At 34.3% G+C, this 115,028-nt stretch carries 128 protein-coding genes (1 of these 128 cut by a window edge); 94 read left to right on the top strand and 34 right to left on the bottom strand.

All coding sequences use genetic code 11. The features are described 5' to 3' along the window. Positions 1–16 precede the first annotated feature (16 nt). Entirely contained in the window at positions 17–136 is a 120-nt protein-coding gene (locus ACX9TM_RS08835; RefSeq protein WP_000120179.1) for a YjcZ family sporulation protein, read from the bottom strand. A gap of 232 nt (positions 137–368) precedes the next feature. On the opposite strand from ACX9TM_RS08835, the gene ACX9TM_RS08840 reads away from it, so the two are divergent. Further along, the gene (locus tag ACX9TM_RS08840; protein ID WP_000291688.1) at positions 369–587 is read left to right on the top strand and encodes an aspartyl-phosphate phosphatase Spo0E family protein; all 219 of its coding nucleotides are present in this window, start codon (positions 369–371) and stop codon (positions 585–587) included. 53 nt (positions 588–640) lie between these two features. Beyond that, entirely contained in the window at positions 641–829 is a 189-nt protein-coding gene (hfq, locus tag ACX9TM_RS08845; protein ID WP_000400663.1) for an RNA chaperone Hfq, read from the top strand. 27 nt (positions 830–856) lie between these two features. Here hfq and ACX9TM_RS08850 read toward each other — a convergent pair whose 3' ends face one another. Beyond that, complete coding sequence (locus ACX9TM_RS08850; RefSeq protein WP_000400752.1) at positions 857–1,459, bottom strand: HD domain-containing protein; 603 nt, start codon at positions 1,457–1,459, stop codon at positions 857–859. 172 nt (positions 1,460–1,631) lie between these two features. On the opposite strand from ACX9TM_RS08850, the gene ACX9TM_RS08855 reads away from it, so the two are divergent. The 7 genes from ACX9TM_RS08855 (at position 1,632) to ACX9TM_RS08885 (ending at position 9,813) form a co-directional block, all read left to right on the top strand. Then, positions 1,632–2,465, top strand: coding sequence for a flagellar motor protein MotP (locus ACX9TM_RS08855; protein WP_000504191.1), 834 nt, complete (start codon positions 1,632–1,634; stop codon positions 2,463–2,465). Between the two features lie 19 nt (positions 2,466–2,484). Further along, positions 2,485–3,162: an OmpA family protein gene (locus ACX9TM_RS08860; protein WP_000033627.1), complete on the top strand. Its 678-nt coding sequence runs from the start codon at positions 2,485–2,487 to the stop codon at positions 3,160–3,162. Between the two features lie 150 nt (positions 3,163–3,312). Continuing rightward, on the top strand, positions 3,313–3,681 hold the full coding sequence (locus ACX9TM_RS08865) for a response regulator (RefSeq protein ID WP_000940565.1): 369 nt from the start codon (positions 3,313–3,315) through the stop codon (positions 3,679–3,681). 129 nt (positions 3,682–3,810) lie between these two features. Further along, positions 3,811–5,829 (top strand): chemotaxis protein CheA, encoded by a 2,019-nt coding sequence (locus tag ACX9TM_RS08870; RefSeq protein ID WP_001192608.1) that lies wholly within the window; start codon positions 3,811–3,813, stop codon positions 5,827–5,829. Between the two features lie 169 nt (positions 5,830–5,998). Beyond that, the gene (locus ACX9TM_RS08875) at positions 5,999–7,639 is read left to right on the top strand and encodes a flagellar motor switch protein (RefSeq protein ID WP_001115002.1); all 1,641 of its coding nucleotides are present in this window, start codon (positions 5,999–6,001) and stop codon (positions 7,637–7,639) included. Between the two features lie 29 nt (positions 7,640–7,668). Beyond that, positions 7,669–9,069: a transglycosylase gene (locus ACX9TM_RS08880; protein WP_072770143.1), complete on the top strand. Its 1,401-nt coding sequence runs from the start codon at positions 7,669–7,671 to the stop codon at positions 9,067–9,069. A gap of 27 nt (positions 9,070–9,096) precedes the next feature. Then, positions 9,097–9,813: a hypothetical protein gene (locus ACX9TM_RS08885; RefSeq protein ID WP_065382164.1), complete on the top strand. Its 717-nt coding sequence runs from the start codon at positions 9,097–9,099 to the stop codon at positions 9,811–9,813. A gap of 31 nt (positions 9,814–9,844) precedes the next feature. On the opposite strand, the gene cheR is transcribed toward ACX9TM_RS08885, so the two are convergent. Continuing rightward, positions 9,845–10,627 (bottom strand): protein-glutamate O-methyltransferase CheR, encoded by a 783-nt coding sequence (gene cheR, locus ACX9TM_RS08890; protein WP_000582879.1) that lies wholly within the window; start codon positions 10,625–10,627, stop codon positions 9,845–9,847. 39 nt (positions 10,628–10,666) lie between these two features. After that, on the bottom strand, positions 10,667–11,164 hold the full coding sequence (locus ACX9TM_RS08895) for a flagellar motor switch protein FliG (RefSeq protein WP_001020110.1): 498 nt from the start codon (positions 11,162–11,164) through the stop codon (positions 10,667–10,669). Positions 11,165–11,307: 143 nt separating this feature from the next. Between ACX9TM_RS08895 and ACX9TM_RS08900 the strand changes: the two genes are divergently transcribed. From ACX9TM_RS08900 to ACX9TM_RS09005, 22 genes are all read left to right on the top strand, one after another. After that, positions 11,308–11,772 (top strand): YaaR family protein, encoded by a 465-nt coding sequence (locus ACX9TM_RS08900; RefSeq protein ID WP_000946323.1) that lies wholly within the window; start codon positions 11,308–11,310, stop codon positions 11,770–11,772. Between the two features lie 15 nt (positions 11,773–11,787). Continuing rightward, positions 11,788–12,240: a hypothetical protein gene (locus ACX9TM_RS08905; RefSeq protein WP_000275879.1), complete on the top strand. Its 453-nt coding sequence runs from the start codon at positions 11,788–11,790 to the stop codon at positions 12,238–12,240. Positions 12,241–12,257: 17 nt separating this feature from the next. Beyond that, a complete protein-coding gene (gene flgK, locus ACX9TM_RS08910; RefSeq protein WP_001239715.1) occupies positions 12,258–13,556 on the top strand; it encodes a flagellar hook-associated protein FlgK in 1,299 nt (432 codons plus the stop codon). A 41-nt stretch (positions 13,557–13,597) separates the two neighbouring features. Beyond that, entirely contained in the window at positions 13,598–14,461 is an 864-nt protein-coding gene (locus ACX9TM_RS08915) for a flagellar hook-associated protein 3 (protein ID WP_001266403.1), read from the top strand. 19 nt (positions 14,462–14,480) lie between these two features. Continuing rightward, a complete protein-coding gene (locus ACX9TM_RS08920; protein WP_063219999.1) occupies positions 14,481–15,863 on the top strand; it encodes a flagellar hook-associated protein 2 in 1,383 nt (460 codons plus the stop codon). Positions 15,864–15,885: 22 nt separating this feature from the next. Beyond that, positions 15,886–16,254 carry a flagellar export chaperone FliS gene (locus ACX9TM_RS08925; protein ID WP_001149516.1) on the top strand — a complete coding sequence of 123 codons (369 nt, stop codon included), beginning with the start codon at positions 15,886–15,888 and terminating at the stop codon, positions 16,252–16,254. Beyond that, positions 16,244–16,516, top strand: coding sequence for a hypothetical protein (locus ACX9TM_RS08930; RefSeq protein WP_016124342.1), 273 nt, complete (start codon positions 16,244–16,246; stop codon positions 16,514–16,516). The genes ACX9TM_RS08925 and ACX9TM_RS08930 overlap by 11 nt, the downstream gene beginning before the upstream one ends. Positions 16,517–16,833: 317 nt before the next feature. Further along, on the top strand, positions 16,834–17,292 hold the full coding sequence (gene flgB, locus ACX9TM_RS08935; protein ID WP_370445031.1) for a flagellar basal body rod protein FlgB: 459 nt from the start codon (positions 16,834–16,836) through the stop codon (positions 17,290–17,292). Positions 17,293–17,313: 21 nt separating this feature from the next. Beyond that, positions 17,314–17,727: a flagellar basal body rod protein FlgC gene (gene flgC, locus ACX9TM_RS08940; RefSeq protein WP_000484680.1), complete on the top strand. Its 414-nt coding sequence runs from the start codon at positions 17,314–17,316 to the stop codon at positions 17,725–17,727. Between the two features lie 16 nt (positions 17,728–17,743). Continuing rightward, positions 17,744–18,043, top strand: a complete 300-nt coding sequence (gene fliE / locus ACX9TM_RS08945) for a flagellar hook-basal body complex protein FliE (RefSeq protein WP_000701670.1) — start codon at positions 17,744–17,746, stop codon at positions 18,041–18,043. 22 nt (positions 18,044–18,065) lie between these two features. Next, on the top strand, positions 18,066–19,640 hold the full coding sequence (locus ACX9TM_RS08950) for a flagellar M-ring protein FliF C-terminal domain-containing protein (RefSeq protein ID WP_059303960.1): 1,575 nt from the start codon (positions 18,066–18,068) through the stop codon (positions 19,638–19,640). 13 nt (positions 19,641–19,653) lie between these two features. Beyond that, positions 19,654–20,658, top strand: coding sequence for a flagellar motor switch protein FliG (gene fliG, locus ACX9TM_RS08955; RefSeq protein WP_000883356.1), 1,005 nt, complete (start codon positions 19,654–19,656; stop codon positions 20,656–20,658). Further along, on the top strand, positions 20,645–21,334 hold the full coding sequence (locus tag ACX9TM_RS08960) for a FliH/SctL family protein (protein WP_000051695.1): 690 nt from the start codon (positions 20,645–20,647) through the stop codon (positions 21,332–21,334). The genes fliG and ACX9TM_RS08960 overlap by 14 nt, the downstream gene beginning before the upstream one ends. Beyond that, positions 21,331–22,635 (top strand): flagellar protein export ATPase FliI, encoded by a 1,305-nt coding sequence (gene fliI, locus ACX9TM_RS08965; RefSeq protein ID WP_017672970.1) that lies wholly within the window; start codon positions 21,331–21,333, stop codon positions 22,633–22,635. Before ACX9TM_RS08960 ends, fliI begins: the two co-directional genes overlap by 4 nt. 116 nt (positions 22,636–22,751) lie before the next feature. Continuing rightward, the gene (locus tag ACX9TM_RS08970; protein ID WP_000360859.1) at positions 22,752–23,162 is read left to right on the top strand and encodes a hypothetical protein; all 411 of its coding nucleotides are present in this window, start codon (positions 22,752–22,754) and stop codon (positions 23,160–23,162) included. Positions 23,163–23,172: 10 nt separating this feature from the next. Continuing rightward, positions 23,173–24,282, top strand: a complete 1,110-nt coding sequence (locus ACX9TM_RS08975; protein WP_000616450.1) for a flagellar hook-length control protein FliK — start codon at positions 23,173–23,175, stop codon at positions 24,280–24,282. A gap of 3 nt (positions 24,283–24,285) precedes the next feature. Beyond that, entirely contained in the window at positions 24,286–24,864 is a 579-nt protein-coding gene (locus ACX9TM_RS08980; RefSeq protein WP_001143462.1) for a flagellar hook assembly protein FlgD, read from the top strand. Between the two features lie 16 nt (positions 24,865–24,880). Further along, positions 24,881–26,104 carry a flagellar hook protein FlgE gene (locus ACX9TM_RS08985; protein WP_000588320.1) on the top strand — a complete coding sequence of 408 codons (1,224 nt, stop codon included), beginning with the start codon at positions 24,881–24,883 and terminating at the stop codon, positions 26,102–26,104. 49 nt (positions 26,105–26,153) lie between these two features. After that, positions 26,154–26,489, top strand: coding sequence for a DUF3964 family protein (locus ACX9TM_RS08990; protein WP_000198166.1), 336 nt, complete (start codon positions 26,154–26,156; stop codon positions 26,487–26,489). 214 nt (positions 26,490–26,703) lie between these two features. Continuing rightward, positions 26,704–27,189 (top strand): hypothetical protein, encoded by a 486-nt coding sequence (locus tag ACX9TM_RS08995; RefSeq protein WP_000068302.1) that lies wholly within the window; start codon positions 26,704–26,706, stop codon positions 27,187–27,189. 123 nt (positions 27,190–27,312) lie between these two features. Then, positions 27,313–28,221 carry a chemotaxis protein gene (locus tag ACX9TM_RS09000; protein ID WP_000075943.1) on the top strand — a complete coding sequence of 303 codons (909 nt, stop codon included), beginning with the start codon at positions 27,313–27,315 and terminating at the stop codon, positions 28,219–28,221. 722 nt (positions 28,222–28,943) lie between these two features. Next, positions 28,944–29,891, top strand: a complete 948-nt coding sequence (locus ACX9TM_RS09005; RefSeq protein ID WP_049108342.1) for a DNA-binding domain-containing protein — start codon at positions 28,944–28,946, stop codon at positions 29,889–29,891. 95 nt (positions 29,892–29,986) lie between these two features. Here ACX9TM_RS09005 and ACX9TM_RS09010 read toward each other — a convergent pair whose 3' ends face one another. Together ACX9TM_RS09010 and ACX9TM_RS09015 are read right to left on the bottom strand one after the other, a co-directional pair. Next, positions 29,987–30,787: a flagellin N-terminal helical domain-containing protein gene (locus tag ACX9TM_RS09010; protein WP_065382381.1), complete on the bottom strand. Its 801-nt coding sequence runs from the start codon at positions 30,785–30,787 to the stop codon at positions 29,987–29,989. Positions 30,788–31,026: 239 nt separating this feature from the next. Beyond that, positions 31,027–32,220, bottom strand: coding sequence for a flagellin N-terminal helical domain-containing protein (locus ACX9TM_RS09015; protein WP_059303958.1), 1,194 nt, complete (start codon positions 32,218–32,220; stop codon positions 31,027–31,029). 257 nt (positions 32,221–32,477) lie between these two features. Here ACX9TM_RS09015 and ACX9TM_RS09020 point away from each other — a divergent pair, with 257 nt between their 5' ends. The 17 genes from ACX9TM_RS09020 to ACX9TM_RS09100 all read left to right on the top strand — a co-directional run bounded on the left by ACX9TM_RS09020 (position 32,478) and on the right by ACX9TM_RS09100 (position 45,318). After that, positions 32,478–33,263, top strand: coding sequence for a lytic transglycosylase domain-containing protein (locus ACX9TM_RS09020; RefSeq protein ID WP_063220003.1), 786 nt, complete (start codon positions 32,478–32,480; stop codon positions 33,261–33,263). A 62-nt stretch (positions 33,264–33,325) separates the two neighbouring features. Beyond that, positions 33,326–33,550 (top strand): flagellar motor switch protein FliN, encoded by a 225-nt coding sequence (locus tag ACX9TM_RS09025; RefSeq protein WP_000775712.1) that lies wholly within the window; start codon positions 33,326–33,328, stop codon positions 33,548–33,550. Between the two features lie 14 nt (positions 33,551–33,564). Next, positions 33,565–34,551: a flagellar motor switch protein FliM gene (fliM, locus tag ACX9TM_RS09030; protein ID WP_016117526.1), complete on the top strand. Its 987-nt coding sequence runs from the start codon at positions 33,565–33,567 to the stop codon at positions 34,549–34,551. A 10-nt stretch (positions 34,552–34,561) separates the two neighbouring features. Continuing rightward, a complete protein-coding gene (gene fliN / locus ACX9TM_RS09035; protein ID WP_000680010.1) occupies positions 34,562–34,921 on the top strand; it encodes a flagellar motor switch protein FliN in 360 nt (119 codons plus the stop codon). Between the two features lie 12 nt (positions 34,922–34,933). Continuing rightward, entirely contained in the window at positions 34,934–35,254 is a 321-nt protein-coding gene (locus tag ACX9TM_RS09040) for a hypothetical protein (protein WP_000121178.1), read from the top strand. Next, positions 35,251–36,009, top strand: coding sequence for a flagellar type III secretion system pore protein FliP (locus ACX9TM_RS09045; RefSeq protein WP_001220582.1), 759 nt, complete (start codon positions 35,251–35,253; stop codon positions 36,007–36,009). The genes ACX9TM_RS09040 and ACX9TM_RS09045 overlap by 4 nt, the downstream gene beginning before the upstream one ends. 33 nt (positions 36,010–36,042) lie before the next feature. Beyond that, positions 36,043–36,318: a flagellar biosynthetic protein FliQ gene (locus ACX9TM_RS09050; protein ID WP_001098080.1), complete on the top strand. Its 276-nt coding sequence runs from the start codon at positions 36,043–36,045 to the stop codon at positions 36,316–36,318. Positions 36,319–36,333: 15 nt separating this feature from the next. Beyond that, positions 36,334–37,095 (top strand): flagellar biosynthetic protein FliR, encoded by a 762-nt coding sequence (locus ACX9TM_RS09055; protein ID WP_001055718.1) that lies wholly within the window; start codon positions 36,334–36,336, stop codon positions 37,093–37,095. 10 nt (positions 37,096–37,105) lie between these two features. After that, positions 37,106–38,152, top strand: coding sequence for a flagellar type III secretion system protein FlhB (gene flhB / locus ACX9TM_RS09060; protein WP_001030111.1), 1,047 nt, complete (start codon positions 37,106–37,108; stop codon positions 38,150–38,152). A 23-nt stretch (positions 38,153–38,175) separates the two neighbouring features. Further along, positions 38,176–40,242: a flagellar biosynthesis protein FlhA gene (flhA, locus tag ACX9TM_RS09065; protein ID WP_000472534.1), complete on the top strand. Its 2,067-nt coding sequence runs from the start codon at positions 38,176–38,178 to the stop codon at positions 40,240–40,242. Between the two features lie 14 nt (positions 40,243–40,256). Further along, a complete protein-coding gene (gene flhF, locus ACX9TM_RS09070; protein WP_000446167.1) occupies positions 40,257–41,567 on the top strand; it encodes a flagellar biosynthesis GTPase FlhF in 1,311 nt (436 codons plus the stop codon). 42 nt (positions 41,568–41,609) lie between these two features. Then, positions 41,610–42,383 carry a flagellar basal-body rod protein FlgG gene (locus ACX9TM_RS09075; RefSeq protein ID WP_001013935.1) on the top strand — a complete coding sequence of 258 codons (774 nt, stop codon included), beginning with the start codon at positions 41,610–41,612 and terminating at the stop codon, positions 42,381–42,383. Between the two features lie 117 nt (positions 42,384–42,500). Then, on the top strand, positions 42,501–43,211 hold the full coding sequence (locus ACX9TM_RS09080) for an alanyl-tRNA editing protein (RefSeq protein ID WP_000205398.1): 711 nt from the start codon (positions 42,501–42,503) through the stop codon (positions 43,209–43,211). A gap of 17 nt (positions 43,212–43,228) precedes the next feature. Further along, a complete protein-coding gene (locus tag ACX9TM_RS09085) occupies positions 43,229–44,065 on the top strand; it encodes a TrmB family transcriptional regulator (RefSeq protein ID WP_059303953.1) in 837 nt (278 codons plus the stop codon). Further along, positions 44,058–44,783: an AzlC family ABC transporter permease gene (locus ACX9TM_RS09090; protein ID WP_061457005.1), complete on the top strand. Its 726-nt coding sequence runs from the start codon at positions 44,058–44,060 to the stop codon at positions 44,781–44,783. The genes ACX9TM_RS09085 and ACX9TM_RS09090 overlap by 8 nt, the downstream gene beginning before the upstream one ends. Then, positions 44,774–45,085, top strand: a complete 312-nt coding sequence (locus tag ACX9TM_RS09095; RefSeq protein ID WP_065381963.1) for an AzlD domain-containing protein — start codon at positions 44,774–44,776, stop codon at positions 45,083–45,085. The genes ACX9TM_RS09090 and ACX9TM_RS09095 overlap by 10 nt, the downstream gene beginning before the upstream one ends. A gap of 62 nt (positions 45,086–45,147) precedes the next feature. Next, on the top strand, positions 45,148–45,318 hold the full coding sequence (locus tag ACX9TM_RS09100) for a DUF3951 domain-containing protein (protein WP_000602244.1): 171 nt from the start codon (positions 45,148–45,150) through the stop codon (positions 45,316–45,318). Between the two features lie 25 nt (positions 45,319–45,343). On the opposite strand, the gene ACX9TM_RS09105 is transcribed toward ACX9TM_RS09100, so the two are convergent. The 5 genes from ACX9TM_RS09105 to ACX9TM_RS09125 form a co-directional block, all read right to left on the bottom strand. Then, on the bottom strand, positions 45,344–45,703 hold the full coding sequence (locus tag ACX9TM_RS09105) for a hypothetical protein (RefSeq protein ID WP_072770227.1): 360 nt from the start codon (positions 45,701–45,703) through the stop codon (positions 45,344–45,346). Positions 45,704–45,818: 115 nt separating this feature from the next. Continuing rightward, a complete protein-coding gene (locus tag ACX9TM_RS09110; protein ID WP_063220004.1) occupies positions 45,819–46,403 on the bottom strand; it encodes a dienelactone hydrolase family protein in 585 nt (194 codons plus the stop codon). Positions 46,404–46,405: 2 nt separating this feature from the next. Then, entirely contained in the window at positions 46,406–46,741 is a 336-nt protein-coding gene (locus tag ACX9TM_RS09115; RefSeq protein WP_000168851.1) for an antibiotic biosynthesis monooxygenase family protein, read from the bottom strand. A 184-nt stretch (positions 46,742–46,925) separates the two neighbouring features. Continuing rightward, a complete protein-coding gene (locus ACX9TM_RS09120; protein ID WP_001025733.1) occupies positions 46,926–47,105 on the bottom strand; it encodes an H-type small acid-soluble spore protein in 180 nt (59 codons plus the stop codon). Between the two features lie 66 nt (positions 47,106–47,171). Continuing rightward, positions 47,172–48,386, bottom strand: a complete 1,215-nt coding sequence (locus ACX9TM_RS09125) for a transcriptional regulator (RefSeq protein WP_000212380.1) — start codon at positions 48,384–48,386, stop codon at positions 47,172–47,174. 119 nt (positions 48,387–48,505) lie between these two features. Here ACX9TM_RS09125 and ACX9TM_RS09130 point away from each other — a divergent pair, with 119 nt between their 5' ends. After that, on the top strand, positions 48,506–49,774 hold the full coding sequence (locus tag ACX9TM_RS09130; protein ID WP_063220006.1) for an MFS transporter: 1,269 nt from the start codon (positions 48,506–48,508) through the stop codon (positions 49,772–49,774). Positions 49,775–49,887: 113 nt separating this feature from the next. Further along, entirely contained in the window at positions 49,888–50,412 is a 525-nt protein-coding gene (locus tag ACX9TM_RS09135) for a COG3014 family protein (RefSeq protein ID WP_000736443.1), read from the top strand. Between the two features lie 40 nt (positions 50,413–50,452). Here ACX9TM_RS09135 and ACX9TM_RS09140 read toward each other — a convergent pair whose 3' ends face one another. Then, positions 50,453–51,346, bottom strand: coding sequence for a LysR family transcriptional regulator (locus ACX9TM_RS09140; RefSeq protein WP_063220007.1), 894 nt, complete (start codon positions 51,344–51,346; stop codon positions 50,453–50,455). A 162-nt stretch (positions 51,347–51,508) separates the two neighbouring features. Between ACX9TM_RS09140 and ACX9TM_RS09145 the strand changes: the two genes are divergently transcribed. From ACX9TM_RS09145 to ACX9TM_RS09165, 5 genes are read left to right on the top strand one after another with little or no spacing between them, the layout of a single operon-like run. After that, positions 51,509–52,501, top strand: a complete 993-nt coding sequence (locus ACX9TM_RS09145) for an ABC transporter ATP-binding protein (RefSeq protein WP_000355540.1) — start codon at positions 51,509–51,511, stop codon at positions 52,499–52,501. After that, positions 52,479–53,504 carry an ABC transporter substrate-binding protein gene (locus ACX9TM_RS09150; protein ID WP_063220008.1) on the top strand — a complete coding sequence of 342 codons (1,026 nt, stop codon included), beginning with the start codon at positions 52,479–52,481 and terminating at the stop codon, positions 53,502–53,504. The genes ACX9TM_RS09145 and ACX9TM_RS09150 overlap by 23 nt, the downstream gene beginning before the upstream one ends. A gap of 12 nt (positions 53,505–53,516) precedes the next feature. Then, complete coding sequence (locus ACX9TM_RS09155; protein WP_063220009.1) at positions 53,517–55,187, top strand: ABC transporter permease; 1,671 nt, start codon at positions 53,517–53,519, stop codon at positions 55,185–55,187. Then, the gene (locus tag ACX9TM_RS09160; protein ID WP_065381964.1) at positions 55,184–56,446 is read left to right on the top strand and encodes an MBL fold metallo-hydrolase; all 1,263 of its coding nucleotides are present in this window, start codon (positions 55,184–55,186) and stop codon (positions 56,444–56,446) included. Before ACX9TM_RS09155 ends, ACX9TM_RS09160 begins: the two co-directional genes overlap by 4 nt. 20 nt (positions 56,447–56,466) lie before the next feature. Beyond that, positions 56,467–57,300 (top strand): hypothetical protein, encoded by an 834-nt coding sequence (locus ACX9TM_RS09165; protein WP_000755313.1) that lies wholly within the window; start codon positions 56,467–56,469, stop codon positions 57,298–57,300. A 53-nt stretch (positions 57,301–57,353) separates the two neighbouring features. Here ACX9TM_RS09165 and ACX9TM_RS09170 read toward each other — a convergent pair whose 3' ends face one another. Continuing rightward, a complete protein-coding gene (locus tag ACX9TM_RS09170) occupies positions 57,354–57,776 on the bottom strand; it encodes a YfmQ family protein (RefSeq protein ID WP_065381965.1) in 423 nt (140 codons plus the stop codon). 41 nt (positions 57,777–57,817) lie between these two features. Here ACX9TM_RS09170 and ACX9TM_RS09175 point away from each other — a divergent pair, with 41 nt between their 5' ends. From ACX9TM_RS09175 to ACX9TM_RS09195, 5 genes are all read left to right on the top strand, one after another. Next, a complete protein-coding gene (locus ACX9TM_RS09175; protein WP_001987133.1) occupies positions 57,818–57,934 on the top strand; it encodes a hypothetical protein in 117 nt (38 codons plus the stop codon). A 65-nt stretch (positions 57,935–57,999) separates the two neighbouring features. Further along, positions 58,000–58,161, top strand: a complete 162-nt coding sequence (locus ACX9TM_RS09180) for a hypothetical protein (protein ID WP_000108701.1) — start codon at positions 58,000–58,002, stop codon at positions 58,159–58,161. A gap of 178 nt (positions 58,162–58,339) precedes the next feature. After that, positions 58,340–59,431 (top strand): serine hydrolase, encoded by a 1,092-nt coding sequence (locus ACX9TM_RS09185; RefSeq protein ID WP_065381966.1) that lies wholly within the window; start codon positions 58,340–58,342, stop codon positions 59,429–59,431. A gap of 116 nt (positions 59,432–59,547) precedes the next feature. Next, entirely contained in the window at positions 59,548–60,123 is a 576-nt protein-coding gene (locus ACX9TM_RS09190; protein ID WP_065381967.1) for a histidine phosphatase family protein, read from the top strand. Positions 60,124–60,212: 89 nt separating this feature from the next. Continuing rightward, positions 60,213–60,584 (top strand): hypothetical protein, encoded by a 372-nt coding sequence (locus ACX9TM_RS09195; protein WP_000461779.1) that lies wholly within the window; start codon positions 60,213–60,215, stop codon positions 60,582–60,584. 18 nt (positions 60,585–60,602) lie between these two features. Here the strand turns inward: ACX9TM_RS09195 and ACX9TM_RS09200 are convergent, their stop codons facing one another. Genes ACX9TM_RS09200 through ACX9TM_RS09210 form a run of 3 tightly spaced genes read right to left on the bottom strand, consistent with a single transcriptional unit; the run spans position 60,603 to position 62,219 of the window. Next, the gene (locus tag ACX9TM_RS09200) at positions 60,603–61,535 is read right to left on the bottom strand and encodes an alpha/beta fold hydrolase (protein WP_060852253.1); all 933 of its coding nucleotides are present in this window, start codon (positions 61,533–61,535) and stop codon (positions 60,603–60,605) included. Continuing rightward, complete coding sequence (locus tag ACX9TM_RS09205) at positions 61,496–61,825, bottom strand: DUF3147 family protein (protein ID WP_000545608.1); 330 nt, start codon at positions 61,823–61,825, stop codon at positions 61,496–61,498. Before ACX9TM_RS09205 ends, ACX9TM_RS09200 begins: the two co-directional genes overlap by 40 nt. After that, positions 61,809–62,219 carry a MarR family winged helix-turn-helix transcriptional regulator gene (locus ACX9TM_RS09210; RefSeq protein ID WP_000282375.1) on the bottom strand — a complete coding sequence of 137 codons (411 nt, stop codon included), beginning with the start codon at positions 62,217–62,219 and terminating at the stop codon, positions 61,809–61,811. Before ACX9TM_RS09210 ends, ACX9TM_RS09205 begins: the two co-directional genes overlap by 17 nt. A gap of 121 nt (positions 62,220–62,340) precedes the next feature. Between ACX9TM_RS09210 and ACX9TM_RS09215 the strand changes: the two genes are divergently transcribed. Continuing rightward, on the top strand, positions 62,341–63,168 hold the full coding sequence (locus ACX9TM_RS09215; protein WP_002040904.1) for a PP2C family serine/threonine-protein phosphatase: 828 nt from the start codon (positions 62,341–62,343) through the stop codon (positions 63,166–63,168). 42 nt (positions 63,169–63,210) lie between these two features. On the opposite strand, the gene asnB is transcribed toward ACX9TM_RS09215, so the two are convergent. Then, positions 63,211–65,034 carry an asparagine synthase (glutamine-hydrolyzing) gene (gene asnB / locus ACX9TM_RS09220; RefSeq protein WP_065381968.1) on the bottom strand — a complete coding sequence of 608 codons (1,824 nt, stop codon included), beginning with the start codon at positions 65,032–65,034 and terminating at the stop codon, positions 63,211–63,213. 261 nt (positions 65,035–65,295) lie between these two features. On the opposite strand from asnB, the gene ACX9TM_RS09225 reads away from it, so the two are divergent. Both ACX9TM_RS09225 and ACX9TM_RS09230 read left to right on the top strand, forming a co-directional pair. Continuing rightward, positions 65,296–65,862 (top strand): sigma-70 family RNA polymerase sigma factor, encoded by a 567-nt coding sequence (locus ACX9TM_RS09225; RefSeq protein ID WP_053564809.1) that lies wholly within the window; start codon positions 65,296–65,298, stop codon positions 65,860–65,862. Next, on the top strand, positions 65,859–66,965 hold the full coding sequence (locus ACX9TM_RS09230) for a DUF4179 domain-containing protein (RefSeq protein ID WP_000653138.1): 1,107 nt from the start codon (positions 65,859–65,861) through the stop codon (positions 66,963–66,965). The genes ACX9TM_RS09225 and ACX9TM_RS09230 overlap by 4 nt, the downstream gene beginning before the upstream one ends. 41 nt (positions 66,966–67,006) lie before the next feature. On the opposite strand, the gene ACX9TM_RS09235 is transcribed toward ACX9TM_RS09230, so the two are convergent. Continuing rightward, the gene (locus ACX9TM_RS09235; protein WP_000825322.1) at positions 67,007–68,080 is read right to left on the bottom strand and encodes a WD40/YVTN/BNR-like repeat-containing protein; all 1,074 of its coding nucleotides are present in this window, start codon (positions 68,078–68,080) and stop codon (positions 67,007–67,009) included. Between the two features lie 211 nt (positions 68,081–68,291). On the opposite strand from ACX9TM_RS09235, the gene ACX9TM_RS09240 reads away from it, so the two are divergent. Together ACX9TM_RS09240 and fbpA are read left to right on the top strand one after the other, a co-directional pair. Next, positions 68,292–69,191 (top strand): cation diffusion facilitator family transporter, encoded by a 900-nt coding sequence (locus tag ACX9TM_RS09240; RefSeq protein WP_000510034.1) that lies wholly within the window; start codon positions 68,292–68,294, stop codon positions 69,189–69,191. Between the two features lie 193 nt (positions 69,192–69,384). After that, complete coding sequence (gene fbpA, locus ACX9TM_RS09245; protein WP_000098303.1) at positions 69,385–69,555, top strand: Fur-regulated basic protein FbpA; 171 nt, start codon at positions 69,385–69,387, stop codon at positions 69,553–69,555. Between the two features lie 56 nt (positions 69,556–69,611). Here the strand turns inward: fbpA and ACX9TM_RS09250 are convergent, their stop codons facing one another. Continuing rightward, complete coding sequence (locus ACX9TM_RS09250; RefSeq protein WP_002040907.1) at positions 69,612–70,283, bottom strand: GntR family transcriptional regulator; 672 nt, start codon at positions 70,281–70,283, stop codon at positions 69,612–69,614. 16 nt (positions 70,284–70,299) lie between these two features. After that, positions 70,300–71,265 carry a DMT family transporter gene (locus ACX9TM_RS09255; protein WP_033696015.1) on the bottom strand — a complete coding sequence of 322 codons (966 nt, stop codon included), beginning with the start codon at positions 71,263–71,265 and terminating at the stop codon, positions 70,300–70,302. A gap of 136 nt (positions 71,266–71,401) precedes the next feature. Between ACX9TM_RS09255 and ACX9TM_RS09260 the strand changes: the two genes are divergently transcribed. Further along, positions 71,402–71,713 carry a DUF3784 domain-containing protein gene (locus ACX9TM_RS09260; RefSeq protein WP_065381969.1) on the top strand — a complete coding sequence of 104 codons (312 nt, stop codon included), beginning with the start codon at positions 71,402–71,404 and terminating at the stop codon, positions 71,711–71,713. Between the two features lie 35 nt (positions 71,714–71,748). Here ACX9TM_RS09260 and ACX9TM_RS09265 read toward each other — a convergent pair whose 3' ends face one another. After that, positions 71,749–72,936, bottom strand: a complete 1,188-nt coding sequence (locus ACX9TM_RS09265; RefSeq protein WP_065381970.1) for a GTP-binding protein — start codon at positions 72,934–72,936, stop codon at positions 71,749–71,751. Between the two features lie 168 nt (positions 72,937–73,104). On the opposite strand from ACX9TM_RS09265, the gene ACX9TM_RS09270 reads away from it, so the two are divergent. The 4 genes from ACX9TM_RS09270 (at position 73,105) to nhaC (ending at position 77,634) form a co-directional block, all read left to right on the top strand. Next, a complete protein-coding gene (locus ACX9TM_RS09270) occupies positions 73,105–74,097 on the top strand; it encodes a permease (protein WP_171287437.1) in 993 nt (330 codons plus the stop codon). A 13-nt stretch (positions 74,098–74,110) separates the two neighbouring features. Further along, complete coding sequence (locus ACX9TM_RS09275) at positions 74,111–74,995, top strand: TIGR03943 family putative permease subunit (RefSeq protein ID WP_000513979.1); 885 nt, start codon at positions 74,111–74,113, stop codon at positions 74,993–74,995. Positions 74,996–75,107: 112 nt separating this feature from the next. Next, positions 75,108–75,767, top strand: a complete 660-nt coding sequence (locus ACX9TM_RS09280) for a class I SAM-dependent methyltransferase (protein ID WP_001104669.1) — start codon at positions 75,108–75,110, stop codon at positions 75,765–75,767. Positions 75,768–76,230: 463 nt separating this feature from the next. Continuing rightward, on the top strand, positions 76,231–77,634 hold the full coding sequence (nhaC, locus tag ACX9TM_RS09285) for a Na+/H+ antiporter NhaC (protein WP_000843992.1): 1,404 nt from the start codon (positions 76,231–76,233) through the stop codon (positions 77,632–77,634). Between the two features lie 40 nt (positions 77,635–77,674). Here nhaC and ACX9TM_RS09290 read toward each other — a convergent pair whose 3' ends face one another. Both ACX9TM_RS09290 and ACX9TM_RS09295 read right to left on the bottom strand, forming a co-directional pair. Next, a complete protein-coding gene (locus ACX9TM_RS09290; RefSeq protein ID WP_000291863.1) occupies positions 77,675–78,055 on the bottom strand; it encodes a MerR family transcriptional regulator in 381 nt (126 codons plus the stop codon). 16 nt (positions 78,056–78,071) lie between these two features. Beyond that, a complete protein-coding gene (locus ACX9TM_RS09295) occupies positions 78,072–78,782 on the bottom strand; it encodes an SDR family NAD(P)-dependent oxidoreductase (protein WP_000759544.1) in 711 nt (236 codons plus the stop codon). 191 nt (positions 78,783–78,973) lie between these two features. Between ACX9TM_RS09295 and fumC the strand changes: the two genes are divergently transcribed. Next, positions 78,974–80,362, top strand: coding sequence for a class II fumarate hydratase (gene fumC, locus ACX9TM_RS09300; RefSeq protein ID WP_000456608.1), 1,389 nt, complete (start codon positions 78,974–78,976; stop codon positions 80,360–80,362). A 95-nt stretch (positions 80,363–80,457) separates the two neighbouring features. Here fumC and ACX9TM_RS09305 read toward each other — a convergent pair whose 3' ends face one another. Then, positions 80,458–80,880, bottom strand: a complete 423-nt coding sequence (locus ACX9TM_RS09305) for a PH domain-containing protein (RefSeq protein WP_000669069.1) — start codon at positions 80,878–80,880, stop codon at positions 80,458–80,460. Positions 80,881–81,570: 690 nt separating this feature from the next. On the opposite strand from ACX9TM_RS09305, the gene ACX9TM_RS09310 reads away from it, so the two are divergent. Beyond that, the gene (locus ACX9TM_RS09310; protein WP_001280271.1) at positions 81,571–82,335 is read left to right on the top strand and encodes a DUF2087 domain-containing protein; all 765 of its coding nucleotides are present in this window, start codon (positions 81,571–81,573) and stop codon (positions 82,333–82,335) included. 97 nt (positions 82,336–82,432) lie between these two features. Continuing rightward, positions 82,433–83,842: an MATE family efflux transporter gene (locus ACX9TM_RS09315; RefSeq protein WP_000804124.1), complete on the top strand. Its 1,410-nt coding sequence runs from the start codon at positions 82,433–82,435 to the stop codon at positions 83,840–83,842. A gap of 56 nt (positions 83,843–83,898) precedes the next feature. Here ACX9TM_RS09315 and ACX9TM_RS09320 read toward each other — a convergent pair whose 3' ends face one another. Beyond that, complete coding sequence (locus ACX9TM_RS09320; protein ID WP_000762116.1) at positions 83,899–84,597, bottom strand: peptidase E; 699 nt, start codon at positions 84,595–84,597, stop codon at positions 83,899–83,901. A gap of 392 nt (positions 84,598–84,989) precedes the next feature. Between ACX9TM_RS09320 and ACX9TM_RS09325 the strand changes: the two genes are divergently transcribed. The 6 genes from ACX9TM_RS09325 (at position 84,990) to ACX9TM_RS09350 (ending at position 88,764) form a co-directional block, all read left to right on the top strand. Further along, positions 84,990–85,388, top strand: coding sequence for a DUF3942 family protein (locus tag ACX9TM_RS09325; RefSeq protein WP_000347525.1), 399 nt, complete (start codon positions 84,990–84,992; stop codon positions 85,386–85,388). 107 nt (positions 85,389–85,495) lie between these two features. After that, positions 85,496–85,909 carry a BlaI/MecI/CopY family transcriptional regulator gene (locus ACX9TM_RS09330; protein WP_000495053.1) on the top strand — a complete coding sequence of 138 codons (414 nt, stop codon included), beginning with the start codon at positions 85,496–85,498 and terminating at the stop codon, positions 85,907–85,909. A gap of 4 nt (positions 85,910–85,913) precedes the next feature. Further along, entirely contained in the window at positions 85,914–86,726 is an 813-nt protein-coding gene (locus ACX9TM_RS09335; RefSeq protein ID WP_000871937.1) for a M56 family metallopeptidase, read from the top strand. A 53-nt stretch (positions 86,727–86,779) separates the two neighbouring features. Beyond that, positions 86,780–87,493, top strand: a complete 714-nt coding sequence (ccdA, locus tag ACX9TM_RS09340; RefSeq protein WP_000990443.1) for a cytochrome c-type biogenesis protein CcdA — start codon at positions 86,780–86,782, stop codon at positions 87,491–87,493. Positions 87,494–87,511: 18 nt separating this feature from the next. Then, on the top strand, positions 87,512–88,066 hold the full coding sequence (locus tag ACX9TM_RS09345; protein WP_065382064.1) for a TlpA family protein disulfide reductase: 555 nt from the start codon (positions 87,512–87,514) through the stop codon (positions 88,064–88,066). Positions 88,067–88,083: 17 nt separating this feature from the next. Beyond that, the gene (locus ACX9TM_RS09350; RefSeq protein ID WP_000454847.1) at positions 88,084–88,764 is read left to right on the top strand and encodes a prolipoprotein diacylglyceryl transferase family protein; all 681 of its coding nucleotides are present in this window, start codon (positions 88,084–88,086) and stop codon (positions 88,762–88,764) included. Positions 88,765–88,885: 121 nt separating this feature from the next. Here ACX9TM_RS09350 and ACX9TM_RS09355 read toward each other — a convergent pair whose 3' ends face one another. Both ACX9TM_RS09355 and ACX9TM_RS09360 read right to left on the bottom strand, forming a co-directional pair. Further along, positions 88,886–89,023, bottom strand: a complete 138-nt coding sequence (locus tag ACX9TM_RS09355) for a hypothetical protein (protein ID WP_000724012.1) — start codon at positions 89,021–89,023, stop codon at positions 88,886–88,888. Next, the gene (locus tag ACX9TM_RS09360; protein ID WP_000114849.1) at positions 89,023–90,117 is read right to left on the bottom strand and encodes a response regulator aspartate phosphatase; all 1,095 of its coding nucleotides are present in this window, start codon (positions 90,115–90,117) and stop codon (positions 89,023–89,025) included. Before ACX9TM_RS09360 ends, ACX9TM_RS09355 begins: the two co-directional genes overlap by 1 nt. A gap of 143 nt (positions 90,118–90,260) precedes the next feature. On the opposite strand from ACX9TM_RS09360, the gene ACX9TM_RS09365 reads away from it, so the two are divergent. After that, positions 90,261–90,437: a hypothetical protein gene (locus ACX9TM_RS09365; RefSeq protein ID WP_002025592.1), complete on the top strand. Its 177-nt coding sequence runs from the start codon at positions 90,261–90,263 to the stop codon at positions 90,435–90,437. 39 nt (positions 90,438–90,476) lie between these two features. On the opposite strand, the gene ACX9TM_RS09370 is transcribed toward ACX9TM_RS09365, so the two are convergent. Then, a complete protein-coding gene (locus tag ACX9TM_RS09370) occupies positions 90,477–91,022 on the bottom strand; it encodes a helix-turn-helix domain-containing protein (protein ID WP_000427637.1) in 546 nt (181 codons plus the stop codon). 150 nt (positions 91,023–91,172) lie between these two features. Between ACX9TM_RS09370 and dsdA the strand changes: the two genes are divergently transcribed. Next, a complete protein-coding gene (gene dsdA, locus ACX9TM_RS09375) occupies positions 91,173–92,504 on the top strand; it encodes a D-serine ammonia-lyase (RefSeq protein WP_000658539.1) in 1,332 nt (443 codons plus the stop codon). A gap of 153 nt (positions 92,505–92,657) precedes the next feature. Beyond that, entirely contained in the window at positions 92,658–93,905 is a 1,248-nt protein-coding gene (locus ACX9TM_RS09380) for a DUF445 domain-containing protein (protein ID WP_000058301.1), read from the top strand. A gap of 30 nt (positions 93,906–93,935) precedes the next feature. Here ACX9TM_RS09380 and exsE read toward each other — a convergent pair whose 3' ends face one another. Genes exsE through ACX9TM_RS09400 form a run of 4 tightly spaced genes read right to left on the bottom strand, consistent with a single transcriptional unit; the run spans position 93,936 to position 96,937 of the window. Further along, a complete protein-coding gene (gene exsE / locus ACX9TM_RS09385; protein ID WP_001261422.1) occupies positions 93,936–94,892 on the bottom strand; it encodes an exosporium protein ExsE in 957 nt (318 codons plus the stop codon). Continuing rightward, complete coding sequence (locus tag ACX9TM_RS09390) at positions 94,889–95,959, bottom strand: hypothetical protein (protein WP_001039115.1); 1,071 nt, start codon at positions 95,957–95,959, stop codon at positions 94,889–94,891. The genes exsE and ACX9TM_RS09390 overlap by 4 nt, the downstream gene beginning before the upstream one ends. After that, positions 95,952–96,395 (bottom strand): hypothetical protein, encoded by a 444-nt coding sequence (locus tag ACX9TM_RS09395; RefSeq protein WP_065212090.1) that lies wholly within the window; start codon positions 96,393–96,395, stop codon positions 95,952–95,954. The genes ACX9TM_RS09390 and ACX9TM_RS09395 overlap by 8 nt, the downstream gene beginning before the upstream one ends. Then, on the bottom strand, positions 96,392–96,937 hold the full coding sequence (locus ACX9TM_RS09400; RefSeq protein WP_256737415.1) for an RNA polymerase sigma factor: 546 nt from the start codon (positions 96,935–96,937) through the stop codon (positions 96,392–96,394). The genes ACX9TM_RS09395 and ACX9TM_RS09400 overlap by 4 nt, the downstream gene beginning before the upstream one ends. 220 nt (positions 96,938–97,157) lie before the next feature. Here ACX9TM_RS09400 and ACX9TM_RS09405 point away from each other — a divergent pair, with 220 nt between their 5' ends. The 6 genes from ACX9TM_RS09405 to ACX9TM_RS09430 all read left to right on the top strand — a co-directional run bounded on the left by ACX9TM_RS09405 (position 97,158) and on the right by ACX9TM_RS09430 (position 103,594). After that, positions 97,158–97,796, top strand: coding sequence for a response regulator transcription factor (locus ACX9TM_RS09405; RefSeq protein WP_000694093.1), 639 nt, complete (start codon positions 97,158–97,160; stop codon positions 97,794–97,796). 4 nt (positions 97,797–97,800) lie between these two features. Next, the gene (locus ACX9TM_RS09410) at positions 97,801–98,901 is read left to right on the top strand and encodes a sensor histidine kinase (RefSeq protein WP_000397690.1); all 1,101 of its coding nucleotides are present in this window, start codon (positions 97,801–97,803) and stop codon (positions 98,899–98,901) included. Positions 98,902–99,039: 138 nt separating this feature from the next. Beyond that, positions 99,040–99,978 carry an ABC transporter ATP-binding protein gene (locus ACX9TM_RS09415; RefSeq protein ID WP_001093804.1) on the top strand — a complete coding sequence of 313 codons (939 nt, stop codon included), beginning with the start codon at positions 99,040–99,042 and terminating at the stop codon, positions 99,976–99,978. 37 nt (positions 99,979–100,015) lie between these two features. Then, positions 100,016–101,125, top strand: coding sequence for an ABC transporter permease (locus tag ACX9TM_RS09420; protein ID WP_001020162.1), 1,110 nt, complete (start codon positions 100,016–100,018; stop codon positions 101,123–101,125). A gap of 1 nt (position 101,126) precedes the next feature. After that, positions 101,127–102,272, top strand: coding sequence for an ABC transporter permease (locus tag ACX9TM_RS09425; RefSeq protein ID WP_065212089.1), 1,146 nt, complete (start codon positions 101,127–101,129; stop codon positions 102,270–102,272). A 110-nt stretch (positions 102,273–102,382) separates the two neighbouring features. Then, positions 102,383–103,594 (top strand): phospholipase D-like domain-containing protein, encoded by a 1,212-nt coding sequence (locus ACX9TM_RS09430; RefSeq protein ID WP_000591900.1) that lies wholly within the window; start codon positions 102,383–102,385, stop codon positions 103,592–103,594. A 54-nt stretch (positions 103,595–103,648) separates the two neighbouring features. Here ACX9TM_RS09430 and pyrH read toward each other — a convergent pair whose 3' ends face one another. Together pyrH and ACX9TM_RS09440 are read right to left on the bottom strand one after the other, a co-directional pair. Further along, positions 103,649–104,392 (bottom strand): UMP kinase, encoded by a 744-nt coding sequence (gene pyrH, locus ACX9TM_RS09435; protein ID WP_001248059.1) that lies wholly within the window; start codon positions 104,390–104,392, stop codon positions 103,649–103,651. 314 nt (positions 104,393–104,706) lie between these two features. Further along, positions 104,707–106,062, bottom strand: a complete 1,356-nt coding sequence (locus tag ACX9TM_RS09440) for an RNA-guided endonuclease TnpB family protein (protein ID WP_065382063.1) — start codon at positions 106,060–106,062, stop codon at positions 104,707–104,709. 695 nt (positions 106,063–106,757) lie between these two features. Between ACX9TM_RS09440 and ACX9TM_RS09445 the strand changes: the two genes are divergently transcribed. From ACX9TM_RS09445 to ACX9TM_RS09470, 6 genes are all read left to right on the top strand, one after another. Beyond that, positions 106,758–108,029, top strand: coding sequence for a cation:dicarboxylate symporter family transporter (locus tag ACX9TM_RS09445; protein WP_000713293.1), 1,272 nt, complete (start codon positions 106,758–106,760; stop codon positions 108,027–108,029). 24 nt (positions 108,030–108,053) lie between these two features. Next, a complete protein-coding gene (aspA, locus tag ACX9TM_RS09450; protein WP_048538206.1) occupies positions 108,054–109,493 on the top strand; it encodes an aspartate ammonia-lyase in 1,440 nt (479 codons plus the stop codon). Positions 109,494–109,568: 75 nt separating this feature from the next. After that, the gene (gene malS / locus ACX9TM_RS09455; RefSeq protein ID WP_002195357.1) at positions 109,569–111,281 is read left to right on the top strand and encodes an oxaloacetate-decarboxylating malate dehydrogenase; all 1,713 of its coding nucleotides are present in this window, start codon (positions 109,569–109,571) and stop codon (positions 111,279–111,281) included. A 63-nt stretch (positions 111,282–111,344) separates the two neighbouring features. After that, positions 111,345–112,643 (top strand): sensor histidine kinase, encoded by a 1,299-nt coding sequence (locus ACX9TM_RS09460; RefSeq protein WP_002023846.1) that lies wholly within the window; start codon positions 111,345–111,347, stop codon positions 112,641–112,643. A 2-nt stretch (positions 112,644–112,645) separates the two neighbouring features. Further along, the gene (locus ACX9TM_RS09465; protein ID WP_000500302.1) at positions 112,646–113,578 is read left to right on the top strand and encodes a response regulator; all 933 of its coding nucleotides are present in this window, start codon (positions 112,646–112,648) and stop codon (positions 113,576–113,578) included. 118 nt (positions 113,579–113,696) lie between these two features. Beyond that, positions 113,697–115,028, top strand: the 5' end (the start) of a protein-coding gene (locus tag ACX9TM_RS09470; protein WP_065382356.1) for a DEAD/DEAH box helicase. Its footprint extends 1,863 nt past the window's final position; only the first 1,332 of its 3,195 coding nucleotides appear in the window; its start codon is at positions 113,697–113,699; its stop codon lies beyond the right edge, outside the window.

Below are 115,028 nucleotides of genomic sequence, written 5' to 3' on the forward strand. Positions count from 1 at the left end.
TCAAGGATAGGATATATTAATATCCGTATCCGCCGCCACCCCAACAGCTACATCCGATGATGATTAGAAGGATGAATAGTACGATAAGCAAAGCAAATCCACCGCCGAAACCAGCGCAACTTCCACCATAACTCATATGTTTTCCTCCTTTTTAATAAGTTAATCTATATGGTTCATGGACTACTATATACAGTATGTTTTTTGTATAGAAAACGAGCCAGTCTCATTTATAATTAGACAAATGCCTGTAGATTCATTAGGATTGCATGTTAGTGATTTGTAAATAAACCTTTACGTAATTCATAATTTAGGCATAAAAAATAAAAAATTGTAAAAAAAACCATTTTCTTATTTTTTTATGAGAGAATATGTACTATAATTTTACAAGTAATATTATGGGAAAAGGGAGTTTTAGTATAGAGATGGAGATGGGACAATTAAAAAATAAAATAGAAAACAAAAAGAAAGAGTTAATTCAACTTGTTGCGAGACACGGATTGGATCATGATAAAGTTTTGTTATTTAGTCGTGATTTAGATATACTTATTAATAAGTTTATGAACATAAAAGACAAAGTGCATAAATAAAAAATTTATAGTTTTTTATATTAAGATGTTTCACAGAAAGGAGAGGACAGTAATTGGAACATTTACAGGAAGAATTGTATAAACAAATAAAAGAAGAAAAAGGTACAGTTACAATTTTCTTAAAGAGTGGCGTTAGAATAATAGGAGAAGTTGTTGGAGTGGATAAATTTACACTTTTAATCTTAGTGGATGGAAAACAACAGCTTATTTATAAGCAGGCTATATCAACAATAATGAAATAAGACACTCTTGTTGAGTGTCTTATTTCATTATTGCTTGCATGCCTCAACATCAATGCCGGCAGCAATTAACTTCTTTTCTCCATCTTGTTCAATGATTTTTTGTAATTTAGATAGGAAAGAATCAAAGTTTGTATGCTTTGCTACTTGGAATGTCATTTTATGTTCAATTGGTAGCCACGTATCAATATCAGCTTCGTTATGCTGGATTTTCACCTCAAGTTTATCGAGTGCATTAGCAACTTTTGCTTCGTACGTTTCTTTCGCTTCAAACTCCATCCATAAGTCATATAATTCCTCACCGAGAGAACCTGTTAATGTTTGTTTAATATTTAAAATAGCTTCTAGTTCATTTTTTTGTTTTTGTAGCTGTAAGTCATGACTATTCATTGTATCAAATGCAGGGATATCACCAGCTTCGGCTTCGACTAGATCGTGAATAATAACCATTTTAAGTAATTTCTCAATATTTACTTTTTGATCCAAATAAGGTTCAACTAAAATGGCCATTAGAGACATGCGCCATGTATGTTCGGCAACACTTTCTTGACGTCCGTTGGAAAGCCAGCTATGTCGCATTTCATATTTTAGTTTTTCTGCTAATGCAATGACTTGTAAAATGTTGTGTTCCATCGTGATCCTCCTCACTTATTCATACCATAATTCTAATATAGAAATGAAATGTGTCAATTTCATGAGTATATTGCGATAAACAGATGATAAGCGTATAATACATGTTATATGTGAAAACGTATTATTAAAATAAAAAAATGTTATATAAAAATGGAAAGGAAAGGGCAGAAATATGGGAGAGAAAAATCAAGTATTAGCTAGACCACAAAGAAGAAAAAGGAAGTTTGATATTTCTAGCCCAGTGGGCATTATAGTAGGTTTCATTATAGTGATAGCGGCAATTATGCTTGGCGGCGGTGGAATAAAAGCTTTCAAAAACTTTTTAGATGTTTCATCTATTTTAATTGTCATAGGGGGAACAACAGCGACAATTGTTGTGGCATATCGATTTGGAGAAATAAAAAAATATACGAAAAGCATTTTTACTGTTTTACATAGAAGAGAAGAAGATTTAGAACAGTTAACGGATTTGTTTGTCGATTTTTCGAAAAAGTCTAAAAAGCACGGCTTGCTTTCTTTAGAGGTAGATGGAGAGCAAGTGGATAATCCTTTTATTCAAAAAGGAATTCGATTAATGTTAAGCGGTTACGATGAAGATGAATTAAAAGAAGTGTTATTGAAAGATATTGAAACGGAAGTGTATGAGTTAAGAAAAGGAGCAGCATTATTAGATAAAATTGGTGATTTTGCTCCAGCTTGGGGCATGATAGGGACTTTAATTGGTCTTATCATTATGCTCCAAAACTTACAAGATACATCGCAAATTGGTACAGGGATGGCAGTTGCGATGTTAACGACATTATATGGGTCTGTACTTGCGAATATGATTGCAATCCCTCTTGCGGAAAAAGTATATCGTGGTATTGAAGATTTATATACAGAGAAGAAGTTTGTAATAGAAGCAATTTCAGAATTGTATCGTGGACAAATCCCTTCTAAATTAAAGTTGAAACTGGATACATACGTATACGAAACAAAGGTAAAAAAGGTAAAAGGAGCAGCCTAATATTTCAAGGAGTGGTATGATGAGTAAAGGACCGCAAAAGGGATCGCCTCGTTGGATGACGACTTTTACAGATTTAACGATGTTATTATTAACTTTCTTTGTATTACTAGTTGCTACATCAAAGCAAGATGCAGTAAAATTGTCAAAGATGCTTGAAAAGTTTAGTGATACGGGGCAAGTAGATGCAAAAGTAATGGAAAATACAATACCAGATATTTCACATGAAAAAAATGATGAAAAAATGATCTCAAAAAAGAGAATGGATGAATTATATAAGAAGTTAAAAGCGTATGTAGATAATAACGGTATTAGTCAAGTGAATGTATATCGGGAGGATACAGGGGTAAGCGTCGTTATAGTAGATAATTTAATATTTGATACAGGCGATGCAAACGTTAAGCCCGAAGCGAAAGGGATAATAAGTCAATTAGTTGGATTTTTTCAATCCGTACCTAACCCAATTGTTGTAGAGGGACATACAGATAGTAGACCTATTCATAACGAGAAATTCCCTTCTAATTGGGAGTTATCTTCAGCACGAGCGGCAAATATGATTCACCATTTAATTGAAGTGTATAATGTGGATGATAAAAGGCTAGCTGCGGTAGGATATGCAGACACAAAGCCAATTGTACCAAATGATTCACCGCAAAACTGGGAAAAAAACCGTCGCGTTGTTATTTATATAAAAGAGTAGTATATTATTATTTTAATAATAAAATAATAAAAATACGAAAATTCTTTTAAAAAAATATTAAATTTTATCATTTTATTTTGTATAATGAGTGAGAATGATAAGGTGAAATATTAAGATATATTTATACATAGAAGGAGAGAATTAAAAAGAATGGCACATAAAATTTTAGTAGTAGACGATGCGATGTTTATGCGAACGATGATTAAAAACTTATTAAAAAGTAATGCTGACTTTGAAGTTATCGGCGAAGCAGAGAATGGGGTAGAAGCGATTCAAAAGTATAAAGAACTTCAACCTGATATTGTAACATTAGATATTACTATGCCAGAAATGGATGGGCTTGAAGCATTAAAAGAAATTATTAAAATTGATTCAAGTGCAAAGGTTGTTATTTGTTCTGCAATGGGACAACAAGGTATGGTATTAGATGCAATTAAGGGCGGGGCAAAAGACTTTATTGTAAAGCCATTCCAAGCCGATCGTGTAATTGAAGCTTTAACAAAAGTAGCAAATAGTTAATATAGAAGGGGTGCCACAAGGAATCAAAACAGTGATAGCAGATCGACGTGTGGCCCCCTTTTTTCTCATTATAAAACACTAAATTGTTATACATAAATGAAATGTTTGTTAGACAGGTAGGGGATAAAAATGCAAACAGATCTATTAAATATATTTTTCGAAGAGTCAGAAGAACATTTACAGTCGCTAAATGAAAATGTGCTAGTGTTAGAGCAAAATCCTGCTGATATGGATGTTGTGGGAGAAATATTCCGCTCCGCTCATACATTCAAAGGTATGTCTGCGAGTATGGAATTTACGGAGATGGCTGATTTAACGCATAAGATGGAAAATGTGTTAGATGAAATTCGTCATGGAAATATAGTTGTAAATGCGGATATTATTGATGTGATTTTTGAGTGCATTGATAATTTGGAGAAGATGGTTGCAGATGTGCAACAAGGTGGAATGGGCAATATTGATGTAGCCTCAACTAAACAGAAATTAGAAGCGTTATTGAACGGCAATGTAGAAACTCCTACGGAACATATAGAGCAAAATCATATAGACAACGATGATGCAGTTTCGCATGAAGTGCATATAACAGTTGAACAGCAAGCGATTTTAAAAGCAGTACGTGCCATTATGTGTATTGAAGCATTGCAAAATGTAGGGAATATACAAAAAACAGCTCCGAGTATTGAAGAAATTGAAGCAGATGCTTTCGGATTTGAATTTACAGTATTTATGGATACGGATTGTAGTATAGAAGAATTGAAACAAGTAGTACTTCATGTTTCTGAAATTGAGAAAGTGGAAGTAAAGCAAGGAGAACCTATATCGAAGGAAGTAGCTTCTAAAAAAGTCGTTACACAAGAAGTTGTGCAAGTAGAAGAAAAGCTACAACCAGCTGTGGCTACGCAGGTAGAATCACCAATAGAGGCAACGAATCAACCTTCAAGTGCTATGCCAGCTAAAAGTACTACAAAAACGAAAAATGCTAAAGTGGAGAATCGTTCAATTCGTGTTCAATTAGAGAAAATCGAAAGATTAATGAATATGTTTGAAGAAAGTGTAATTGAACGTGGGCGCATTGATGAATTAGCTCAAACGATTCAAAACAAGGAGCTAATTGAACATTTAAATCGATTAGGCGATATTTCAAAAGATATTCAAAATGTACTATTAAATATGCGTATGGTGCCGATTGAAACTGTGTTCAATCGTTTCCCGCGTATGGTACGTATGTTAGCGAAAGATTTAGGGAAAAAAATCGATTTACAAATTACAGGTGAAGATACTGAAGTAGATAAAATTGTTATTGATGAAATCGGTGATCCGCTCGTTCATTTAATTCGAAATGCAATCGATCACGGTGTTGAAACTGTTGAAAAACGACGTGATGCAGGTAAAAATGAGACAGGTACGATTAAATTAGAAGCCTTTCATAGTGGAAATCATGTCGTTATTCAAATTACGGATGATGGAAACGGTATTAATAAAGGGAAAGTATTAGAAAAAGCGATTAAAAATGGCGTTGTAACTGAAGCAGATGCGAATAGATTAACAGATCGTGAAGTGTTTGATCTTATTTTCCAACCAGGATTTAGTACAGCTGAAGTTGTATCAGATCTTTCTGGACGCGGTGTCGGATTAGATGTTGTAAAACATACGATTCATAGTTTAGGTGGACATTTAATTATTGATTCTGAGGAAGGAAAGGGAAGTACATTTAGAATTGAACTTCCATTAACGTTGTCTATTATTCAATCTATGCTTGTTCAAACGAATGATAAGCGTTATGCTTTACCTCTTGGAAATATCGTTGAAGCAATTCGAATTAAGAGAGAAGACATCCAATCCTTACAAGGGAAAGATGTGTTAAATTATCGTAATCAAATTATTGAAGTGAAACATTTAAGTACTGTATTTGGTGAAAAAACAGTAGATGAGGCGTTTGCGTCATATGATGGTCAAATGGTTCCTGTGTTAATTGTTCGTAATACACATCGCAGCTATGGACTTATTGTAAACACAATTATCGGTCAAAGAGAAATAGTCTTAAAGTCATTAGGTGACTTCTTTGCAGAGAGTTCTAACTATTTCTCTGGTGCGACGATTCTCGGTGATGGACGAGTGGTCCTCATTTTAAACCCAGAAGGTTTATAATAGGAATGAAGGAAAGCTCCCCACTTGTATACAATTGGGGAGCTTTTTGGCTAATTGCTACGAATCTAATAATGGGATACATAGTAACGTTTTATACTAATGAGTTTGCTAAAATAAAATAAGAGTTTATATTATTTGATAGAAAAACAGAAATGAGGAGGCAGGGAAAATGCCTGAGCAACACACAAAAGGGGATACGAGCACGATTGTGCTAGAAAAAGAAAATGAGCATTTAACGCCTCAAGAATGCGATATTCTTGGCGAAATTGCAAATATATCATTTGGTTCAGCTTCGACTGTATTATCAACAATTTTAAATAGGCAAGTAAGCATTACTGCTCCTCGCATAGAGTTGGTAGATTTATATGATTCAAGAGATGTCGAAGTTCCACATGTTGTATTAAACATTCATTTTACAAAAGGATTGGATATGGAAAACCTTCTTGTCCTTAAGCAAGATGTTGCATTATCCATTGCTGATTTAATGATGATGGGAACAGGTGAAGTGGAGGACGGAAAAGAACTTGGCGAATTAGAGCTAAGTGCTGTACAAGAAGCGATGAATCAAATGATGGGATTCGCAGCTACATCTATGTCGGAATTCTTCCAAGATACAGTAGATATGTCTCCGCCGACGATTAAAGTTGTAAAGTTATCAGAAGAAATGGAGAAAATTTCTGAAATCGATGGGAATCATACGATTGTTAAAGTGTCGTTTGATTTAAAGATAGATAATCTTGTAAACTCTAAACTTGTACAAATTGTTTCAGTTGATCATGCGAAACAAATGGTAAATAAATTAATGCAATTATCTGGTGAAGTAGAAGAAACAGTCGAACCAGCAGAAGTAGTGGAAACTGAGATTGTAGAAGAACAAGTTGAAAAAGAGCATTTAACACAAGAAGAGAAAGATGTACTTGGTGAAATTGCAAATATTTCAATTGGTTCCGCTTCAACAGTATTGTCAACGCTTTTAAATCAGCCAGTTACAATTAGTACACCAAATGTGGAAGCAATCAATGTTCGTCATTATGATGGAGTACCAGTGCCATTTGTTATTTTAAATGTCGACTTTGTTGAAGGGCTAAAGAATGAGAATGTATTCGTATTTACGAAAGATGTCGCCTTAACAATGGTAGATTTAATGATGATGGGAACAGGGGAAGTTGATCCGGAAAAAGAGCTTACTGAATTAGAACTGAGCGGTATTAAAGAAATTATGAACCAAATGATGGGTCATGCTGCTACGGCGATGTCAGAAATGTTCCAAGAAAAAATGGACATGACGCCGCCAAATGTTAAATTTGTAACGTTAAAAGAAGAAATGGAGTATTTGGGAGAGTCAATGGAAGTGGACGAACTCGTTCAAATTACGTTCAATCTTGAAATTGGTGATCTGCTTCAATCGAAAATGTATCAAATTTTGCCAATTTCTGAAGCGAAAGAAATGGTAAGGCGACTTCTGTATCCAATGGTGGAAGAAGAAGAGATTGCCACAGAAGAAATTGAAGAAGAAAAAATTGTAGAACCAGTTGTGCAACCTATTGAATTTAAAGAAGTAAAACAAATGGAACCAGTATATATGGACACGTCCATTCTACAAAATGTAGAAATGAATGTGAAATTTGTATTTGGAAGTACAGTGAAAACGATTCAAGATATATTAAGTTTACAAGAAAATGAAGCAGTTGTGCTAGATGAGGATATTGATGAACCAATTCGTATTTATGTAAATGATGTATTAGTGGCGTATGGTGAACTTGTAAATGTAGATGGATTTTTCGGAGTAAAAGTGACGAAATCACTATAAGGCATTGAAATAGGAGTTTGAACTAGTAGATGAAAAACGTAAAGTTTTTTCTAATGAGTTGGCTAAGCATACATGTATGCTTGTTCTTCCCCTTGCAAAGTCAGGCTGAGGAACAAATTGAGTCAGATCAAAAAATAAATGAAGTGAATGTACAAGAAGAAAATAAGGAATCTCAAGAATCGTCAGAACAAGTGGAAACGAAACAAGATGAAGAGAAACAAAAAGAGGAGAAACAAAAAGAGGAGAAACAAAAAGAAGCAGAACAACAAGAAGTAGTAAATAAACAATTGAGTGAAAGAAAGATAGAAACAGAACAGGGAATTATTACAGTAAATAAGCCGGAGCTTAAAGTTGGCGAAGAGGTGCGAATTGCTGTAGAACCAAATGGGAAAAACATTCAAAGTATGAAAGGGATATTGCAGTTACAAAAAAATGGGGAGCAATATGCGCAAGAAAGAATGTTATCTTTTGAGTATGATGAAGAAACGAAGAGCTGGGTTGCTAACTATAAAGCAGGGGATTTTGATTTGCAAGGTGATTGGAATCTTCAGCTCGTTCAAAGTTACAAAGAGAATGAGAAAGAAGAGCTCATAAAAAATGAAGTGAAAGTCCCGCTCATTCGTATTAAAAATGAAACGCCAACTATAGATAAAGAATTGCCAAAGTTACAGAAAGTTACTATTGATGAAGTAAAAGAGAACTTAGTTGAACGAAAACAGGGAGATTCTATACATATACGAGTAAAAGCATCAGATATAGAATCGGTTGTAAAAGAAGTGCGCGTTACATTAAAAGGGAAAGAAAATAAAGAGCTTTCGTTTTTATTAGACTACAACAAGCATGATATGGATTGGCAAAAAGTATTTGAAATAACAGAAGCATTGCCGGCTGGGCCATACGAATTACTTGTAGAGATAATAGATGCAGCAGGTAATAAACTTGTTGAGGAAAGTGAATATACCATTTCTGTTTTGGCGCCAAAAAATGAAGATGATAAAAAGATAGAAGAGAAAGAAGATAAATTAGATAATAAACTAGAAAATGAATTAGAAGATAAGAAAGAAAATGAGAAGCAAGAAGATTCCAAAGTCAAAAACCCGGTTCCAGAAGAAAATTTGCCAGTTGTTCAAATTCCGAAGCGAGATGAGAAAGTAAATAAGTTTATAAAAGAACCGTTGAAAGAGAAAGAGGAATTTACTTACGTTATAAAAGAGCCGTTCGAAGACAACAAGGAAGTACATAAGGCGAAGGACCAAAAAGAGAAAAATAACAAACAAGTTGCCTCTAAAAAGAAAGAACAAAAAGAAGAACCGAAAGACAAGAAAGAAGAAAAAGGTGAACAGGGAGTGCAAGCTTCTGATGTGTTTACTATCATGTCAGGTTTATTCGTACTGTTTTTAGTTTTAAAGAGTAATAAAGAATGGGGCTAATTATTTCATAGTAGTGGAGGCGCTTAAATGGAGATTAAACGTACGACAATTGAAGATAAGGCGTTACAACCATTAAAACAGCCTGCAGCTATTTCGGAGCATGGAATCCAGAAAGAACGAAAGCGTAGCAATTTAGTGTTTACTGGACAGTCTAAAATTATTTCGAAAAATAATGAAATAGGCATTTTACTTGCAAGTTTAAGTGATGGAAAGATTATGAAGGAAATGCTTTCTAAAGAGATGGATACAGTGTTACAACTTTTTAAAAAGTTACATACGTTATCTGGAGAAGGTAAGCAAACAGAAAAAATATTTGAACAAGTAATTAGAAGCCTACAAGGGCTTGTTAAGCAGGCGCATATAAAAGAACTTCCTTTGTTAGATGGAACATATGATTTCGCTGAAGTACAACTATCATTTGGTAGAAAAGTACATATTCCGTTACTAGATGTGAGTGCACTTATCTCTAGAGTGGAAAGTGATTCTTCAGAAGGAAATATAAATTTGATGGTAACGGTTATTACTGCTTATATAACGAAATTGTCTAACGAAACAATTTTAATTAGTGTTACAGACCGCATTGCTAAAGATCGGGATGTAAGTGTATGGAGAGCGCTTGCGGAAATGAACATGACACAATTATCACAGGCATTGAAACAAACGATGCAAGAACATAAATGGTCTATGACGCTTCTTTTTCTCTTTATATGGATTGTCGGTATTATTTTAATTCGAGTTATGTAAAAAGGTCGTCACTCCATTGTGACGACCTCTTTTATATTTTTTCGTAGAAGAATGTATCAAATCGCTGAAGATTGTAACGCTCGGGTGTTAAAATTTGTTCCGTACTACCAACAAATAGTACACCGCCTTTTCGTAAAGAACGACTAAATTTTTCGTAAAGTTTTACTCTTGCTTCTTCTGTGAAATATATCATTACATTGCGACAAATAATCAAATCATAATTTGTATCGAATGACTGCATTAAAAGGTCATGTTGTTTAAACGAGACGTTTTGTTTAATGTTTTGATGCAATGAATATAGATCATTTTCTTTTGTGAAATGACGTTCTTTCAAATCAGTAGGTAATTCCTTTAAAGAACGTTCTGTATATTGACCGCGTTTTGCGGTTTCTAAAATATGAAAATCAAGATCTGTTGCTTGAATTTCAAAACGAAATGGAGCAAGATGCTTCGATAAAATTAAAGAGAGTGTATACGGTTCTTCACCAGCAGCGCAAGCGGCACTCCATACCTTTAATTTTCCGCTATTTTGTTCGAGTAATTTTGGTAGTGCTTTCGACTCTAAAGTTTGCCATCGTTCTTTATTTCTAAAAAACTCTGAAACGTTAATTGTAATATAGTCAATAAAATTTAAAAATAAATTTTGATCAGCGCGTAATTTGTTTAAAAAATTAGTGTAGTTTTCGAAGCCTTTTCTCGAAATGAAAGCATCGATTCTACGGCGCATTCTATCTTGTTTATATGAAGCGATGTCCATATTGAATTGTTGTTTAAAACTCGCGATAAAATGATCATAATCTTGTTCAATTATCATATTTACAATGGGCACAATAATGATATTGTGCCTCCCCCTTTACATCATACGAATTTTTTGTTCAAAGCTTTTTTTCATTTGCTTTTCATGTAATCCTGGTAAATCATAAATGACAGCATCAATACCTGCTTCTTTTGCAACATCGACAGGGATGACAGATGTATGTTTGTCCCCATTATAAAAACAGAGAACTAAATCAGTGTCTTCAATAATTTGTTTAACAAAAAACATATAATCTGATCGGTAAATGGAGTCAGAAGGATGATCAAAAGCAACATATTCGGCTCCGTGTTTTTTTAAGTAATCAACGACTTCTTGGAATTCATCTGTAATTGCTTGCAATGGTTGCAGCGTGTAAAGGCATAAATTTTGAGCGAGTCTTTCATTCTCAACGAAAAAACGAAGAACCTCATTTTCAATAGATTTATAACATAATATGTAAATTTTATGTTTGTGAGCATAGTCAGTTAAAAATTTTTTAATTTCTTCTTGATCTAATGCTGTTAATTGATTTGAACCACAAAGGAAAATATTCATAGAATTGTGCCACCTCATGCTAAATTGTAACATATCTTTTATAAAAAATAACTGCAAAATATTACTGTTCAGAGTATAATTATAAATAACTGGATTTTACGATTAAGTTTAGGAAGAAATAAAAAAATAAATAGGTGATATATATGCTACGTTCTATCTCGCATAATCCAATTTTATCGCATATACCGCCTGCTACTCAAATGCCGAAAGAAGCAAATGTCAGAACAGGACTTGCATTTTCGGATAATTTGCATGCAGATCCGAAAAAAGATAAATTACTAGAACAAATGGAAGCGTTTGTCGATAATATTGGAGAAATTAAAGAGAAAATTGAAATGGAATTAACGCTTGATAATGTAATGGAATACAAAAATACAGTAAAATCATTTTTGAATTTCTACGTTGATAATGTATTGCAGTATAAAGATGTCATGTCTCGTCACCCACGTTACGGATATTCACAGAAAATGACGATTGTGAAACAGGCAGAAATGGGATTGAATGAATTAGAAGATGTTATGAATTTAATTAACACGAAAACAGGACATTTAGAAATGTTAAATCAAATTGGAGAAATCCATGGCTTAATTGTAAATTTAGTCTTGTAAAAGGAAGGAAGCTATATGTACATACAATTATATGAAAAGCTTGTTATTATACAAAAAGCGTATGAAAATATTCAAGCGCTTGGAGAGCAAATATATGAGAATTTAAAAAATAAAAATGTAAATGCAGTTCAAAAGTTACAAGTAGAGCAATTGCAGTACATTGATGGTTTAAAAGGGTTATCAAGCTCATTTGAAGAAATGGTTGTTCAGTTCTGTAAAGAACAAGGAGTTGAATCGTTTCGTGTAAGTGCGTTATTTTCGTATTTTTCTCAAGAAGAAATTGAAAAAATGAAAGAATTACAAAAAAACGTAACTGAATTAGAAGAGAATGTAAAAATGATTCTTTTGAAAAATCAATATTACTTAAACGTACTATTAAAAACTACAGAAAGTATTGTGGATTCTGTTTCTGAATATAATTTAGAGCGAAACAATAATTCGCAAATCTTTATGAACGAACTATTGTAAAGGAGAAGTGAAGCTTTATGAGATTATCTGATTATAATACACCGCTATCGGGCATGTTAGCGGCTCAAATGGGGTTACAAACAACGAAACAAAACTTGTCTAATATTCATACACCGGGTTATGTGCGTCAAATGGTGAATTACGGATCTGTTGGAGCAAGCAATGGTCATACGCCAGAACAGAGAATTGGTTACGGTGTACAAACGCTAGGTGTTGACCGTATTACTGATGAGGTAAAGACGAAGCAGTTTAATGATCAATTATCTCAACTCTCTTACTATAACTACATGAATTCGACTTTATCACGTGTAGAGTCTATGGTTGGAACGACAGGAAAGAATTCATTATCTAGTTTAATGGACGGTTTCTTTAATGCCTTTCGTGAAGTAGCAAAAAATCCAGAGCAACCAAACTACTACGATACATTAATTTCTGAAACTGGGAAGTTCACAAGTCAAGTGAATCGTCTTGCGAAAAACTTAGATACAGTGGAAGCACAGACAGCAGAAGATATTGAGGCGCATGTTAATGAATTTAATCGTCTTGCTGCTAGTTTAGCAGAAGCGAATCATAAAATTGGACAAGCAGGTACACAAGTGCCGAATCAACTTTTAGACGAAAGAGATCGCATCGTTACAGAGATGTCTAAGTATGCAAACATCGAAGTATCTTATGAATCTATGAATCCTAATATCGCGAGTGTTAGAATGAATGGTATTTTAACAGTAAATGGACAAGATACATATCCACTTCAATTAAATAAAGAAAAAGACCCAATGTCAGTTGAGATTTACGGTTCAGAGATCTCTGTAACTAGCGGGGCGATAAAATCAGCGATTGATACGAAAGCGAAGATTGTTGAATATAAAAAAAATCTCGAAGACTTAATGAGTTCGATGAAAAATCAAGTGAATACAGTGATGGGAAAAGATTTCTTCGTTGGAGATTATGCGAAGGATATGAAGTTAAATCCAGAATTCCAAAAAGATGTTTCGAAAATGAAAATGTCTGCTGAAACAGCAAATAAACTAGCAGCAGTTACAGATGACGATTATAAAGAAGGGCTTTCTTATAAACAAGCATTAGACCAATTTATAGTTCGTGTTGCATCTGATAAAAGTGCAGTAAATGGTTATCAAAAAATTCATGGCGACTTACTAGAAGGTATTCAACAAGAAAAAATGAGCGTTGAAGGTGTAAATATGGAAGAGGAAATGGTAAATTTAATGGCCTTCCAAAAATATTTCGTCGCAAACTCTAAAGCTATTACTACGATGAATGAAGTGTTTGATAGTCTATTTTCGATTATTCGATAAGTGATAATAATTGATTGGAAATATATAAGGAGGAGATAGAAATGAGAGTATCTACATTTCAAAATGCAAACTGGGCAAAGAATCAGTTAATGGATTTGAATGTGCAACAACAATACCATAGAAACCAAGTAACTTCAGGGAAGAAAAATCTTCTTATGAGTGAAGATCCACTTGCAGCGAGTAAATCATTTGCGATTCAACATTCATTGGCGAATATTGAACAAATGCAAAAAGATTTAGCTGACTCAAAAAATGTATTAACACAAACTGAGAATACTTTACAAGGTATTTTTAAATCTTTAACGAGAGCAGATCAATTAACGGTACAGGCATTAAATGAGCCAAATGGTGAAAAAGAATTGAAAGCCATCGGTGCAGAGATTGATCAAATTTTAAAACAAGTTGTATATTTAGCGAATACGAAAGAGCAAGGTCGTTATATTTTCGGTGGTGATAGTGCAGAAAAGTCACCATTTACAGAAGATGGTACGTACCAGGGCGGAAAAAATGATGTGAACTGGCAACTAAATGATGGTTATGAATTAAAAGCATTCCGTAATGGAGAAGCATTATTATCACCGGTTATAAAAACGTTAAAACAGATGAGCGAAGCGATGCAAAAAGGTGACCAAAAAGCGTTACAACCGTTATTAGGAGAAAACAAGAAAAATTTAGATGGCATCATTAACCGTACGACTGAAGTTGGTTCAACAATGAACACAATGGAGACGTTTAAAACAATTTTAAGTGAGCAAAACTTAGCGCTTCAAGAAAACCGTAAAGAAATTGAGGATGTTGATTTAGCGGTCGCAATTTCTGACTTGGCATATATAAATGCAACATATGAAGCGACGCTTAAAGCGGTTAGTACGATGAGTAAAACGAGTATTTTAGACTACATGTAATCTATAGGGAGTGAGAAAAATGGCAGGAACAACGATGACAGGTATTGGTGGTAGACAACAAATTTGGAACCTCGGAAATAATATGATCGATACTTCTAACTTCGTCGAATTAGAAATGAATGCTTTAGATATGAGGAAAACACCATATACGAAAGAAAAGAATGACCTTACAAATGATAAACTACTATATACAAGTTTAAAATCAGAATTTAGTTCTTTTACACAAACTTTTAAAAACTTAGCGGCTTTTAAAGGGAATGAGAAAAAGGTAACAACATCACAAGACGGTTATATTAATGTAAAAGCAGATGGTGGTGCGATTGCTGGTACTTTTAATATGACAATTACACAGCTTGCACAGCGTCATCAAATAGCTTCAAATGAAATTAAAGATATAAATGCAAAGCTTCCTAAAGATGAAACATTAAAACTAGGTGGTAAAGAACTAAAAGTAACAACTGATATGACATATAAAGATTTAATTAATAAGATTAATGATGGAGATTATGGCGTATCAGCTTATACACTTGGAAATAAAATTTTCATGACCTCGAAAAAAGAGGGAACAGATGGACAGATTAAGTTTGAGGCGAGCACATCTACACTATTTCAAGATATGGGTTTAGCTAAGGCGGATGGCACAGCGCTCAATACAATCAATGAAGCACAAAATGCTATGTATACTATTAATGGTATCAAAGGGGAAGGTTCTACTAATACAATTGAAGCTCTTCCTGGTGTGAAAATTGAGTTGTTAAAGGTAACTGAGCCGAAAGTAGAAGGAGCGCCAGATGCTGGTGCAACAACAGATCCAAAAGCAAAAGGTATAGATCTAAAGTTTACAGTAAATGACTCAAACGTAACAGACGCATCGAATGTTATTAAAAAAATGGTAGCTGATTATAATAAAGCTGTTTCTACAGTAGATATCTTTGCTGGAAAAGGTGGAGCTTTTCAAGGTCAAGCTATTATGCAAAGTGTACGTCAGGCAATGAACAATGTCGTAACATTTTCTCAAGATGGCAATTATTTATTCACATTTGGTATTCAATTAAAGCAAGATGGAACGATGGAAGTTAATGATGAAAAATTAACACAAGCATTAAAAGAAAAACCAGATGCAGCGAAGCAATTTTTCTTTAGTTCTAACGGTTTAGGAAAAATGATGGAAGAACCGCTTGATAAACTATTTGGTGATAAAGGTGTAGTCGGCGAGAGAGTTAAAAACATTGACTCACGTGTAAGTGATTTAGATAAAAAGATTAAAGATATTGAGACGCAAAACTTGCAAAAACAAGATGAAATTGTGAAGAAGTATCAAAAGCTAGAGAGTACATTAGCAGCGCTTGATAGCCAACTAAAAACAATTAAAGCAATGACAAAACAAAAAAGTGATGATTAATGAAAGTTGAGGAAGTGATCGTATGCAAGCATGGCAACGTTATATGCAAAATGATATTATGACGAGTAATCCGATTAAAAATACAATTTTTATTTATGAAAGATGTATTGTAGAGTTTCGTAATTTAGAAGAACTTTTACATACTTTTAAACTACAAGAAGGGGACGCACTTCTTGAAAAATTAGAACGTATTTTTGAAGAACTAAAACTTCAATTAAATCCTGAAATTACGAAAGATTTATATGATAGTCTCTATGGTTTATATGATTGGATTAGCATTCAAATTCAAACGATGAAAGTAACGCGTGAAGCGAAAGATATTGATGCAATTGTGAAAGTGTTACAAGATTTAATAGACGGTTACCGCGGAGCACTTGAAAATGAACAATGATATTTATCGGACGTTTGTCAGCTGTTTTAATGAAATCGGTGAATTGCAAGTGTCAGACAGAGAGTTTGCTGAGAAGAGTGAGATGTTAAATCGCTGGATGATGACATTGGATGAAGAAACGCGTGCGCAAGTTGCAGCAGAAGTAAGCCCGTTCATTATTAAGGCAGCTCAGCATATTCGGGATAGGCAAAAGATTTTGGAAGAAATGATTATGACAAATGATGGGCGAATGAAGGCTAATTCATTTTACGGTAAATATTAATAATAACGTTTGGAAACAGATTCCCCTTTTAAAAGGGGGTCTATTCCTTCGTTTACATAAAGAACGCCGCTGATTGAGGTTTCATTTTATGACTGTGATGAAAAAATAATAGTAATCTAAATAATAGAAAAATGGACTTTAGTTTGTAGTTTATCTATTGAAATGTTCTATAGATTACTATGTGTATACAGTTTTTTGCATTCTTTTTTATATTTTTGTATTTTTCTAAAGACAACAATGAAAAAATGGAATAAAATATGTAAGGGTACATAATAGTAAATATTTTAATAAACGCATATAAGAAAATAAATAATGAAGTGAAACTTCTATCAGTGGATCATTACGTTAGAAAAGGAAGGGTGTGGAATATGCCAGATTTAGTGAGTGATGTAAGCCATTATATGAATTATTTAGTGACGAAACGAAATACTGTTTCTAGTAATATTGCAAATGCGAATACACCTGGCTATAAAGCACAAGATGTAACATTTGCTGAGCAGATGAATAAAAGTAGTGCCTTATATAAAAATAATGCGGCTGATTTAAAGAGCAATCCAGATTTATATCAAACGAATGAAATGCACTTACCGACAGTAAATACGAAAAATACATATGCAAAGATTCAAACAAAATCAATGCAAACGAATAAAGACGGAAATAGTGTGGATGTAACGACAGAAATGCTAGATTTAATGAAAGCAAATCAGTTATACGGTATTTCAATTAACGCAATTAATACACAATATGCAATTAACCAAGCGGCACGCGGACGTTAAAAGTAGAAGGAGAGACAACGGATGTTTCAGGCAATTAATGCAAGTGGCTCAGGGCTAACGACAGCGAGAAAGTGGATGGAAGTTACTTCTAACAATATTGTAAATGCAAATACGACGGCGGCTCCGGGGGCAGATTTATATGAGCGTCGTAGTGTGGTGTTAGAATCAAACAATAGTTTTGCAAGTATGTTAGATGGGGCTCCTACTAATGGAGTAAAAATAAAAAGTATTGAAGCAGACAAAACGGAAAATTTAGTGTATGATCCGACGCATCCGCACGCAAATGAAGAAGGATATGTACGTTATCCAAATATTGATGTAACTGCTGAAATGACGAATGTAATGGTTGCTCAAAAAATGTATGAAGCGAATACGAGTGTATTAAATGCGAATAAAAAAATGCTTGATAAAGATTTAGAAATCGGCCGAGGATAAGGGGGAAAATCGTAATATGAAAATTCAACCAATGTTACATACACAACCATTTGGAGCAATTCAGTCAATTGGTGCACCGAAAACTTCTCAAACATCTGTAGCTCCGGAGAAAAAGTTTATTGATTTATTGGAAGATATGAATCAAACGCAAAACAATGCACAAACAGCAGTATATGATTTACTAACTAAAGGGGTAGGAGAAACACATGACGTTTTAATTCAGCAAAAGAAAGCTGAGTCTCAAATGAAAACGGCTGCTCTCGTACGTGATAATCTTATTGAAAATTATAAGTCACTAATTAATATGCAAATTTAGGAAAGTGGACGGGTGTGTTTAAATGGAAAAGATGAAAAATGTTATCCAATCGTTAAAAACGTGGCATAAGTTAGTAATCGGTGCTGCGCTTTTAGCGATTGTAACAGGAGCACTTTTATACTTCACCTTGCCAGATAAATATGTTGTTGTATATCAAAATTTAAATGATGCAGATAAACAAGAGATTACAGCAGAATTATCGAAGTTAGGTGTCGATTACCAATTAGCGGCCGATGGTTCAATTCGTGTGCAAAAGAATGATGCTCCATGGGTTCGAAAAGAAATGAATGGGATGGGCTTACCGTTTAATTCGAAAAGCGGTGAAGAAATTTTATTAGAAAGCTCTCTCGGTTCAAGTGAACAAGATAAAAAAATGAAGCAAATTGTCGGTACGAAGAAGCAATTGGAACAAGATATTGTAAGAAACTTTGCGACAGTTGAAACGGCAAATGTTCAAATTACATTGCCTGAAAAAGAGACGATTTTTGATGAAGAAAAAGCGAAAGGAACAGCGGCGATTACGGTTGGAGTGAAACGTGGACAATTGTTAACGGCTGATCAAGTTGCAGGTATACAGCAAATGATTAGTGCAGCGGTTCCTGGTGTGAAAGCAGAAGAAGTAAGTGTTATTGATAGTAAAAAAGGTGTTATCTCAAAAGGAGCAGATGAAGCACATTCTAGTAGTTCCTCTTCTTATGAGAAAGAAGTAGAGATGCAGCACCAACTTGAAGGTAAATTAAAGCAAGATATTGATGCAACGTTAATGACGATGTTTAAACCGAATGAATATAAAGTGAATACGAAAGTATCTGTAAACTACGATGAAGTTACACGTCAGTCAGAGAAGTATGGTGATAAAGGTGTACTTCGTAGTAAACAAGAGCAAGAAGAAAGCTCTACTGCGCAAGAAGGGGCAGATACGAAGCAAGGTGCTGGTATTACAGCGAACGGTGAAGTGCCAAACTACGGTACGAACAATAATCAAAATGGTAAAGTTGTCTACGATAATAAAAATGGCAACAAAATCGAAAACTATGAAATAGATAAAACAGTTGAAACAATTAAGAAACACCCAGAATTAACGAAAACAAATGTTGTTGTATGGGTAGATAATGATACGTTAGTAAAACGAAGAATTGATATGACTACTTTCAAAGAAGCAATTGGAACAGCGGCAGGACTTCAAGCTGATCCGAACGGTAACTTTATAAATGGTCAAGTTAACGTTGTAACTGTTCAGTTCGATCAGCCGAAAGCTGAAAAAGAGAAAGAGCCAGAAAAAAGTGGTATGAACTGGTGGTTATTCGGTGGAATTACAGCTGGCTTATTAGCAATCGGTGGTCTAGTATGGTTCTTATTAGCAAGACGTAAGAGAAAGAAAGAAGAAGAGGAATATGAAGAATACTTAGCAGAAGATGAAGTGGCTGCAAGTAATGAAAGTATCTTGGAAATTCCTGAAGAAAAAATAGTGCCAGAGCCAAAACCTGAACCAGAAGAACCGAAAGAACCAACGTTAGATGAACAAGTGCAGGATGCTACGAAAGAACATGTAGAAGGTACTGCAAAAGTAATTAAAAAATGGTTAAACGGACAGTAAGGGAGGAACAACGATGTTAGATGAAATCTCCTCCAAAGAAAAAGCTGCCATCCTCATTCGTACATTAGACGAAGGGGTGGCAGCAAAAGTCATTGAATATATGACAGCTGAGGAAAAAGAAGTATTACTTCGTGAAATTGCGAAGTTTCGTGTATATAAACCAGAAACGTTAGAGAATGTACTAGGAGAGTTCTTATATGAACTAAATGTAAAAGAATTGAACTTAGTCACTCCAGATAAAGAGTATATTCGTCGTATATTTAAAAACATGCCAGAAGACGAACTGGAAAAATTATTGGAAGACCTTTGGTATAACAAAGATAATCCATTTGAATTCTTAAATTCACTTACAGATTTAGAACCACTTCTTACAGTGCTTAATGATGAGTCACCACAAACAATTGCAATTATCGCTTCTTATATTAAACCGCAACTTGCGTCTCAATTAATTGAGAGATTGCCAGATCATAAGCGAGTAGAAACGGTAATGGGTATTGCGAAACTAGAACAAGTTGATGGTGAATTAATTAATCAAATTGGTGAGTTGTTAAAAACGAAATTAAATAATATGGCATTTAGTGCAATTAATAAAACTGATGGCTTGAAAACAATCGTAAACATTTTAAATAATGTTTCACGAGGTGTTGAAAAAACAGTCTTTCAAAAACTGGATGAAGTCGATTATGAGTTATCTGAGAAAATTAAAGAAAATATGTTTGTCTTTGAAGACTTACTTGGTCTTGAAGATCTTGCGCTTCGCCGTGTATTAGAAGAAATTACAGATAACGGTGTTCTTGCGAAAGCACTTAAAATTGCAAAAGAAGAAATTAAAGAGAAATTATTTACATGTATGTCTTCAAACCGTAAAGAGATGATTCTAGAAGAATTAGATGGCTTAGGACCGCTTAAGATGACGGATGCTGAAAAAGCGCAGCAAACGATCACTGGTACAGTGAAAAAGCTAGAGAAAGAAGGAAGAATTATCGTTCAAAGAGGTGAAGAGGATGTCCTTATTTAAAAACAGAATTCCGAAGAATTCTGTTTCTTTTTCTGAAGAAACGTATGAATTACAATTTCCAAAACCAGCTTCAGTCCAAATAGAAGAGGAAGAATTACAAGCAGATCATGCAGAGCTTCGCGCCCAGCAAGAATCATTACATATGGAAATGAATCAGCTAAGGCAAGAGCAGCAAATGCTAGAACGAGAGCGTCAGCAGTTATTACAAGATAAAGAACAATTTCAAATGCATATTCATGAACAAATGGAACAGATGGAAGCAGCGCGTGTGCAGTTTCAAAAAGAACAACAAGAAATAGCATATGAATGGACAGAGTTATTATGGGATCAATCATTTCATTTAGCAGAAAAAATCGTGAATCAAGCGGTAGATTCACGATTGCTTGATGTGCTACCTATTTTAACTGGCATCGTGCAAACATTGCCAACTTCGTTTGAAAAATTAATCATTACAGTACATCCAGAAACGTTTGAACGTATTCAAGAAGAGAAGGAGAATACGAAAGAATATTGGTTACTACAATTAGTAGAATGGAAATATGATTTCTCCCTGCAGTTTGGTGAATTTGTTCTGGAAGAAGAGAAAGAGTTCTTTGAATTTAAATTTGCACCTATATTTGCGAAACTTCGTCAGAAATGGGAAGAAGAGAAGTTATTTGAGGAGCAAAATGTATGAGCCGCCTGTTAATGAATGAGAACGAAAAATGGAATAAGTTCATTGAAACACCGCTGTATACGAAAGTAGGCAAAGTTCATAGTGTACAAGAACAGTTTTTCGTAGCAAAAGGGCCGAAAGCGAAGATCGGAGATGTTTGCTTCGTTGGAGAACATAACGTCTTATGTGAAGTGATTGCCATTGAAAAAGAAAATAATATGCTACTTCCATTTGAACAGACAGAAAAAGTATGTTATGGAGATTCAGTGACACTAGTTTCAGAAGATGTTGTTGTACCACGTGGTAATCACTTGCTCGGAAAAGTGTTAAGTGCAAATGGTGAAGTGTTAAATGAGAAAGCTGAAAACATTCCATTACAGAAAATAAAACTAGATGCACCGCCTATACATGCATTTGAACGTGAAGAGATTACCGATGTATTTGAAACAGGAATAAAATCAATTGATTCTATGCTAACAATTGGTATCGGTCAAAAGATTGGTATTTTTGCTGGGTCAGGTGTTGGTAAATCTACTTTACTTGGAATGATAGCAAAAAATGCAAAAGCTGATATAAACGTTATTAGTTTAGTAGGAGAACGTGGCCGGGAAGTAAAAGACTTTATTCGAAAAGAGTTAGGCGAGGAAGGTATGCGAAAAAGCGTCGTTGTTGTAGCGACGTCAGATGAAAGTCATCTTATGCAACTTCGTGCAGCGAAACTCGCAACGTCTATTGCTGAATACTTCCGTGATCAAGGTAATAACGTATTACTTATGATGGACTCTGTTACTCGTTTTGCCGATGCACGAAGAAGTGTTGATATTGCTGTTAAAGAGTTACCGATTGGTGGTAAAACACTATTAATGGAAAGTTATATGAAGAAGCTGTTAGAGCGGTCCGGTAAAACACAAAAGGGATCTATAACAGGTATTTATACGGTGCTTGTTGATGGGGACGATTTAAATGGTCCTGTACCAGATTTAGCACGTGGTATTTTAGATGGACATATCGTATTAAAGCGTGAGCTTGCAACGCTTAGTCATTATCCTGCAATTTCAGTATTAGATTCAGTAAGTAGGATTATGGAAGAAATCGTTTCACCACATCATTGGCAACTTGCAAATGAAATGAGAAAGATTTTATCAATTTATAAAGAAAATGAATTGTATTTTAAGTTAGGAACGATTCAAGAAAATGAAGAAAATGCTTATATTTTTGAATGTAAAAATAAAGTAGAAGGCATAAATACATTTTTAAAGCAAGGCCGATCGGATAGTTTCCCATTTGATGATATCGTTGAAGCGATACACCATATAGTATAAGGCCTCTGCCCAAGAGGTCTTATTTTTTTGTTTTTTAATATTTCACAGATTTTTTTGGAAAAAAACTATATAATAGAAAAAGAGAACGTTATAATAGGAAGGGGCTATGAAAACAGGTGGATAAACAGCAGTACGACACAATAAAATTGCAAATAAATCAAGAAAAAGAGCATATTTTAAAAGAAGTGTATGAATTAACAGCTGAAAAAAGAAAAATAGAACAAAAAAAAGAATATGATTTATATGTTGTGAAATCGCGTAGTAAAGTCGTACAAACTGGGCAACGTATTATGGCTGGCATGCTTTCTTCACATACGTTTTCACCTGAAAGAATAGAAGAATGGAATCGAAAAATTAAAAAAACAGAAGGTTTTATTCAAAAAAATGAAAGCCTTTTAGAGCAAGTAAAAGAAAAAGAACGTGTCATTGATGAGATGTATCAAGAAGATTGCAGAAAGCTTGCGAAAGCACAAGAAAAGCTGGAAGAAAAAATGCTTCTGGATTTGAAAATGTGTATGAATGGATGAGGTGAATGTAGTGATACAGTCTGTATTACCGGTGCAACAAAGTTTACCTCCGCAAAAAGAAAAAGGGCTAGAAGTACAATCGAAAAATGAAGATTCTTCATTCGATCGTACGATGAGAATCGAAAATAAAAAGCAGCCGAAAACGGAGAAAACGAAACGAGAAGAAGCACCAAAAGAAGAGAAAAAAGAATATAACCTTTCTAAACCATCGGTAACGAAAGAAGAACCAATTGTAAAGAAAGAAGAAAAAAAAGAGACAGAACAGTTGTTATTAGCTGTATCTGAGCAAATGGTTGCAATTGAGCAATTACATGTGCAGCCGGAATTGTTATATCAATACATACAAAAAATACAAGAGTTATATAAAGAATATGGCAATATTAAACTTAATGAATTACCTGCAGCTGAATTACAACAATTACAAGAACTTCTTTCAAATATGAATATCAAAAATGCTATATGTTTAGAAGATACAATGCAAATGGTATTAGACAAAATGAAGATGCCAGAGCAAACGATGCAAGCATTGAAGGTTGTAGAAACAGAAACTTGTAATATTGCAAAGGAACAAGAAGAGTCTAAAGAGGTAGATCTTCCGAAACTTGAGAGCGATGATGCAAAGGTAGAGTTGCCAGAAGTTGATGCATTAAACGATTCGAGCTCTGCAGGTGCAGAATTATTAAATAAAACGACGAGTACCGAACAAGTAGGGAAATCAAATAGTGGTGCTGAGAAAGTTTCATTACCTGACTTAGGAAAGAAAATGGAAGCGCAAGTAGAAGCGCTGCAAAAATTTGTAGTGAAACAAGAACGTGTTTTATTCCAGTTAAATCCAGAAAAACTTGGTACATTAACAGTGTTTATGAAAAAACACGGAGATCAAATTGACGTTCACGTAGAAATGGAAAAACACGATGCGAAAAAACGTGTTGAAATCATTTTTGATGAATTGAGATTAAAGTTAAAAGAAAAAGAAATCAATATTCAAATTAGCTATTCAGATAAAGATGAAAATCGTAAAGAACAGCGAGAACAAGAGCAAAGGCAAAAACAGAAATTAGCAAATACAAATCATGAAAAACAACAATCAACAGAATTTGCGGGATTATTGGAGGAATAAAGCGTGCCAACAGTTGGATTAAATACAACGAGTACAAATCATATTCCGTTACAAGCAGGAGCGCAAAAAAGTAATGTACCTGTTAATGGTGTACAATCGCCAGTGCAACAAAGTAATGGAGTTTCAGCAGGAGCGCAAAAGACTCCTGGGGTAATGGGGAAAGATGATTTCCTAAAATTATTTTTATCAAGTTTCCAACATCAAGATCCATTTAATGCGATGGATATGAATCAAATGATGAATCAGACAGCACAGTTATCTCTTATGGAACAAGTACAGAATATGACGAAAGCAGTAGATAAGCTGCAATCAACGATGTATTCAACAGCACTTGATGGTGGAATGAAGTTTTTAGGTAAATACGTAAGAGGTGTTGACGGTGACGGAAACAAAGTAACCGGTCAAGTAGAAACGGTTCGCCTTGCGGAAAATAACGATGTACAGCTCGTTATTAACAATAAAGTTGTATCTCTTCGTTTCGTTGAGAGAGTGTCTGATAAACCGATTGGAGAAACGAACCCAGAAGACGCAAAGAAAGACGATCAAAAAGTAACTGAAGAAGTAAAAACTACAAATTCATAAGGAGTGTCCATACGTTATGATTAAAGCGTTATATACAAGTATTACAGGGATGAATGCAACACAAAATGCATTAAGTGTAACTTCAAATAATATTGCCAATGCACAAACAGTAGGTTATAAAAAACAAAAAGCAATGTTTGATGATTTACTATATAACAATTCGATTGGTGCAAAAGGTGACGGTAAATACGCAGGAACAAATCCGAAAAGTATTGGTAATGGTGTGAAAATGAGTGGTACAGTTACGGATTATAGTGATGGTACAATTACGTTAACAGGTGGCAAAACACAAGCCGCAATGGAAGGTAATGGTTTCTTCGTTGTAGGTGATTCAAAAGGCGGAAATATGGAATTTACTCGTAAAGGTACGTTTGGGATATCTTCAGATTACTATATTACGAATACTGAAGGTCAATACGTGTTTGCATACCCTGCAAATGAGGCAACTGGTGAAGTTGATTTATCTGGAATTCCAGGACCGTTGCAAATTCCAATGGGAACAGCAATTGGTGGTATTCGAACATCGAAAGGGACAATTAAAGGGAATATTCCAACTGGTGAAAAACAAATTACACAAGATTTACCTGTATATGATAATGCGGGAAATACATGGACAATGCGTGTAGAGTTTAAACAAACGAGTGAACATAACTATACATATAAAGTACAAATGCGCAATGACTCGAAAAAAGAAACAGAGTTTAAAGATGTTCCAGGTGCAGGTGGTAATATGACATTTGATGCTGTTGGAAATCCAAATCCGAAAGAGCAAGGAGCCAATATTCCATTTGATGGCGGCTCTATAAAATTAGACTTAAGTCATTTAACAAACCATCCAACAGATAAAACATTATCAGTAACAGACGTAGATGGTAGAGCAGCAGCGACGGTTAAAGATTGCTTCATTGCTGACGGTGGATATGTAATGGTAAAATATTCTGATGGAAGTATGAAATCTGCAGGTCAATTAGCTGTTGCGATGTTCCCGAACGAAGGCGGACTAATGAAAACAGGTAATGGTAACTATACAGCAACGAATACAACAGGTATTTTAGCTCTTGGTGCATCTGGTCAAAACGGTGCAGGTAAAGTACGGGGTGGTGCACAAGAAGGTGCAAACGTAGATTTATCTGTAGAATTCGTTGACTTAATGTTATACCAACGCGGATTCCAAGGAAATGCGAAAGTAATTAAAGTTTCAGATGAAGTATTAAATGAAGTTGTAAACTTAATTCGATAATATATCGTAAGGAAAAAATGTAATGGAGTAGAAAGGGTTTTTTATTCGTATGACAAGACAAGAGCGAATTTTACAATTGCCTTTTTTCGAAAATAAACGTGAACTTGCCGAGCAAGTATTAAAAATAGAACGAGAAGAGCATGTATATTTACCAGATCAATTTGAAATTAAGCAAGTGCCTCCGTATTCATTTGGTGAAAAACAAGCAATCATTGGCCGTATCCATGAGTTTTATTTCATAAGTGTTGGTAGCGATAGCGTTTGGAAGTATCAACTGTTTAAGGATGAGATGAAGTGTCGTGAGTTTTTTGTTATGTTGCCAAATATTACGGATCAGCAAATAGCGTTTTGGTTTAATAACATAGAGTTATTGAAAGGTTCTTAAAAGCACTTTTTAGGTTTTGAGAGAGGACCTGGCGATGTTTTGGAGCGGTTAGTGCCTAATAGAGTCCCGACCGATGTGTAAGACCAGAGATATGTAGAGTTACTAGAGTAGTATGGTAGTGTAAGAAGTGGTAATATAAAAGAGTTTTAAGTTAATTTAAGGTAGTTGTAGTATACAATTAGACTGAATTTCTATAAAAGGAGAGGTGAGGAGGATGGCGCAAAATAAGTATCGCGTTACATTCATTTCGCCGAGTGAGGTTGAGCAGCGGACTGTAATGGCGGCGAATAGTTTGCCAGATTTAATTCGTAAAGTAGAAAGTATTATCGCAGATCCAAACGGTTATTTTGTAAATGATAAAAAAAATAATTGTTATTTTAAAGTGATTAAAGAAAATGTTACGTTTATTCAATATGAGTTACTATTTTCGGATAAGGAAATTCATATTGAAAAATTAAAACATATAGCACCGGTAGTATTAAAACGATTATTCGAAAAAATAAATGACCCGGAATTATATGCACTTGCGCTACTTGATGTTGATATAGCAACGAAAGAATATGTGCTAGCAGAAATGAATTCTGAGTTGAGAATAAGAGTAGAGACCGAGCTTTCGAAAAAATGGGAAGCAATGCCGACGGAAGTTGTAGGAGCACAAGAAGTGTTATTAGAGGCACTTGCTTCGTTTATACAAGATTAATTGTTTTTTAATAAAATGAATCGTTCGACTATCTATATTTTTTATATAGGTAGTTGACTTTTTCGCTTTTATAAAGCTTAATAATTAGATATACGGAATTAATGGAAGGGGAGCGACACCTTTATGTCACAAGCACAAAGTATTTTATTAGAAAGCGGAACAAATGAATTAGAGATTGTTACGTACACTGTTGGTGAAAACCTATTTAGTATTAATGTAATGAAAGTACGTGAAATCATTAATCCATTCCCTGTTACAACTGTGCCAGAATCTCATCATGCAGTTGAAGGTGTTGTTCAAGTACGTGGTGAAATTTTACCTGTTATTAACTTGGCAATGGCTCTTAATTTAAAGTCAACAAAGCCACTTGATCAAACGAAATTTATCATCTCAGAATTAAACCAAATGAAAGTTATTTTCCGCGTTGATGAAGTGCATCGTATTCAACGTATTTCGTGGGAACAAATTGATGAACCAGCTTCATTATCTATGGGACTAGAAGAAACGACATCTGGTATTGTAAAACTAGATGGCAAAATCATCTTACTATTAGATTATGAAAAAATTGTATGTGAAATTAGCGGCACTGGTTATGACAATAAATCAATTGCAGGGTTAGAACAAAAAACGGATCGAGCTGAAAAAGTAATTTATATTGCAGAAGATTCAGCGATGCTTCGCCAAATATTAGAAGAAACATTATCATCAGCTGGATATACGAAAATGAACTTCTTCAGCAATGGTGCAGAAGCGTTAGCACAAATTGAAAAATTAGCGAAAGAGCAAGGCGAAAAAATGTTTGAACATATTCACTTGCTAATTACGGATATTGAAATGCCAAAAATGGATGGACATCATTTAACGAAAGTGGTTAAGGATAGTGAAGTAATGAATCGTTTACCAGTCATTATTTTCTCTTCATTAATTACAAATGAATTATTCCATAAAGGTGAAGCTGTAGGAGCAAATGCTCAAGTAAGTAAGCCAGATATTCAAGAGCTAATTGGTTTAGTTGATAAGTTAGTACTTTAAAAGTTTCTATTTAGCCGGAATAGAAGCTCTAGCCAAGTGTTGAGCGGTCAGTGCTTAATAGAGCCCTATGCGATGTTGAGATATAGGTAACTAGAAGAGCTGGTGTATAACATTTTTCTATTTAGTAGGAATAGAGGAACTACTTATGTAAGGAAGTTTTCAGTGCTTAATAGAGTCTCATGCGATGTGAGTTCAGAGGTATGAAGTAGTTTTAGGTAAGAAGAAGTGAGACTTCGATTGAGGATTTGAAGACTGGGTTTATAACTCTATTCTGTTAGAGAGAGGAAGGAATTAGCCAATGCTACATATGGCTAATTCCTTTTTAGTATTCTATACTTTAAGCTGGTAGAAAAATGAAAGGTTTCTGGGGTGTTTGGTGCTGTATGTATGAAAATTCTTCATTTGAAGATTTTTGATTTAAAAATATAAGCAAACGCATTTTCAATGGTTATTTTATTAATATTTCGTGGTAGCGCAAATTTTTTCGGTGAAAAAATATTCAAAATACCATATAATATAATTAAATGTAATTAATATGCAATTTTGCATATTAATAAAAAACATTTTCCAAATTTTTATACTTTCTATACATTTTTGTATGTTTATTATTTGACAGATAATTTCGAACTGTTATAATATGGATATGTAAAAATTGCTATTTTCTTAAAAGACATGGGAGTCAGATGAGAATTGTGAAAGGATGAGGGGGAGTGGCACAGATTATGTATCACCACACAGCAATTAATGTATTAGGTCTTTTACAAAACATGTCAAATAATAAAATGAACGATATGCAACTAGAGGTGGAATTTAAAAAAATAGAAAAAGAATTCCAAGTAAAGTATGAAGAATTAGTTGATTTACATAATAGAATGGTATTATTTCAAATAGATATAGAAAAAAATGGCGGGATGCGAGCATATGAAAAATCAGCAATTACATGGCTGAAGTCTGAACTAGAGCTACTGTATGAAGTGTATCAATTTTGTCAACGTCACGGTTTAAACATTTTAAATATTTCAAAATACGTAAGTAAAAATGAACTAAATCTTTTTCCAAAAACAGAAAGTCAATTGCAAAATACGTATTATAAATTGAAAAAACGTGAAATACCGTTTGAAAATATCGAAAAACAAAAACCAGGACGAAAGCGAAAATATATACCAGTAAAAGAGACAATCGTTGCAAGAAAACAAAAAAATGAGTACGAATTAAAAGAAGAAATCCAGCATAAAGAGGATGAAAAAAATCTTGTAACAGTTATATCTGGTATCGTTGATAACTTTGAAACAATTAATCAATGTAGTGAAAGGAAAGAAGACGAACTACATCAGTTTATGGAAGGTATTTATAAGCTTTCTAGCATGGCAGCAGGGCGTTCTAGAGAAGCAAAGAATACACGTAGCTTAGAAGGTGAATTGCAGTCGTTACAACTAGAAAATGAAAGGCTAAAACGAGAGAAAGAAGAGCTTGTACAAGACATTAAAGGCATGACGCAGCTTTTAATTCATTTCATTACAAGTTCTGATATCGATCAAATTCGTAAATTACCAACTTTCGTACAAGATTGTAAAATGGAATTACATAAACTAGGGCTATATAATGCACAAGACGGTAAAATGAAAATAATGGTTGACCGTAGCGGACAAGTTATGACCGTAACACAGTAATAAAATTTGGGTACAAAATAAAAGGGAAATACATATAAACTATGTATTTCCCTTTTATTTTGTATGGAATCGTTCCAAAGAAGGAAGATTCATTTTTATGATTGTAGTAGTTTAGAAACCATTTGCGGTATTTGATTTGCTTGTGAAACCATACTAAGCGCAACTTCAGTTAATAATTTGAACTTTAAAAAATCACTCATTTCCTGCGCCATATCTGCGTCTTCAATTCGAGATGCAGCATCTGTTAACGCCATACTTTGGCTATTTAAATTTTCAATATTAAACTGTAAACGATTTATCATTGCACCAAGGTCGGCACGATGAATTGACACACTTTGCAAAGCCTCTTCAATTTTACGGATTGCCGCTCTTGCTTCTTGTTCTGTTGAAATCTTGATGTCATGTTGTGTAGGGGAAGGGGGAATAGATTTTGATATATGTACCGTATGACCGATATCGTCTAATGTAATAGCGCGGTTTTGACCGTCAAATACAGATAAATCATTAAACTCAGTCGTCTCACCAATATAGCCAATTTGTTCTGTTAAAGACTGAAACTCTTTATTCAGCGAATCACGGTTTTTATTTGAATTTGTACCGTTTGAGGATTGAACGGCTAAATCACGCATACGCTGTAAAATATTTGTCACAGTTTGAAGGGCAGCTTCCGCCGTGCGAAGCATCGATATCGCATCCTCATTATTACGAATCGCCACACGCATACCACTCGCTCTCGCATGCATACGAGTCACAATTGCAATATTAGCGGGATTATCAGAAGCGTTGTTCAACTTCTTACCAGTCGCCAAATGCTCCATCGCAACATTCATACGCTTCTCATTCTCATACAACGACTGCCTAGCATTCATACTCAAAACATTCGTACCAATACGCATAATAGACACTCCTTATAGATTGATATAGTCAGTGTTCTAAAGCTAATAAAAGGTCATGAAAAGATAAAAAGGCTTATGCTTATTTGCTATTTGTGTTTTAGCATAAGAGGGGATCAAGATAAGCACTAACCGCTTCTATGCACCGCAGATGCTCTCTTCCATCAAAAAAAGGAAGTTTTTATAAAAAATAAACCTCTCCGCAAGCAGAGAGGTTTATTCAGGAAACTAACTCAAATGGCTTATTGTAATAATTTAGAAACCATTTGTGGAGTTTGGTTTGCTTGAGAAAGCATGCTGATACCAGCTTCGTTCAAGATTTTGAACTTAGTCATTTCAGACATTTCTTTCGCCATATCAGCGTCTTCGATTTGAGAAGCAGCTGAAGCCATAGAAGAAGATTGGCTCTTCAGGTTATTTACGTTAAAGTCAAGACGGTTTAATGTAGCACCTAGAGTTGCACGGTTAGAAGCAATTGTTTCTAGAGCTTCGTCGATTGATTTAATTGCATCAGAAGCATTTGGTTTCATAGCAGCTTTAGTAATTTCTCCTGCAGCAGGTTTCATAGCAGCTGTAAATGCAGTTCCCATTTCCTTAGCCGCGTCTAAATCTGGGCTAGCAGCATCAAATGCTTTGATTTTTTCCTCAACTTTTGTGATATCTTCGTCATTCATGAATTTTTTCATTTTTTCGAATGATTCTGTAAAAGCTGTAACAGCTTTTTTAATGTCATCAGGAGTACTACCTGGTGTTTTTACAGAGCCATCAGTATCTTTTACCTCTTTTACTAAGTTTGCTAGACCTTCTTGAGCTTGAGTGAATGCCTTGATGTCTTCTTCGGCAGCTTTAATGTCTTCAGCAGTAATTGTAACTTTTTCTGTTTTTCCAGCAATAGCTGTTGAACCACTAATTGTTAACTTTTCGATTTTTAATGCAGAAGTAGAAGAATCTGCTAAGTTAATGTTAATTTGTTTGCTTGTATCTGCATTATCTAAAGTTTGAATAGCAATAGTTTTATTATCACCATTTAATAACTTCTTATCGTTAAACTCTGTGTTTTTAGAAATATAATCGATTTGTTCTTTTAATGCAGAAAATTCTTTATCTAATGCTTTTTGGTTATCACCAGTGTTCGTACCATTTGCAGATTGGTTTGCAAGGTCACGCATACGAAGTAAGATGTTAGATACAGAGTTTAAAGCTGAGTCAGCTGTACGGATTAAAGACATACCGTCTTGTGTGTTGTTAGCTGCTACTCCTAAACCGTTTTCACGTGCACGCATACGAGTTGCGATTGCAAGACCTGCTGCATCGTCAGAAGCGTTGTTGATACGTTTACCGCTTGATAAACGGTCCATAGCGTTGCTCATTTTAGCTTGGTTTTGGCGCATGTACTCTTGCGTACGCATGCTGTTAATGTTTGTATTAATTCTCATGTTAAGAAACCCCCATTTTTTTATATTGACTTTTCTGCAAATTGAAAAACGGTAATATGCGAAAAAATCAATTTCGAGATTTATTGTAATCCTTGCCACAACGGGTGTCAACTAAAAATTCGAATTAATAAATATAAAAAAATAACAGTTTAACAATATATTCATTTTTTTATTACATAATTATTAAAAGGATTATTGCAAACTTTAAAAAAAAACTCTAATATTAGATTATCTTTGTTTACCGAAAAGGTGATATTATGATAGTTGGAAATATAGTAAAAGAAGTGCTTGCATATAAGAAAGGGCAAATTCAGCAAAAGCTAAGTAGTCCACAAGCATTCGTTAGTAGTCGTTTTCAAGAGAAGTTACAGAGTGAGCCTGCGAAGGAGACGAAGGCTACTACGCAGCCGGCAAAAGTAGAAGATATGAGTCAGCCGGTACAATCTACGAAAATAGAAGCGGTTGTTAATAAGCCGGCAGAAACTATTAATAAAGTAGAGGAAGCGAGTAAGCTTGAAGAAAAGGCTGAAACGAAGACAGCAAATGAAGTGCAAGTTGCGCAAAAAGAGTTTGAACGACGTTTCCCAGAAACGAAAAATGAGGCTGTTGATACGTGGGGATTAACGAAGAAGTATAATATTCAAAAAATACGTTCTTCCAATGAAGGGAAGTATGAGGATATTATTGATCGTGTAAGTCGTACATATGGAATTCCGAAAACGTTAATTCAAAAAATGATTGAAGTAGAGTCTAATTTTAATCCGAAAACGGTATCACATGCAGGTGCGATGGGTCTTATGCAGCTTATGCCAGCGAATGTGAAGGAGATGGGTGTGAAGAATCCATTTTCACCAGCTGAAAGTATTGAAGGTGGCGTGAAAGAGTTAAGCGGTTATTTAAAGAAAAATAACGGCGACTTAGTATTGGCGCTTGCTTCTTATAATGCTGGTCCTGGTAATGTGAGAAAGTACGGAGGCGTACCGCCATTTAAAGAAACGCAAGGATATATTAAAAAAATATTAAATATCGACGTTTCAAAATAAGAAGTTTCATATATAGAGAGAACATGAAATTTTCGTGAACATGATATGGGAGTTGGCTAGATTTGAAATTACAAGATGATATTCCGTTAACAATTTATTTTGAAATCGGAAATACGAAAAAGAAAATTGAAGATCTGCTTCATATTACGAAAGGTACATTGTATCGTCTTGAAAATTCAACGAAAAATACGGTGCGTCTTATGCTTGAGAATGAAGAGATTGGAACCGGAAAGATTTTGACGAAGAATGGAAAGATGTACGTTGAAATCGTTGAATTGAAAAGGTAGGGAAGGGGATTGTCATGAGTGGCGAAAAATTAAGCCAAGAGCAAATTGATGCCCTGCTGAAGGCGGTAAATGAAGGCGAGGAAATGCCAGCTTTCGCACAAGAAGCAGGAAAGCAAGAGAAATTTCAAGAGTATGATTTTAATAGACCAGAGAAGTTCGGTGTTGAGCATTTACGTAGTTTGCAAGCGATTGCTTCTACGTTTGGGAAACAGACGTCACAGACGTTATCAGCGCGTATGCGTATTCCAATTGAACTAGAGCCTTCAACGGTTGAGCAAGTTCCATTTACGAGTGAGTATGTGGAGAAAATGCCGAAAGATTATTATTTATATTGCGTGATTGATCTCGGTTTGCCAGAGCTTGGAGAAATTGTTATTGAGATTGATTTAGCATTCGTTATTTATATTCATGAATGTTGGCTTGGCGGAGATAGTAAGCGTAACTTTACGATGCGCAGACCGTTAACAGCATTTGAGTTTTTAACGCTTGATAATATATTCTTGCTTCTTTGTAAAAATTTAGAGCAATCATTTGAAAGTGTTGTTGCGATTGAACCGAAATTTGTAACGACAGAAACAGATCCGAATGCATTAAAGATTACGACAGCGAGCGATATCATTTCATTACTTAACGTAAATATGAAAACAGAGTTTTGGAATACGACGGTGCGTATCGGAATTCCATTCTTATCTGTTGAAGAAATTATGGATAAGTTAACGTCTGAAAATATTGTCGAACATTCTTCAGACAAGCGTAAAAAGTATACGTCTGAAGTGGAAATGAAAGTAAATCAAGTGTACAAACCTGTTCACGTTGCAATTGGTGAGCAGAAAATGACAATGAGTGAGATTGAACAAATTGAAGAAGGCGATATTATTCCGCTTCATACGAAAGTTTCGGATGAATTACTTGGTTATGTAGATGGAAAGCATAAATTTAATTGTTTTATTGGAAAAGATGGAACGCGTAAGGCGCTCCTATTTAAAAGTTTTGTAGAGTAGGAGGATCCATATGAAGCATGAAGTATCTCCCGTGTCATTAATGGGATTAGAAGATTTTGCAGGAAAGCGAAATGAAGCAGGCAAAGCACATATCGATACTGTTTCAGATATTTCGATTGAACTTGGTGTAAAGCTTGGAAAGTCATCTATTACGCTTGGTGATGTAAAGCAGTTAAAAGTTGGCGATGTTCTTGAAGTAGAGAAAAACTTAGGACATAAAGTAGATGTGTATTTAAGTAATATGAAAGTCGGCATCGGTGAAGCAATCGTAATGGACGAGAAATTCGGTATTATCATTTCTGAAATTGAAGCTGATAAAAAACAAGCGGCGCTTATGAAAGCGCAAAGTCAAATGCAAGATAAAGAGTAGAGGAGGAGTCATATGTCGTATATGACGACCTTATTTCAAGTCGTTTTACTGTTTGGTGCGCTCGGTTACGGTGCATATTATATGACGAAAAAGACGCGCAAACAGCAGTTTTTTAAGCAGGGTGAAAATGGCCATATTCAAGTAAAAGACGGCGTGTATTTAAATCATCAAACGAGTGCCTTTTTATTTGAAGTGGACGGAAAGCAAGTGTTCACTGTTATTAGTAATAACGGTGTGCAGTCTGTGCAATTAACCGGAACAGGAAATCAGTTTCAACAAGCACTAGAAGACGCGGTGAAGACTGAAACGAAAAAAGTAGAGGATCCATCATGAGAATAAAGAAACAGTTGTCATTATTAGCCGTTATTTTCGTATTTTCTATCGTTTTTTCAATTATTTTTGTAAATCCAGCGTATGCGGCCCCGAACGGTTTTATTAATTTCGAAAATGGAAAAGAGTTTACGAGTAATTCAAGTGTACAACTATTTGCGCTCGTTACCCTTTTATCATTATCTTCTTCTATCGTTCTATTATTTACACATTTTACTTATTTTATGATCGTTCTTGGGATTACACGTCAAGGACTTGGGGTAATGAATTTACCACCAAACCAAGTGCTTGTTGGACTTGCATTATTTTTATCACTCTTTACGATGCAGCCTGTACTCGGGCAACTGAAGAGCGATGTGTGGGATCCGATGACGAAAGAGAAAATAACAGTAAGCCAAGCTGCGGAAACGACAGCTCCTATTATGAAAGAATATATGTCAAAGCATACGTATAAGCATGATTTGAAAATGATGCTGAAAGTACGCGGAGAAGAGTTGCCGAAAGATTTGAAAGATCTTTCCTTATTTACACTTGTACCATCCTTTACGTTAACGCAAATTCAAAAAGGTTTACTAACAGGGATGTTCATTTATTTAGCGTTTGTATTTATAGATTTGATTATTAGTACACTTTTAATGTACCTCGGGATGATGATGGTACCGCCGATGATTTTAAGTTTACCGTTTAAAATACTCGTTTTCGTATATTTAGGTGGATATACAAAAATTGTCGATATTATGTTTAAGACGGTCGCCTGAAGCGTTTGATGCTATGTGATAGGAGTCATATAAATGAATACGTCACCAATTATAGATATTTTCCAAACCTTTTTTTATAAAGGGGTTATGATTTTAATGCCGATTGCCGTTGTAAGTCTGATTGTCGTTATTATTATCGCGGTTATTATGGCAATGATGCAAATTCAAGAACAAACGCTGACGTTTTTACCGAAAATGGCGAGTATTGTGCTCGTTATTATCATTTTAGGTCCGTGGATGTTCCAAGAGTTAACGATGCTTATTTTAGATTTATTTGATAAAATCCCATCGCTATTGCGTTCATACTAAGATAGGTGAACTGAAATGAATATGGAATTATGGGCGGCAACGTTTTTTGCGTTTTGTCGCATTACTTCATTTTTATATTTTTTACCGTTTTTCTCAGGCCGATCCATTCCAGCAATGGCGAAGGTTACTGTTGGACTTGCTCTTTCAATTACAGTGGCTGATCAAGTGGATGTCTCTCACATCAAGACAGTTTGGGACGTTGCAGCTTATGCAGGAACGCAAATTGTAATTGGATTATCACTTTCAAAAATTGTAGAAATGCTGTGGAACATTCCGAAAATGGCCGGGCATATTTTAGACTTTGATATCGGTTTATCACAAGCAAGTTTGTTTGATGTAAATGCGGGCTCACAGTCTACTTTACTATCAACCATTTTTGATATATTTTTTCTCATTATTTTTATTTCACTTGGCGGCATTAATTATTTCGTTGCCACGATTTTAAAGTCGTTTCAATATACAGAGGCGATTTCAAAATTGCTGACGACTAGTTTCTTAGATAGTCTACTCGCAACGCTATTATTTGCGATCACATCAGCGGTTGAAATTGCTCTTCCGCTTATGGGAAGTTTATTCATCATTAACTTTGTTCTAATTTTAATTGCAAAAAACGCTCCGCAATTAAACGTTTTTATGAATGCATACGTAATTAAAATTACATGTGGTATTTTGTTTATTGCGATGAGTGTACCGATGCTCGGTTATGTGTTTAAAAATATGACGGATGTATTACTTGAAGAATATACGAAACTATTTAACTTTTTCTTAACGAAGTAGGGGGACGCGCATGGCAAAGGATAATAAAACAGAAAAGGCCACCCCGCAGAAGCGTAAAAAATCGCGTGAAGAAGGGAATATTGCCCGGAGTAAAGATTTAAATAATTTATTTTCCATTCTCGTATTAGCAGTTGTCGTTTATTTCTTCGGAGATTGGCTAGGGTATGAGATTGCAAATTCCGTAGCGGTGCTGTTTGATCAAATTGGAAAAAATACAGATTCAACCGAGTATTTTTATTTAATGGGGATTTTATTACTGAAAGTATCAGCTCCGATATTAATACTCGTATACGCTTTTCATTTATTCAATTATATGATTCAAGTAGGCTTCCTATTTTCTTCTAAAGTCATTAAACCGAAAGCGTCACGTATTAATCCGAAAAACTATTTTACGAGACTGTTTAGTCGTAAAAGTTTAGTAGATATTTTGAAATCACTGTTTTATATGGGATTAATCGGTTACGTCGCTTACGTTCTCTTTAAAAAGAATTTAGAGAAAATTGTCAGTATGATTGGATTTAACTGGACTGCATCACTTACTGAAATTATTAGGGAAATTAAATTTATTTTCTTAGCAATTTTAATTATTTTAATCGTTCTTTCTATTATTGATTTCATTTATCAAAAATGGGAGTACGAGCAAGATATTAAGATGAAAAAAGAAGAAGTGAAACAAGAGCATAAAGATAATGAAGGGGACCCGCAAGTTAAAGGGAAACGAAAAAACTTTATGCATGCAATCTTGCAAGGAACAATTGCGAAGAAGATGGATGGCGCAACGTTTATTGTAAACAACCCGACTCATATTTCGGTCGTACTTCGTTACAATAAACACGTTGATGCAGCACCAATTGTCGTTGCAAAAGGGGAAGATGAGCTCGCATTATATATACGAACGCTTGCCCGTGAACAAGAAATACCAATGGTGGAAAACCGTCCACTTGCTCGTTCTTTATATTATCAAGTCGAGGAAGATGAGACGATTCCAGAAGATTTATACGTAGCTGTAATTGAAGTTATGCGCTATTTAATTCAGACGAACGAACTTGAAGTATAATAGCGCGTTTGGAGGAGATCTCTTTGTTTAAGATAGATTCTGCAAGAACCTATTTTTCTATCTTTTTAGCAGCGTCATTCGTAGTGGCGCTCTTAATTCCACTTCCACCATTTATACTTGATATCATTATCGTTTTTCTACTAAGTATGTCAGTACTTATTTACATGCGAGCGACAAGTATTAACGAGTGGGATGAATTAAAGTCATTTCCGACGATGTTGTTATTAATCGGGATTTTCCGCGTATCGATTAACGTTTCGACGACGCGAGCGATTTTGACAGACGGAAATGCCGGTCATGTTATTGAAGAGTTCGGCCAGTTCGTAATTGGCGGAAACTTATTAATTGGTATCGTTATTTTTACAGTATTAATCATATTCCAGTTTATCGTTGCAAACGGTGCATCGCGTACAGCTGAAGTAGCAGCTCGTTTTACACTTGATTCTTTACCAGGGAAACAAATGTCTATCGATGCTGATTTAAACCAGCGTATTATTTCAGAAAAAGATGCACAAGCAAAACGAAAAAAATTAAATATGGAAACAGAGTTTTACGGAGCGATGGATGGTGCCGGGAAGTTCATTAAAGGGGACGTTATTTTCGGGATTGTCATTTTATTCGTAAACATTATTTTCGGTTTAATTGTCGGAATGATGCAGCAAGGAATGAGCTTTGCAGATGCGGCTCTTCATTATACACAGTTAACTGTCGGTGACGGAATCGTAAACCAAATTGGATCGCTTATGCTTGCGATTTCAACTGGTATTATCGTAACGCGTGTATTTGATGGTTCACCGGATACGGTAACGGAAGGAATCTTTAAAGAGTTATTAGCACATGAAGTTGTTGTATATGCGCTCGGTGGTTTGTTTATCGCAATGGGTATTTTTACTCCGCTACCGTTTCTACCATTCGCACTCGTTGGCGGAACGATTATCTTCTTAGGCATTCGTAATAAAAATCGAATAAAGAAAGAAAAAGAAGACGAGCTTCAAAAAGAAATAGAAATGATTCAAGGCGAAGATGAGCAACTGCAACAAGTGGAAGATTCATTTGGAGTATTTACGGATAAATATCCAATTATAGTAGAACTCGGTTTAGATTTAGCAGCACTTGTAAAGCAGAAAATTAACGGGGAAACAGCGCGTGATAAAGTTGTTCTTATGAGGAAGTCAATTATTACTGACCTTGGTATTAACGTTCCTGGAATTAACTTTAAAGATAATACGAGTTTTAGACCACGCGGACGTTACATTATTCGAATTAAAGGTGCGAAGGCGGCTGAGGGTGTTTTAAAATCAGGTTATTTATTAGCATTGAAAACGCCAAACGTAATGGCTGATTTAGATGCAGAGCCAGCGAAAGATCCAATTTTCGGTGAAGATGGATATTGGATTTTAGAGCATATGGTGCAAGATGCACAAATGAAAGGCTATCAAGTGTTAGAGCCACTTAGCATATTAATTACACATTTAGATGTTGTCGTTAGACGTAATCTTCACGAATTAATTCAGCGCCAACATGTAAAAGATTTAATTAATTCGCTTGAAAATGATAATGGCGTTCTATTAGAAGAGATTAAGAAGAAAGAAATTGATTTATCACTCGTTCAAAATGTTATTAAACAACTTCTAAAAGAAGGTATTTCTATTCGTGATTTACCAACAATTATTGAAGGTATTATTGACGGCAAAGAAATTTATCAAAACCACGTTGACGGTGTGACATCATTTGTTCGTGAATGTATTTCAAAAGTTATTTGTGAAAATGCGAAAAATCCAGACGGAAAAATATATGCAGCGCTCTTCTCTGATTCAATCGAGTTAGATGCGGATGTTGTGAATAATTCATATCAAGGTTACTTATTAAACTGGGATTTAGATTTAGAAACACGTGTCGTTGAGCAAGTGCAGCGCGTCTTTAAACAAGCACGTTTAATGGGAAGAGAACCAGTGTTATTAACACGTAGAAAAGATTTTAGATTTGCGATTGTAAGACTGCTAGAACGTTATCAAGTGGAAGCACAAGTACTTTGTATTAGCGAATTAGCACCAGAAATTGTTGTGGATCAAATTGCCTATATTGAATAGTAGGGGGTGAAGTAATGGAAAGTACAGAAAAGAAAGAAGCGTTAATGCGAATAAAAGCAGCTTCGAAAAATGAATTGTATCGAAAGTTATTTGACCAATATGGTACAGATTATTATTACGTTGTCGATGAAAGTGTAAAACGAAATATACCGTTTTTTTGGAAAAAGGATTATGAAATGTTAGTTGCTTTTCCAGAAGAAAAACAGGAAGAAGTGAATGAAGGTACAGCTCAATTTCATGAACAGTTAATGGATGTTGTGAATGATCCTTCAGAACAAATTGTGAAGGCGAATGGAATTCAATCAGTACTGCACAATTTAGAAAATGTAACGACTCCTATGTCATACGCGGCGATGCAAACAGGAAATAGTGAAGAATGGGCAAGAAAAAAAGAGAAACTATTAAAGCTGTTTGAAAAAGGAATTGTCGTGGTGAAACAGACGAAAGAAACGGAAGTAACGAAAAAGAAAAAAGTTGTGAAACAAGTCGTTCCACTAAAGAAAGAAGAAGTGGTTACAAAGAAAGAAAACCAAGAATCTGTACCGTTTATTATTCAAAAAGTAATTCGGATGCTAGAACAAAACGATGTGGAACAATATTTCATTCATGCATATGCTGAAAAGTTAAAAATAAAGTTTGAAAATGCAACGATGATTACGGAAGAAGAAGTTATCAGGTACATATTGGAAGATATGAAATCTCATTTCAATACGGAAAACGTCTTTGAAAAAGAAGTACAAACAATTGCATTAATCGGTCCAACTGGCGTTGGTAAAACGACGACACTGGCGAAAATGGCATGGCAATTTCACGGTAAGAACAAAACAGTTGGTTTTATAACGACCGATCATTCGCGCATAGGGACAGTGCAGCAATTGCAAGATAACGTAAAGACAATTGGATCGGAAGTAATTGCTGTACGTGATGAAGCTGCAATGACAAGAGCGCTTACGTATTTTAAAGAAGAAGCACGCGTCGATTATATTTTAATTGATACAGCAGGGAAAAATTATCGTACGTCAGAAACAGTGGAAGAAATGATTGAAACGATGGGACAAGTAGAACCAGATTATATTTGTTTAACGTTATCAGCTTCTATGAAAAGTAAAGATATGATTGAAATCATTACAAACTTTAAAGATATTCATATAGATGGTATTGTGTTTACGAAATTTGATGAAACAGCAAGTAGTGGCGAATTGTTGAAAATTCCAGCGGTATCATCAGCTCCTATTGTATTAATGACAGATGGCCAAGACATAAAGAAAAATATACATATCGCTACAGCTGAACATTTAGCAAAACAAATGTTACAAACATCGTAGAAAAGAGGTGAAGAATAAGGCGCTTGCCTTATTCAAACGAATATGAACGGTCTTTATATAGGTTCTATGGGCATGATGAATTACATGCAGCGCATTAATGTTCATTCGAATAACGTTGCAAATGCTCAAACGACAGGATTTAAAGCAGAAAATATGACGTCTAAAGTATTTGATGTACAAGACACATATCGCCGCGGAGATGGGGCGGTAACAAATATCGGTTCGGTCGATTACGCTGTAGTACCAGCTGCAACGCATGTGAATTTAGTACAAGGAAATATACAAATGACAAATAGCGCTACAGATTTCTTTTTAGATGACGGCGCGGCCGGCACAACATCATTTTTTGTTACTTCTAAAAATGATGAAACGTTTTTAACGAGAGATGGTAGTTTCACATTAAATAGTGATCGTTATTTACAAACGTCATCTGGTGCTTTCGTAATGGGAGAGAATAATGAGCGTATTCGTATTCCAGAAGGAGCAAAGGTTGCTGTACAAGCAGACGGTACATTATATGATGAAGTAACACAAAATAATATTGGTCGTTTGCAAACAAAAACAGTAGATGCAGAAACGAATGCACGTCTCGTGCAACGTGAAAACAAAAGCTTTACACTAGCAGAAGGAAACATTGCTAATTTACCGAACGGAACAGGAATAGTAAAAAATCATATGCTAGAAAATTCAAATGTAGATATGACGAAAGAGATGGCAGATCTTATGACAGATCAAAAGATGATTCAAGCATCACAGCGTGTTATGACGTCATTTGATAAAATTTATGAAAAAGAAGCGAATGAAATATTGAGATAGTGGACTCCTAATAAAGGAGTCTTTTATTAATTTTAAATTTCAGAATTATCAATTGACTTTACGGAGCTTCTTTTTTATATTAGTAGGTATAACTATAACTACTAAAGAGGTGGGAGTATGACAACGGCATTATATTTAGAAGATGCATACAAAACGAGTTGCGAAACAGAAGTGATAAGAGTAGAAGGGAATAAAGTATTTGTAAAAGAAACAGTTTTTTATCCAACTGGTGGAGGGCAAGAATGTGATACGGGTGTCATTGTACAAGATGGGTCTGTATTTGAAGTTGAAAAAGTAAAGAAGGAGCAAGGAGAAATAGTTCACTATATAAAAGATGAAGCTCAAGTAAAATTAGGTCCAGTTAAATTAGAGATAAATTGGGAAAGACGTCATAATTTAATGCGTCATCACTCTTTACTGCATCTTATCGGAGCTGTTGTTTATGAAAAGTATGGAGCTCTATGCACCGGAAATCAAATTTATCCTGATAAAGCACGTATCGATTTTAATGAGTTACAAGAGTTATCGAGCGTGGAAGTAGAAGAAATTGTTGAGGAAGTGAATAAACTTATTAAGCAAAATAAAGAAATTTCTACTCGTTATATGAGCCGCGAAGAAGCAGAAAATGCTGTAGGAATGATTAAAACAGCAATAAATCTCCTGCCAACTACTATCCAAGAAATCCGCATTGTTACAATTGAAAATTTAGACGAACAAGCTTGTGGAGGCACACATGTGAAAAATACGAGTGAAATAGGAACACTTGTTATTGATAAAGTAAAAAGTAAAGGGAAGCAAAATCGTCGTTTTGAAGTAAGGGCGATTTAGATTGTGAGGGGTTACCGATGGATGAAATTATAAAGGAGTTACAAAAGTTAGGATTTTCCCAGTATGAATGTAAAGCGTATATTGGATTGTTAAAACATTCCCCAGTAACAGGCTATGAAGTGAGTAAACAAACAGGAGTACCTCGTTCTATGATTTACGAGGTACTCGGTAAGTTAATGGATAAAGGAGCGGTGCATATTGTACCTTCTGAACCAGTTAAATATGTACCAGTACCAGCTACCGAATTAATGAATCGAATGCGAAAAGACTTTGAAAAGTCCTTTGAGTTTTTAGACCAGAAATTAAATGGTTTAGAACAAGAAAGACAGATTGATGTAATTTCGCATATTCGCTCAAATGATCGTGTTTTGAAAGAAATATGCAATATAATTAGTAGAGCTAAGGAAGAGTTATGGATTTCTGTATGGGAAGATCAAGTGCATGAAATAGAGCCATACATTCATCAAAAGGAAGAGGAAGGCGTACATATATTTTCAATCTTATTTGGAGCTCCAGAAACAAAAATAGGAGCGACATTTCACCATAATTATATGACGCCCCACGTTGTTGAAAAGAGAATGGGTGGTCATTTAACTGTTATTGCTCGTGATGGAGAGGAAGTATTAATTGCGAACTTCTCAAATGATAGCACTTCATGGGCCGTTACAACGTATGACCCAGCGCTAGTTCTCGTTGCGACAGAGTATGTGCGGCACGATATTATGGTTGAAGAAATCACAAAGGAATTTGGAGCTGATAAGTTAGATACGTTATGGCGTGAAAATATAGATTTAGTTCATGTCGTAACAGGAAAACGAACTTTAGAGGGAATGGAGGATGATAGAGATGAGTAAAGCTCAGGCACATGTAGCTTTGCAGAGCGATGATACATTTCAGCAAGGAGTAAAAGATTGTTTACCAACTGTATTTGGTTATTTGAGCATCGGTATAGCAGCTGGTGTAATTGCAAAAACAGCAGGTTTTTCTATCATTGAAATTGCATTTATGTCCACTTTAATTTATGCAGGTTCTGCCCAATTTATATTAGCTGGTATGTATGCAGCCGGTGCTCCTGCTTCCGCAATTATTTTCACTGTATTTTTTGTTAATTTACGCCATTTATTAATGAGCGCAGCGCTTGCACCGTACTTTACGAAAATTCCTCTATTTAAAAACTTAATCATCGGTTCGCAAATTACAGATGAAACGTTCGGCGTCGCAGTGCAGCATGCAGCGCAAAAAGGATATTTAGGTGAAAGATGGATGATTGGGCTTAACGTAACAGCGTATTTAAATTGGATACTTGCTACCATTATTGGTGGGCTATTTGGTGAGTGGATACCAGATCCACATACATATGGGATGGATTATGCATTACCAGCGATGTTTATCGGATTATTTGTTCTTCAGCTCATAAGTAGTAAACCAAAACTAGTAATTCATTTAAGTGTTGCAATTGTAGCGATTATTATCGCATACGTTTCACACCTATTTATGCCAGATAGTATAGCGGTTATTATCGCAACATTACTAGCTGCGACGATTGGAGTGGTGATTGAAAAATGGAAATGAGATTAGATGTATTATTACTTTTACTAGCAGCAGGAGCTGTTACACTCGTGCCACGTATTTTACCTCTACTCGTATTTAGCAAACTACAAATTCCTGAATGGGGTTTAAAATGGTTAAATTACATACCAATTGCGATATTAGCAGCGCTTTTAGCACAAGTTTTATTTATGCATGAGACGATGCAGTGGGATTACCTTATCGTAGCAATTCCAACATTTCTTGTAGCGATATATACTCGTAGTTTATTAGGTACAGTATTAACGGGAGTGGTTGTGATTATTTTGTTACGTTTCTTTTTCTAAAAAGGATTACGCTCATATAATAGCGAAAAGTGTAATAACATGAAAAATATAGGGGTGGTGTTATGATACTTTTAACGATAGGAGCAATTTTGTTAACGTTGTTTATTTTCTTTATTATCGGTTTCGTTACGTTTATGATGTTTGTTGATAAGGCGACACCTCAAATATATTATACACCTTGTGAATCAGTGACAGTGAAAACTAAAGGTAAACATAGAAGGAAGAAAAGTTGAAAGTTGGCTTTTCTTCCTTCTTCTATTACATCCCCGAAAGAACTAACAAAAACAGCCCAAATAAAAAACTAATAAAGGAAAGAAAACCGATACATATGGAGAACACACGATTGTTTCTCCATTCGCGCCAGAAAGTGATAAAACCTAATATACAAAGGAAAAACCAAATGGGTAGGAATAGGAACTCACTAATCTTTTCGGGAAGTAACGCATAAAAAGTTGTTACATATAAAATCCAATTTGTAAAAAATAAAATGCAAATGATAATAGATTGTAAGTAGGGGCGGTTGAAAAATATCCCTTTTTTTACGGTTTTAAAAATGATAGTTAGCGCTGAGATAAAGGCAATGAGTATGAAAACAAGTAAGAGTAATGTCAGCGTCATTTTGAGTCTCCTTTATAAGATTGTTTTTATCACGCATGGGCAGTAAGACCCACACCTTAAAACTCAACGTAAGAAAAGAGATTAGGTGGGGGATAACCCCCCACTGATTAAAGTTTCACTTTACAAGAAATGAATCTATTAAATTGTATGCTTGTTTTGTAGAGTGCTCGTTATATTTTTCAGTGTACGGATTTAGAAATCCATGTTCACCGTGTAGTTGTTTGATTTCTAATAAAGGATTCTTTTGTTGCTGCAATGTGTGAATGAAAGAGGATACTGAAAAACTAGATTCTTTTTCAGGGAATATAAGTAATGTAGCGCATGTAGGCTTTATATGAACATAGTCGCGTATACGAGAACCGTAACATCCGATAATAAAATCTATTTTCGGATTGTTACTACATAGCCATGAGATGGTAGCTCCAACACTAAAGCCGATAAGTCCAATATGTGTATAACTACTAGAAAGATGAGAAATGAATTCTTCAATTTGCTTTTTTCCATCATCAAATCCAATATGATTTACAAAATGTTCATATGCTTTTTCTTCATCACGATAATGAAATGCGTGTTGTGATTGTAGAAGATTAGGACAGAATACATCTATATGAGATGAAGTAAAGTGCTGGGTAACGTGATGCATATGGTCGTTCACACCATATATTTCATGAACAATAACGAGAGCTAATTTTTCCTTCATAGTTATAAAGTACCTCTATGAAACTTAAATTCTTTCTCAACAAGGCAAATACGCAGATGGAAGTTTTCATACCATTGCTCACGACCTCTTTTTTTCGCTTCTTTATGTAAGGTGTTCTTCTTCCAATTTTCAATCGCATCAAGTGATTCCCAATAAGAAATTGTTATTCCGAGTCCAGAATTACCTCGTGCACTTTCTACACCTAAAAATCCAGGTTGTTGCTTTGCAAGTTTCTCCATTTCTTCGGCAACGGTATTATAGTCTGTTGTATCATTTGATAAATTAGAAGTGAATATAACTGCATAATAAGGCTTGTTTTTTTCTAAAGTAGATGCCATTATTTTTCCTCCTTAATGTATAGTACGAATAATTAATCCATAGTTTGTATTTTAGCAGGTCACAAAAAGAAAAGAAGTAGAAAATTCTTATTTTTTCAGCTCATGTAAAATAAAGGGTTGAAGAAATTTATAGTAAGTAATCTGAAAGAAGAAAAATGCCACTTCAAAAGAGAAGTGGCATTTCTTATATTTCCTCTAAGCTATTAACTGGAACAGTTAATTCGCGTTCTGGGTTTTTTACTTCATATATGCGGGCGGTTTCATTGCTTTCATCGACGTGTTGAATCATAACAGGCATGCCTTGAAAACTGACATTGGCTTGCTCTGCTGACACAGAAAGCTCTATTGCACGTTGTATATTCATTTATATTCCTCCCATCATTATTATCTTTGCTAAAAAAGAGGAATAATATACCATTTAGAGACATTCTTAAAGTTTTTGTATTATTTGTAATGTTTCTTTAATAAATGAAGTGAAGATGGAATCAGGATAGGACTGTACGATTTCATATGCTTCTGTTACTTCTTCAAGAGCTCTTTTTTTATCATTAAGTTTCACATAACAAAGAGCGCGATATGCCCCAGCTGTTGTAAGTCGTGCGTGATCAAGTGGATGGTTTATATAATCTGGTATGATAGCGCGTTGCAATGTTTTTAAAGCTTCTTCGTATTGTTTTAAACCATACAAAGCTTTTCCTTTTTCAAGATAATATGATCCATCATCTTGAAAAATTGGCTCATCTTTTAATTTTTCTCGAAATTGTTCTAAATGTTCTAATGCAACTGTATATTCATTAGCAATTGTGTTGTAGTAGAAAGCTTTTAAAAGATCAATAACCGCCGCAGAGAAATTATCTTCTGTAAAAATGGCGAATTGCTCTGATTTTTTTATGTAATGTAAATATTGTTCTTTATCAGCCGTGATTACTTTTTGATAAGATAAAATACGATAAAATTCATCTGTTTTATAATACACTTGATGCTTTTTTGAAAATGCAAGTGCATCTAAAATGACACTTTCACATTGTTCGTAATCACCACATGCAAGAAAAATAATTGCTTCATATAAATATAATTCGATATGTATAATGAGATCCATTTCTAAATGTTTCTCTTCATAGTCATTTCGGATACTAGCTATAAGTTGTAAACATTCAGCATATTTTTTACGTGTGAATATCGTAAAGGATAATTTTAATTTTGTTTCCGTACTATCCCGGTATAACGTATATTTCTCAAAAATAGAAGTAGCCTTTTCAACGTAATATTCAATATTGTAATCTTTCATTTTAGCCGCAGCTGTTACAAACTGTTTATATAAACGAGCAGTATTCAAAGTGGGAGGTAGCTCTTTTTGAACGATCGGTAGTAAAACCTCATATACTTCATCGTACTTGTTTGCTTTTATTAGTTTCTCCGTTTGTTGAATGAGTTCTACAATTTCTACATCATCATCTTCTAATAAAAAACTTGTTTCACATTCAAGTTTGTCAGCGATATATTGTAGTGTTTTCATAGAAGGTGTAGCTTTTCCATTTTCAATTTGACTTAGCATACTTTTTGTGAGTTCTGAACCTGCTAGATCAGTTTGAGTAAGCTTTTTTTCTTTTCGTAACGTTTTAATTTTTTCACCGAGAGTAGCCATATAATTGCTCCTTTATAGTTAGAAAGTTAAATGTCATTAAACTTTTTGTTGTAAAAATTGGAAAGTTAATTATATAATAAGTTTAACACAATTTAACTTTTAAGGGGAGAGTGTCAAAAATGGGGGATATAAGTATAGGACAACATGATTCAAGAATGAAGATTGCAACGAGAAATATTATTTTAATGATGATTGGGAAAATGACGTCTTTGCTAGGAGCCGGTATTTATACGTTTGCAATGGGATTATACGTATTAAAGACAACGGGTTCAGGAATGGGGTTTGCAACTACGCTTATTTGTGGATCGATTCCAAGGCTAATCTGTGGACCAATTGCTGGTGCTGTAGCTGACCGCGTCAATCGAAAATGGCTTGTCATCGGTACCGATTTGTTAAGTAGTTTAACAATGTTTATTATGTTTATCCTTGCAACTACTTTTGGGCCATCACTTCTGTTTATTTATGTTTCAGCAGCATTATTATCAATTTGTGCGAGTTTTTACTCTGTTTCATTAACTTCATCTATTCCAAGTTTAGTAGATGAAGGACGTATTCAAAAAGCGAGTGCTTTGAACCAGACGGCAGCATCTTTATCAAATATTTTAGCACCGATTATTGGCGGGGTTGTATTTGGTTTCTTTTCAATTAAATCGTTTTTCCTATTGAATAGCATTACATTCTTTTTAGCGGTTGTTGTGCAATTATTTATCGTATTTGATTTATACAAAAAAGAAATGGCTGAAAGTAAAGAGCATTTCTTGACGAGTATAAAAGAAGGGTTTTCATATGTAAAAAGACAGCATGAAATATATGGTTTAATGAAAATTGCAGTAGGGGTAAACTTTTTTGCGAGTGCACTTTTCGTTTCACTTCCATATATTATTGTTCAAAATTTGCATCTATCTTCGAAGCAACTCGGTGTTGTAGAGGGAATGTTAGCAGTTGGGATGTTAATTGGTGCAATTGCGTTATCAGTACGTAAAGAAGTGAATAATCCCTTTCGTTCTGTTTATATTGGGTTGCTTTTATTTGCGGGCTTGAGTTTATGTACAGTGTTTCCATTAGTAGTCACCATCCCGAAAGTAGCAAGTTTTATTTACTATATCGCTTTTATGATGTTAACTGGTATATCAATGATGGTTGTAAATATCCCGATGCAAGTACATTTGCAAAAGACGACAGATCCAAGTTATTTAGGACGCGTTTTCGGTTTACTTGAAACAATTTCTACTGCAATCGCACCGCTCGGTATGATTGTGTATGGATTATTATTAGATATGTTGCCAACTAGCATTGTTATGATGACATTAGGCGTAGGTTTATTGTTAGTTGTATTAGTTGGAGTAAAGAAGCATGTAATGAAAAAGCAAGTGGATGTGTCTGTCTAAAAGGAAATGTGACTTAATAAAATAAAAATGACTAAATTAGTATTTTAGTTTTTGAAACTCTTTTTCATGTATGTTAAAGTAAAGTGAGCTTGCAAAGAAAAGGAGACAACAGCATGAAAAAATTAAGTTTTGTTATGCTTTTTCTATTAGTCGTAATGGCTGGATGTAGCAATTATGACACATATATTGAAACAGGTATGCAATCATTGAAAGATGAAAAGTATAGTGATGCAACAATGTGGTTCGAAAAAGCAGAAAAAGAGAAATCAGGAAATGAAGCGAAATCATATAAAGAAGTTGCTGAGAGAATGGATCACGGAGCAACAGCATTAAAAGACGGTAAGTATTTAGAAGCGAAAGACATTGCAAATGAAGTGTTACAAAAGAAAAAAGATGATGAACTTGAAAAAGCTGTAACATCAAATGCAGAGAATATGCTTCAAAAAGCAAAAGATGTGGAAGAGAAAGTAAATGAAAGAGTGGCAAAGCGTAGAAAGGTAGAAGAAGAAGGAATCGATAAACTTATTAAAGCTGTCGATAGTATAGATGAAGTGAAAGAAAAAGAGAAGAAAGTATCAGAAGCATTAGATAAGGCTGAAGAGGCGCAAGCAAAAATTGAGGCAAAGAAAAATAAATAGATTTATAGTTTAAAAGGCTGTCGTGCATAACGACAGCCTTTTAATTTTTTGTTGTAAATGAAGTGATGCTTTGTAGTAAAAAAGAAATGATTTTAGAATTCCATCTGTCCTCATGATGAATCGTATAAATATTACGCTGAAATTCAAATTCAGGGATTGGTATATAGCATAGCTCATTTCGTTGTATTTCTTGCTCGATAGCAAGTTTAGAAATAAAGGCAATTCCATTACCATATTTTAAAATTTGTTTCATCGTTTCTAATGAGTCTAATTCAATTTCAGATTGGAATGTAATGTTGTGCGCCAACGTCCATTGTGTAAGTAAATCTCTCGTTGTAGATGGATTACGATGCAATAGTATGCGTTCCTTTTCGATATTTTGTAACGATACATTGTCTTTCTTTGAAAAATGATGTTCTTTGGAAAAGGCAAGAACAAGTGTATCGGGCATTATATTCGTTTGTTTTAAAAGTGGTTCATCAAATGGAGCAGCGGAAATTATCCCAAGATCGATTTCGTGATTTTTTAGCATCATTCGAATTTCAGGGGCTGTTTTCACTAGTAGCGTTATTTTTATATTGGGAAATTCGCATTGAAATTGATGAACGACTTCTGGCAAAAGATAAGTCGCTGGTACATAACTAGCGCCGATTGTTATAGCACCTTTATGAAAATCTTTAAACTCTTGCGTGACACGTCTAGCTTCTTTCATAAGCGCATCTATTTTATAAGCATAATGGTGCAAAGCCTCACCAGCCTCTGTTAAGAAATACCTTCCAGAACGTAATTCAAATAAAGACACACCGAGTTCTTCTTCTAAGCTTTTTATATGAAATGTAATAGTTGGTTGTTTAACGCCAAGTTTTTCTGCAACGATTGTAATCTTTTTGTATTTCTTAATAAGTACTACAATTTCTAATTTTAAGAGATTCATTATGAATTGCCGCCTTTTTTATTTTAACTATAGAAAAAATCTATAGAAATAAATAGTTTATTAGAAGTTTTTTAATTTAATCTTTACAGTACATTAACATTCAGTATAAATCTTCCATATAGAATGAAAGCAGGTTAAGAATGAGGGGAGAGAGGTGAAACGGTGGATATTACAATTAGTGGATTAGAAAAGACATTTGGAAAAATACAGGCGTTAAAGCCGTTGCAGATTGTAATGAAACAAGGGGAATTCACTACACTTTTAGGACCTTCGGGGTGTGGGAAAACGACTTTGCTTAGAATGATAGCAGGACTTGAAGAACCGGATAAAGGAGAAATATATTTTGGAGACCAGTGCATGTATTCTGCTACAAAAAAGATAAAGACATCTCCTCATGAACGGAATATCGGTATGGTATTTCAAGATTTTGCTTTATGGCCGCACATGACTGTTTTTGAAAATGTTGCATTTGGTTTAAGGGCTACAAAGCAAACGAATCATTTACGAGAAAAAGTAGAAGATGCGATAAAGCGAGTTCGCCTGCAAGGTATGGAGAAACGGTATCCACACGAACTTTCTGGTGGACAGCAACAACGTGTCGCATTCGCTAGAGCAATTGTAACAAAACCTCACTTTATTTTGTTTGATGAACCGCTAAGTGCACTCGATGCAATTTTGCGAGAAGAAATGAGAATAGAGCTTATGGATATCGTTCATTCCATTGGTTTAACTGCACTGTATGTCACTCACGATCAAATAGAAGCAATGTCAATGTCAGACCAAATTATTGTCATGAAACAAGGAGAAGTATTACAAAAAGGAACACCGGAAGATATTTATGTGAAACCGTCTCATGAATTTGTTGCCAAATTTGTTGGTAAGGCGAATTGGCTTGTAGAGGGTGAAAAAATGATTCGTCCAGAGCATGTGAGTTGGACAAAAAATGATGTGTGCGAAATGTATACAGGTGAAATTCAGCACGTTACATATGTAGGAGAACGTTATGAAGTGAAAGTAAATATGGGGACTTTAGGCATCTGGACAGCCTATCACAATAGTAAGCTAAGCATCGGTAAACCAGTATCGTTATATGTGCCAAAAAAATGTATTCATCATATAGGGGGAGAATCGTATGAAGAAATTCAGTTCGCTTAAGTCTTTATTTGTATGTACTTTATTATTTTCGGCTGTAGTAACAGGGTGTAGTTCAAAGACAGGTAATGCAGATGCAAAAAGTAAAAATACGAATGAAAAGAAAATTGTTGTATATAGTGCAGGACCAAAAGGGTTAGCAGAAAAAATTCAAAAAGACTTTGAAAAGAAAACTGGTATAAAGGTGGAAATGTTTCAAGGGACAACTGGTAAAATTTTAGCGAGAATGGAAGCTGAAAAGAAAAATCCAGTCGTTGATGTAGTCGTACTTGCATCATTACCAGCGATGGAAGGATTAAAGAAAGAGGGTCAAACGTTAGCTTATAAAGAAGCGAAACAAGCTGATAAGCTGCGTTCTGAATGGTCAGATGATAAAGGACATTATTTCGGGTATAGTGCTTCAGCATTAGGGATTGTGTACAATACAAAAAATGTGAAGACAGCGCCTGAAGATTGGAGCGATATAACGAAAGGAGAATGGAAAGGGAAAGTGAATCTTCCAGATCCAGCACTTTCAGGTTCAGCTTTAGACTTTGTAACAGGATACGTGAAAAAGAATGGACAAGATGGATGGAATTTATTTGAGCAGCTTAAGAAAAATGAAGTTACAGTAGCAGGAGCAAATCAGGAAGCGTTAGACCCAGTTGTAACAGGTGCGAAAGATATGGTCATTGCGGGTGTTGATTATATGACGTATAGCGCAAAAGCAAAGGGTGAACCTGTTAATATTGTATATCCAAAAAGCGGAACAGTTATTAGCCCACGTGCAGCTGGGATTATGAAGGATAGTAAAAATGTTGAAGGTGCAAAAGAGTTTATTGATTATTTATTATCCGATGATGTACAAAAACAAGTTTCTAAAGCGTATTTATTGCCTGGTAGAACAGATATAAAAGCTGAAAATAGACCAAATGTAGAAGAGATTCCAGTATTAAATATTGATTGGAAAACAGTTGAGAAAGAGCAAGATGAAATAGGAAAACAATTTAAGAAAGTATTTCAATAAGATGGTGATTCCATGGTAAATCGATTCGTATCAGTAAGACAAGTTGGAATGACGGTAGCGTTATTACTTGTGGCGATGTTAATCGTCATTCCACTTTTTCTTATTTTATTTTCTAGTGTATATGAAAATAGTAGTTGGAATTTTTTAAAGCCTTTTGAAGTGATGCAGAGTGGTGGATTAGCGGGGATTTTTCTAAATTCGATGCTTCTAGGTGTACTCGTTGTAATAGGTGCTACAATATTTGCATTTCCATTGGCATTTATTATGAGCAAAACAGATGTAGGAAAGTATAGTAAGTTAGATATTGTTTTTATGATTCCATTTATGACACCGCCGTATATTGGATCGATGGGCTGGATTTTGTTCATGCAACCTAACGGCTATTTTGAACAATTTTTCCCGATGCTAAAGACAGTTTCATCATCGTTTTTTAGTTTAGGAGGTATGGTATTAATTATGAGTCTGCATTTATTCCCATTCCTTTATTTCATGCTGAAAAACACGTTACTTCAGATTGGGAGTAGTAAAGAAGAAGCTGCAGCAGTTCATGGCGGAAGTTTTTTCTATCGTTTAAGAAAAATAATATTGCCGTTATTAGTATCAAGTTATGTAATGGGTGCTTTACTCATTTTTGTAAAGACGATTGCTGAATTTGGAACACCGGCTACATTCGGACGTAGAATAGGATTCCACGTGTTAACATCAGAAATCCATAAATTTATTTCGAGTTGGCCAATTGATTTTAGTAGTGCAACAGCATTATCTTCTTTATTATTTAGTGCTTGTATGCTCATTTGGTATATGCAAAATGTATTGAATCGAAAGTATTCATATGCAATAGTTAGTGGAAAAGGTGTGAAATCTAAAAGATATACTTTGTCTATATTTACGCGCGTTGTAGCATGGATGTATGTAATTGGTTTATTAATCGTATCAATTGGAATTCCATACTTTTCTATACTTATTGCTTCTTTGTCAAAATTAAGAGGCGGCGGTTTACATGTAAATAACTTTACAACAAGTCATTATGAGGCATTGTTTACAATGGGGTCTCCGGGATTAGAGGCTTTATGGAATAGTTTTCTTTTTTCACTCGTAACAGCGATTATTGCGGTAATGATTGGAGTCTTTTTGGCACTTATGATTCGAAAGGGGAAAAAAACCTCTGAAAAATGGCTTGATATGTGCGGTATGTTACCGAATATGGTACCAGGAATCGTTATGGTTGTAGGTCTTATTCTATTTTGGAATTCACCATATATGCCTATGTCAATTTACAATACACCAGTCATGGTTATCGTAACGTATGTTGTGCTGTTTTTACCTTACACGGTGCAATATGTAAAATCATCACTCGGACAAATTGATGATTCTCTCATGCAGGCAGGAAGTGTTTTTTCTGGAAATTATATTTATATTTTTAGAAAAATAATATTGCCTCTTATTATCCCAGGCATTCTTGCTGGATGGGCGATGACATTTACAATTTCGATAAGAGAGTTAGTAGCATCGCTTCTCGTATTACCTCCATCAGTAGAAACGTCAGCAACGTTTATTTTTGCTCAATTTGAACAGGGTGAAGTATCTATAGGCATGGCGATGGCCGTTGTTTCTGTTGGACTTACAACAATATGCTTATTACTGCTACAACATATGGAGCAAAAGCGAAAAGGGGTAGTATGATGAGGGTAGAAGTATGGGGAGGAGCAGGAGAGTACGGTCGCTCCTGCTATTTTGTAAAAAATAAAGAGACGAAAATAGTATTTGATTGTGGTATTAATCGATCTTATGAGGATGGTTATCCAAAAATAGAGAGAGAAGCTGCTCCATTTTTAGATGCGGTATTTTTATCACATATTCATGAAGATCATACGATGGGTTTACCTTTATTAGCGAAGTATGGCTATAAGAAAAAAATTTGGACGACTCGTTATACGAAGGAGCAACTGCCGTTATATTATGAAAAATGGAGAAACTATAATGTGCTGCAAGGGTGGAATTTACCTTATAGCGACCAACATATAAAAGATTTAAATTATGTATGTATTGATGAGATTAGCAATCCAAATAAATGGGTACAAATTACCCCTACATTGCGGTTTCAATGGGGATATAGTGGCCATGTATTAGGAGCTGTTTGGTTTTTAGTTGATATGTGTAATACATACGTATTTTATTCAGGTGACTATTCAGCAGAGTCTAATATACTACGAGCTAATTTACCTGAGAAATTGGGCCACAATATAAAAATCGCAATTGTGGATGCCGCTTATCACACAGATGATGTTTCGCAAAATGAACGTGTAAACGAACTATGTGCAGAAATTGAACGAGTTATGCAAAATAAAGGAATAGCATTATTACCGCTTCCACAACTTGGTAGGGCGCAAGATATAGTATTGTATTTATATGAACGATATAAAGAATTTCCGCTTATAGTAGATAAAGAAATTTTGACTGGATTTGAAGAGATGTTCGTATATAAAGATTGGATAAAAAATAATGAAGAATTTAAATGGATTATGGAGAGTTTAAAAAGAAACATAATAGTGATGGATAATGACATTAGTATGCAAAATAGTTACGGAATAGTTGTAATGAGTGATGCGAATATGCAAACGAAACGAGCGCAGTTATATTATGAACAACTTCGGAATGAAAAACGGAATGCCGTTATTTTTACTGGGCATATTGCGAAAGGGAGTTTTGCAGAAAAAGTTATGAAAGAGCATGTAAGGAATACATGTAGGGTGAATCGAGTTCCGTATAAAGTTCACCAAAGTATAAGAGACGTTAAAGAGATGTTAAATACATTATTACCAGAACATACGGTGCTAGTGCACGCTTTGAAAGAGGATACAGATCGATTACAACAAAAGCTAAGTACAGCAGGATATGAAAATGTATATTCACTTGCAATGGAACGTATAGAAGTCATTTAAAATGCAAAGGGGATAGGTATATGAAAAAAGTATTTGTATTCGTAAGCATTTTCTTTTGTTGTTTCCTTTATAACGTTAAGGAAGGGTTTGCTGCTAGTCCAATGAAACCTAGTTTTGAAGTAAAGTTATTATTGAAGCCAGAACAAGTATTAGGTGATAACAAAGAGATGAAGCAAGAGGTGTTAGAACATTTCCAGGCTGGTACAAAATATGAAAGAATACAAGTGCAATTTTTAGATACTGCGAATAAAAGTTTAAGCGAGGAAGGTTGGTTTGCTAGAATTCGAAAGAAAGAATTTAGTAAAGATTTTGAACTAACATATAAAAAAAGATATCCTATTCCAAATGGTGTAATTCAAGATGCACTAGAAGTAGCTAAAAAAGAAGGATTCGATAGTAATACGGATAGTTATGAGGCGGAAATAGATTGGGGATTTGAGAAGAAAACATTAAGCATTTCAAATAAGAAAAGTTACAGTGCTAAAGGATATGGAATACTTGATTTACCAAATAAACAAGCTGCTCAAAACATGTTAATAGAAAAATTACCAGGGAAAATGAACAAGTGGTTGTATACAAATTGGGGAGAAGAGATGTTAAAAAATTCCCGTATTTACGGTCCTGTATTAATGAAACGATATACAGGAGAGTTTGAAAACATAAAAGCAAATATTGAAATTTGGCCATTAAGTAATATAGGAAAATTAGAAGATGACTTCGTAATAGAAGTGTCATTTAAAACAAATGAAGAAAGTATTGCGACAAAACAAAGGGAATTATTAATGGCGAGTTTAGAGAAAAAAGGCTGGTTGTTACCGAAAGATAGTTTGAAGACAGAGCTTATTTTTCAGTAAATGAGAAAAAAGGAATCCATATTTCGTGGATTCCTTTTTCAAATATATGAGTATTAAGCTAAGTCAGCTGACACGAACATATCACTATTTTGAAGGTTTTTAGAGCGTAAACTATAAGCAACTACCTTCTTTTTATATTGTTTTACAACATCAACATGCTCCTCGTGACTATAAATATAAAATGTGAAATCTTTTTTGCCACGTTTTGCATTGATAATTAAAGGCGTACCCTCATTGTGTGGTGGTGCATAATAGCGATCTAAAAATAAACCTTCGTTAAAATCATGAATAATTTTTGATTTCTGTTCGCCTTCTACGTTATTTCCGTGAATTGCAATAGTCACATTCTCTTCTTCAAGTTGTGGATGTGTTTCGTACTTGCTAATAATGGATTCAATAACAGTGTTAGGAAGGCTAGAAACGATAATTTTAAATGCTCCAAATACAACTAACATTACAATAAACCAAGTCGTCATAGTATATCATCCCCTTTATTCTATTTAATAATATAACTCATATGGTAATAGTACATATGGTGAAGTTTTGTATAATTTGTGAAAAATATGCCATTTTCACGAACGAAATGTTAGAAAAATCAATTTTGTTACAAAAAGTTGAAATCGAAGTATTTTAAAAGAAAAAGGTTTATAATAAAAATATAACTAATAACCACATTACTAATTATAAGGAAGTGTAACTATGAGTACTGTAGCAATCGTATATGGTATTATTCTTTCCACAATTATTGTTTTGTTTTTCGTTGGGGTTTCACGTTATATTCATAAATGGAAAGAAGGCGTTGCGAAATTAAATCACATTGAAGAAGAACTTAGTGATTTAATGTTACATCATGGTAAGTAAACATTTATTTTTTAACTAAACAATGTGAAGAATATCACAAAACGTGCTTTCCTAATGAAGGCATGTTTTTTTTGTTGTTTAAGAAAAGAAGTATTTTTGTATAAATAATCTAATTATTACTTAAAAAGGGAAATTTATTTAGTATAATATATAATATGTTTATTTTAGGGGGAGTATCATGAGGGGATTAAAAGTTGTTGGAATTATAGCTGGAATTACTATAGTAGGCTGTATAGCTTTCTTTTCAGTGAAGGAATATGTCAATTCCAAAGAAGACTCTAATTATGTGCTAAATTACATAAAAGAACATAAGGATGATAAAACAACTTCTTTAATTGTTAAAAGAAATGGTGAAACATTGACATCAATAAATGAAAAAGAAAAATTACCGCTAGCAAGTATGTCGAAAATCGTTATAGCAATTGAATATGCTAAGCAAGTAGCTGAAGGGAAAATAAGAAAAGACGAGAAAATTTCATTGAAAGAATTAGAAAAATACTATGTGAAAAATACTGATGGTGGTGCACACCCTGCATGGCTAGATGATGTAAAAGGTAAAGAGTTAGTGAAGGGTGGTCAAACTTCTTTAGAAGAAGTAGTGAAAGGAATGATCCATTATAGTTCGAATGCGAATGCATCATATTTATTGGACAAGCTTGGAGCAGCGCGGATAAATGAAAGTTTGAAAGAGTTAGGCTTAAATAGTCACGATGAATTTTATCCAACGTATACAGGGGCATTATATATGAGGGGCTATGTTGAAAAAGAACTGCATATTCCTCAAAATAAAGCATTGGACAAGCTACGTAATATGTCTAATGATGAATATGTTAAGCATGTATGGCAAATACATGAATGGATGAAAGACGAGAAAGAATGGACAAAACGCGAGATATCTTTAAAAGCCGATATGGACTTTCAGCGTATTTGGTCAGATCGGTTTATAGGTGCAAATGCAAAGGATTACATGAGTTTACTGGAAAAGATAAATAGCAGAAATTATTTTACACCACAAATGCAAGGTGAGATTGAGAATATATTTAAAGGAACCGTAGGAGAGGGTATATTCGAATTTGCTGGACAGAAAGGTGGTTCTACGGCATTTGTATTAACAAATAGTTTCTATGGTACTGATAAAAAAGGGAATAAGATTGAGATTGTCTTTATGATGAACAATTTGAGTGAAAAAGCATTTGAAAAACTTCTAAGTAATATGGATTACTTTATTCGAGATATTGTCATAAGTGAGGAATTCAGAAATGAATTATAATGAAATAATTTTATTATGTAAACAAAGGGGCACTTATGAAAAGTGCTCTTTTGTAATACAGGATTTTCCAATCTTATTATTGAATATAGATGGAAAATAAGATTGGAGGTTAAAAAATGACAACAATATATTTCGTTCGCCATGCCCATTCTACATATACAAAAGAAAAACGGGAACGACCTTTATCTGAAAAAGGGCACTGTGATGCAGAAAATGTAACACATTTATTAAAAGATAAACATATTGATGTTGTTATTTCTAGTCCGTACAAAAGAGCAATCCAAACTGTACAAGGAATTGCGAATACATATAAATTATCAATACAAACAGAAGAAGATTTGCGTGAAAGATTATTGAGCACAGAGCCGGTATCAAATTTTAATGATGCTATGCAGAATGTGTGGGAAGATTGGGGTTTTGCATACGAAGGTGGAGAATCGAATGATATCGCACAAAGGCGCGCTGTAATATGTATACAAAATATATTAAAAAAATATGAAGGTAAGAATATTGTAATAGGTACGCATGGAAATATTATGGTATTACTAATGAATTATTTTAATTCGAAATATGATTTGGAGTTTTGGAAAACACTTCATATGCCTGATGTGTATAAATTAAATTTTGATAAAAATCGTTTCATTTCTGCTGAAAGAATAGAGAAAACAGGTCATCGGTTAAATATTTTGTAAAAGTTTATCAAAAAAAGAGGAAAGAGAGAAGTTATTGTAGAAGTATGACTTTGTAACATAAAAAATATATGTTAAAGGAGGCTGTTTACATGTTTGAGAAAGAGAAAGAAGGGCTTATTGAAGTTCAAAACGTATATGAAATTGCACCAGAAGATGGAACAATCATTGGTATGGCAACGGAAGAAGAAATGGAAATTGCTGCTGAACTAGAGTTACAGTACTATGCCCATTCTCGTTTGTTAGAAGCAAATATTCAGTTAGACGGTTCCTCCTACAAAGAGTTACTTCAGGAGTTCCAGGAGTACGAAAGAAAATCAATGAGCTTTTGGCGAGCGATACATAAACGTTTAGCTGTGCCATGGGCGTGGGTACTACGTATTGATGTTGCGAATGGCCCTATATATGTAAGTAATGGAAGTTCATATTACGAAGAAATCGATGATGAAGAAGATTATGAATAGATAAGTAAGGAAGCAGCTTTAGTTGCTTCCTTTTTTTATTTGTAAGAAATGAATCGCCTCAATAATAATATCTGGTCGATCATTTTCTATACCGTGACTAGCATGTTCGGCAAGAATATATTGGCTGTTAGTTGAGAGGTGTAATTGTTCGTGAATTAGTTCTTGCCACATTGCTTCAAGTTGTGTTGCTTCCTCTTTTGGCATGCCACCATTAGTCAATTGAGTAATAGAATATTGAGGATCTCTACCGATAACGATTAATGGTATTTCTAATGTTTTACATAGCTCTTTTAGTGAGAGAGCACAGTTTTTCCACTCCGATAGTTCAGAAGCTGTCGCTTTATATAATGAAGGCGAGGTAGAGAATTCAATTTGCTGTTTTGATTGATCGGTGAGAATAGGTTTTAGTTCGTTATAAAGTATGTCTACATCCATTTTTGAATACATATTATATTTTTGAAACCAAACATCATCAGAATCAGTTTGATCAGAAATTGGTAAATGAAGTTCATCTAAACGGTGTAAGTTCATCGAAGTAGAATCAACTAAAATAAGTGCTTGCAGCTTATCTTCATGTAACATCGCAAAATGTTGTGCACATAATCCTCCATAGGAATGACCGATTAGAATAAATGGTTCTTGAATAGCTAGTTTGTTTAGTAACATATGTAGCTCTTTTGTAACTTGCCTTATTGTACGCGGCTGATTGCCTAAATCACTTTTTCCGTAACCTGGGCGATGGTATGAAACAACTGTAAAGTGCTCTGAAAGCTTTTCTATAATAGGAAACCAATCATAAAATGAGCAAGTCATTCCGGTTTGAATGACTACAGTTTGTTTACCATCTCCTTTTATATGTACTTCTATATTTTGCCCCATTATTTCTACAAATTTATGAATGTTAATTCCTCCTAAGCTTGAAATAATTTTTGACAAGCAAAAACGATACACCAAACACCTATACCAAGTAGGACAGATGTACTAAGTGTAAATGAATTTTTTAAACCAATATAGACAATAAATAATAGTAGTGCTGATGCGGGGAATCCATATAATACCCCTAAAGCAAATTGACTCAATTCTTGTTTATTTCCGCCTTCGAATGAAATCCAAAATAAACTAAGTAAACTCACGAGAGGAAGGGCAGCAATAAAGCCACCTATCGTACTGTAATGTTTAGCGACTTCAGTGATAACGCCGATAATAAGTGCCGAAACGATTATTTTAACGAGGAAATGCATATTTTGCCTCCTTCGCTAATAAGGAAAATGCTTTTTCAATTAATTGTTGTTCTTCTGTTGATAACTGTGATTCTAATATTTTTATCTTTTCTTTATCTAGTAAAATATGTTTTTCTAATACTTCAATTCCTTCAATTGTTAATGTAAGGTTTACCACTCTTTCATCTTTTTTATTTCTCTCTTTAACGATGAAACCCTTTTGAATAAGGCGTTTTATATGTTCAGATGCTGTGTTATGAGAAAGACTAAGCTCAGTAGCGACTTTTCCAATTGTTATATCTTTCTCACGAGAAACGATTTGTAAAATACGAATTGCTTGGTGGGAAAGGTTGTCCTCGTATTCGTATCGTAAGTGATAATAAATGCTCTCCCAATGTTGATTAATGTTGTACATAATAATAAATCTCCTTTTTATATCATATAGTAAGATATATTCGTGATTTCAGAAATAAAACCCTTTTATTTGGATAAAAAATGTTGAAAAAGTTTATTTTTATTGAAATATAAGGTAATCTATGTGTAAAGGTATACATTTAGCAAGAGAGAGGATGATAGCTGTGAATACATTCAAATGGATTAGTCATGAACAGATGTATGTAGATGAAATACATGTTGAAAAATGTGGTCCTCTTTCAGTCGGCGTATATGGGGGAAATCAAGAGAGTGATGCATATGAACGAGGAGATGCGGTGCTGGCTTGGTGGGATCCTGAATTACAATTTGAATTTGTTATGATTTTTGATACACATCACAAAACAAAAAATATAGATTATATAATAGAAGCGATTTCGGAAAGAAAAGAAAAACTAAAAGAGTTATTCTCATATCCAATACATTTAGCTTTCCATCATACACATATGTACTTATTAGCGTTATTTACAGATGAGTTATTTATTAAAAAGTGTGATCAAGATGATGAGGAACTCGCTTGCTTAATTTGTTTACGAAAAGGCGAATTTTTATATTGGTTATCAGTTGGTGATTGTTTCGCGTATTTATTCCATTCTGAGAAAACGAAAAATGGAAAAGGACGATTAAATAAACGGAAGAATTACGAATATATTGGCAGGAAAAATATTTTTGCAGCAAATACACCTTGCTTTACGTCAGGTGTAAGAGGATTAGAAAAAGGAATGAATCACATTGTAATGGCAACGGACGGTATTTTAGAGTGTGACAAACGAAGGTTTGATGATGATCAATCTTTAGTAGAAATATTACACGACGGAAATAGCTTGCAGATTGAGCCCGTATTAACAAATGTACTGCAGTGGAAAGGTAGAGACTGTGCCACGATTATTGGATGGTCTATTGATACTGATAATAAACAATGTGCTAATTAATATAAAAGGAGTTCAAGGTTTTTATCCTTGAACTCCTTTTTGTTAAGCAATATGGATGTGATATGTTTTTAACCATTCATTTACTTGTAGCATATACTCCATGGCACTTCTTGCTTCAAAATTGTTAATCTCTTTATTACTTTGATCAGCAATTGAAAGTAAGATGGAATGGTTAATAAGTGAGAAAATAGGATTGTTTTTATTGCTACACATATCAAGTGTTAAATTACGGATTGTTTGTAAGTAGTGTGGATCTTGTGAAGTTGGATAAGCGCTTTTTCTTCTATTACGTACATCGTCAGGTAAAGCTGGTTGTAGTGCTCTACGTAAAATGCCTTTTTCAATATTATCAATACTTTTTATGTTGAAAGGAACATTCCATAAATATTCAACTAATCTATAATCGCAAAACGGTACACGAACTTCAAATCCAACAGCCATACTCATACGATCTTTACGGTCAAGTAAGAAAGGAAGGAATCGTGTTAAAAATAAATAAAACATTTGGCGTTGTTTCGCGGATTTTTTACTTTCCCCTTCAAGAGTAGGTACTTCAAGTATCGCTTCTTGGAATCGTGTATCAATATAGTTTTCTAGATTACATTGGTTACTTACTTCATTTAGTAGAAGAGGAGATGTATTTTTCCAATTTGTTAGCCAAGGAAACTTATCTACATATAGTAATTCTTCTTGATGAAACCAAGGGTATCCACCGAATACTTCATCAGCCGATTCACCGGATAAAGCTACGGTCGCATCTTTTTTCATTTCGCAAAATAGTAAATATAGTGAAGTTTCCATTTCACCAGCACTCGGTAAATCTTTCGCATGAAGGGGAACGAATAAGTGATTTGCTAATTCTTCAGCATTCACAATAATATCATGATGCGCTGTCCCTACATGTTCAGAAACGCGTTTTACCCAAGGAGCGTCTAAACCAGTGCGAGCAAATGTCAGCTCGAAATCTTTTGCACTATTTACAAAGTCAACGGAATACGTATGAAGTGTTTTATTTTCCGCAGCAAATTCTTTACCCGCAAGTGCAGTAATACCGCTAGAGTCTAATCCGCCTGATAACATACAAACGAGAGGAACATCGGCAATTAATTGTCTTTTTACTGTATCTTGTAAAATAGATAAAATATGCGAAGATGTATCTTCTATAGAGTCTGTATGGAACTTACTTTCTAAATTCCAATACTTCGTAACTACTTTTTTATGACGTGTAAATGTTATAGAATGTCCAGCACGTACTTCTTGAATATGTTTAAAGACGCCACATCCTGGAGTGCGAAATAAGCCTAATCCAAATATTTCATTTATTCCACCCGCATCAAGTTCAGCAGGGACAGATGGATGCGCTAATAATGCTTTAATTTCAGAGCCGAAAATAATACTGTCATTTCTTTCTGTGTAAAAGAGTGGTTTTACACCTAAATGATCTCGTGCTAAAAACAATTGTTGCTTCTGATCATCCCATAAGGCAAAAGCGAAAATTCCGTTTAAATATCGCACGCAGTCTTCTTTCCATTCTAAATAAGCATGTAGTAATACTTCTGTATCTGAATGGGTTTCAAATGCATGCCCACATTTTTGAAGCTGCTCTTTAAGTTCACGGAAATTATAAATTTCTCCATTATAGGTAAGAGCATACGTATAATCACCAGCACGGAATGTCTTCGGCTGTGTCCCGCCTTCTGGATCAATTACAATTAAACGCCGGTGTGCAAAGGCCGCATGAGGTGAAAACCAAAATCCTTCAGCATCTGGACCACGATGCTCAATACTATTTGCCATATTTTTTAAAATAACATGTTGATTTGAAAGGTCTTCCTTCCAATCTACCCAACCTGTAATTCCACACATACACATCTCATCTCCTAAATTAAAATAGTAGATTAACGAAATAAAATGTACACTAAGTTAAAAAGTGACTATATAAATAGTGTACTACATGAATTAAATTACAGACTTGAGAAAATTTTCTTTGAACGCATAGTTATGTGAGACAATGGCTAAGGGAAAGTATTCCATTACATACAAAAAATAAAAAGATGAGAGAAAAAATTTTCTCAGACGTTATATAGGGTGTAAAAGCTTTTACAAAACAATAAGGGGAATCGCTACATGAAATCAAATGAGAAAAATTTTATAAAAAGATTACAGCGGCAAAAAGAAGACGCGTTAGAATTTGTTGTCGATACATATTTACCACTCATAAAGGGGATCACGCATAAAGTTCTACTTCCCATTCAAAATGATGGACTCATAGAGGAATGTATAAACGATATATTTCTTTCCATTTGGAATAACGCAAATAAATTTCATGGAGAGCCGAGTGATTTTAAAAAGTGGATTGCAGCGATTGCAAAGTTTAAAGCAATTGATTATTACCGGAAATCGACTAAAACGGTAGAAATCATTTCAGATGAGTTTCATATTAGTACAGAAAAATCAGCAGAAGACGAATTAATCGTTATGGAAGATAGGGAAGAATTATTGAAGCTCATTAATCAATTAGAACCGCTAGATCAAAAGGTGTTCATTATGAAATATTTATTTGGTATGAAGACAGAGGAAATAGGTGACAAGTTAGGATTAACTCGGGCAGCAATTGATAATCGAGTGTACCGTGGGAAAAAGAAACTACAACAAAATGCTACGAATATTAGTTTTGGAGGTAGTGCAATATGAAAGACATTTATGAACTATTAAATGATATTGATATAGACGAAAAAGAACTAGAAGAAATTGAGGCTTCTGAAATTGAAAAGGAAAAAGTAAAACGAAATGTAAAACAATCGATACGTACGAAGAAAAAGATGAAAAGTTGGAAAAAAGGTGTGGCTGCTGCATCTATTTTAGTAGGATTATCAGTTGCAACACTCGGTATCGGATTTCCTACATATGCGGGTGGATTGCCAATTGTCGGTGACATATTCCGATTATTAGATAATGGTAGAACAGGGTTATATGAAAATTATAAAGAATTTTCGACTGAGTTGAATATGACGAGAGAGAGTAATGGGGTTAAGGTTACAATTAATGATGCTGTGTTCGATGGTAGAACAATCACAATCACATACTCTATTGAGAGTGATAAAGATTTAGGTGAGAAGCCAAATATATTTGGATATCCGCAGGTGATGGGGTTTAATGGCGGGGGAGGAAGCTCTCAAGTAACAAAAGTTGGAGAGAAAAAGTACGTAGGTATGACTACGATGAGTGGTAATAGTAGTAAAAGGTTAGATGTTGCAAACGTTTGGTGGAATATGGAAGAGATTGAGTTGGATTATAAAGGTAATTCAATTAAGGGGAATTGGAACTTCGCACTTAGTTTAAAAGCAATGGAGAGTAAAGAAGTAAAGGTTAATAGGGTTTCTGAAAATGAATTAATAAAAGTAAATATAGACAAAATGGAAGTAACTCCGATGTCATTTATCGTTTTTTTCAATCAGGAAGAATCTAAAGTATTAAGAAGTATATGGGATAGCGCTGATGTGGAATTAGAAATAAAAGATGATTTAGGAAATAAATATGCTGGTGAAGGAAATGGCGGAACTAGTACAGTAGCAGAACCGCACAAAAGTAGTTGGAGTTCTACATTCCAAAAGTTAAACGAAAATGCAACAAAGCTTATCGTTACACCTCGTGTACACTTGCGAGTTCATACACCTGAAAATCATGGTGGAGTAGAGTATGTGAATGGAAAAGAGAAGAAAATAGAAGTGCCGAAAAAAGAAGCGAAGAGTAAAGATATTGTGTTAGATGATATCGTCATTGATTTAAAGAAATAAAAGAGAGACTGCCTAAAACCATTTAGGCAGTCTCTTTTTCGTTAAGAACTAGTAACGAGCAATGCATGCGGATGCTGCGTTTTATATTCATCTTTCCACGGAATATTTAGTTGTTCCCACGATTCGCCGCTATCATTGGATTGAAAGACGCCATTGTTATTTAACGTGTAGAACGTATGTGGTTCGGCTTCGTTTGTAGCAAACATCGAAATGACTGTACCGATTGCAGATGGTAGTCCTTGTTGTACTTGCTGGAAAGGAGTATCTTTCGTTTTTCGATAAATATAAGATTCATAAGGGATACGGTGATGAGCGAGATCAGCACTTGGCGCGGCAGAAACGAGAATCGTATCACAATCAGCTGGATCAATTGCCATGCTGTATAAATAATGATGTTCAAGTCCTTCACTACATGAGATCCAGCTGTTTCCATTGTTATAACTTTCAAGATATGCACGATCAGGTCCGCCCATAAATCCGTCACCACATGATGCATAAAGACGATTTGGTGCTTCAGGGTGCATAAGTAATTGATGAGCATCGATAGGAGCACCGAATTTTTTATCAATCCATGTATGCCCTTTATCATTACTTTGAATAACAGCACCAGCTTCGATTGAAACGTGTATTGTATTAGGGTTGTTTGGATCAACTGTAATCCAGCGTACGTGATGGGTAAAAGGTCTAGGCGGGAAAGCCCACGTATAAGAAGATAATAATGATTTCATATTTTTAAGTTCAGTCCACGTTTCACCACCATTTTCAGAGCGAAATAAAGCGCTCGGTTCTGTGCCGACATAAACGACCCCATATCCGTTCACTTGTTCATTTGAGCTTATTGTTATGGAAGTGATAGAGGAGTGCAAAATACCATCTTCTTTAGGGAAATCAAAGTAACGATAAGAATCTCCAATGGGTCTCCATGAATCCCCGCTATCGTCGCTTAACCATAGACCTCGTCCAAATGTTCCGCAATATACACGGTTTGGGCGGAACGGATCAACAGCAATACAGGTAGGTTGCATATTTTGTAAGTGGTAAGTCGTTTCATAGTTATCATATTGTTCTTTAACTACAACAAGTTCACGTTCCATACAGAGAAATAAACGTTTCATTTTAGTAACCTCCTTAAAAAGTCTTTCATTAGTAAACAATATGAAAATAAAAAAGAAGTAGTCTTGTTTTATTTGAGAAAAAGGGATTGTCTAAAAAGTAGCGAAGTGTGTATACAGAGGAAGCGGGCGTTTACAATCAGTTGATTCGGGATAAAGATGGGGAGTTTGTTTCATACTAACATACAGATATTGTACTTAAAGGAGTATAAGTATGGGACATTCGCATGATCATGGTCATTCAAAAAATAAAAAGGCATTACTAATTGCCTTCCTACTAACAACAAGTTTTATGATTGCAGAAGTTGTTGGTGGCTTTGTAACAAATAGCTTAGCACTACTATCTGACGCGGGGCATATGCTAAGTGATGCAGTATCTTTAGCTTTAAGTTTACTTGCGTTTAAGCTCGGAGAAAAAACAGCAACAACTGCGAAAACATACGGGTATAAGCGAGTCGAAATGTTAGCAGCATTATGTAACGGTGTCGTTCTTATTGTCATTTCGGTATACATTTTTATTGAAGCAATCCGTCGTTTTAAAGAACCAGTTGAGATTGCTAGTAATGGGATGCTCATTATTGCAGTCCTTGGTCTGCTTATTAATATTTTATCAGCTTGGATATTAATGAGAGGCGGAGATGTGAAAGGTAATTTGAATTTAAGAAGTGCTTTCCTGCACGTACTAGGCGATCTATTGGGTTCCGTCGGAGCGATTATTGCTGCGTTACTTATTAAATTTTTCGGATGGACTGCTGCAGATGCGATTGCTAGTATTCTTGTGTCTATTTTAGTCATTATTAGTGGATGGCGTGTAACACGTGATACGGTTCATATATTAATGGAAGGTGCACCACAGCACATAAATGTTGAAGAGGTAAAAAGTACGTTATTAAATATTCCGATTGTCAAAGAAGTTCATGATTTGCACATATGGTCTGTCACATCAGATTTTCAAGTATTAACATGTCATCTTATTATTAAAGGGAATGAAACGCAAAGTGTATTAAAAGAGGCTACGTATGTATTAAAGGAGAAATTTCATGTAGAACATGTCACCATTCAAGTAGAAATAGATGGTGAATTTCATCACGATGAGACAACTTGCAAAGTATGAAAGAAAAAGGATAAGAAAAAGTGTCATAACATTTTTCGCACGGCATACATATATATAATGTGGCCACAAATACTTTGCAAGGTAAATATTTCATGAAATTACTTTACTTATAAAGAGTCATCTTTTATAATCAAAAGTGGTAATTGATAAAGATTATCATTTTCAATGATCGTAGAAAGGAGTTTTTTAAAAGATGAGTAGTCAACTCCGTTTTGCTGTTGAAAATCGTAAGAGGCATTTAATTGATGAGTTAATTGGAGCAGGTGTGTTTAAGATTCGCGACCGACAATTATACGAGCTGTCTTTAGAGGAATTGGAAAAAGAGTACGAAGATATGGAAGATTATGCAAATGTTCAGGCATAGCTATATAGATTAGTCAAAGGAGAGCTGGTTACGATTTTGTGTAACCAGCTCTCCTTTTATTTCGTAGAAATTATTTTTTGTATTTCTTTCATGGGACGGAGCCAGTTTTGGGTCATTATTTGTTCCATTTGTTTTTCGTCCTGCTTCTGTAATGCTTGAATGATAGAGTGATGTTCTTCAATAGATTGACTTGCTGGAACAAAGTTTTGGAAAAACAAATATTCAAGACGTAAAACGTGAAGTTGCATATTTTCTAGAAAGGGTTCAATATATTGGTTTTTAGCAATAGAAGAAATTGTATTGTGGAATTGTATATCTAATTTTAAAGCTTGTTTTGCGTTTTTTTTCTCTATAGAGTGCTGAAAATGATCATTTATTTCAGAAAGTATTTGAATATCAGCGTCTGTAATGTTTTGAAGAGCTTGCTTTCCTATAATAGAGTGAAGACCAGCCATCGTTTCATAAATGATAGATACGTCGTCTAACTTAATAGGAGCAATTTTTGTTTTTTGCCCTGGTACCATTTCCACTAATCCAGAAAGCTCTAATATTTGAAGTGCTTCTCTTACAGGTGTTCTGCTTACTCCTAGTGCCTCAGCCAATTCCCCATCATTAATTTTTTCATTGGGCTTCAGTACACCTTCAATAATCCAATTTTGTAGTTGATTTAAAACGAGTGATTTTGCTGAAATTCTTCCTGGTTTTTTATAATTTTGAGGGACAGGCATAGTGAATTCAATCCTTTCATTGTATATTTTCCTTTTTTGCATGAACAAGCTTTAATTTTTGTTTCCCTTCATCCGGCTTTTGGCTTAAGATGAGCACCATTACAATGACACAAAAAGCGCCTAATAACTGAAAAGATTGAAATGGCACGTGCAATATAAGTACAGAAGAAATAATAGCTGCGAGTGGTTCTGTGCAACCAAATAATGTTGTTTCTTTCGGAGTCAGGTATCGTATGCTGTCTAAGTATAAATAAAAGGCAATAAGTGTCCCGAAAATGACGACAAATGTGATGAGCGGTAGGGTACTTAGTTTTACATATTTCATAGTTGATAATAAAATGAATTCGTTTGTAGAAATAAAGTGTACAATCGTTACACCAATACCCCCAATAATCATGCCCCATCCAACGATAACGGAGGAAGACCATTTTTCTAACAATTCCTTTGAATATAAACTATAAAAAGCGAGAGATAATCCAGATAAAATACCCCAAATAATAGCTGGTGTAGAAACAGCCAAGTTATGAACAGACCCGTTTGTTAGTAAGAGAAAAGTGCCTGCTAATGAAAGGGTAATTGAAATGAAATCAATTTTTGATGGACGAACGTTCCATTTGAAAAGTAAGTATACAGTGATGAATATAGGAGCTAAATATTGTAATAATGTTGCCACGGCAGCATTTCCCTCTTTAATTGAAGCGAAATACGTATACTGTACAGCAAGCATACCGAATAGACCAAACAAAATCATTTTAATAGCATCAGATTTTTGTTTCCAAATGCCAAATATCTCTTTTTTTCTCGTTCCGAATGAGGAAATAATGAGCAAAATAATTCCAGATATAAGTAAACGGATCGTAACTAACCATTCGGTTGAAACATTGTCATATTGAAAAAGCTGTTGTGCAGCTGTACCAGACAAGCCCCATAAACAAGCACCGATTATGACCATTATAATTCCTTTTAATCGATTTGAATCCATATGATTTAAAATTCTCCTTTCTAAAAATATAAATTGAATACAATATGCAATATATCACAGAATAACTCGTTAATAAACTGAAATTTCTAATTTTATTTTTTATGTATAGTAAAATATTGTAGAGGAGGGGGAGTATATGTTAGCTGGATTTTTAGTTTGTTTATTTGTTGGGTTACTTATCATTTTTTTAGGGTATCAAATACATGTGAAAAAGAGGTTGTTTTTGTTAGTAGGATATCAAGAAGAAACGTTTGTTGGAGATAAAAATAAATTAGCGAAGCTTTCAGGAGCATTTTCTTATATAGTTGGAGTTGCTACTATAATATTACCGCTTGGCTTAGAAAAAATAGGGGATGTAGTTGGTATCGTATATGCTATATTAATTGTTTTAGGTACAATTGTATTTATAATTAAAGCAAACCTATTAAATAAGAGTGCTATAAAGTAAAAAGGCTTCATTCTACTGAAGCCTTTTATTAATTATTATGAAGTATAAGTAAAAGCCGGGATAGGATCAATAAATGTATTCCACTTTTGTCCCATTTCCTTTTCTGTTAATAGACAATCATCTAATGATTGTTCAATTACAGAACGATTCATATCAATACCGATAAATACGAGCTCAGTTATTCGATCTCCATATCGCTCGTCCCAGTTTTTTAATACTTCTGGTTCTTCTGCGATCATTTGATTTCTTTCAGTTTCAGGTAATGCGGCTATCCATTCACCGGCTTCTTGAATTGTAATAGAGGAACCTGCTTGAGATAGAAGCCCTATCATATTATTACGAGATGCCAGCCAGAAGAATCCTTTCGCTCTTACAACATCTAAAGGCCATTTTTCTAGCCAATTCATAAGGCGCTCGGGATGGAAAGGATATTTGCGGCGGTAAACAAAGGAATTGATACCGTATTCTTCCGTTTCCGGTGTATGATAGTCACTATTTAATTCTTGTATCCAGCCGGCCGATTGACTGGCTTCTTCATAATTAAATAGATTTGTGTTTAAAATTTCTTGTAATGGTACTTTGCTAAACGAAGATTCAAGAACTTTTGCATTAGGATTTAATTTTTTTAGTAAATGATGAAGCTCTATCACATCTTCTTTTTCTAGCAAATCTATCTTATTAAGAATAATTACGTTTGCAAACTCAATTTGATCTATTAATAAATCAATAACTTCCCGGGTATCATTCTCATCGATTGCTTGTTTTCGGTCTAATAAACTTTCTCCATCTGCAAAATCATCCCAAAATCTGTTTGCATCTACAACTGTAACCATCGTATCGAGGCGACAATTTTTCGTTAAATCAATGTTAAGAACTTCGTCTGTATAAGTAAACGTTTGAGCAACTGGAATAGGCTCACTTATACCAGAAGATTCAATAATAATATAGTCAATATCACCATTTTCCACAAGACGATTCACTTCTATCATTAAATCTTCTCGTAGTGTACAACAAATACAGCCATTTTGAATTTCTACTAGTTTTTCCTCCGTACGTGAAAAACCACCCTTTTTTATAAGAGATGCATCAATGTTTACTTCGCTCATATCATTAACGATAACAGCTACTTTTAAGTTATTCTTATTAGTCAAAATGTGATGTAGTAAGGTAGTTTTTCCAGATCCTAAAAAACCACTTAATACAGTGATAGGTACTTTTTTCATGAAATGATCTCTCCTTTAAATCGTAATGGTTACGTTTTATGTTAAACGATAGGAAAAGAAAAAGCAAGAATAAATCATAATGATTACGATTTAAGAATAGAAATAGACTATAAAATTTGTGCTGTAGTATGGAGCATTTGGACAAGCACATGTTTACATATAAATAAAATGGAGGCGAGAAGCTTGGTCTTTAATAGAGTTTCAAAAGAATTAGTAGGCATAGCTCTTATCGCTATGTTTCTCTTTTTATTATTTTTTGTAGATTTTACAAGTCTAGCAAATTTGCACAAAAATATGCCACAGGAATGGTTGAATGTGAATACAGTATTTTTAAGTATCATTTTTGAAGCAATACCCTTTATTTTATTAGGGGTAATTGTTTCTTCATGTATTCAAGTGTTTGTGACGGAAGATATGATTCAAAAAGTACTGCCGAAATCTCCGATTGTTGCAATGATTCCGGCAGTATTTGTGGGAGTTCTTTTTCCAATGTGTGAATGTGTCATTATACCAATTGTAAGAAGGCTCATTCAAAAGGGGTTACCACTTCATGTAGGCATTGTTATTTTACTGAGTGCACCCATTATGAATCCAGTTGTTCTTTTATCTACTGTATATGCGTTTCCAAAAAATGATTACGTTGTATATGCACGCTTTGGGATAACAATTTTAGTTGCTCTATTCATAGGTCTAATTGTGTATTATTGCTATCGCGAAAGAAATGTTTTAAAAGATGTAGAGGTTTCAGTTCAAACAAGCAATAAAAAGAGTTGGAAAGATGTTATGAATCACATTGTAGATGAGTTTTTTGATACTGGTAAGTATTTATTGATTGGTGCTTTTTTAGCAAGTGTATTTCAAACGTTTTTTGATCGGAATGTACTGGATGCAGTAGCACATAACGAAGTAATTGCCCCCTTTATTATGATGGGATTTGGTTATGTTTTATCAATTTGCTCTGCAGCCGATGCTTTTATAGCGGCATCTTTTGGACATGTTTTCTCGGTAAAGGCACTTCTCGCATTTCTTGTGTTTGGGCCTATGCTTGATATGAAAAATACGTTAATGCTATTTGCATATTTTCAAAAGAGATTTGTATTCTTTTTGATAGGAATTGTCATTATATCTGTGTATACCATCCTGCAAATCATAATGTTATAGGAGGTGAGAAAGAATGGGGAAAGAGGAGCAGAAGGCATATCATTGCTATATTCGTGGCATTATTTTAATTGGTTTAGCAATGCTCTTATTTAAACTACTTGTAACAGGGAATATTTATAATTTTATCGCTCCAAAAATGATCAAATTTACGTATATAGCTTTTGTAGTAATTTTAATTTTTGGTATTGTACAAGTTTGGAGAGATGGAAGAGAAAAACAGCATGATTGTAATTGTTGTAAACATCATACAACATCAAAATCAGGGATAAAAAGTTTCTTTGTATATGTTTTATTTGTCGTTCCGATAGTTAGTGCTTTTCTCTTTGGAAGTGTAACAATTGATGGAAGTTTAGCAGGAAAAAGGGGTATGAATCAAAGTGTACAGTCGAGAAGTCTAGAAAGAAACGAAAAAGAGGGGAAACAGGTTAAGTTTGATGGGCGAGAAGTATCAGTTGATCCAGAAGAAACATCAAATTTAGCAACGACTTATAAAACGGAAGAGCAAGTAGTAAAAAGTATGTTAGGACAGCGTAAACTACAAGTAAAGGATAAGGATTATGTTCAAACAATGAATGTAATTGGTCAAAATGTCAATTGGTTTAAAGGGAAAGAAATTACATTCTTAGGGTTTATATATAAGGATAAAGATGTGACGGGTAATAAAGCAGTAGTGGCTCGATATGGTATAACTTGTTGTATTGCGGATGCATCAGTCTGGGGGATGATTGTTACCGGGAAAAATATTGAAAAAATTCCAGAAGAAACATGGGTGAAAATAACAGGATTATTAGATGAAACGACATATAAAGGAACAGTCTTTCCACTTGTAAAAGTAAACAAAATCGAGAAAATTAATAAGCCAACTGACCCATATGTATATGATGCTTTACCTCAATAGAAAAGAATAAATTCTTCATATTTTCATGAAATAGAATCATAATCATGGCAATAAAAAAATAAAGATAAGAGTAATTTGGTTTGTTAAAAATATGTGCAGAAGGAGTTATGCGATGAACTGGGTTACTCATAAACCATCATTTGAATTTGAAACATTTAGTCCTATTATTCGGTCACAATCTGCGTGGAGTGGACATTTAGATTTTGCATATGACTTAGTACGATTTGAAAAACCGGAAACTTTAGTTGAGTTAGGTACACATCTAGGTGCTTCTTTCTTCAGTTTTTGTCAAGGAGTAAAAGATGGAGGGTTATCGACTAAATGCTTTGCAGTAGATACTTGGGCTGGAGATGGGCATACAGGTCCATATGGAGAAGGGGTTTTTCAAATAGTAGAAAAAGTAGTGAGCGATAACTACCTTAATATAGGAAATTTAATTCGATCTACTTTTGATGATGCTGTAGACCGGTTTCAAGATGAAACGATAAATCTTTTGCATATTGATGGCTATCATACGTATGAAGCTGTTTCTCACGATTATAATACATGGCTACCGAAAGTCGCGAAAAACGGTATTGTATTATTTCATGATATTGAAGTTAGAAGTGGTGATTTCGGCGTGTATAAGTTTTGGGATGAGGTAAAAGCGAAGTGCCCTCATTTTCAATTTGCGCATTCATATGGACTGGGAGTGTTATTTCCGAAGGGTTGTAGTGATAAGTTTGAGGAAATACTTAAAAATAAAGAAGAAATACAAAATATGTATAAATAAAGATAGGGCATACATCATTTTAAGGATGTGTGCCCTATTTTTTGCGTAGAAAATAATGGTGTGAATTAAAAAGTTAAGATAGTTGTAAAAAGTTTTGTTGCAGCAAATATTAAAAAAGTTAGTATGGGATTGTTCCTTGTAAATAAAGTGAAGCTTTAATATGTTCATATCGATTCGGAATTTTACAGTAGTTAATTTCTTACCTAAGTGCTTTGCACTTACTGAATTTTAAGGCGGAGGTCTTATTGGCCGAAAATATCGGGATAAATAAAAATACAACATTTTTTATATTTTTCATTGCGAAAAACGTAATCTACTTTTACAATAGAAAGGGTTGTGAATATATTATACTGGAAAAATAAATCGAAATAATATGAAAATTTTGTTTTGTCTTCGCTAATTGTATATTACATACATGTAAGACGACATACGTCATGTTATCGACTTGTAAGGAGAGAAAAAAATGAAAAGTGTAAGATTACCATCGATGCTAGAAATCATAGTTCTTTTATTACTATTTCTTGCTGTTGTCTTTTCCTTCCAAACGATTTTTGATCTCCCAATTCAATTAGCGCTATTTATTTCATGGTTTTTAGTAATTGCGCTTGGATTAAGATTAGGATTTCGTTATCAAGAATTGCAAGATGCAATTACGAAAGGGATTTCTAACGGATTAGAAGCAATACTGATTTTAGTTGCAGTAGGTGCTTTAATTGGAACGTGGATTGCTGGTGGGGTAGTACCAACATTAATCTATTATGGATTAGAATTTATTCACCCTAGCATATTCCTATTAGCAACATTAATTATTTGTTCTATAACTTCTATCGCAACAGGAACGTCTTGGGGAACAGTGGGAACAGCAGGTATTGCTATGATGGCGATTGGTGAAGGACTTGGTTTACCACTTCCGCTTGTTGCTGGTGCAGTTCTTTCAGGAGCTTATTTCGGCGATAAATTATCACCACTTTCTGATAGCACAGTTCTTGCAGCTTCTATGGCGAAAGTAGATGTTATTGCTCACGTTCGAGCTATGCTCGTATTAGATGTTCCGGCTTATATTATTACTAGTATTATGTTTACTGTAGCTGGTTGGATGTATGGCGGCGATAATGTAGATTTGAATCGAGTAGAATTTTTAAAAGAAGCTTTATTAAAGCAATTTGATATTAAAATATGGATGCTTGTTCCGGCGGTCATTGTTATCGTTCTATTAGCGATGAAGAAACCGTCTATGCCAACAATTGCAATGGGAGCTTTAATTGGTGCAATTTGGGCAACTCTTTTCCAAGGGATGAACTTTGGAGAGGCGATTGGAACAGCTTATAACGGATTCTCAATTCAATCTGGTGTTGAGTTTGTTGACAAGTTATTAAACCGTGGTGGAATTAACGGCATGCTTGGCTCAGTAGCCGTTATTATTTTCGGTTTAGGATTTGGTGGATTACTTGAAAAACTAGGTGTTTTAAAAGTAATCGTATCAAAATTTGAGAAGAAATTAAATTCTGCAGGTAATGTAACATTGTCTACATTAATCGTGGCATTCTTAGCTAATATATTTGGTTGTGCGATGTATGTATCACTAATTTTAACACCAAAAATTATGGAAGATAGCTATGATAAATTAAAAATAGACCGTCGTGTATTAGCGCGTAACTCAGAAGTAGGTGGAACGTTAACTTCAGGTATGGTTCCATGGTCTGATAATGGTATTTTTATGGCTGGTATTTTAGGTGTAGCAACGTTCTCATACGTTCCGTTTATGTGGTTAAGCTTCGTATCGTTAATTTTAGCAGTTATTTACGGATATACAGGCAAATTCATCTGGTATGTAGATGATGCAGATAAAGGAAAGCAAGCATCATAAAATAAAAATCACCTTCTACAATATGTAGAAGGTGATTTTTTTATTTTTTAATAGCATTTGCTGAAGTTATTTCATTCTCATATTTAGCAATTTTTTGTTGTATCTTTTTTAAGTTTTTTTCAGTGTCTTGCATGAGCTGTAAGACATTGGTCTCCTGTTGTTTCATTAATGCTAACCTTTGAAGGATGGTAGATTCTCCTTCCATAGACCAGTCGATAAATTGTTTTATTTTTTGAATTGGCATACTGGTGTTTTTTAAACACAAAATCATTTCTAAATATTTCAGTGCTTCTTCATCAAAAACTCGATCTCCTTTTTCGTTTCTTTGCAGAAAAGGAAACAGTCCTTGTTTATCGTAATAACGTATTTGAGAAATAGTTAAATGTTGCATTTTGGCGACTTGCCCAATTGTATAATACATATCATTCATCCTTTTATTACCAAGGTATAATGCCATCTTTGTTAAGTATTTTACCATTATAGTTTGTTTCACTTAATGCATATTTAATAATAATTTTAGCACTTTCAGTGGTTGTATGGCCACCAGGGGAATTTCCATTAAGATCCGTAGTTGTAAAACCAGGAGTTACCCCAAATACTTCTGGACCGTTAGTGGCAAATTCTTTACTAAAAGCTAATGTTAAAGCATTAATAGCTGTTTTGGAAGAATTATATCCTAGTGTATTAATTGGATGTGTTTCACCATTAGCAAACATTGTTAGTGAGGCCATGTCAGTTGTTACATTTATGATTTTACTGTTGCTTGAATTCTTTAATAATGGTAAAAAGGCTTGCATCATTTGGAAAGTTCCAAAAAAATTAACTTCAAATCCTTGGCGTAAAGTTTCAATATTTAATTCACTAGGTAGTGTATTGAAGTCTAGCGCTATGCCTGCGTTATTAATTAATAAATGTAAGTGGTCAGTCATTTCGTAAATTTTCTTTATTGCTTCTTGAATGGATTGTGAATTTGAAATATCTACTTGAATATAGGAAACGTTTGAAACATTTAAAGATTCTACGGCTTGTTGTCCAAGTTGTTCATTACGAGCACCTAAAAATACGTGATAATCTTTTTCTGCTAATTGACGAACAAGTTCATATCCAATTCCTTTATTTGCACCTGTTATAAAAGCATATTTTTTCATATTGAATTCCTCCAGTAGTGTTATAGTAGGTTACAATGGAAAGGATACAGCCTAAACTTAAGTTTAGGTCAAGAGGAATTTTTTAAAATAAATATAGAATATCTATATATAAGAGTGAGAATTCTTATCATTTAAGAGAAAGTCTGTTATTATAAGAGATGTAGGTATTATATTTTCAAGGGGATGAAAACATGGAGTACAGAATTGAAAGAGATACATTAGGAGAAATAAAAGTTCCAGCTGATAAATTATGGGCAGCACAAACACAACGTAGTAAAGAAAACTTTCCAATTGGAACAGAGCAAATGCCACTTGAAATTGTAAAAGCATTTGCAATTTTAAAGAAGAGTGCAGCGCTTAGCAATCAAAAATTAGGAAAGCTATCAGAAGAAAAAGCAGAAGCAATTGTAGAAGCTGCGGATGAAGTGATTGCAGGGAAATGGAATGAACATTTTCCGCTTGTCGTATGGCAAACAGGTAGTGGTACACAGTCAAACATGAATGTGAATGAAGTAATTGCAAATCGTGGGAATCAAATTTTGAAAGAGAAGGGATCTGACGTACATATTCATCCGAATGATGATGTGAACATGTCACAAAGTTCAAATGATACATTTCCAACGGCGCTTCATGTAGCTTGTGTAATCGCAGTAGAAAATCACGTATTACCAGCAATTACGAAATTAAAAGAAACTTTAGCAGAAAAAGTAACTGCATTTGAACATATTATAAAAATTGGTCGTACACATTTACAAGATGCAACGCCGTTAACTTTAGGGCAAGAAATTAGCGGATGGCACCGTATGCTTGAAAAAACAGAGCGTATGATTGCAGAGAGCAATACATATATGAAAGAGTTAGCAATTGGTGGAACTGCGGTTGGAACAGGTATCAATGCTCATCCTAAATTTGGTGAGATGGTATCAGAGGAAATTAGTCAATTTACAGGTAAACAATTTGTTTCTGCACCAAATAAGTTCCATGCATTAACGAGCCATGATGAAGTTGTATATACTCACGGTGCATTAAAAGCATTAGCTGCGGATTTAATGAAAATCGCTAACGATGTACGTTGGCTTGCAAGTGGTCCACGTAGTGGTCTTGGAGAAATTATTATTCCAGCAAATGAACCGGGAAGCTCTATTATGCCAGGGAAAGTAAATCCAACGCAAAGTGAAGCATTAACGATGGTTGTAGCGCAAGTGATGGGGAATGATGCAACAATCGGATTTGCTGCGAGCCAAGGTAACTTTGAGTTAAATGTATTTAAACCTGTTATTGCTTATAACTTCTTACAATCAGCTCACTTATTAGCGGATGCAATTGTTTCGTTTAATGACAATTGTGCAGTTGGTATTGAAGCAGATGAAGAAGTAATTAATGAAAATGTGAATCGTTCACTAATGCTTGTAACAGCGCTAAACCCACATATCGGATATGAAAATGCAGCGAAAATTGCGAAGCATGCTCATAAAGAAGGGTTAACTTTAAAAGAAGCAGCATTGCAATCTGGGCTACTAACAGAAGAGCAATTTGATGAAATTGTAGATCCAAAGAAAATGATTGCTCCAAAAGAGTAATAGAGAAAGCCAAGGTTCTTAGTATAGAATCTTGGCTTTTTTGATGTTCATTTTTATGTTTCATCTACTTGCAATACTACAAGCTTCAAAATATATTATTTGTTAGCAGGCGTATTCATTACTTTCATCTGTGGGCAGTTCTCTTTTAAGAGTGAAATGAATTTTTCTTCTTCTAGTGGTACGAAAGTGGTCACTGAGTCAAATAAATTGTAATGGATTTCTAATTGTTGTCTAGTCCATTTTTTTGAATGAAGTTTTTTACCAGAGTATTTAACGTGACGAATATCTTCAAATGGAATTTCAGTATGAAAAATGAAACCGTGTTTTACAACAAGAGATGATTCCGTTATGTTGTAGTGAGAGAAATAGAATGAAGAAAGATTCACGATATTTAATAGCATCATGAGAGTGAAAAAAATAGAATTTTCATTTTGGAAGAATAACGAAACGAAAAAAATAATTATAAATAATGTAATGAAAATGACGTGGAATGGATTTTTTTTCGCTTTAAATTTCAAGTTAGTCACCTCGGTATACTTGTTCTTTAACTAAATTAAATCATAACATTGTGATAAAACGTGTGAATATGCAGAATTGCATATTCGCGCGTTTTATTATTCATGTAAAATTTCTTGATGGGATAAATTCAAAAGAAGTTTTGTAATAGTGGAGTGGCATAAAGTGACTTACAAGAATAGAAAGATAGCGTTAGTCATAATTAGTTGTATGATCATTATGAGTAGTTGTGCTAATAAATTTGTTGAAGATAGAAATCGAAAGCATACATTTGTACAAGCAAGTAAGGTTTTAGTAGAGACTGTAAATAGAATATATAAAAAGTAAAGGATGTTTTCTTATACGAAAACATCTTTTTTGTAGTTAAAATTGAATACTGAAGTTTTGGAATGAGTGAATACCAGTTCCATATTCACTAATCGCATATGTATTCTGTGCAATTTGTTTAACGGTAAACTAAGGGTCTTAAAGAATATTTATGTTCTATTTCACATCCTATAAAATGAATTTGTATAAACATATTCGCTTTTCGTTGTATTAAACCCTTTTGTTAGATGTTTTTATAAAAGTTTATAAAATGGGCAAACGAAACGTTGAAATGTTTGTTTGTGTTGTGATAAGATGATGAAGTGATAATAAACGATATATTGATTTGTTTGGTTTTAAATAAACATTTTGAAGGAGTGTTTAGTATGAGCGATATTTCAGAGAAGTTTTGGGATGCGTCAATAGAGGAATTAAAGAAAGGGTATGTGTTTGATGAAGAAAAAGAGGAGTACATTTGCTTAGCTTGTGGTGAAACATTTATTAAAGGTGTTATTTATCAAGATAACCAAATTTTGTATGAAGCAGAGAAGTTCGTCCAATTGCATATTCAAAATGAGCATACGTCTATGTTTGATTATTTGTTAAATATGGATAAGAAATTTACTGGTTTAACGGATTTACAAAAGAAAATGGTTCAGTTTTTCCATATGGGACTGAATGATAAAGAAATTGTAAAAGAGATGGATGGCGGAAGTACATCAACAATTCGTAATCATCGATTTACACTGCGAGAGAAAATGAAGCAAGCAAAAGTATTTTTAGCGCTAATGGAATTATCAGAAGAAAAATCAAAAGTACAAACGAAATTTGTGCCAATTCATAGAACAGCAACGATGGTGGATGATCGATACAATATTACGGAAGAAGAAAATGATGAAGTATTAAAAGCTCATTTTACAGAAGGATTAGATGGACCTCTCTCTAAATTTCCGAAGAAACAAAAGCGTAAATTAATTATATTGCGCCATTTAGTGAAGAAGTTTGATAGTAATAAAAAGTATACTGAAAAAGAAGTAAATACAGTGATAGAAAATGTATACCCTGATTTTGTAACTTTAAGAAGATATTTAATCGAATATGGATTTTTAGATCGAACAGCCGATGGAAGTCAATATTGGGTGAAGTTATAATCATACGAAAAGAAAATGAATAGAAGCACAGTATTATAACAACTATACAAAGAGATAGAGATTGAAAATAGATGTTTAATAAAAGGAGAAATGAAATTTGAAACCACCTGCAGATAACAATAAAGAAGGTGCGGAGTCACATAAGTTGGAAAGTGAGAGTAAACCGATTTGGAAATCGATGTCGATGTTTTTAGTACCGTTATTATTAAGTAATGTACTACAATCAGTTGGACAATTATTTGGTATGGTAGTAGTAGGAAGATGGCTTGGAGTTAATGATTTAGCGGCTATATCAGCATTCTTCCCATTATTTTTCTTGCTCGTTTCATTTGTAATTGGTATCGGTTCAGGAAGCTCTATTTTAATTGGTCAGGCGTTTGGTGCTAAAAACGAAGATCGTTTAAAAGCTATCGTTGGTACGACGTTGACGTTTACCTTTATTATTGGAGTTGTGTTGGCGATAATAGGCAGTATTTTTGCGATGGATATTATGCGTCTAATGGGAACGCCAGAAAATATTATTGAAATAAGTGTACATTATGCACGGATTTTATTTATATCGATGCCAGTATTATTTTTATATTTCGCATATACAACATTTATGAGAGGTACAGGAGATTCTAAAACGCCATTTTACTTTTTAATTGTAAGTACAGCGCTAAATATGATCTTATTACCGATTCTTATTTTTGGATGGTTAGGAGCTCCGAAATTAGATGTGTATGGAGCGGCCTATGCATCTGTTATATCTACAGTTATTACGTTTATTGTCATGCTTGTGTATTTAAAGAAGAAAAATCACCCATTACAACTAGATGGAACGGTTAGAAAATACCTTCGAATGGATGGGGAGTTATTAAAGCTATTACTAAGGCTCGGTATTCCAGCGAGTATTAATATGATATTAGTTTCATTATCTGAAATTGCCGTAATCGCATTTGTAAATCGTTACGGTTCGGATGCAACAGCTGCTTACGGCGTTGTGAATCAAGTTGCAAGTTATGTACAAATGCCAGCAGTTAGCCTTGGTATTACAGTTTCCATTTTTGCGGCACAATCGATTGGTGCGAATCAATTTGATCGATTACAGAAAGTTGTGAAGGCCGGAATTATTATGAACTACGTCATCGGTGGTGTGTTAATATCTCTTATTTACGTATTCTCAAGAGACATTTTATCACTATTTTTAACGAGTCAAACTACAATTGAAATTGCTCATAGCTTAGTTATGATTACATTATGGAGTTATTTAATTTTCGGTCATGCACAAATTATTAGTGCGACAATGCGAGCGAGCGGTACAGTACTTTGGCCAACTGTTATTGGAGTTGTTTCAATTTGGCTTGTAGAAGTACCCGTAGCATATTATCTTTCTTACCATACAAGTCTTGGAATAGAAGGCATTTGGATCGGGTATCCAGCAGCATTTATTGTCAGCTTAATATTACAGTATGCATATTATAAGCTTTCATGGCAAAAGAAACGAATTACACGATTAGTTAGTTAAATAGAAAAATGTCCCTAAGTTATTAGACTTAGGGACATTTTTTCGTAAGTTCAGGTTTATAAATAGCTTTTTAAAGTTATATCAAAATGTTGTCTAATGAGTGTTTTATCACTCATATAAAACTCCCACGCTTTTTCCGGTTCACCGATAATCTCAAAGGATTCCTCTGTAATATATAAAGCGCAATTATCCTCCAGTGCAATTCCTTCTATATTCCCTTGATGATTTTGTAAAAAGGAATGGAAGGCGTTCATTCTGTTTAATTGATTATAATGTGGACAAAATCTTTTATTAACAATACCCCATCCGTTACTCTCTATATAACCAGAACCTTCATAATCTGATCGGATACTAGACGTGAACCAACACATAGCACCAGCGCTATAACCAGCAATAAGTGTTCCTTGCTGCAGAGCCAATAATAATTTTTCATCGAGTCTATGTTCTTTCCATTGCGTAAGCATGTGAATATAGTTCCCGCCACCTAAATAAATTAAATCGGCTGAATGAATCATCTCGTCTATTTCATACTTTGAAGGTGAATCTGTTGTAGTACGTAAAATTTGTACTTCACAATGTAATTGTTTTTCAAAAGTGTCTAAAAATAATTTTATATAGCTTTCATCATCATGACTAGCCGTTGGAATAAACAATATTTTTGGGTACTGTTTATTTGTTAATTCTATAAGGCGTTCATTAATAGGCAAGTGATTTGAATCTTGTAAATCACCGCCACCAATGACAGCTAATTTCATAGTAAAGCACCACCTAATTATTTTTGTTATATAAAAATTCGATAGAAGAGAGTTACATTCCTTCCGTAATGTAATCAATAATTAGAAAATGTAGCTTAAGTATATCGGAATAGTAAAGAAACTACTGACTATATATACCAATGCATTAGAAACCATACATTGATATATAATATTTCATACTAATGTTTCAAAATATGGAAAAAATATGTTTAAATAGATATAATGACGCATTGATTCATATTGAATTTATACTTATATTTTAAAAGGGTATCGGAAATAATAGCGATTTTTTAAAACAGTTTTTACTTTTAATAGGAAGTTGTATTACAATATGTTAAAATTATTTCAATATATTTATTTAATATGAAATACAAAGAAGGAGAGTGAAAAAAGTGGATTTTCGATTTGAATTTACAACGAAGCTGAAAGAATACTTAGACGATGAGAAGGATGAAAAAATAATAAAAGATGGACACAGAGATGTAATTTTTCACTATTTATATGCGTTAGAGACTGAAATTGGCGTTGTTAAAAATCCTAATTTTACTTTTTTTGCATCAGGAAGACGTTCACATATAGTGTTAGAAAACGTTGAATTTAAAACAGAAGTAAATGTAAAAAGTAATATAATTGAAATTACAAAAATAGTGGATAATGTAGCTATTCCGTTAGATACTATCGTAGCGAAAGATCGGGAATTATTTGCACTTGGACGTAATGAGAAGTTTAGTGTACAAATATTAGAGCAGTATCTTTTTGATACATTTGGAGAAAAATTAGGTTTAAAATGAATGGAATAGCCTATGTATTTATGGGTAGTTAATTTTCATATATATCATTTACGTTTGACCTTTCATTTAATTTATACTACAATTCGTAGTGTGAAAGGAGTTGTACAATGTTTACTCAAAACTATAAGTTAAATGAGCACGGGTTAAATCATTTCTTTGGACCGCTTGAAGCGAAAATTATGGAGATTGTTTGGTCTAGCGATGGTATTACTATTAAAGAAGTGCAGCAGAAATTAAGTGAAGAATCACCTGTGAATTTTAACACTGTTATGACAGTTATGAACAGGTTAGTAGAGAAATTACACTTAGAAAAACAGACTGTGAAAAGAAGTGGTATATATCGTGCTGTACAAACAAAAGAAGAATTCTTATCCAATCAAACGAAGAAAATGACACAGGAATTGATGGGGGAATTTGGAGATTTAGTTGTAAATCATATGTTAGATGAGTTAGAGCAGGCTGATCCGACTTTAATAAAAAAGTTAGAAGACAAATTGAGTCAGTTAAAAAGAGAGGATTAATGAAATGAAATGGCAAATGCGTAAAATCGTATTGTTAGCAGTAATTGTTAGTATCCTCTTTTTCAGTATGTTAGTGTATTACGTTACATATCCATTTCTGTTTCAAAATAAGATGTTCCTTCTTTCAAATTTTTGCTTGTTCCAGTTAGAAAAACATATGAAAGAATTATCGCTGATTCGTATTATAATCGCTGGATTATTACTACTTACTGTATTAATCGTGTGCAAAAGAATTTGGCGACAATTTTTCTATAGTAAAAAATTACAAAAAGTACTTATCCCTTTCGTCCGAAAAGGAAAACAAATATATATATTGCCGACTACGGAAGTTGCGGCATATACAATTGGGCTATTTCGTCCGAAAGTTGTCATGTCAGAAGGGATGCTTCAAACATTTTCAGATGAAGAAATAGATGCAATTATTTTCCATGAAGAATATCATCAAAAGAATTGGGATCCGCTAAAATTATTTTGTTTTACGCTATTAGCAGAAGGAATGATGTACATACCGATATTAAAAGGGTTGTTACAGCGATATCATACGTATCAGGAGCTAGCTGCTGATAAATATGCGATGCAAAAAATGGAATCTTCATTTGAGTTAGGTAGCGCGTTATTAAAATTAATTAAAATAAAGACAATGGAAAATCGATGTGTTACAGCTTCATTTGCAAAAACAGCAATAAATTTACGAATCGAGCAAGTGTTAAATGAAAAGGTTGTTAAGCTTACTATTCCGTTACATACGAATTCGGTATATGTAACAGTAGGTTTATTCTGTATGTCGGTTGTACTTATTGTCGGAGAGTGCATATAGCCTCTTTTTTTAAGAATAAACACTACTCATTGTAGTGTTTAAGGGGGAATAAAATGAATGCAGCAGATTTAACAATTTGGCTTGTGGCTGGGGCGGGAGTATTGTCATTTATATCACCGTGCTCTTTACCGCTATATCCATCTTATTTATCTTATATTACCGGTGTGTCTATCCAAGATTTAAAAGAAAATCGTGGAATTATGCAAAAATCAGCGATTATACATACAGTATTTTTTATGATCGGATTTTCGGTTATATTTTACGCGTTAGGTTTATCGGTAAGCTGGATTGGAATAACATTTTCATCTAACCAAAAATTGATTCAACAAATTGGTGGGATTTTTATTGTTTTAATGGGGCTATTTATGACGGGCTTGTTTCAGCCTAAGTGGCTTATGGCAGAGAAAAAGGTGCAGTATAGAAGTAAATCGACTGGATATATTCGCTCGATTTTAGTCGGTATGACATATGCAGCAGGTTGGACGCCATGTGTTGGACCGATATTTTCAGCTGTACTCATGCTTGGCGCGACGAATCCTGAAGGGGCGCTTCTTTATATTACAGCGTATACTCTTGGGTTTGCGGTTCCATTTTTCGTGATGGCATTCTTTATTGGGAAGGTAAAATGGATTGTTACATATGCCAATGTCATGATGAAAATTGGCGGTGGAATGATGATTGTAACAGGTATTTTATTGTATACAAATCAAATGACGAAAATTACAGCATTCTTTATTCGTCTATTCGGTGGATTTACAGGTTTTTAAAAATGAGGAGGAAGAAAAGTGAAGAAAATAATTGCTATTATATTAGTAGGGGCACTCGTTTGGGCGGGGGTTAACTTTTATAATTCAAAGAAAGAAGAGAAGGAAAGAAAAGCGAAACAAGCAGAGTTACAGAAGAAAGAAGTATTACCACAAGTCGGTTTTAAAGCACCTAGCATCACATTAAAAGGATTAGACGGAAAGTTACAGTCGTTAAATGATGCCAAGGGAAAACCGTATATTATTAATTTTTGGGCATCATGGTGTGGGCCGTGTGAAATGGAGGCACCTGACTTAGTTCATATGTATGATAAATATAAAAAGGATGTTGAAATTTTTGCGGTGAATGCAACTGTTAGTGACCCAGTACAAGAAGCAAGCGCATTTGCTAATCGTTATGGTTTTGAGTTTCCTGTTCTACTAGATATGGACGGAGTAGCTGGACTAGATTATAAAGTATTCTCTTTACCGACGACATTTTTTGTTAATAAAGATGGAATTATAGTAGATCATGTACGAGGTGTATTACCACCAGATCAATTAGAAAAGAAATTTAAGAAATTGATTGAGAATTAAAAGGAGATTTGGTGACGATGGAGTGGATTGTGAGGTTACAACCCATATCTCTTATAATTGGAAGTCTATTTGGTTTTATGTTGATGAAACGAAAGATGAAGTATCAAAATGTATCATATGAAAAAATGATGGATGCCGTAACAAATGCTTTTCTTATCATCGTATTTGTATGGAAGTTTGCACCAGCAATTTTAAATCCTGTATGGGCTTTTGGGGCGCCGGTGCAAGCAATATTAGCTATTGGAAGTATGCAACATATTGTAGTAGGATGCGTAATTGCGAGTGTATACATTTTTTGGAAAAGTAAAAAGGAACAATTTTTGCTTCGTATTTTACTTGATGTACTCCCTTTTGGATTGTGTGTGTGCATTATCTTTTATTTTCTATTCCATCATGAAGTAGGTGTACAAACGACACTACCATGGGGAATGAATATATATGAATCTAAATTTTTATATCATCCTATTTTCGTATATGAGATCATCCTTGCTCTTTGTATAATGGGCTTGTTATGGATGAAAAATGAAAGGCTCGGAAATGGAAAGAATATAAGTGTTTTTCTAATTATTGAGGGGTTTGCTCATATTATTATTTCGCTTGTTAGTGAACAAAATTCGGTTCTGTTTGGTCTATCAGCAGAGCAAATAATGAGCTTTTGTATTATTAGTTTAGGGATTTTGTTGGTGCCGAAAAAATAAAAGATAGCCATGTACAGAGAGTATCTGTATGGCTATCTTTTATAAGCATATTTCTTCATCATATGCTAAATCATTATATTGTAGAAATCTAAAAACCCCTTTATTAGGGGTTTTTAGGTTTCTATAGGTCTGCATGTGTTTCTTGTTTATCTGTATCCCATTTTGGAAGTTGTTTTGCTTGTTGACTTTCAGTAAAATTATTAAATCCAAAAGCAAGTATGCATGTAAAGGTTAAAATAGCTAAACTAATCTTTTTCATTATCTTAGTGCCTCCTTAGTTAATAATTTTTGTTTTGCTTCGTAAGTTTTGAAAAAATATTTTTGAGATTTCTCTATTTTATTCACTTTATGAAATTCTACTGCTAATAATTCGTAATATTCTTGTACATAATCGTATAATTCTTTACTGTTAAAATATGTAGTGCCTGCAATGATTGCGTTTTCTAAGTCGTCTAGAATACCAGTGTGTTGTGTTTTTAAGATAGTGAAATGGTGTTTATATTCTTGATTATTTAATTCATTACAAATTTCTAAGCCTTTTTGAACCCAATCGTTTGCAAGTTCTTTTTCATTTAAACTAAAATGTTCTTTGGCTTGTAGAAAATTGGCTTTTAGGTGTTTAGGTAATTTGTTTGTAACTATTGTAAGATGTCTAATAGCAAGGGTTGATAGATTTTGAGAAGAGTAGAGCCAACCTAAGTTATTTCGAACTTTTAAGATTAGTGTATCGTCTTTCAGCTTTTGTAAAATATTGATTGCTGAATTATAGTTCTCTTCGGCTTGTTCGAATTGTTTTAAATAAACAGAACATGAGCCTAAAATGTTTTCGCATAGAGCTATTTTAATTTCATAACGTGGATATTTTGAGAAAATCTCTTTAGCTTGATTTGCATAATTGATTGCTGTAAGTGGTTTGTTTGTATGGTGATTAAATATAGCAAATTTATATTTATATTCAGCTTCTTCTAGTTCGCCTGGTACATGTTTTAAAAGGGATTCAGCTTTTTCGTATTCTTTTTTTGCTTCATCATAATTTCCAATAATGGTAGCATGTTCAGCTTTAAAAAAGTGATAATAATAAGTAATAAAGTCTTCAGTTATTGGATTGTCTAAACGAACAATTTGACTAAAAGTATCATACTTAATGTTTGTCCAATCGGTTAGGACCTTATATTTAAAGTTTAGTAGGGAGTAGTAAAGCGATAGAGTTTGATCAGCTTCAATTTTATTAATCTGTTTCTCTATTTTTTCTTTTAATTGTTTCGCTTCAATTAATTGCTCCGCTACCATTACTTGATATAAAATGTTTAATTCGTTGACAATCTGTTCATGCCCTTTTAATAACACACTCATTATATATTCCCCCATTCGATAAAAGTATCCTAATTTAATTATTTCTATAATAGCAAAATAGAAGAAGTATAAGAGTGATTTTATCATATTTTTCAACAAAATTCTGAAAAATTAATTAATTTTTACATATTTCTTATTTTTATGTGAATATTACAAGTGCCTCTGGTAGTGGTGGGATGAATCTGACTCATGATACGTTAGCATCAATGGGAGGGATAGTTTTACTTGTAAATATGTTTTTAGGAGGATTGTTCGGATTGGGTCCAACTGTTAAGTTTTTAACAAAAATTTCACTTTCTTATTTAATAAAAACAGGATAATCCTCACTTTATAAGAATCATCCTGTTTTTATTGATATATTAAAAAATCGGCGGAGTAACAGAAAATAGGACTATCGCGTTTTTTTCAAAATGATTCACCCATTTATGCTTTAAATAAGCAGGTATTTTTACACTGTCGCCAGTTTCTAATACGTATTCTTCCTCATTTAAATATAATGTGATTTTCCCATCTAAGACAAATGCTAATTCTTCTCCTTTATGTTCTAGCACATTTTCTGATGAAGCTGTATTAGGCGGGACGGTCATAATTGCTGTTGCTAAATTTCCAGTGAAATCAGGTGAAAGCATTTCATATGATAAATTATCAATAATCATTTTCTTTCGTTTATGGGAACGTACAATTAAATCGTCTGTATTTGTATCTTCAAGTAAAAAGCTAAATGTTGGCACATCAAGAGCTTTAGCAAGCACTTTTAATGTTTGGATAGAAGGGTTAGCGGACCCGCGCTCAATTTGACTTAACATTGATGGTGTAATATCGGCCATCTTTGCTAGTTCTTTACTAGTTAAACCTTTTTCTTTTCTTTGTTTTTCAATTTTTTTACCAATATCTATATTTTCCATAATGAAAATCTCCTTAATAATTATTAAATTATATTTAAATAAATTAAATTAAAATTAACTTAATGGGATTATTTGTGTTAAACTATATTAAAATTAATTTAATTATAATTTATTGTATGGTGAGCTACAAGGATATAAGGAGGAAACAAAATGAAAGAAATAGGGGCATTACAAGCAGAATATCCATTAGTGAATAAGCTTATTGCAACAGAAGAAGTATTTTGGATAAATCCAAACATAGAAAAGTATGAAACAGCAATAAAAGATTCACCACTTAATGAAGAGAATGTAAAAGATGCGGAAGAGAGATTAAAGCGTTTTGCACCATATATTGCGAAAGTTTTTCCTGAAACGAAAGGGGCGAACGGCATAATCGAATCACCTTTAGTGAAAATACCTTCTATGAAAGAAGCTTTAGAGAGAAAATATGAGCAACCTATTTTAGGAGAATTATTATTAAAATGTGATAGTCATCTTCCAATATCAGGATCAATTAAAGCTAGGGGCGGTATTTATGAAGTGTTGAAACATGCTGAGCAACTAGCATTGCAGCACGGAATGGTAACAGAAGAAGATAATTATTCCGTTTTAGATAGTGATACATGTAGAGAGTTTTTCTCGAAATATTCAATTGCAGTAGGTTCTACAGGGAATTTAGGACTTAGCATAGGGATTATGAGTGCGAATCTAGGTTTTAATGTAACTGTTCATATGTCAGCAGACGCAAAAGAATGGAAGAAAGATTTATTAAGAAGTAAAGGTGTAAACGTTATTGAATATGAAGATGATTATAGCAAAGCAGTAGAAGAAGGAAGAAGACAAGCGGATGCGGATCCTAGCTGTTATTTTGTAGACGATGAAAACTCGCATGATTTATTTTTAGGATACGCAGTAGCAGCATCACGATTACAAAAGCAATTAGAAGAGTTAGAGGTTGTAGTAGATGAAAATCATCCTTTATTTGTTTATCTTCCGTGCGGAGTAGGAGGAGGACCTGGCGGAGTAGCATTCGGTTTAAAGTTATTGTATAAAGATAATGTTCATTGTTACTTTGCAGAGCCAACACATTCTCCTTGTATGTTACTCGGCTTAATGACAGGCCTTCATGACAAAATTTCCGTTCAAGATATCGGAATTGATAATGTAACAGATGCGGATGGACTTGCGGTAGGAAGGCCATCTGGATTTGTCGGTAAAACGATGGAACCATTTTTGAGTGGGAATTACACAGTAAGCGATGAAGAGTTATATAGATTGTTAAAAGAGCTAGCTGATACGGAGAATATTTATTTAGAGCCTTCTGCACTAGCAGGTATGATAGGGCCAGTGAAAGTATGTAAAGAAGATGAGTATTTACAAAAGCTACAGTTAACAGAGAAGGTGAAAAAAGGTACTCATATTGTGTGGGGAACGGGTGGAAGTATGGTTCCAAACGATACAATGGATGAATATTATAGGAAAGGTTTGGAATTAACGATATAAGAAAAATGAGGCTAGTTGTAGCCTCATTTTTTCATGTACATAAAAATCTTTGTTATTTTCACAATAGTTCTTTATAGTATATATAAAGGATAACTAATATTGAATAAATACAACAAAAAGCTTTATTTTACATAATAAGAGGATGTGTATACGATGTCATTACAGACTAAATATATAGCGGGTATTTCACTTGGGGTTATGGGTGTCGGCTTTGCGGCTTCTATCCCTTTTCAAGGAACGATAGCTGGAGAGATTATACAAGGGGGATTTGAAGCTGGGTTAGTTGGCGGGCTTGCAGATTGGTTCGCAGTTACAGCATTATTCCGTCACCCGATGGGAATACCAATTCCGCATACAGCTTTGTTACCTAAAAATCGTAAACGAGTAACGAAAGGGCTCATCAATACGTTAGAAAATGAATGGCTGACGAAAGAAAGTATTACGAATAAAGTAAAAGAGATGCAGTTAGCACAAATGGTACTGCAAATTGCTGAGAGAGAAATGCAGTCTGATGCTGTGAAAAAGGGGATTGTAACGATTGCAGAGAAAGCAATTGTTACAATAGATACAGAAAAGTTAGCTGTTATTATTGAAAAAGAATTAAAAACATATTTGCATACAATTAATACAAGTAACATCTTACAAGTGCTTGTTGATCAATTAGTTGTGCAAGAATATGATGAGAAGACACTTGATTACATTTTAGTAAAAGTGAAAGATTGGACAGCGCAAGATGAAGCACGCTACCAGCTTGGAAGTTTAGGTATGAAGGCGATGGAAAATATAAAAGTAGATGGATTCTTACAGTTTACATTGAAATCGTTTATGAATATTGTAGATGAAGATAAAATTGGCGGCATTTTGCAGAAGTTTATTATTAGCAATATTAACAGCTTACAAGATGCAGATAATAGCACGAGACAACTTATATTAGCGAAAATTCGTCAAGAAATTATAAATGTAAAAGAAAATGAAGCGTTACTACAAGAATTAGAAAATTGGAAAGAAAAATGGATTGCCAATTGGAATGCTACTGACAAAATAAAAGAGATGCTAGAGCAAGTACAACAAAGAGCAGTTGCTTTTGTAAATAATGAAGAATTTGCTGATAAATATGTTATTCCATTTTTACAAAAACAAATGAACAAAATAAAAGAAGATGAACAAACTGTTCAAAAAATAGAGGAGTGGTTACAAAAGCAAGTTGTTACACTTGTGGAAAAAAACCATTCGAAAATCGGTAAGCTTGTACAAGAAAATCTTGATAAGTTAGATGATAAAACGTTAATCGAAATGATTGAAAATAATGTCGGTAAAGATTTGCAGTGGATCCGAGTGAACGGGGCGGTTTGCGGATTTATGATTGGATTAGTGTTAGAAGGAATTAAAGCGATTATATGAGAAAAACCTTCCGCAATTGCGGAAGGTTTTTTATTTTTCGAGAACACTCATATTCAAATTATAAGCTTTCTCAATATTTAACTTGTACGTGCCATTTCCAGTTTTAATCGAATTTTTATACCAATGTTCTTGGTTGTTTAATTCTGGATGTTCTTCTGAAGAAGTATTTTCGTTTTTCGTTAAATCTTCTACTTGTTCCCAAGGTGTGCTTCCGTGTGTTTCTTTTTGATTTGTTACTGCTGTTAAAGATACATCACTCTCTTTTGCAAGATGGACAGATACTCTTGAGCTTTCCTGTACAAACCAATTATTTTGTAATTGACCTGGATAAAGAGATAGTTCGTTATTTGAAGCACGGATTTCCACATTTTTATTTTGCGGAAGAACAAGCGTTGGTTTCACCTGTGGTGCTGAATTAAATAACGTATGCTGAACAGGTAATGATTTTAAAGTGATATACATCGTTTCTCCAGCCGTTTGAACTGAAAGGAAATCATCTTGTTTTAAATTGAGTTTTTCATTTGCTTTCGTTGTCATTTCATAAGTTCCCAAAAGATGAATTTGATTTGTATTATTTCCCTCTATCGTTAGAGGTTGATGTCCCGCATCTACTACGATTTTTTTAATAGATTCAGGTATATCAAATTGTCCGTCTGGAATATTACTCGTTTGCCTCGTTGTGTTAATAGAGTGACGAACTTCTTCTAGTAATCCAGTTGATAATAAACAGTAAAAAGCAATTCCGACGCTTCCTAAAACACCGATAAAGAAAATACTAAAAATATCATATTTAATAAATGATTGTTCCTTCTTAGAAAATAGAAGGTATAGTAAAACTTCAGCTCCAAGTATGATAAGTAAAACTGGCCACCATGCAGTTAGTGTATCTAATACTTGAATTCCTTTTACGACTGAAAATAGTAAAAAGCACCCTAACGATATAATAGAAAGCCCCATTGAGAATGTTCCAACACGCCAAGTCCTCATTCGCTTGTCCCACCTTTGTTTTCTTTATTTCCAAGTAACAATTTAAAGCCGCCGCCAATTAAAAGGAGCGCAACGATAGATGTCTGGAAATAGCGATAATATAGTTCACTAAGATGAATATTAAATATAGTTACAAAATAATCATTCAAAATAGGAAGGACTGTTTGATTTAATAAATAATAACCACCGAGTGTAATTAATCCGATACCGATCCATCTTTGATGATTTATAAAATAATCGATAATGGGTTCGTCTTGTACTCGTTCTTTTCCGTATTTTGCTGTTTGCTGTAACGCATCAAAAAAGCTATAGAACCAAATGATTGGTACTAAAAATAAAAACGCAGAAAGTCTTAATAAGTCGAGTAAATAAATAGATAGTAAAAAGGCTGCCATAAGCTGAAGACCACGGCGTTGTAAACCTAAATACATATGACCTGCTCCAGGGAACATCGCTAAAATAGAAGCAAATGTTTTACTTTTCTTTCCTTGCTCTCGATGTTCTTCAAAATCTTCGAAAATAGTACGGTCAATTAATTGCTCGTCGCGTTCTTTTTTCTGTAGTTGCTGAACAACGTCAAAGAAATTATAAATCCATAAAACAGGTAACGTAATAAGAAAGATAAGGAAACTTCCTTGAGATGTTAATAATGTTACAAATATAATCATGCTGCCTAAGCCAGCGCAAGCGACTAAAAACGTAAGACCGCGTTGCATAAGTCCTAATTGGAAATGGCCAAGTCCAGGGATGATGGATAGGAGAATGATATAAAATCGTTCGCTCTCTTTAGAGGAATTTATCAATTCTCCAGCTTCTTGTTTTTTCGTTTGTTTTATAATGGTGATAACTAAATCTAGTAAGTTAATTACCCATAGAACAGCTAGTAAAAATAGAGAAAGAAAAGCAATATCACGTTCTCTTACTACTATGGTACAAAATACTGCAAAGGAGAATAGAAATAAAGATCCTCCGCTATATAAAATAAACCGTCCTAGCTTTTTTAAGTATAAATGTCCAAGCCCAGGAATTAGCCCTAATACAAGTGCTAAAAAGGGGTTTTTATTCATGCTTTAAACCTCCGTCCTTTTTTGATGTATCTACCGATTTGTTTACAATTTGTTGTGAGATAGAAGACTCGTTATGTTTTGAAGATTTCTCGAAATTTGATGTCGCTGTAAAAATATATTGGAATAAACCACTTACCATAAAAATAATTGTAGCTGCAGTCGCAATTATGTAGTGAATAATTGTGCGCTTTAGTGAGTTTGTTTTTATATTTTTATTAGGTTGTAGCGTTTCAAAATTAATTTGCGTCATAACTTCGTTCGTAAATGAATCATCATTTATCATTGGAAGGTTTTCATGTTGTTCATCAATACTTTCCATATAAAGTGTTAAACAATGATCACATTCGTAAAGATGTTCTTCCATAGATTCACGTTTATTGTTTTCTATAAAATCTAATGCATAATTGCGCCAATCTTCTTTTGAATAATGCATCATAGAAACTCTTCCTCCTTCCAATGTTTTTTAATCCATTTTCGTGCCCGATACAGTTTCATTTCGACTGTTTTTACTTCGATGTTTTCCTGTAAAGCAATTTCTTGATAACTTTTTTCTTCTAAGTAATGTGCGAGAACGACGTCACGGTAATTTTCGGGAAGTTCTCTCAGTTTTTGAGCAATGAGTAATTTCTGCTCTTTCGTCAATAATAAAGCCTCAATATTATGAGAGGACTTTATATTTTCCTCAGCTTCTTTACATAAGGAGAGTTCTTCACTTTCTCTAGCTTTCTTCCTCTTATAATCAATAGCGTGATTGGTGGCAATACGCGCCATCCACGTTTTTAATCCGCGAAATTGATAATTTGGGAGAGAGGTGTGAATTTTTACGAATACTTCTTGTGTAACATCTTTCGCATCTTCTTCATGTCTTAAAATAGAAAAGATAACTTGAAAAATATAATGACGATATGTTTGTACAAGGATACGAAAAGCATGCTCGCTTCCTTGCTGTGCTTTTTCAATTAATTGTTTTTCCTCAATGGGTCTCTCCCTCCTTTTTGACGCATTCTATTATATAGACGTAAAGAATGATAAGTCACCCTACACATATTGTAAAAAAAGAATAATATATTTTTTGCAGGAGAGCTAGATGAAAAAAGGTGTGAAAAAATGGTAAAGAGAAGTATATAATGAGCAAGTAGGAAATGTTACACGGAGAAAGGATGTGAATGTTAGTAGGGGAAGGGCCATACTAACAAACATGAAAATTAAAATATTAATAGCGGATGATAACTCTTTTATTAGAGAGGGCATGAAAATTATTTTAAATACATACGAAGAGTTCGAAGTAGTAGATACTGTAAATGATGGGGAAGAAGCTGTAGCATATTGTAAAAAGCATGAAGTTGATATTGCTCTTTTAGATGTTCGCATGCCAAATATGAACGGGGTAGAGGCGACGAAGTTCATTTGTGAAGAGACGAAAACAAAACCGCTTATTTTAACGACGTTTGATGATGATGAATATATTTTGGATGCAGTAAAAAACGGAGCGAAAGGTTATTTGTTAAAAAATAACGATCCGGAGCGTATTCGTGATGCGATAAAAGGAGTATATAACGGTCAAACTGTTATGCAAGATGTTGTCCTCGATAAAATTAAGTCTAATTTAATGGAAAGTAAAGAGGAAGAATGTAAAATTGATAAGAGCCTTTTCACAGAAAGGGAGCTTAGTATTATCGCATTAATTGCAAAAGGTTTCTCGAATAAAGAAATTTCGAAACAGCTTTTTATATCTGAAGGAACAATTGCAAATTATATTACGTCAGTTTTAGGGAAAACTGGACTTGAACATCGCACACAAATTGCGATTTATTACTTAACAGGGAAAGTAGATTAGTGATATGGAATTTTGGCTAACTGTAAGTAAATTAATTGTCTTTTTATATATTGTGTTTAGTTATATTTACGCAAATGTAGTAAATTTACCTTGGGTTATATTTACTTTACTTATTTACCTCTCTGTAAACGTAATGATTTCTATATTTAAAAAAGATACGTATAAAAAATTATTAATCTGTATGTCAATTGGCATAATTATGTTATTTACATGGAGGGTTCATCCATTTTTTATTTTGTTTTTACCTTTGAACTTATACGAAATTACATTCCATTACATAGAAAAGAATTGGCCACGCTTTGTTGTTATGATGCTCCCAATTACGATTGCAGATGAAAGTATTCGAATGACTTATGGATTAATTGTTGCATTTTCTTTTCTCGTTTTAACTATAGCAGATCGATATATATCGCGTGTAGTAAAGCTTGAATCGCAAAATGATAAGATGCGAAAAGATATGCAACGACTTACGAAAAGCTTACATGAAAATAAAGAGTACATAAGACAATCTGAATACACATTTAAGCTAGAAGAGAGAAATCGGTTATCGCAAGAAATTCATGATAAAATTGGTCACTCGATGACGGGTGCACTTATTCAAATGGAAGCAGCAAAAAGGTTAATGGAAATAGATAAAGAAAAATCTGCGGAGTTATTACAAAATGCAATTCACATTTCAAAAGATGGAATTGAAAGTATTCGCATTACATTAAAAAATATGAAGCCTCCAACTGAGCAAATTGGCATTCATCGTATGAAATTATTCATAGAGGAATTTGCCGGTAAGAATGATGTGAATATTCCTTTTGTATACAAAGGGAACTTAGATATGATTTCTCCCATTCAGTGGAAAATTATCGGTGAGAATGTTACAGAAGCACTAACAAATGCAATGAAATATGCTGATGCGACAGTTATTTCTATAGATATTCATGTACTTAACAAGATGGTTAAGGTGCAAGTGAAGGATAACGGAAAAGGGGTAGCTCTTGTTAAAAAAGGTCTCGGTATTATGGGGATGGAGGAGCGAACGGCGTCTGTAAACGGAAAAATTATTGTAGATGGGACAAGTGGTTTTTCAGTAACGATGTTGTTGCCAATATAAAGAGAATGGTACGAGGATGAACCATCTCATATGAAAAAAGTGAATATTCTCATGTGAAAAGAATGAACTTCTGCACTGAGCAGGTTCATTCTTTTTGTTTATACTAAAAGCAGAGAAACCGAAATAGGGGTGAAAATGATGAATACATTAGAAATTAAAAATTTAACGAAAAAATTTGGTGATTTCATCGCAGTTGATAATATGTCTTTATCTATTAAAGAAGGAGAAATATTTGGCTTTTTAGGATCAAATGGTGCTGGTAAGAGTACAACGATAAATATGATTGCTGGTTTGTTAAGAAGTAATGAAGGTGAGATTAGCATACTAGGAAAAAATATAAAGAAACATAATCGATTTGCGAAAATGAATATCGGTATTGTTCCGCAAGATATTGCGATTTATGAAGAGTTAACTGCCTATGAAAATGTGAAATTCTTTGCTGGATTGTACGGGTTACGAGGAGCCGAATTAAAAGCTAGGGTAGAGGAAGCTCTTAAATTTGTAGGACTTAGTGATAAACAGAAAAGCTATCCGAAGAACTTTTCTGGTGGGATGAAGCGAAGACTGAATATCGCTTGTGCAATTGCTCATAGACCGAAGTTAATTATTATGGATGAGCCGACAGTTGGAATTGATCCACAGTCAAGAAACTACATTTTGCAGTCAGTACGTAAATTAAATGAAATGGGAAGTACAATTATTTATACGAGTCACTACATGGAAGAGGTAGAAGAGATTTGTACGAAAATAGCGATAGTAGATCACGGTAAAGTAATTGCAGAAGGTACGAAAGAACAGTTAAAAGCAATTATTACTGACACGAAAGATATTTGGATTGAAGTGAAATCGGTAGAGAATTTAGATGTAGAAAAATTAAAAGAGATAAACGGTGTGAAAGCAGTTCAAATTGAAGAAAACGTAATTAAAGTGAATTCTGATGCGGGATTAAATAATTTAAATAAAATCATTCAACACTGTATCAATCATGATATTGAAATTCGTTCATTAGAGGAGCAGGCTCCCAACTTAGAAACAGTATTTCTTACCTTAACCGGAAGAAACTTACGAGATAAATAAAAGGTAAATGAAGAAAAGGTAAAGGGAGGTTCATCAATTGAACATCTTCAATATTGCAATTATGCACATTAAAAGAGAATTTAGAGACGTAAGAACTTTAGTTTTTATGTTAGCATTTCCGATTGTACTTATGCTTGTGTTAGGAACAGCGTTAAGTAATGCATTTAATAGCGATAGTCATACTATTAAAGATATACAAGTGATATACAAAGATGAAGCAAATGGTACGTTTTCTCAATCATTTGAAGCATTTGCAAAAGAAGTAAGTAAATCTGGTATTCACTTTAAGAAAGTTTCTGAAGAGGTAGATGGAAAAGAAAAAGTAAAACAAAACAAATACGCTGCGTATGTAGAATTGAATAAGGACGGGGTAAAGTTTTACGGAAGTGATAGAAGTAGTATTGAAAGTAGCATAGTTGAAGGAATGATGACTACATTTGTTGATAAGTACAATGTAGTAGTTGAGATTGAGAAAGTAGACCCTAGTAAAATTAGCACAATAATTCCGAATGGAGAACGTAATGAGTATATTAAAGAAACGGCATTACAAGCGACTAAAAAACCAGGTTCTATGGATTACTATGCAATTGTAATGACAACGATGGTTGCTTTGTATGGTGCGATGGGAGCAAGTAATTTAATTAGAGGCGAACGAATACGTAAAACAGGAGATCGTCTCATTGCTGCACCTATAACGAAAGCGGAAATTTTTATCGGGAAAATATTGGGTAATATGGTGGCGAATGCACTGTGCATACTACTTGTCGTTTTATTTAGTAAATTTGTTTTTCAAGCTAACTGGGGCGATCATCTTGGAGTTGTCTTACTTATTTTACTAACAGAAGTCCTTTTAGCAACTAGCTTCGGCCTCGGCATCGGATATATTACAAAAACAGGTGAAGCATCTAGAGCAATTATTTTAGTTATCGTACAACTAGCTTCTATTTTTGGCGGGGCATACTTCGTAGTAGAAGAAAATTTCGTTACGAATTTATCACCATTAACGTGGGCAAACACTGCCGTTATGAAAATTATTTATGCAAATGATGTAGGGGCGGCACTACCAGTCATCTCTTTAAATATCGGAATCTCAGCACTCTTTTTATTCATATCGATTATCGCATTACGCAGACGGGAGGGGCTATAGTATGAAAGATATTTTATGGCTTATGCAAAAAACATTATCAGTCCTTTTGAAAAATAAAAAAGGGTTACTCATTATTATTAGCTTGCCGATAATAGGAACGTTAATCTCCTTTTCAATATATGGAAATGCGGGGCAAGGGACGTTAAATATCGGAGTTATAAATAAAGAAAATGAGTCGATAGCAAATGATACGGTGAAATTTTTAGAAGAAATCAATCATGTAAAAGTAAGTAAAGTGAAAGAATCTGAAGTAGAAGATAAACTCACTTCAAAAAAACTTGATGGAGTGATTACGTTACAGTCTGGTTTTTCAGAAAGTGTCCGAGAAGGAAAACCAAGCAATATTGAAATTTCATCGATTAAAGGTGATCAAGTAACAGCGTTTATTAAGTCATATTTGTACAATTATATTAATAATGTAGCAGCGATAAGTAAAGTAGCAGGAACAGATCAAAGTGCATTTGATACGATGTACGCAGGATATCAAAAAAGTTCATTTAAAGTGAAGACTGAGACGTTAGAAGATACTTCGAAAAATAAAGATATGACGAACCAAACGATGGGTTATCTTATTATGTTTATGTTATTTTCAGCAGTGAACTTATCAGGCTATATTTTAAAAGAAAAAGAGAATAGAACGTACTTTAGATTATTATCCACGCCGATAGATGGAAAGAAATTTATATTATCTAACGTCGGGGTAAATATGATTATATTAACAGTACAAATTATGATTACAATCCTATTCTTAACGAATGTTTTTCATACGAATATCAATATGCCCTTCATCGTTATGGTTGGTGTACTGATGATATTTGCTTTAATAGCGATTGGAATGTCGTTAGTAATTGTTGCTTTTTCAAAAAACTCATCATCGGCAAATGCGATGCAAAACATGGTCATTGTACCAACATGCTTACTAGCGGGTTGTTATTTCCCATATGACATTATGCCAAGTGCAGTACAAAAAGTAGCTAATTTTCTTCCGCAGCGCTGGTTGTTAGACACAGTATCGAAACTACAACAAGGAATACCATTCTCGGAGTTGTATTTAAACATTTTAATTTTATTCGCTTTCGCAATTGCATTCTTCTTAATTGCTATTTATAAGTTTGGAAGAAATAATGATGCGAGAAATTTTGTTTAATGTGAAAAGGATGTGACGTTAAGTCACATCCTTTTTTGTATGAAGCATGAAATCTAAATTTGAATGACAAAATAGAAAGGTGGAAAGAAAATGATCGGAAGGAAATCAAAATGATTAAAAAAATATTGCGAGTTACTTCTATTGCTATTGCTATTTTCGTTTTTATTTTAATTTGGGTTCATATTGACGTTACACTCGGAAGAAAAATGGAAGCCGGGAAAAACATGCCGACAGAGTATGCGCCTCATTATAGTGACTTTCAATTATATGTAGAAGGGAAGTCTTTTTATAAACAATTATTTACTGATATAAGTGAAGCGAAAAGCTCCATTTACACGTATTTCTTCATTTTGTCGGATGATAAAAGTAGCCATACTTTTTTAAACTTATTAAAAGAGAAGGCAAAAGAAGGAGTAAACGTCTATTTATCCGTTGATCGCATTAATGATTTATCATTTGAAAGAAAGATGAAAAATGAATTGCAGGAAAATGGTGTGCATTTTACATATAGTAGAAAACCTGAATTACCATTCGGCTTTTATTCTCTTCATCATCGTAATCATCGCCGTATTACGACGATTGATGGGGAGATTGGCTATACAGGCGGATTTAATATAGGAGATGAGTACTTAGGGAAAGATAAGCGATTTGGATATTGGCGTGATTATCATGTACGACTTAAAGGAGAAGGAGCAAAAGATTTAGAACAGCAATTCGCTTTAGACTGGAAACGAGATACGAAAGAAGAGATAAAGAGAAGTACGAATAAAGCTAGTAAAGGGAATACATTACATACTATGACTAGTTACAATGGGCATTACGTTGCTGAAAAATATATAGAGCTCATAAAACAAGCTCAGCACTCCATTGTAATTGCAACACCGTATTTTATAGCGAAAAATAAAGAATCTATGAATGCTTTAATCGCGGCGCAAAAGCGTGGTGTTACAGTAAAAATACTTTGGTCATATAAACCGGATCTACCTCTTATAAAAGAAGCGGCGTATCCATACATACGTCAAGCTGTTAATAATGGGATTACTGTATATGGTTATAAAAAAGGAATGTTCCATGGTAAATTAATGCTTATTGATAATGAATTAACCGTTATTGGTACAACAAACTTTACTTCGCGTAGCTTCAATATAAATGATGAAATGAATTTTTATATTTATGGTGGTCCTATTGTAGGACAAGTTAATAAGGCGTTAACAGAGGATTTTCATGATTCGAAAGAAATGACGAAAGAGTTTTTTGAAAAGTTATCTTTTTGGGAGCGTTGTAAGGAGAAAGTGGCGGGATTGGTTGACTTCTATTTGTGATGATGAATTAGGAAAGGGTGCCTACAAAAGGCACCCTTTTTTGGTGGGAAATCATTATTTTTCATGCACCAGCATCGTAACATCATCATTGATCAACGTCCCCACATGTTCGCCTAAACATATTTTCTTCATGACACCAGGCTCATCAAAGTTAAAGACGTGTGCTGGTAAATTGTAGTCCCGGGCAAGCAGTAATGCCGCTTGATCCATGACTTGTATATTTTGTCTAACGACATCATTATAGTTTAGTTTGCTGTACATTTTTGCTGATTTATTATGCTTTGGATCACTTGTAAAGACGCCATCGACCCCTTGTTTTGCGACTAATATGGCATCACTATTCATCTCGATGGCTCTTTGTACACTTGGATAATCTGTCGTCACGAACGGTTGGCCGTTACCGCCTCCAAAGATAACGATATAACCGTTATCTAAATGGTGGACTGCACGCAAGCGAATGTATGGTTCAGCTACTGCATTAAATGGAATGGAAGTCATAACGCGTACTTCTCTATTTGTTTTACTTGTTAAAACACCGCGAAGCATTAAGCTGTTAATGATTGTACCTAACGTACCGATATTATCAGCTTCTACTCGATCAATTCCCCACTCTTCAGCTAGATGTCCCCTAAAAATGTTACCGCCACCGATGACGATGGATACTTCGATACCTAAATCAACAATGGATAAAATTTCGTTTGCGATATGTTCTAATCGTTTGGAGTTAAAGCTATTTCCAGTTTGATCGGCAAGTGCACCGCCGCTTAATTTAATTAAGACACGTTTATATGGTCTCATAACAATTCCCCCTATATAGATCGCAGTCAACTCCCCCCCACTGAGATAAAGCCTTTCAGTGGGGGCTTGAGTTCGAACACTAGGTCTTTTCGTCTATCGCTAGACAGTTTGACGCTCTAGCATTCATGCTACCTTATGGTAACACCCCGAGTCTGTTTTTGGTTGGTACTGACAACGAACGATTGTTTTCCCACTTGCATCACCCTTTCGAAAAAGAGCAGTTCTCCCTTATGGAAGAAGCCACCACTCAGATGAATCCGGCGTGTGCTACAAGCCCCGACAAGTCGCGTACACATGGATGGTTGACGCACCCACTAAGCTATGCACAAAGCAATAGCCTTACGTTTTTGCACTTCTAATAGAATCGGCGTTTTCACTTTGAGATTGCCATCCAATTCTACAACTCCTGACTTTTTCAATGTATTCAGCGCACCATTAATATCAGCATGGATACATGTTCCTGCTTTACTTTGATACAGACCACGCGTAATTCGTTTGCCGCTAAAGCGATATTGCGTCTTATCATCCTTAGACGAAACTGGAACCGGATCCTTATCAAGAAAACTAGCTTTTGAAGTATAGCTTTCTTCTTGTTTGAAAAAGCGAATGCCTTCTTTTACACATTTATTCTCAATCGCTGCAATCAATTTCTGAAATGGGATTTGAACAAACTTTTGATTATTCTTTTTCCCCATATGAGAGTTTTGTTTCCAACCAGCGTTATACCCTACAACAATCGTATCTATATCGAATTCTTTCACTTTTTTGAACAACAGACCTACTGTTTGTGCAATATAACCGTTTATTTGTCTTTCTCGTTTATGCCAAAGTGCGGCCATTTTATTCGTTACAATACGTTTTGAAATTCCATTGTCCATATTTTTCTGCCCTAGATTACATATCATTTTGTTGAAGTATTGATTTATGGATTTTAGTTTTTTCCCATCCATTAAGAAGGCATCACCTGTATTGGTTACGCAACTTAACAATCTGTCTACACCTAAATCGCAACTCAAAGCGTTACTAGTGGTCGTAGGTGGTTTCTTCATTTGAGAAACGTGCATTTCATATGTATAATGCACCTCAAAGAACCGACCTTTTTGCTTTGGTACAATCTCAATGTAGGAGATGTTTTTATTTCTTAAGTTTTTTGGCATACGTATTTTAATAGAACCGAATTTTTTTCTGAATGCAACATTCATCGGAAACATCCAATACCCGTTCTCATCCACTTTTGGCACTTGATAGATTTCAATAATTCGTTTGTCAGTGGAACGAGAATAATTCGGAAACTTAGGACGCCCTGTGAACTGCTCAGTTTTTTTCTTCCACTGTTCCAACGCTTTAAAAAAGCTCTTCACTTCTGTAAACAAGGCTCTACGAATCGCTTGAACCGAATTTGATTGAATGCCCCAGTAATTCATATCGGCTTGCATGGCAGTATCCACTTCTCTTATAGTAGCCATTTTATTATGATTCAAGTAACTTTGTTTAATCGTGTACAATCCAACATTTCGCAATGCTTTTGAACTATGTGACATGCGTTGCAGTAAGCGGAATTCTTTAGCAGTCAAGCAAGCTCGCCCAATATTTTGTTTTTGAGTGAATCGTTGTATGATTTCTCTTTTCTTTTGTTTACGTAATACTTTCACTGCTTTCTTTCTGGCCATTGTTTTCACCGTCTTTCTTAGAGGACTCATTAAAAATTTTTTAACAAATCCATATTTGGAACGAAATGAAACAACATGCGAACATGTTCTTCATCGTAATTCCTTTTGACTCAAGTAGGTGAATGATAAGCATTATCCAATTTCGTTGTCTTACAATCTATTCCCTCCTCTCCTTATCTACGCAGATTATATCGTAAGACAAAAAAACAAACATTCGCACTCAAAAAATTATTATGAGCGAAACAAAAGAGTTCAGCCTACCTTCTGACGGCAATTCATCTCCACCTGAATTGTTGAGTTTCACCCGTAACACAAATCGGAGGGAGTCTTCTTGCCGAAAAGGATAAAAAAAGGAACAAAGGCGAATGCCTTTGTTCCTTTTTAAGAAAATGAAAAAGAAAAGAAGAAGATAGAACGAATTGCTTTGTATAGTTTTTCATAACATCCACTCCTTTTCATTTTGATTTGTTTTAAGTATATATCTTTTTGATTATACGAAACAATCTGATTACTTATCAAGTTTATTTTATCGTTTTTTAACAAAATGGTGTCAATGAAAAAAAGAAGAAAAATATTTGAATTTTTTGTGACGAACTTGTAGGTTTTTGTATGATTTTGTAGGTTCGCTTATAAGATGTGTGAGTAGCTTTTATAAATTCAAATTGAAAGCGTTCGCATGAAGGGGATGAACATAAATGAAAAAATTCGGATTAGCAACACAAATTTTTGTCGCGCTTGTTTTAGGGATTGTAGTAGGGGCAGTCTTTTATGGCAATAAAACGGCGATTTCTTATATCACACCAATTGGGGATATATTTATTCACTTAATTAAGATGATTGTAGTACCAATTGTTATTTCAGCATTAATTGTTGCAGTAGCTGGTGTAGGAGATATGAAGAAGCTTGGGAAACTGGGTGGTAAGACAATTCTTTATTTCGAAATTATTACGACGATTGCTATTTTAATGGGATTACTTGCAGCGAATATATTCCAACCAGGTACTGGTGTTGATATGAGTAATTTACAGCAAAGTGATATTTCTTCTTATAAACAAACTGCAGATGCAACAGAGAAGAAAGGTTTTGCTGAGACAATTGTTCACATTGTACCGAAAAACGTATTTGAATCGATTGCACAAGGTGACCTATTACCGATTATATTCTTCTCAGTATTATTCGGCTTAGGAGTTGCGGCAATTGGAGAAAAAGGAAAGCCAGTCTTTAACTTCTTTGAAGGCGTACTCGAAGCCATGTTTTGGGTTACAAATCAAGTTATGAAATTTGCACCATTTGGTGTATTCGCATTAATTGCCGTTACGGTTGCAAAATTTGGTGTAGCAACATTACTTCCGCTAGGAAAACTAGTGCTAGCTGTATACGTAACTGTTATACTATTCGTTGTGATTGTATTAGGTATTAATGCACGAATGGTTGGAGTAAACATTTTTACATTAATGAAAATTTTAAAAGAAGAACTGATTCTTTCGTTTACAACAGCAAGTTCAGAAGCTGTTTTACCTAATATAATGAGAAAAATGGAAGAGTTCGGTTGTCCAAAGGCAGTTGCCTCTTTCGTAATTCCGACAGGTTATACATTTAACTTGACTGGATCGGCTATTTATCAAGCGTTAGCGGCATTGTTTGTTGCACAAATGTACGGTGTGCACATGTCACTAACGGAGCAAATAACGTTATTATTCGTTCTCATGTTAACATCCAAAGGTATGGCGGGAGTTCCAGGTGCATCGTTCGTTGTTGTATTAGCAACGTTAGGTTCAATGGGGCTACCACTAGAAGGTATCGCGTTAATTGCGGGAATTGACCGCATTTTAGATATGATTCGCTCATCTGTCAATGTATTAGGAAATGCATTAGCGGCCATTGTTATGTCGAAGTGGGAAGGCGAATTCGATAATGAGAAAGCAAAACAATATGTAGAAACAGTCAAAGAAACAAAAGCAGCATAAGAAATCGTTAAGGAGTGAATAATCATGGCAACATTAACTGAAGTTAAAAATGGTGTTCGAATTGAAAAAGATTTTTTAGGTGAAAAAGAAGTACCAAACTATGCATACTACGGCGTACAAACAATGCGTGCAGTTGAAAATTTCCCAATTACAGGATACAAAATCCATGAAGGTTTAATTAGAGCGTTCGCAATTGTAAAAAAAGCAGCAGCGCTTGCGAATACAGATGTAGGAAGATTGGAATTGAACAAGGGCGGTGCGATCGCAGAGGCTGCTCAAGAAATTCTTGATGGAAAATGGCATGATCATTTCATCGTAGATCCAATCCAAGGCGGAGCGGGTACTTCAATGAACATGAATGCAAATGAAGTCATTGCCAATCGTGCTCTTGAATTATTAGGAATGGAAAAGGGAGACTATCATTATATTAGTCCAAATAGTCATGTAAACATGGCGCAATCAACAAACGATGCATTCCCAACGGCGATTCATATCGCAACTTTAAATGCGTTAGAAGGCTTATTACAAACGATGGGTTATATGCATGATGTATTTGAAATAAAAGCAGAACAGTTTGACCATGTTATTAAAATGGGTCGTACACATTTACAAGACGCTGTGCCAATTCGCCTTGGACAAGAATTTAAAGCGTACTCTCGTGTACTTGAACGTGATATGAAACGAATTCAGCAATCACGTCAACACTTATATGAAGTGAACATGGGAGCAACTGCAGTTGGTACAGGCTTAAATGCAGACCCAGAATATATTGAAGCAGTTGTAAAACATTTAGCTGCAATTAGTGAACTACCACTAGTTGGTGCAGAAGACTTAGTAGATGCAACGCAAAATACGGATGCATACACAGAAGTATCTGCAGCACTTAAAGTATGTATGATGAATATGTCTAAAATTGCGAATGACCTTCGCTTAATGGCATCAGGTCCACGCGTTGGTTTAGCGGAAATTATGCTACCAGCTCGTCAACCAGGTTCATCTATTATGCCAGGGAAAGTAAATCCTGTTATGCCAGAAGTAATTAATCAAATTGCGTTCCAAGTCATTGGTAACGACCATACAATTTGCCTTGCTTCAGAAGCAGGACAATTAGAATTAAACGTTATGGAACCAGTACTTGTTTTCAACTTACTTCAATCAATTAGCATTATGAATAACGGTTTCCGTGCCTTTACAGATAATTGCTTAAAAGGAATTGAAGCGAATGAAGATCGCTTAAAAGAGTATGTTGAGAAGAGTGTAGGAATTATTACAGCCGTGAACCCTCATATCGGTTATGAAGCAGCAGCTCGCGTTGCGAAAGAAGCAATCGCGACAGGGCAATCCGTTCGAGAACTTTGTGTGAAAAATGGTGTATTGTCACAAGAAGACTTAGAATTAATTCTAGATCCATTCGAAATGACACACCCAGGGATTGCAGGAGCAACTCTTTTAAAGAAAAATTAAAAGAAGAGGGGGGACAAGCCCCTCTTTTTTGTTTACAATATAGAAATGCTATATATGAATAGAGGTAGGGATGTTATGAGCAAGTTTACAGTAGCTTCTAATGGTGCATTAGAAACAACATTAAGAGGAGCAGAAGTATTATCAACACCACTTTTAAATAAAGGGGTAGCTTTCACACAAAATGAAAGAGAAGAGTTAGGTTTAAAAGGGTTATTACCGCCAGCGGTTTTAACGTTAGAAGAACAGGCACGCCGAGCATACGAACAATTTAGTTCTCAGCCGGATGATTTATTAAAGAATGTATACTTAACTGCGTTACATGATCGAAATGAAGTATTATTTTATCGTATATTAACAGATCATTTACGTGAAATGTTACCGATTGTATATACACCAACTGTCGGTGTAGCAATTCAAAGATATAGTCATGAATATCGTAAACCACGTGGCGTTTATTTATCAATTAACGATTCATCAGGTATCGAAGAAGCATTTACCAATATCGGTGCAACAGCTGAGAACATTGATTTAGTCGTTGTAACAGATGGAGAAGGCATATTAGGAATTGGTGACTGGGGCGTTGGTGGTATTAACATCGCAATCGGAAAATTAGCTGTTTACACTGCTGCAGTTGGAATCGATCCTAGTCGTGTATTACCAGTAATTTTAGATGTAGGTACAAACCGTGAGGAGCTATTAAACAATCCATTTTATATTGGAAATCGTCACCCTCGTATAACAGGTGAAGCTTACGATGAATTTATTGATACGTTTGTACAAGCGGTAAACAAACAATTCCCGAAAGCACTTTTACATTGGGAAGACTTTAGCTCTCGTAACGCACGAAAAATTTTAGATAAATATCGTCATGATGTTTGTACATTTAATGATGATATTCAAGGTACAGGTGCAGTTTCACTTGCGGCAGTATTATCGGCAGTGAAAGCTTCTGGTGTACCGCTAAGTGAACACCGCGTTGTTGTATTTGGTGCTGGTACGGCTGGAATCGGTATCGCAGATCAAGTTAGAGATGCGATGGTTCGCGTAGGCGTATCTGAAGAAGAATCATATAAGCGTTTCTGGTGTATTGATCGTAACGGGTTAGTTACAGATAATATGGAAGATCTTCTTGATTTCCAAATTCCGTACGCAAGAAAAGAAGCAGAAGTAAGTGAGTGGAAAGAAAATGATGTGATCGGACTTGCTGAAGTTGTGAAACATGTAAAACCGACAATTTTAATTGGTACATCTACTGTTGCAGGTGCATTTAAAGAAGAGATTATTAAAGAAATGGCTTCTCACGTAGAAAGACCAATCATTTTACCGATGTCGAATCCAACGCCACTTGCTGAAGCAAAACCAGCAGATTTAATCGAGTGGACAGAAGGAAGAGCGTTAGTTGCAACAGGAAGTCCATTTGAACCAGTTACATATAACGGTGTAACGTATGTGATTGGACAATCAAATAATGCACTTATTTTCCCAGGGCTTGGTCTTGGAACAATTGTAGTACGAGCAAGCGTCATGACGGATGGAATGTTCGCAGCGGCTGCTGAAGCAGTTGCAAGTATGGTAGATACAAGTCAGCCAGGAGCACCTATTTTACCAGAGGTCGAAGAATTACGTAATATCTCAGAAATGGTTGCAATTGAAGTAGCGAAAGTTGCAGTTGCAGAAGGTGTTGCAAGAGTGAACTTAAGTGATAACGATATCAAGATGGCAGTGCAAGAAGCAATGTGGAAGCCAGAGTATCGCCAAATAAAAGCGGTAGAAAAGGTTAGAATATAGAAAACAAGCCCGTTTATAACAATAAGCGGGCTTTCACTTTTACTACTGAAAAAAGTATAGGAAGTGTCACCTTTGAATTGGAATCAATTATGGAAGAAAGATATGTCCCTTTTAATTATATTAATGGTCGTTGTTCCGATTGCTGGGGAGCTGAACTTTCATCCCTTTAATGATACGTTTCGAGTTAGCTTCGGTACACCGCTATTCTTCTTTTTATTATTATTTTTAAGAAGAGTACCAGCAGGAGTTGCAGGTATTCTTGTTGGTATATCTGTAGTCTTATTCCGAGTATGTCTTGACTGGATCATGCAAGGTTCATTTCATATGACAGAATCATTTTATTTGCGTTATCCTGTGTTCTTCTATTATTTTATTTATGGCAGTTTTTTTTCGCTTTGTAGGGTAAATAAGTTCCATCAGAAACCAATCATTATTGGATGCCTTGGAATTTCAATTGAAATTGTTGCAAGTATGTCAGAACTTGCGTTTTATCACATGTTAGTACTAGGTACAACAATAACGATTTCTGAAGTGAATAAACTTATTATTATTGCTATTTTTCGTAGTTTCTTTGCACTTGGTTTTTTAAATATGATGAATTTATATGAAACGAAATTAAAAGAATCGCAAGTTCGAAAAGAAAATGAAAATATGTTAATGCATCTTTCTAATTTATATGTGGAATCTGTTCATTTGAAAAAGACGTTACAAAATGCGGAGTTAATTACACAAGAAGCATATCAACTATATCGAAATTTACAAGTAAGCGCTGATTCAAGTAGTAAAACAGCATTGAAAATAGCGGGGGAAGTGCATGAAATAAAAAAGGATAATCAAAGGATATTTGCAGGATTATCTAAACTGTTATTAGATAAAAATGTGGCTGAATATGTAGAAGGACATGAGTTAGCAGAGATGATTGTTAGAATAAACGAGAAGTATGCTGAAATGCTAGAAAAGGATATACGTTTTTCTAAACATATAGAAGGTGAGCATGCTGCATACCACGTGTATACAGTGCTATCAATTTTTAATAACTTAGTTGCAAATGCGGTTGAAGCAATTGAAGATAAAGGTTTCGTTATTATTAAGCTATATAAAAGAAATCAGCATATATTTTTTGAAGTAATTGACGATGGGCCTGGTATTACACAAAAGTATAAGAAATTAGTATTTAAGCCAGGATTTACTTCCAAGTATGATCAAACGGGAACACCGTCAACTGGTATTGGGCTTTCTTACATAAATGAAATGGTAACAGAGCTAGGCGGAGAAGTGAAATTAGAAGACCGAGAAAATAAAAGAGGATGTAAGTTTATCGTTTGTTTACCAGAGGATAGTTTAAAGCAGGAAGGGGAATAGATTTGTTTTATTATATCGTAGACGATGATGAAGTTTTCCGTTCGATGCTTTCGCAAATTATTGAAGATGGAGATCTTGGAGAAGTAATTGGTGAGGCGGATGACGGAGCTTTTATTGAAGCGGATCAACTAAATTTTAAAAAAGTAGATATTTTATTTATTGATTTGTTGATGCCGATGAGGGACGGAATTGAAACAGTTCGTCACATTGCGTCAACTTTCACGGGGAAAATCATTATGATTTCTCAAGTGGAATCGAAGCAGCTTATAGGTGAGGCATATACACTTGGTGTAGAATATTATATTACAAAACCATTAAACAAAATCGAAGTTGTATCTGTTGTACGCAAAGTGATGGAGCGTATTAGATTGGAGCGTTCTATACATGATATTCAAAAATCATTGAATAACGTGTTTCAGTGGGAAAAGCCGCAATTGCGTACTGAACCAGTGCAAGAAGGAAAAAAGATAGGGGATTTAGGACGCTTTTTACTATCAGAACTCGGTATTGCGGGAGAGAATGGAAGTAAAGATTTACTTAGTATGCTGGAATATTTATATGGTCAAGAAAAGGCACAGACATTTGAGTTTGGCTTTCCTGCGTTAAAAGAAATTTTTCATCATATTACGATAAGGAAATTAGGGGATCTAGCTTTAGAGGCGGATATTGATAAAGAGAAAAAAGCGTCTGAACAAAGAGTACGTCGAGCTATTTATCAGTCGTTAAATCATTTGGCTTCTTTAGGATTAACAGACTTTTCAAATCCAAAATTTGAAAGCTATGCTCCAAAATTTTTCGATTTTACCGTAGTTAGAAAACGGATGACAGAAATGACGAAAGATGAACTCGCATCTTCTGGTCATACGCGAATTAATACGAAGAAGTTTATTCAAGTGTTGTATTTTGAGGCGAAGAGGTTGATGGAGATAGAGTGAAGAAGATGCTTATAAATAAGCATCTTCTTTTGTTAAATCAACATTTTATATTTTCTCGTGGAGCATGTAAAATGTTAAGTAAGAGAAAATGGTTTTATATTAAGGAAGTGTCAAAGCGATGAGTTTCACATTGAATAAATCGATTATTAAAGAAGTGTGCGGAGAGACCTCATATAAAAGAGGTGAAGCCTATTATAAATCAAATAAAGTGATAATAGATCATTACGATGAAAATAAAGAAATTTGTGAGGCGACAGTAAAAGGGAACGAGGATTTCCATGTTACAGTAGCAAAAGCCAAAAAGGGTGATGTTGTTGCAAAATGTAGTTGTCCTTCATTAGCGTCTTTTCAAACGTACTGTCAACATGTTGCAGCAGTATTAATACAAATAAACTATAATCAACAAATAGGTGGAATGAGCTCCACTAGTAGCAGAAATGATCAATTGACAAGTGGTATGTTTCAGCTGTTTGCAGACAAACCACTGAGGCCAAAAAGTAAACAACACCGTTTTGATACACGTGAAATATTAGATATTGAGTTTATATGTACACCAGTTGCTACGAGAAGTGGTGGGGCTCTTCTTGGAATTCAATTGAAACTTGCCAAAGTGTATTTCATAAATCATATTAGAGAATTTCTTTCTAAGGTGGAGAAAAGAGAGTCTTTTCATTGCTCAAATGAATTTACATATACACCAGATGTACATAGTTTTAAACAAGAAACGGATGCGATTATTCAGCAGCTCATTAAAATGTATCATAACGAAAAAATGTATGAAGATACGCTAGAAGTACACGCGAAACAAGATGAAAGTATGATATTTATACCACCAGCTTCATGGAAAGATATGCTCTTTTCACTTTCTAAAGCTGAATATGTACAGCTGAAACAAAATGAACAACTGTTTCAGGGATTACAAGTTTCAAAAGGGTTGTTGCCGTTACACTTTGAATTTACGAAGGGAAATAATGGCGGATTTACACTTCATATAGAGGGTTTAAATCGTGTACAAGTTATGGATATGTATAACAATGCACTTTACGATGGGAAATTATATCACTTACACATTGAAGATTGTATGCGACTTATTGAATTACAAAAGATGATGAGTCGCTCAAATAGTAATCAGTTTTATATTCCAGAAAGTAAGATGGAACATTTCGTCGCGAAAGTTGTACCGGGATTAATGAAGCTCGGAACTGTACACATTGATGAAGTAATATCGGATCGTGTTGAAACACCTTCGCTAAAAGCAAAATTGTATTTAGACCGCGTGAAAAATCGCTTATTAGCAGGTCTTGAATTTCACTATGGGAACGTCATGATTAATCCGCTAGAAGAGGATGGACAGCCGTCTGTTTTTAATCGTGATGAGAAAAAAGAAAAAGAGATTTTAGACATTATGAGTGAAAGTGCCTTTGCAAAAACAGAAGGCGGTTACTTTATG

It is taken from the genome of Bacillus sp. LH1 (genome assembly GCF_057924895.1).

Bases quoted from the DNA above. Each gene is read 5' to 3' on its own strand.
- ACX9TM_RS08835 (WP_000120179.1), bottom strand. From the start codon at position 136: ATGAGTTATGGTGGAAGTTGCGCTGGTTTCGGCGGTGGATTTGCTTTG.
- ACX9TM_RS08840 (WP_000291688.1), top strand. From the start codon at position 369: ATGTACTATAATTTTACAAGTAATATTATGGGAAAAGGGAGTTTTAGT.
- ACX9TM_RS08850 (WP_000400752.1), bottom strand. From the start codon at position 1,459: ATGGAACACAACATTTTACAAGTCATTGCATTAGCAGAAAAACTAAAA.
- ACX9TM_RS08855 (WP_000504191.1), top strand. From the start codon at position 1,632: ATGGGAGAGAAAAATCAAGTATTAGCTAGACCACAAAGAAGAAAAAGG.
- ACX9TM_RS08860 (WP_000033627.1), top strand. From the start codon at position 2,485: ATGAGTAAAGGACCGCAAAAGGGATCGCCTCGTTGGATGACGACTTTT.
- ACX9TM_RS08865 (WP_000940565.1), top strand. From the start codon at position 3,313: ATGGCACATAAAATTTTAGTAGTAGACGATGCGATGTTTATGCGAACG.
- ACX9TM_RS08870 (WP_001192608.1), top strand. From the start codon at position 3,811: ATGCAAACAGATCTATTAAATATATTTTTCGAAGAGTCAGAAGAACAT.
- ACX9TM_RS08875 (WP_001115002.1), top strand. From the start codon at position 5,999: ATGCCTGAGCAACACACAAAAGGGGATACGAGCACGATTGTGCTAGAA.
- ACX9TM_RS08880 (WP_072770143.1), top strand. From the start codon at position 7,669: ATGAAAAACGTAAAGTTTTTTCTAATGAGTTGGCTAAGCATACATGTA.
- ACX9TM_RS08885 (WP_065382164.1), top strand. From the start codon at position 9,097: ATGGAGATTAAACGTACGACAATTGAAGATAAGGCGTTACAACCATTA.
- cheR (WP_000582879.1), bottom strand. From the start codon at position 10,627: ATGATAATTGAACAAGATTATGATCATTTTATCGCGAGTTTTAAACAA.
- ACX9TM_RS08895 (WP_001020110.1), bottom strand. From the start codon at position 11,164: ATGAATATTTTCCTTTGTGGTTCAAATCAATTAACAGCATTAGATCAA.
- ACX9TM_RS08900 (WP_000946323.1), top strand. From the start codon at position 11,308: ATGCTACGTTCTATCTCGCATAATCCAATTTTATCGCATATACCGCCT.
- ACX9TM_RS08905 (WP_000275879.1), top strand. From the start codon at position 11,788: ATGTACATACAATTATATGAAAAGCTTGTTATTATACAAAAAGCGTAT.
- flgK (WP_001239715.1), top strand. From the start codon at position 12,258: ATGAGATTATCTGATTATAATACACCGCTATCGGGCATGTTAGCGGCT.
- ACX9TM_RS08915 (WP_001266403.1), top strand. From the start codon at position 13,598: ATGAGAGTATCTACATTTCAAAATGCAAACTGGGCAAAGAATCAGTTA.
- ACX9TM_RS08920 (WP_063219999.1), top strand. From the start codon at position 14,481: ATGGCAGGAACAACGATGACAGGTATTGGTGGTAGACAACAAATTTGG.
- ACX9TM_RS08925 (WP_001149516.1), top strand. From the start codon at position 15,886: ATGCAAGCATGGCAACGTTATATGCAAAATGATATTATGACGAGTAAT.
- ACX9TM_RS08930 (WP_016124342.1), top strand. From the start codon at position 16,244: ATGAACAATGATATTTATCGGACGTTTGTCAGCTGTTTTAATGAAATC.
- flgC (WP_000484680.1), top strand. From the start codon at position 17,314: ATGTTTCAGGCAATTAATGCAAGTGGCTCAGGGCTAACGACAGCGAGA.
- fliE (WP_000701670.1), top strand. From the start codon at position 17,744: ATGAAAATTCAACCAATGTTACATACACAACCATTTGGAGCAATTCAG.
- ACX9TM_RS08950 (WP_059303960.1), top strand. From the start codon at position 18,066: ATGGAAAAGATGAAAAATGTTATCCAATCGTTAAAAACGTGGCATAAG.
- fliG (WP_000883356.1), top strand. From the start codon at position 19,654: ATGTTAGATGAAATCTCCTCCAAAGAAAAAGCTGCCATCCTCATTCGT.
- ACX9TM_RS08960 (WP_000051695.1), top strand. From the start codon at position 20,645: ATGTCCTTATTTAAAAACAGAATTCCGAAGAATTCTGTTTCTTTTTCT.
- fliI (WP_017672970.1), top strand. From the start codon at position 21,331: ATGAGCCGCCTGTTAATGAATGAGAACGAAAAATGGAATAAGTTCATT.
- ACX9TM_RS08985 (WP_000588320.1), top strand. From the start codon at position 24,881: ATGATTAAAGCGTTATATACAAGTATTACAGGGATGAATGCAACACAA.
- ACX9TM_RS08990 (WP_000198166.1), top strand. From the start codon at position 26,154: ATGACAAGACAAGAGCGAATTTTACAATTGCCTTTTTTCGAAAATAAA.
- ACX9TM_RS08995 (WP_000068302.1), top strand. From the start codon at position 26,704: ATGGCGCAAAATAAGTATCGCGTTACATTCATTTCGCCGAGTGAGGTT.
- ACX9TM_RS09000 (WP_000075943.1), top strand. From the start codon at position 27,313: ATGTCACAAGCACAAAGTATTTTATTAGAAAGCGGAACAAATGAATTA.
- ACX9TM_RS09005 (WP_049108342.1), top strand. From the start codon at position 28,944: ATGTATCACCACACAGCAATTAATGTATTAGGTCTTTTACAAAACATG.
- ACX9TM_RS09010 (WP_065382381.1), bottom strand. From the start codon at position 30,787: ATGCGTATTGGTACGAATGTTTTGAGTATGAATGCTAGGCAGTCGTTG.
- ACX9TM_RS09015 (WP_059303958.1), bottom strand. From the start codon at position 32,220: ATGAGAATTAATACAAACATTAACAGCATGCGTACGCAAGAGTACATG.
- ACX9TM_RS09020 (WP_063220003.1), top strand. From the start codon at position 32,478: ATGATAGTTGGAAATATAGTAAAAGAAGTGCTTGCATATAAGAAAGGG.
- fliM (WP_016117526.1), top strand. From the start codon at position 33,565: ATGAGTGGCGAAAAATTAAGCCAAGAGCAAATTGATGCCCTGCTGAAG.
- fliN (WP_000680010.1), top strand. From the start codon at position 34,562: ATGAAGCATGAAGTATCTCCCGTGTCATTAATGGGATTAGAAGATTTT.
- ACX9TM_RS09040 (WP_000121178.1), top strand. From the start codon at position 34,934: ATGTCGTATATGACGACCTTATTTCAAGTCGTTTTACTGTTTGGTGCG.
- ACX9TM_RS09045 (WP_001220582.1), top strand. From the start codon at position 35,251: ATGAGAATAAAGAAACAGTTGTCATTATTAGCCGTTATTTTCGTATTT.
- ACX9TM_RS09050 (WP_001098080.1), top strand. From the start codon at position 36,043: ATGAATACGTCACCAATTATAGATATTTTCCAAACCTTTTTTTATAAA.
- ACX9TM_RS09055 (WP_001055718.1), top strand. From the start codon at position 36,334: ATGAATATGGAATTATGGGCGGCAACGTTTTTTGCGTTTTGTCGCATT.
- flhB (WP_001030111.1), top strand. From the start codon at position 37,106: ATGGCAAAGGATAATAAAACAGAAAAGGCCACCCCGCAGAAGCGTAAA.
- flhF (WP_000446167.1), top strand. From the start codon at position 40,257: ATGGAAAGTACAGAAAAGAAAGAAGCGTTAATGCGAATAAAAGCAGCT.
- ACX9TM_RS09075 (WP_001013935.1), top strand. From the start codon at position 41,610: ATGAACGGTCTTTATATAGGTTCTATGGGCATGATGAATTACATGCAG.
- ACX9TM_RS09080 (WP_000205398.1), top strand. From the start codon at position 42,501: ATGACAACGGCATTATATTTAGAAGATGCATACAAAACGAGTTGCGAA.
- ACX9TM_RS09085 (WP_059303953.1), top strand. From the start codon at position 43,229: ATGGATGAAATTATAAAGGAGTTACAAAAGTTAGGATTTTCCCAGTAT.
- ACX9TM_RS09090 (WP_061457005.1), top strand. From the start codon at position 44,058: ATGAGTAAAGCTCAGGCACATGTAGCTTTGCAGAGCGATGATACATTT.
- ACX9TM_RS09095 (WP_065381963.1), top strand. From the start codon at position 44,774: ATGGAAATGAGATTAGATGTATTATTACTTTTACTAGCAGCAGGAGCT.
- ACX9TM_RS09100 (WP_000602244.1), top strand. From the start codon at position 45,148: ATGATACTTTTAACGATAGGAGCAATTTTGTTAACGTTGTTTATTTTC.
- ACX9TM_RS09105 (WP_072770227.1), bottom strand. From the start codon at position 45,703: ATGACGCTGACATTACTCTTACTTGTTTTCATACTCATTGCCTTTATC.
- ACX9TM_RS09110 (WP_063220004.1), bottom strand. From the start codon at position 46,403: ATGAAGGAAAAATTAGCTCTCGTTATTGTTCATGAAATATATGGTGTG.
- ACX9TM_RS09115 (WP_000168851.1), bottom strand. From the start codon at position 46,741: ATGGCATCTACTTTAGAAAAAAACAAGCCTTATTATGCAGTTATATTC.
- ACX9TM_RS09120 (WP_001025733.1), bottom strand. From the start codon at position 47,105: ATGAATATACAACGTGCAATAGAGCTTTCTGTGTCAGCAGAGCAAGCC.
- ACX9TM_RS09125 (WP_000212380.1), bottom strand. From the start codon at position 48,386: ATGGCTACTCTCGGTGAAAAAATTAAAACGTTACGAAAAGAAAAAAAG.
- ACX9TM_RS09130 (WP_063220006.1), top strand. From the start codon at position 48,506: ATGGGGGATATAAGTATAGGACAACATGATTCAAGAATGAAGATTGCA.
- ACX9TM_RS09135 (WP_000736443.1), top strand. From the start codon at position 49,888: ATGAAAAAATTAAGTTTTGTTATGCTTTTTCTATTAGTCGTAATGGCT.
- ACX9TM_RS09140 (WP_063220007.1), bottom strand. From the start codon at position 51,346: ATGAATCTCTTAAAATTAGAAATTGTAGTACTTATTAAGAAATACAAA.
- ACX9TM_RS09150 (WP_063220008.1), top strand. From the start codon at position 52,479: ATGAAGAAATTCAGTTCGCTTAAGTCTTTATTTGTATGTACTTTATTA.
- ACX9TM_RS09155 (WP_063220009.1), top strand. From the start codon at position 53,517: ATGGTAAATCGATTCGTATCAGTAAGACAAGTTGGAATGACGGTAGCG.
- ACX9TM_RS09160 (WP_065381964.1), top strand. From the start codon at position 55,184: ATGATGAGGGTAGAAGTATGGGGAGGAGCAGGAGAGTACGGTCGCTCC.
- ACX9TM_RS09165 (WP_000755313.1), top strand. From the start codon at position 56,467: ATGAAAAAAGTATTTGTATTCGTAAGCATTTTCTTTTGTTGTTTCCTT.
- ACX9TM_RS09170 (WP_065381965.1), bottom strand. From the start codon at position 57,776: ATGACGACTTGGTTTATTGTAATGTTAGTTGTATTTGGAGCATTTAAA.
- ACX9TM_RS09175 (WP_001987133.1), top strand. From the start codon at position 57,818: ATGGTAATAGTACATATGGTGAAGTTTTGTATAATTTGTGAAAAATAT.
- ACX9TM_RS09180 (WP_000108701.1), top strand. From the start codon at position 58,000: ATGAGTACTGTAGCAATCGTATATGGTATTATTCTTTCCACAATTATT.
- ACX9TM_RS09185 (WP_065381966.1), top strand. From the start codon at position 58,340: ATGAGGGGATTAAAAGTTGTTGGAATTATAGCTGGAATTACTATAGTA.
- ACX9TM_RS09190 (WP_065381967.1), top strand. From the start codon at position 59,548: ATGACAACAATATATTTCGTTCGCCATGCCCATTCTACATATACAAAA.
- ACX9TM_RS09195 (WP_000461779.1), top strand. From the start codon at position 60,213: ATGTTTGAGAAAGAGAAAGAAGGGCTTATTGAAGTTCAAAACGTATAT.
- ACX9TM_RS09205 (WP_000545608.1), bottom strand. From the start codon at position 61,825: ATGCATTTCCTCGTTAAAATAATCGTTTCGGCACTTATTATCGGCGTT.
- ACX9TM_RS09210 (WP_000282375.1), bottom strand. From the start codon at position 62,219: ATGTACAACATTAATCAACATTGGGAGAGCATTTATTATCACTTACGA.
- ACX9TM_RS09215 (WP_002040904.1), top strand. From the start codon at position 62,341: ATGTGTAAAGGTATACATTTAGCAAGAGAGAGGATGATAGCTGTGAAT.
- asnB (WP_065381968.1), bottom strand. From the start codon at position 65,034: ATGTGTGGAATTACAGGTTGGGTAGATTGGAAGGAAGACCTTTCAAAT.
- ACX9TM_RS09225 (WP_053564809.1), top strand. From the start codon at position 65,296: ATGAAATCAAATGAGAAAAATTTTATAAAAAGATTACAGCGGCAAAAA.
- ACX9TM_RS09230 (WP_000653138.1), top strand. From the start codon at position 65,859: ATGAAAGACATTTATGAACTATTAAATGATATTGATATAGACGAAAAA.
- ACX9TM_RS09235 (WP_000825322.1), bottom strand. From the start codon at position 68,080: ATGAAACGTTTATTTCTCTGTATGGAACGTGAACTTGTTGTAGTTAAA.
- ACX9TM_RS09240 (WP_000510034.1), top strand. From the start codon at position 68,292: ATGGGACATTCGCATGATCATGGTCATTCAAAAAATAAAAAGGCATTA.
- fbpA (WP_000098303.1), top strand. From the start codon at position 69,385: ATGAGTAGTCAACTCCGTTTTGCTGTTGAAAATCGTAAGAGGCATTTA.
- ACX9TM_RS09250 (WP_002040907.1), bottom strand. From the start codon at position 70,283: ATGCCTGTCCCTCAAAATTATAAAAAACCAGGAAGAATTTCAGCAAAA.
- ACX9TM_RS09255 (WP_033696015.1), bottom strand. From the start codon at position 71,265: ATGGATTCAAATCGATTAAAAGGAATTATAATGGTCATAATCGGTGCT.
- ACX9TM_RS09260 (WP_065381969.1), top strand. From the start codon at position 71,402: ATGTTAGCTGGATTTTTAGTTTGTTTATTTGTTGGGTTACTTATCATT.
- ACX9TM_RS09265 (WP_065381970.1), bottom strand. From the start codon at position 72,936: ATGAAAAAAGTACCTATCACTGTATTAAGTGGTTTTTTAGGATCTGGA.
- ACX9TM_RS09270 (WP_171287437.1), top strand. From the start codon at position 73,105: ATGGAGGCGAGAAGCTTGGTCTTTAATAGAGTTTCAAAAGAATTAGTA.
- ACX9TM_RS09275 (WP_000513979.1), top strand. From the start codon at position 74,111: ATGGGGAAAGAGGAGCAGAAGGCATATCATTGCTATATTCGTGGCATT.
- ACX9TM_RS09280 (WP_001104669.1), top strand. From the start codon at position 75,108: ATGAACTGGGTTACTCATAAACCATCATTTGAATTTGAAACATTTAGT.
- nhaC (WP_000843992.1), top strand. From the start codon at position 76,231: ATGAAAAGTGTAAGATTACCATCGATGCTAGAAATCATAGTTCTTTTA.
- ACX9TM_RS09290 (WP_000291863.1), bottom strand. From the start codon at position 78,055: ATGTATTATACAATTGGGCAAGTCGCCAAAATGCAACATTTAACTATT.
- ACX9TM_RS09295 (WP_000759544.1), bottom strand. From the start codon at position 78,782: ATGAAAAAATATGCTTTTATAACAGGTGCAAATAAAGGAATTGGATAT.
- fumC (WP_000456608.1), top strand. From the start codon at position 78,974: ATGGAGTACAGAATTGAAAGAGATACATTAGGAGAAATAAAAGTTCCA.
- ACX9TM_RS09310 (WP_001280271.1), top strand. From the start codon at position 81,571: ATGAGCGATATTTCAGAGAAGTTTTGGGATGCGTCAATAGAGGAATTA.
- ACX9TM_RS09320 (WP_000762116.1), bottom strand. From the start codon at position 84,597: ATGAAATTAGCTGTCATTGGTGGCGGTGATTTACAAGATTCAAATCAC.
- ACX9TM_RS09330 (WP_000495053.1), top strand. From the start codon at position 85,496: ATGTTTACTCAAAACTATAAGTTAAATGAGCACGGGTTAAATCATTTC.
- ACX9TM_RS09335 (WP_000871937.1), top strand. From the start codon at position 85,914: ATGAAATGGCAAATGCGTAAAATCGTATTGTTAGCAGTAATTGTTAGT.
- ccdA (WP_000990443.1), top strand. From the start codon at position 86,780: ATGAATGCAGCAGATTTAACAATTTGGCTTGTGGCTGGGGCGGGAGTA.
- ACX9TM_RS09350 (WP_000454847.1), top strand. From the start codon at position 88,084: ATGGAGTGGATTGTGAGGTTACAACCCATATCTCTTATAATTGGAAGT.
- ACX9TM_RS09355 (WP_000724012.1), bottom strand. From the start codon at position 89,023: ATGAAAAAGATTAGTTTAGCTATTTTAACCTTTACATGCATACTTGCT.
- ACX9TM_RS09360 (WP_000114849.1), bottom strand. From the start codon at position 90,117: ATGAGTGTGTTATTAAAAGGGCATGAACAGATTGTCAACGAATTAAAC.
- ACX9TM_RS09370 (WP_000427637.1), bottom strand. From the start codon at position 91,022: ATGGAAAATATAGATATTGGTAAAAAAATTGAAAAACAAAGAAAAGAA.
- dsdA (WP_000658539.1), top strand. From the start codon at position 91,173: ATGAAAGAAATAGGGGCATTACAAGCAGAATATCCATTAGTGAATAAG.
- ACX9TM_RS09380 (WP_000058301.1), top strand. From the start codon at position 92,658: ATGTCATTACAGACTAAATATATAGCGGGTATTTCACTTGGGGTTATG.
- exsE (WP_001261422.1), bottom strand. From the start codon at position 94,892: ATGAGGACTTGGCGTGTTGGAACATTCTCAATGGGGCTTTCTATTATA.
- ACX9TM_RS09390 (WP_001039115.1), bottom strand. From the start codon at position 95,959: ATGAATAAAAACCCCTTTTTAGCACTTGTATTAGGGCTAATTCCTGGG.
- ACX9TM_RS09395 (WP_065212090.1), bottom strand. From the start codon at position 96,395: ATGATGCATTATTCAAAAGAAGATTGGCGCAATTATGCATTAGATTTT.
- ACX9TM_RS09405 (WP_000694093.1), top strand. From the start codon at position 97,158: ATGAAAATTAAAATATTAATAGCGGATGATAACTCTTTTATTAGAGAG.
- ACX9TM_RS09410 (WP_000397690.1), top strand. From the start codon at position 97,801: ATGGAATTTTGGCTAACTGTAAGTAAATTAATTGTCTTTTTATATATT.
- ACX9TM_RS09415 (WP_001093804.1), top strand. From the start codon at position 99,040: ATGAATACATTAGAAATTAAAAATTTAACGAAAAAATTTGGTGATTTC.
- ACX9TM_RS09425 (WP_065212089.1), top strand. From the start codon at position 101,127: ATGAAAGATATTTTATGGCTTATGCAAAAAACATTATCAGTCCTTTTG.
- ACX9TM_RS09430 (WP_000591900.1), top strand. From the start codon at position 102,383: ATGATTAAAAAAATATTGCGAGTTACTTCTATTGCTATTGCTATTTTC.
- pyrH (WP_001248059.1), bottom strand. From the start codon at position 104,392: ATGAGACCATATAAACGTGTCTTAATTAAATTAAGCGGCGGTGCACTT.
- ACX9TM_RS09440 (WP_065382063.1), bottom strand. From the start codon at position 106,062: ATGGCCAGAAAGAAAGCAGTGAAAGTATTACGTAAACAAAAGAAAAGA.
- ACX9TM_RS09445 (WP_000713293.1), top strand. From the start codon at position 106,758: ATGAAAAAATTCGGATTAGCAACACAAATTTTTGTCGCGCTTGTTTTA.
- aspA (WP_048538206.1), top strand. From the start codon at position 108,054: ATGGCAACATTAACTGAAGTTAAAAATGGTGTTCGAATTGAAAAAGAT.
- malS (WP_002195357.1), top strand. From the start codon at position 109,569: ATGAGCAAGTTTACAGTAGCTTCTAATGGTGCATTAGAAACAACATTA.